The following is a 114,879-nucleotide window of genomic DNA, read 5'->3' as shown; positions in this document are numbered from 1 at the left end:
AGCGGCGGGCCAGCGCGGTTTCTTCTTCCTGCGTGAGCAGGGGCAGGCGATTGACGGCCGTGATGTAGGCGTCCAGGTTGCCCAGCGAAGGCACCAGGGCCCAAGGATCACGGACGGTCAGGGCAGCGGTTGAGGTGTTCATGGCCGTCATAGACATCCCGAACCTCCTTTCGTTCCCAGAATATTAGCACTCGATCAAAGAGAGTGCTAAACCCTCCTTCGGGGGAACCCGGACCCATAGAGATAGGGTATCTATTCAGGTGTTGTATTTGGTAATTTCAAAGGCCTGGGCGAGCAAAGCATAGGATCGCCGGCGCACGGCCGGGTCGTGGGCCCAGGTGTTGATCACGAGTTCATCGAGCTCCAGCGCGTCGGCCAGGCGACGCAGTGAGTCCGCCACCGTCTGGGCGCTGCCGACGAAGGCCTTGCGGCGCAGAGCCTCGACGCTGGGCCATTCGTCGGCGGTGAAGCCTCGGCGGGCCACCTCATCGGGCGGCAGCAAGGGGCCGAGCCGCCCGCGCATCCGGTCCACCCGCCAACGTTCCCGGCTCAGGGCGTGGTGGCGGGCCTCTTCGTCACTGTCGGCTGCCAGGGCCCAGACGCAGATCGTGGCCTGGGGCTTGGGGTGGCGTTCGCTGGGGCGGTAGAGGCTGCGATAGAGGTCCAGCGCCTGTTCCACCCCCTGACCATCCATGAAGAAGTAGGCGAAGGCATAGGGCAAACCGAGGTGGGCCGCCAGCCGCGCGCCGTAGTCGGAACTGCCCAGCACCCACACCGTGGGAATGCGCGCCCAGGGGGCGTCGAGGGAGGGCGCCGGCGCGCGCGGATGGGCGACGATGCCCTGGTGCGCCTGGCCGGCCAGCCAGGCCTGCAGGTCCTGGATCTGCTCGGGGAAGCGTTCGGCGGCCGCATAGGCATTGGGGTTGAGGGCCACCGCGGTGCGCATGTCGGCGCCGGGCGCGCGGCCCACGCCCAGGTCGATGCGGCCCGGAGCCAGGGCGTCGAGCACACGGAACTGCTCGGCCACTTTCAGGGCCGCGTAGTGAGGCAGCATGACGCCGGCGCTGCCCAGGCGGATGCGCTGGGTGCGTGCGGCGATGGCGGCCAGCAGGATCTCGGGGGCCGTGCCCACGATGGTGGGCAGACTGTGGTGCTCGCTCACCCAGAAGCGGTGGTAGCCCAGGGCCTCGCAGTGGGTCGCCAGGTCGAGCGTGTCGCGGATGGCGGCGTCTTCGCTGGCGCCGGCCAGCGAGATGGATTGGTCGAGGACGGACAGCTTCATGGCGGCATTGTCGGCAGGATGGCCCGAGCCTGCCGGCGGCAGGGTCAGACGGCGGACAAGACCTTCACATGGCCGGCGGTGCCGTAGGCCAGCAGTTTGTCGTCGGCCGTGATCAGGGTGGCGCCATGATGGCGAGCGGTGGCGACGATGATCCGGTCGGCCGGGTCGCCATGGGGGTCGCCGGGCAAGCGCGAACTGGCCACGGCGATCGCCGGCTCCAGCGGGGCGAGCCGCAGGCCGGGCAGGGCCAGCACCTGCTCCATCCATTCCTGTGCGTCCTGGGTCAGCGCCAGACGGTCCTTGGCCACCAGCATGCCGATCTCCCAGGGCGTGATGGCGCTGACCCAGGCTGCGTTGCGTTGCGCGGCCTCTTCAATGCGCTGGCGGGCGGGCAGGGACAGGCGGGTGTCGCCCGCCACCAGCCACACCAGCACATGGGTGTCGAGCAGGACGGCGCCGGCCATGCGGTCGGTCACCGAGCGGCCTCCCAGGCTTCGCCCACCGGGGCGATCAGGTCCTGTTGGGCGAGCACACTGCCTTGCAGGGCGCCAAAGAGCGGGCGTTCGGCCGGGACCGGGACCAATTGCGCCACCGGCCGACCGCGCTTGGTGATGGTCAGCGGTGCATGGGAGGCGGCCACTTCATCCAGCAGTTGCAGGCAGTGGGCCTTGAATTCACCGGCAGGGATGGTGGAGGCAGGCATTTGAATGTATTCATGGTCAGAAACTATGGTCATATTTTCCGTGGGCAGGCCTGAAGGTGCAAGGAACGCGGAAAAAGCCATGGTCGACAGCCTGGATGGGTGAACGCATGGGCAACGGGTCTGGAATCATATACTGTGTTTTTATCCAGTTATTAGGTCCGCCATGCACCTGCTGTCCTTGCCCTCTGGGGTGGCCGCCGCCGTCTGGCAAGGCGACGCTTTGCCCGGCGCCGGCGAGGCCCCGGTGTGCCCCACCGGCTTTGCCGCACTGGATGCCTTGCTGCCCGGCGGGGGCTGGCCCTGCCAGGGCCTGAGCGAGATCCTGCTGCCGGCCTGGGGGCTGGCGGAATGCCGGCTGACGGCGCCAGCCCTGTCGCGAGCCCTGGCGGGAGACGGGAAAGGCAAGGCCGTGCTCTTCATCGGCCCGCCCGAGCCGCCCCACCTGCCCGGCTGGCGCGCGGCGGGGCTCACGGCGGCCTCGATGGTCTGGGTGGACACGGCCCGACCCGAACAGCGCTTGTGGGCGGCCGAACAGGCCCTGCATTGCCCTCAGGTGGCGGCCTTGCTGCTGTGGCTGCCCCCCGGGCGGGGGCAGACGGCGGGGCTGCGGCGGCTGCAGGTGCACAGCCTGCAGGGGCGGCGGCCGGTGTTCGTGTTCCGGCCGCTGGCGGCGCAGGCCGAATCCTCGCCGGCGCCCCTGCGCCTGGCCCTGGAAGCCAGCCGGCCGCTGGCCCTGGTGCTGCGCCTGCTCAAGCGCCGGGGGCCGGCGCACGAGCGGTCGATCGAATTGCCCACCAGGCCGGAGGGCCTGGGCGAGGTGCTGGCCCACAAGCTGGCGGCCCGCGCCGCGTCACCCGCCGTTCCCTCGGAGCTGTCCGATGCCTCCTCACCCCTGCTGGCTCGCTCTGTGCCCCGGCCCGGCTTGCACCTCGTCGCCGGCTGAGAGGCTGGCGCAGCCGCTGGCTGCGGCCTCGGCCGAGGCCTTGGGCTGGTGGGCGCTGCAGTTCACCCCCCGGGTGTGTCGCCACGACGAGGCGGTGCTGATGGAAGTGAGCGGCAGCCTGCGCCTGTTCGGGGGGGAGCGGGCCTTGCATGAACGCATCGTGGCCGGGGCGACGGACCTGGGCTGGGCACAATGTGCCGCGGCCCCCACGGCCCTGGGGGCGCTGGCCTTGGCACGCTGCGGGCGATCGGGCGCTTGGAGCATCGGCCTGGAGGCCCTGCTGGACGGCTTGCCGCTGGACAGCCTGCGCGAAGTGGCGGCCGAAGCGGCCTGGCTGAGCCGTTTGGGCTGTCGCCACCTGGGCGATGTGCGCCGGCTGCCCCGTGCCGGGCTGGCGCGGCGCAGTGAAAGGGCCTTGCTGCAGACGCTGGGTCAGGCCTATGGCGAAGAGCCCTGGTCGGCGCCGTGGCTCACGCTGCCCGAAGTCTTCGAGGCCCGGCTGGAACTGCCTGGGCGGGTGGAATCGGCCCCGGCCCTGATGTTCGGGGCGCGTCGCCTGCTGCTGCAGCTGTGTGGCTGGCTGGCCGCCCGCCAGGCCGGTCTGCGCAGCTTCGTACTGCGCTGGCGGCACGACTTCCATCGCCGCGACGACCCGCCGCTGGGCGAGCTGCCGGTGCGCACCGCCGAGCCCACCCGCCAGGCCGGGCATCTGCTGCGCCTGCTGGGCGAGTGGCTGGCGCGCGTGCGCCTGGCCGCACCGGTGGGGGAACTCTCCTTGTTCTGCGACGAGATCGAGCCGCTGGTCGAGGCCACGCCCTCCTTGCTGCCCGGGGCGGTCGAGGCGGTGGAGGGTGAAAGTCTCGCGCAATTGATCGAGCGCCTGTCGGCCCGGCTGGGCTCGGCCCAGGTGTGCCGGCCGGTGCCTCGTTCAGACCACCGGCCCGAGGCGCAGCAGACCTGGCGGCCCGCCGCCCAGGACGATGCGCCGGCGATGGTGCCCTGGCCGTCAATGCCGCAACCCGCCTGGTTGCTGAGCGAGCCCTTGCCGCTGGCCACCCGTCGGGACAGGCCGCAGCTTCATGGGGATCTGACGATCCTGGCGGGCCCGCACCGGGTAGAGGCCGGCTGGTGGGACACTCCGGGCACGGCCGCCGCGCGCGACTACTGCGTGGCCTGGAATGAACGCGCGGGGCTGGTGTGGATCTACCGTGAGCGCCGCCTGGAAGAGGGCGGCGGCTGGTTCCTGCACGGGCGCTTCGGATGAGACCGGCCATGGATCTGCCCGACTATGCCGAGCTGCACTGCCTGAGTCACTTCAGCTTCCAGCGCGGGGCGTCCTCACCGAAGGAGCTGGTGGAGCGTGCCCTGGCGCTGGACTATCGTGCGCTGGCGATCACCGATGAGTGTTCGCTGGCGGGTGTGGTGCGGGCCCATCAGGCCCTGGTCGATGCGTGCGAGGTCGCGAAGGAACAAGGCCAGCCTCAGCCTCGCCTGCAGTTGCTGATCGGCAGCGAATTCCAGGTGGACGCCCTCGTGCCCTTCCGGCTCGTGGCCCTGGCCCGCGACCGCGCAGGATATGCCCACTTGAGCCAGTTCATCACCGACCTGCGCCGCGCCAGCCCCAAGGGCTGCTACCACCTGGATGCCAGCGACTTGCGCGCCGACCGCCTGGCTGGCAACGAGCTGCTGTGGGTGCCGCAGCGCGGTGCGGCACTGGAGACCCTGTGCGCCCAGGCCACAGGGTTCCGACAGACCTTCGGCGAAGCCGCCTGGGGCGTGGTCGAGCTCTTTCACGAGATCGATGACACGCTGTGGCTGCACACCCTGCGCGAGGTGTCGCGGCGCAGCGGCCTGCCCCTGGTGGCGGCGGGCGACGTGCACATGCACCTGCGCTCGCGCAAGCCGCTGCAGGACGTGCTCACTGCCATCCGCCTGGGCCGCCCGGTGGCCGAGTGCGGCACGGCCTTGCAGCCGCATGGCGAGCGCCACCTGCGTTCGCGCTCGACGCTGGCACGGCTCTATGGCGCCGAGCTGATGGCGGCCACGCTCGAGGTGGCCTCGCGCTGCCACTTCCGCCTGGATGAGCTGAAGTACGAGTACCCCGAGGAGGTGGTGCCTGAGGGGCAGACCCCGGCCGGCTGGCTGCGCCACCTCACCGAGCAGGGCGCGCGCGAGCGCTATCCCGCAGGCGTGCCGGACCCCGTGCAGCGCCAGATCGAGAAGGAGTTGGCGCTGATTGCCTTCAAGCGCTACGAGAAGTACTTCCTGACCGTGCACGACATCGTGCGTTTCGCGCGTTCGAAGGGCATCCTCTGCCAGGGCCGAGGCTCGGCCGCCAACTCGGCGGTGTGCTACTGCCTGCACATCACCGAGATCGACCCGGCGCGCGCCAACCTGCTGTTCGAGCGCTTCATCAGCGCCGAGCGCGACGAGCCGCCGGACATCGACGTCGATTTCGAGCACCAGCGCCGGGAGGAAGTCATCCAGTACCTCTACGCCAAGTACGGCCGCAGCCGCACGGCGCTGGCGGCCACCGTCATCTGCTACCGCACGCGCAGCGCCATCCGCGACGTGGGCAAGGCCCTGGGCTTCGGCGAGGCGCAGGTCGATGCCCTGGCCAAGAGCCATTTCTGGTGGGACAGTCTGGAGGCCCTGCCCGAGCGCCTGGCCGAGGTGGGGCTGGATGCCTCCGACCGCCGCGTGGCGCAGTGGGTCGAACTGGTGGGGCAGCTGCGCGGCTTTCCGCGCCACCTGAGCCAGCATGTGGGCGGCTTCGTGATCGCCAAGGGGGAGTTGTCGCACATCGTCCCCATCGAGAACGCGGCGATGCCCGAGCGCACCGTGATCCAGTGGGACAAGGACGACCTCGAATCCCTGCGCCTGATGAAGGTCGACGTGCTCTCGCTGGGCATGCTCACCGCCCTGCGCCGGGCGCTCGATTTCGTGAGCCGACGCCGCGGCATGCCCTTCCGGATGCAGGACATCCCCGACAAGGACGAGGCCACCTACGCCATGATCCGCCGCGCCGACACCGTGGGCGTGTTCCAGATCGAAAGCCGTGCGCAGATGAGCATGCTGCCGCGCCTGCAGCCGCGCAATTACTACGATTTGGTGGTGGAGGTGGCCATCGTGCGACCCGGGCCCATCCAGGGCGGCATGGTGCACCCCTACCTGAAGCAGCGCGAGAAGCAGCGTGCCGGCCGCGACGTGGTGGCCGAACTGCCTACGCCCGAGCTGCGCGAGGCGCTGGGCCGCACCCTGGGTGTGCCCATCTTCCAGGAACAGGTGATGCAGCTGTGCATGCTGTGCGCCGGCTTCACCCCCGGTGAAGCCGACCGGCTGCGCCGCGCGATGGCGGCCTGGAAGCGCCACGGCAATGTGCACCCGTTTCGCCAGCGCATCGTCGATGGCATGACGGCCAACGGTTATCCGCTCGAGCTGGCCGAACGCCTGTTCAAGCAGATCGAGGGCTTCGGCGAATACGGCTTCCCGGAAAGCCATGCCGCGTCGTTCGCGCTGCTGGCTTACGACAGCGCCTGGCTCAAGTGCCACGAGCCCGCGGCCTTCCTGGCGGCGCTGCTCAATGCCCAGCCCATGGGTTTCTATTCGCCCAGCCAGCTCGTGCAGGATGCCAGCCGCCACGGGGTGGAGGTGCGCCCGGTGGACGTGAGCCACAGCGAGGTCGAGGCGACCCTGGAGGATCTCACGCGCCAGCCGCAGCCAGCGGTGCGTCTGGGCCTGCAGCTGGTGGCGGGGCTGAGTGCCGCGGCCGCCCAGCGCATCGTGCTGGCGCGCGCTGAAGCGCCGTTCATCGACGTGCAGGATCTCGCCCGCCGTGCGCGGCTCGACGCCCAGGACCTGCGCCAGCTCGCTGCCGCCGATGCCCTGAGGAGCCTGGCCGGCCACCGCCGCCAGCAGGTCTGGGAGGCCACCGCCTGGACACCCCCGCCGGCGCTGCTGGAGGACGCGCCCATCGACGAACCCCTCCTGCAACTGCCGCTGGCCGGCGAGGGCGAGGAGATCGTCTTCGACTATGCCGCGCTGGGCCTCACGCTGCGCCGCCATCCGCTGGCCCTGCTGCGCGAGCAACTCCGCCGGCGGCGCCTGCAGACGGCCCGCGAGCTGCATGACCTGCCGCACGGCCGGCGGGTGCGTGCCTGCGGCATCGTCACCGGCCGCCAGCAGCCGCAGACGGCCAACGGCACCATCTTCGTCTCCCTGGAAGACGAAAGCGGCGTGGTCAACGTCATTGTCTGGCGCCGTGTGCACGAGCGCTTCCGCCGCGAGCTGCTGCACTCGCGCCTGCTGGCCGTGCAGGGCGAGTGGCAGCGCGAAGGCGAGGTGCGCCACCTGGTGGCGCAGCGGCTGGAAGACCTCACGCCGCTGTTGGGCCGCCTGGCCGATGCCGGGCTGCACAGCCGGGACTTCCATTGAGCCTGGGCGGGACAATGGGGCGAGCCGCGTTACGCTTGGGGCCTTTGTGACACGACAGGTGGCCATGACGAAGACTTCCCCTCTGCACGTGGGCGTGCTCACCGGCGGCGGCGACTGCCCGGGACTCAATGCCGTGATCCGCGCGGTCACCAAGTCCCTCATCAACGACTGCGGCGCGCGCGTCACCGGCATCGAGCGGGGCTTTCTCGGCCTGATCGAGCGGCGCGTGGTGCCGCTGGACCGGCGGGCCGTCAGCGGCATCTTGCACCAGGGCGGCACCATCCTCGGGGCGCACAACAAGGCCGACCCGTTTGCCTGGTTCGGCGCCGGCGGGGCCGATGTCTCCGGTGCGGTGATGGACTACGTGCGCGAGCTGGGCCTGGACGCGCTGGTGGCCATTGGCGGCGATGGCACCATGGGCATCGCGCACCGCTTCCAGCAGCTGGGCCTGCCGGTGGTGGGCGTGCCCAAGACCATCGACAACGACCTGATGCACACCGAGCGCACCTTCGGCTTCGACAGCGCGGTGGCGGTGGTGGCCGAGGCCCTGGCGCGGCTGGAAACCACGGCGCGCAGCCACGGCCGCGTGATGATCGTCGAGACCATGGGCCGCTATGCCGGCTGGATCGCGCTGGAAGGCGGCCTGGCCGGTGGGGCTGACGTGATCCTGCTGCCCGAGATCCCCTACGACCTGGAGGCGGTGGCAAAGCTGTGCCGCCAGCGCGAGGCCGCCCAGGGCTTCACGCTCATCTGCGTGGCCGAAGGCGCCCGGCCGGTGGGCGGCACCATGACCGTGGCCGCCCACCTGGCCGACAGCCCCGACCCCATCCGCCTGGGCGGCGTGGGCAACGTGCTGCGCGAGCAGTTGCAGCCGCACCTGCAGGGTGAAGTGCGCAGCACCCTGCTGGGCCATGTGCAGCGCGGCGGCACGCCCACGCCCTATGACCGCGTGCTGGCCACCCGCTTCGGCTGCCATGCAGCCGCCATGGTGGCGCGCGGCGAGTTCGGCCGCATGGTGGTGCTGCGTGGTGACGGCTGCGACAGCGTGCCGCTGGCCGAGGTGGCCGGGCGCACCCGCACGGTGCCGCTCGGACATCCCCTGCTGACGGCAGCGCGTTCGCTGGGCATTTCTCTGGGCGAAGCCGGGGCTTGAACGAAGGGCGTCCCAGGGCGCCGCAGTCGTGTTCGAGACGGTGGGACAATCGCAGGCATGAGCACCACGCTGACCTTCACCCGCCCCGACGACTGGCATCTGCACGTGCGCGACGGCGCCGCGATGGCCGCCGTCGTGCCGGACACGGCGCGCCAGTTCGCCCGCGCCATCATCATGCCCAACCTCAAGCCGCCGGTCACCACCGCCGAGCAGGCGCTGGCCTACCGCGAACGCATCCGTGCGGCCATCCCGCCGGGCCTGAGCTTCGAGCCGCTGATGACGCTCTACCTCACCGACAACCTGCCGGCCGACGAGATCGCGCGGGCCAAGGAGGCCGGGGTGGTGGCGCTCAAGCTCTACCCGGCCGGAGCCACCACCAACAGCGATGCCGGCGTCACCGACATCCGCAAGACCTACAAGACGCTGGAGGCCATGCAGAAGCACGGCTTGCTGCTGCTGGTGCATGGTGAGGTGACCGACCCGGAGATCGACCTCTTCGACCGCGAGAAGGCCTTCATCGATGACAAGCTCATCCCGCTGCGCCGCGACTTCCCCGAACTGAAGATCGTCTTCGAGCACATCACCACGAAGGAAGCCGCGCAGTACGTGACCGAGGCCGACCGGTTCGTGGGCGCCACCATCACGGCGCACCACCTGCTCTACAACCGCAACGCCATCTTCCTCGGCGGCATCCGGCCGCACTACTACTGCCTGCCCGTGCTCAAGCGCGAGGAGCACCGCCGCGCCCTCGTGGCCGCTGCCACCTCGGGCTCGCCGAAGTTCTTCCTCGGCACCGACAGCGCCCCGCATCCGGCCCACCTGAAGGAGCACGCCACCGGGTGCGCCGGCTGCTACACCGCGCTGTCGGCGCTGGAGCTCTACGCCGAGGCCTTCGAGGCGGCCGGTGCGCTCGACAAGCTGGAGGGCTTCGCCAGCTTCTTCGGTGCCGACTTCTACGGCTTGCCGCGCAACACCGGTACGGTCACGCTGAAGAAGACGCCCTGGCAGCTGCCTGAAACCCTGCCCTTCGGCGAGGCCACGCTCAAGCCGCTGCGCGGCGGTGAGACCCTCGCCTGGCGGATGGTGGACGAGGCCTGACGATGGAACGCAAGCCGAGGGTGGCCCTGCTCATCGATGCCGACAACTCGCCGGCCTCCAAGATCGACCTGATCCTGAACGAACTTTCCACGTTTGGCGAGACCAATATCCGCCGGGCCTACGGCAACTGGAAGAAGCAGGAGTTGAAGGGCTGGGAGGAGGTGCTGCACGAGCACGCCATCCGGCCGATGCAGCAGTTCGACTACACCAAGGGCAAGAACGCCAGCGACATGGCGATGGTGATCGATGCGCTGGAACTGCTCTACACCGACCAGCCGGACGCCTTCGGCATCGTGTCCTCGGACGCCGATTTCACGCCGCTGGTCATGCACCTGCGAGCCAAGGGGGCCGCGGTCTATGGCTTTGGCGCGCAGAAGACGCCCGAACCCTTCGTCAACGCCTGCTCGCGCTTTCTTTTCCTCGACAAGCTGCGCGCCGACGGGCCTGAAGAAGAGGAGACCGAGGCCGCGCGGGCCCCGTTGCGCGTCTCGACCGCCCAGCTGAAGCAGGACACGCGTCTGGTAACCCTGCTGCGCAATGCGGTGCAGGCGGCTGCCGGCGACGACGGCTGGGCCCGCGTCGGCGCGGTGGGGCAGCAGATCGGCAACCAGGCGTCGTTCGACCCGCGCAACTACGGCTATGCCACGCTCACCAAGCTGCTGGCGGCCACCCAGCTGTTCGAGCTGGCCAACGAAGGGACGTCCTCGGTGGCCGTGCGCGACAAGCGGCGCGCGCGCAACCCCAAAGCCTGAGTATGTCCGCGCCGGGCTTTGGCGGCATCGACTGGAGGCGGCCCTGGTTCGCAGGCCTTGCCCAGCCCGGCCAAGAGCTGGCGGGTCTCATCGTGGGTGGGGCGAGCGTGGCCGACGCACTCAACACCTGTGGCGGCCCGGTGCGTTTCTTGCCCCAGGAGGCGCTGCCCGATGGCGAGGCCTACGAGGCCTTCATCTTCCGCACCGGCTGCGTGCCCACGCGCAACAACCTGCACGACTTCTTCAACGGCCTGATGTGGCTGTCGCGGCCCGCGCTCAAGCGCCGCCTGAACGAACTGCAGGCCGCGCAGATCGCGCAGGCCGGTGTGGGCGCCACACGCGGGCCTGTGCGCGACGCCCTGACGCTGTTCGACGAGAACGCAGCCCTGCTGCAGGCGCCGGCCGAATTGGTCCAGGCGCTGCGCGAGCGTCAGTGGCGCAGGCTCTTCATCGATGACCGGGCGCTGTGGGCCCGGGCCCGCCTCGAACTCTTCGGCCATGCCCTGCTGGAAAAGCTGGTGACTCCCTACAAGAGCATCACCGCCCATGTCTGGGTGGTGGAAGAGGGCGCCGCGCCCGACCTCGGGCTCACCCCCGAAGGCCTGGCGCCCAAGCCCTTCCTGCCGCTGCCTGTGCTCGGGGTGCCGGGCTGGTGGCCGGCCAACGAGGCCCCGGCCTTCTACGACGATGCCGAGGTCTTCCGCCCCCATCGGCGAGCGGCCCGGCTGCCGGCCTGAGATAATTGCCATGTGAAGCAAGCCAGACCGCCGCTGGTGCAGGTGCCGAAAGGCCGCACTGGAGGAAGGTCCGGACTGCACAGGGCAGCGTAGCAGGTAACACCTGTCCGCCGTGAGGCGAGGATCAGAGCAACAGAGACGAGTCGGGCCGCGGCGCAAGCGGCGGTCCGGGTGAAACGGGCAATCTCTACGCGCAGCAACACCAAATAGGCACACGTCGATCCGGCCCGGGGAGTGTGTGGGTAGGTGGCATCGAGCCGCATCCGTGAGGGGCGGCCCAGAGGAATGGCGGTCACGACGGGGCAACCCGCCGCACAGAATCCGGCCTATCGGCTTGCTTCACACATTTCAAGCATCACAAGCCGATGAATCCCGACGCCCACAAGATCTGGCCCGCTCCGCGCTGGGCCCTGGCCGTGCTGCTCGCGCTGCTGGGCATGCTCGGGCCGTTTTCCATCGACACCTACATCCCGGCCTTTGCCGGCATTGCTCGCTCGCTGGGCGCCACGCCGGTGCAGATGCAGCAGACGCTGTCGGCCTACCTGTTCGGCTTTGCCTTCATGAACCTCTTCCACGGCGCGCTGTCGGACAGCTTCGGGCGGCGACCGGTGGTGCTGTGGGGGCTGGCGGTGTTCACGATCGCTTCGGCGGGCTGTGCGCTGTCGCAGACCATCGGCCAGCTCGTCTTCTTCCGCGCCTTGCAGGGCCTGTCCACCGGGGCGGGCATCGTGGTCTCGCGCGCCATCATCCGCGACATGTTCCCGCCAGCCGAAGCCCAGCGCGTGATGGCCCAGGTGACGATCTACTTCGGCGTGGCGCCGGCCATCGCGCCCATCATCGGCGGCTGGATCTTCGTACTGTCGGACTGGCACCTGATCTTCTGGTTCCTGACCCTCGTGGGCGTGGCGCTGTGGGGGGCCAACTACCGGCTGCTGCCCGAGACGCTGCACGTGGACCATCGCCAGGCCTTCGAGGTGCGCCACCTGCTGCGCGGCTACTGGCAGTTGTGCAGCGACCCGCGCTTCGTGCTGCTGGTGCTGGCCAGCGGCGTGCCCTTCAACGGGCTGTTCCTGTACGTGCTGTCGGCCCCGGCCTTCCTGGGCGTGCACCTGGCCCTGTCGCCTACCGAGTTCTTCTGGTTCTTCGTGTTGAGCATCGGGGGCATCATGGGCGGGTCGTGGTGGAGTGGTCGTCTGGCCGGCAGGATCGCGCCCAAGCGCCAGATCCGCCATGGCTTCGTGATCATGGCGGGGGTGGGCGTGCTCAATCTCGCGGCCAATCTGCTGTTCCAGGCCCATGTGTCCTGGGCCCTGTGGCCGATCGCGGTGTTCGCCTTCGGCTGGGCGCTGATGGTGCCGGTGGTCACGCTGCTCGTGCTCGACCTCTTCCCCCAGCGCCGCGGCATGGCCTCGTCGCTGCAGGCGGCCGTGGGCTCGCTGGCCAACGCCCTCGTGGCCGGGGTGCTGGCGCCGCTGGTGATGGGCAGCACGGTCGCGCTGGCGGCGGCTTCGCTGGCCCTGATGGGGGTGGGACTGGCCGCCTGGATCTATCTTCGCCACCGCTGGCCCGAGATAGGGGGGCCAGTGGAGGGCTCGCCAGCCTCGACCCGCCCCGCGCACTGACATCGAGTCAAGGCGGGCCGGGCCTCGCCGCGCGAGATGGCATACCTCAGCCATCACTTTCATACCTGTTCGCAAGTCCTTATTTTTGCTGGACTTTTTGTGCGCAAATTTCTCGGAAATCAATTGTAAGTGATTGATTTCATTGGAGATTTTTCAGATTTCGCTTGACCGTCGAAGGGGGGCTCGCTAAAGTGGGAGAAAGTGCAACTTAGTGGGGTTTTGTGTCTTCAGTGGTCTTCCAAGGGGCTTCGGCCCTGTCGCTCGATGCCAAGGGGCGCCTGACCGTCCCGGCGCGGCATCGCGACGTGCTGGCCACCTTGTGCGCAGGACAACTGACCCTGACCAAGCACCCCGAGGGCTGCCTGATGGTCTTTCCCCGTCCGGCCTGGGAGCAGTTCCGCGACAAGATTGCTGCGCTGCCGATGTCGGCGGCCGGCTGGAAACGCATTTTTTTGGGCAATGCCCAGGATGTGGAGATCGACGGCGCCTCGCGCGTGCTGATCTCGCCCGAGTTGCGCGCAGCCGCCGGCCTGAACAAGGAAGTGATGCTGCTGGGCATGGGCAGCCACTTCGAACTGTGGGATGCCGAACGCTACGCCGCCCACGAGGCCGCGGTGATGCAGCAGGGCATGCCCGAAGTGCTCAAGGACTTCAGCTTCTGACGGTCATGAGCGCCCCCATGCCTCCCGTCCACGAGCACCGCACCGTCTTGCTGCACGAGGCGGTGCAGGCCGTGCTGACCACGCCCGATGGCACCTACATCGATGGCACCTACGGCCGAGGCGGACACTCGCGGCTGCTGCTGTCGCGTCTGTCGCCGCAGGGCAGGCTGCTGGTCTTCGACAAGGATCCGGAAGCCGTTGCCGATGCTGCGCGGGTCCAGGACCCGCGTTTTGCTATCGAGCATGCCGGTTTTGCGACGATGGCGCAGGCCTGCGCACGCCGCGGCATCGATCGCGTGCACGGCGTGTTGCTGGACCTGGGCGTCTCCTCGCCCCAGATCGACAACCCCGAGCGCGGATTTTCCTTCCGCCACGACGGGCCCCTGGACATGCGCATGGATCCCTCGCGTGGCGAATCCGCTGCCGAGTTCCTCGCGCGCGCCGACGAAAAACGCATCGCGGAGGTCATACGCCACTATGGGGAAGAACGGTTTGCTCTACCGATTGCAAAGGCGCTTGTTGCTCGCCGCTCGAGCGGGCGGCCCGTTCGAACCACGGCCGAGCTTGCCGACGTCGTGGCTCGTGCGGTCAAGACGCGCGAGCCGGGCCAGGATCCTGCCACGCGCACCTTTCAGGCTCTTCGGATTTTCGTCAACGCCGAGCTTGAGGAGCTCGAACAAGGGCTGAGCGCCGCCCTGTCGCTGCTGGCTCCGGGCGGGCGGCTGGCGGTGATCAGTTTCCACTCGCTGGAGGATCGTCGCGTCAAGCAGTTCATCGCCGGTCACTCGCGTGCCGAGGTGAAGCGGGGCAGCCCACAAGCCCTGGGCCTGGCCCCGCTGCCCGAGCCGCTGCTCAAGGCCGTGGCGCGCATCCGCCCGTCGCCGGCCGAGGTGGCGGCCAACCCGCGCTCGCGCTCGGCCATCCTGCGCGTGGCCGAACGCACCGCCGTGGCGCTGGAGGGGGCATGAGTCGCCTCAATGTCCTCCTCTTCGTCGGGCTGATCGTCAGCGGCCTGTACCTGGTGCATGTGTCCTACCAGGCCCGCCGCCTGTTCACGCAGGTGGAGCGTGCCCAGGCCGAGGAACGCGCGCTGGAGACCGCGCACGAGCAGCTCCAGCTCGAAAAGCGCACCCAGGCCACTGCGCTGCGCGTGGAGAAGCTCGCGCGCGAAAAGCTGCAGATGCGCACGCCCACCGCGGCCGTGACGCAATACGTGCATTACGAGGGCGCGGCGTCGGCCGCGCAGGGAGGGGCGCGGTGAAGGGGCTCGTCCGCCTGCTGCTGCGTCGCGACGGCACCGCCGCGCTGCCGCCGCGGCGCCGGTTGCGCAAGCCGGCGGCGCACGCGCTGCACGAGGTGCGCTATGCCACCAGTCCGCTGCTGGCGTCCAAGACGCCGCCATGGCGTTCGAAGTTCCTCGTGGCGTGTATCGGACTGTCGTATTGTGTGCTTTTGGGTCGTGCGGCCTACGTGCAGATCATCGGGTCGGATTTTTTTCAACGACAGGGCGAAAGCCGCTACGCCCGCACCCTCGAGCTCCCGGCCAACCGCGGCCGCATTCTTGACCGCAACGGCCTGATCCTGGCCTCCAGCGTGCCGGCGCCGTCGATCTGGGCCATTCCCAAGGACTTCGATGCCGATCGCGGGCAGCGTCGCGAGCTCGCCCGCCTGCTTGGCATGACCGCGGCCGAGCTGGACAAGCGTTTGGGAGACAATCCGAATTTCGTCTGGCTGCGTCGCCAGATCGACGAGGACGTGGCCGAGCGCGTGAAGGCGCTGGGGCTGAAGGGCGTGCATCAGGTCAAGGAGTACAAGCGCCGCTATCCCGAAGGCGAAGCGGTCGCCCATGTGGTGGGCTTCACCGACATCGAAGATCGCGGGCAGGAAGGCGTCGAGCTGGCCTTCCAGCAGGAGCTGGCCGGCCGCCACGGGCAGCGCCGTGTCATCCGGGACCGGTTGGGGCGCATCGTCGAGGACATCGGCGAGAGCGTCGCGCCGGTCGATGGCCGAGACATCCAGTTGTCCATCGATTCGAAAATCCAGTTCTTCGCCTACCAGCGCCTGCGCGATGCCGTGGCCGAGCACAGGGCCCAGGCCGGGTCGGTGGTGGTGCTCGACGTGCGCAGCGGCGAGGTGCTGGCCTTGGCCAACTACCCGAGCTACGACCCCGCCAAGCGCGAAAACCTCAGCGGAGCCCAACTGCGCAACCGGGCGCTGACCGACACCTTCGAGCCGGGCTCGACGATGAAGCCTTTCGTGGCGGCGCTGTCCCTGGAGACGGGGCGCGTTTCGCCGAACACCGTGATCGACACCGGGGCGGGCTGGATGACGATCACCGGCTCGACCATCCGCGACACCCATGCTTACGGCCGCCTCACGGTGGCCGAGGTGATCCAGAAGTCCAGCAACGTCGGCACCGTCAAGCTGGCGCAGCAGATCCCCTCGCGCGAGATGTGGGAGATGTTCACCGAGATCGGCCTGGGCCAGAAGCCTCAGCTGCCCTTTCCGGGGGTGGTCAGCGGCCGCCTGCGGCCCTACAAGACCTGGCGGCCCATCGAGCATGCGACGATGAGCTACGGCTACGGCCTGTCGGTCTCGCTGTTTCAGCTGGCGCGGGCCTATACGGTGTTCGCGCGCGATGGTGAGCTCGTTCCCGTGACCTTGCTGAAAGATCCCGAGCCGGCGCCCGGCCTGCGGGTGTTCTCGCCGCGCGTGGCCCAGACCACCCGCCGCATGCTGCAGATGGCCGCCGGTCCGGGGGGCACGGCACCCTTGGCCCAGACCGTGGGCTACTCGGTGGGCGGCAAGACCGGCACGGCGCGCAAGCAGGAAGGTAAGGGCTACGCCGACAAGAAGTACCGTTCGTGGTTCGTCGGCCTGGCGCCGGTGGAGCAACCGCGCATCGTCGTGGCGGTGATGATCGACGAGCCCTCGGCCGGCAAGTTTTATGGCGGGGCCGTGGCCGCGCCCGTGTTTGCCGAGGTGGTGCAGCAAAGCCTGCGCATGATGGGCGTGCAGCCCGACATCGCCGTGCAGCCCCAGATCGTTGCGCGCCATGTCGAGGGCGTGGAGGAGAGCTTCTGATGGGCTTGCGCGTGTTCGACACCGTGATGGCCGCCGAGGCCTGGCTGCGCGAGCAGGGCTGCACCGACCTGGCCATCGACAGTCGCCGCATCCGGGGCGGCGAGGCCTTCATCGCCTGGCCGGGGCATGCCACCGATGCGCGACAGCACGTGGCAGCCGCCCTGGCCGCCGGCGCCCGAGCCTGCCTGGTGGAACGAATGGGCGTCGAGGCTTTCGGCTTCGACGATGAGCGCATTGCGGCCGTGCCGGGCCTGAAGGCCGCCACCGGCGTGCTGGCCGACCGTTGGTTCGGCCTGCCTTCGTCGCACCTGGACCTCGTGGCCGTGACCGGCACCAACGGCAAGACCTCGACCGCCTGGTGGGTGGCGCAGGCGTTGGCGGTGCTGGATCGGCCCTGCGGCCTGATCGGCACGCTGGGCGTGGGACGGCCCGGCTCGCTCACAGCCACCGGCTTGACCACCCCCGATCCGGTCACGCTGCACCGCAGCCTGCGTGCCTTCGTCGACCAGGGCCTGAAAGCCTGTGCCATCGAGGCCTCTTCGATTGGCCTGGACGAGCGTCGTCTCGACGGCACGCGCATTGCGGTGGCGGCCTTCACGAACTTCACGCGTGACCACCTGGACTACCACGGTGGCATGGCCGCCTACTGGGAGGCCAAGGCCCAACTCTTCGCCTGGCCGGGCCTGCGCGCGGCCGTCGTGAATCTCGACGATCCCAAAGGGGCGGACCTGGTGGCACGGCTGAGTGGCCGCAGTGTGGACCTGTGGGGCTACGGCCTGCAGGCCGCCGCCGGCCTGCGAGCGCGCGCGGTGGGCTATAGCGGCGGCGGCCTGGGCTTCGATCTGTGCGAAGGCTCGCAGGCGGTGCCGGTACGCACCACGCTGATCGGTGACTACAACGTCCACAACTTGCTGGCCGTGGCCGGCTGCCTGCGCGCCTTGGGCGTGCCGCTGGTGCGGGCCGCACAGGCCTTGCAGTCGCTGGGGCCCGTGCCCGGGCGCATGCAGCGGCTGGACGAGGAGGGCGTGGCGTCGGTGGTGGTGGACTACGCCCACACACCCGATGCCCTGGACAAGGTGCTGACCGCCCTGAAGCCCTTCGCTCGGGAGCGCGGAGGGGCGTTGTGGTGCGTGTTCGGCTGCGGCGGCGACCGCGACAGCAGCAAGCGTCCGCAGATGGGGGCGATCGCCCAGGCGCGTGCCGACCGCGTCATCGTCACCAGCGACAACCCGCGCAGCGAGCCGCCGATGCACATCATCGAGCAGATCGTCGCCGGCATGCGTCCGGCCCCCACGCTGCAGGCCATCGAGGACCGCCGCCTGGCCATCGCCACCGCGGTGGCGGCGGCCGATCCGCGCGACGTCATCTTGCTGGCCGGCAAGGGCCACGAGGACTATCAGGACATCGGCGGCCAACGCCTGCCTTTCTCGGACGTGGACGAGGCCCGCGCGGCCCAGCAGGCTCGGAGGGCGCGTTCATGATGACCCTGGCCCTGGCCCAGACCCTGCTACCCGGCTCGACCCTGGTGGGCGATGGCCAGACGACGCTGCTGCGCGTGCATACCGACACCCGCAGCTTGCGCGCGGGCGACCTGTTCGTGGCCCTGCGCGGTCAGCGTTTCGATGCCCACGAGTTTCTGTCTCTGGCGCGCGACGCCGGGGCCGCTGCCGCCGTGGCCGAGCGCGGCTTGCCCGAAGCGGGCCTGCCCGGCCTGCTGGTGCCCGACACGCGAGCGGCCCTGGGACAGCTCGCCGCAGGCTGGCGTCAGCGCATGCACCTGCCGCTGATCGCCGTGACCGGCAGCAATGGCAAGACCACCGTCACCCAGATGATCGCATCCATTTTGCGCGCGTGGGTGGGGGAGGAGGGCGCGCTGGCCACCCAGGGCAATTTCAACAACGACATCGGCGTGCCGCTGACCCTGCTGCGCCTGCGTCAGGACGACGAGGTGTGGCACCGCGCCGCCGTGGTGGAGTTGGGCATGAACCACCCGGGCGAGATCGAGCGGTTGGCGCGTTGGGCGGCACCCACGGTGGCCTTGGTCAACAACGCGCAGCGCGAGCACCAGGAGTTCATGCACGGCGTGGAGGCCGTGGCCCGGGAGAACGGTGCGGTGATCCAAGCCCTGGGCCCCACCGGGGTGGCCGTTTTTCCGGCCGTCGATGCCTACACCGGGCTGTGGCGCGCCTTGGCCGGCACGCGGCCCGTGCTGCGCTTTGGCGAGACCGCGCAGGCCGACGTGCGCGGCCGTGCGCACTGGGGCGGCCAGGGCTGGGCCCTGCAGGTCGACACACCGGTGGGCACGTTCGACACCGTGCTGCACATCGCCGGACGCCACAACGTTCACAACGCCTTGGCCGCAGCCGCCTGCGCCCTGGCCGCCGGCGCCCCGCTGGAGACGATCGCGCAGGGGCTGGAGCGGTTCGAGCCGGTGACCGGGCGCTCGCAACTGCAGACCCTCGTGCTCGACGCAGCCCCGGTGCTGCTGGTCAACGACAGCTACAACGCCAACCCCGATTCCGTGCGTGCGGCCATCGACGTGCTGGCTGAACTGCCCGCGCCGCGCTGGCTGGTGCTGGGGGACATGGGCGAGGTGGGCGACCAGGGGCCAGCCTTCCACGCGGAGGTGGGGGCCTACGCGCGCGAACGCGGCATCGAGACGCTTTGGGCGGTGGGTGCGCTGAGCCTTCATGCCGCCCGGGCTCACGGCGCAGCAGCGGTGCATTTCGCGTCAACCGCCGATGCCGTGGCGGCGTTGGGCCAGCGGCCCGGTGGCGCGCGCAGTGTGCTCGTCAAGGGGTCGCGGTTCATGAAGATGGAACAGGTGGTGCAGGCGCTGCAGGCCCTGTGCGCTTCAGGACAGGACGACATGGTGCGCCCGCAACTGGGCGGCGGCGCTCGGGGAAAGGATCTGCCATGCTGATCACGCTGGCGCAATGGCTGCAGGGGCTGTCGCCCGATTTCGGTTTCCTGCGCGTGGTGCAGTACCTCACTTTCCGCGCGGTGATGGCGGCCATGACGGCGCTGCTCATCGGCCTGGTTTTCGGCCCTTGGGTGATCCGCAAACTCACCGAGTTGAAGATCGGCCAACCCATCCGCGAATATGGTGTGCAGGCCCACCTGTCCAAGCGGGGCACGCCCACCATGGGCGGCGTGCTGATCCTGCTGGGCGTGACCGTCTCTACGCTGCTGTGGTTCGACTGGTCCAACCGCTTCGTCTGGATCGTGCTGCTCGTGACGCTGGGCATGGGCGCCATCGGCTGGGTCGACGACTGGCGAAAGGTCGTGCAGAAAAACCCCGAGGGCATGCGCTCGCGCGAGAAGTACTTCTGGCAGTCGCTCATCGGCCTGGTGGCGGCCACCTATCTGGCCTTCGCGGTGTCCGAGTCGTCCAACCTGCGCGTGCTCGAGCTCTTCGTGCGCTGGGTGCAATCGGGCTTTGCCAACCCGCTGCCCCCCAATGCCGACCTCTTCGTGCCCTTTTTCAAGACGGTGAGCTATCCGCTGGGGGTGTGGGGCTTCATCATCCTGAGCTACCTGGTCATCGTGGGCTCGAGCAATGCCGTGAACCTCACCGACGGCCTGGACGGCCTGGCCATCATGCCGGTGGTGATGGTGGGCTCGGCCCTGGGTGTCTTCGCCTACGTGGTGGGCAATGCGGTCTACTCGCGCTACCTGCTCTTTCCTTACATCCCCGGCGTGGGCGAACTGCTGATCTTCTGCGCGGCGATGGCCGGCGCGGGGCTGGCCTTCCTGTGGTTCAACACGCACCCGGCCCAGGTCTTCATGGGCGACGTCGGGGCCCTGGCCCTGGGCGGCGCGCTGGGCACGATCGCGGTCATCACGCGACAGGAGATCCTGCTGGCCGTCATGGGCGGCATCTTCGTCGTCGAGGCCCTGTCCGTGATGCTGCAGGTCGTCTACTTCAAGTACACCAAACGCAAGTACGGCGAGGGCCGGCGCATCCTCAAGATGGCGCCGCTGCACCACCACTTCGAGAAGTCCGGCTGGACCGAGACGCAGGTGGTGGTGCGCTTCTGGATCATCACCATGCTGTTGTGCCTGGTGGGCCTGACCTCGCTCAAGCTGCGCTGAACACGAACATCGAACACTTGCCATGAAGGATCTGCAAGGCATCACCGTTCTCGTGCTGGGCTTGGGCGCCTCGGGCCTGGCCATGGCGCGCTGGTGCGTGCGCTGCGGGGCCCAGGTGAAGGTCTGGGATTCGCGCGAACAGCCGCCCCAGGCGGCCGCGCTGCGTGACGAACTGCCCCAGGTCGAGTTGTTGTCGGGCGAGCTTGGGCCCGCGCACGCGGAAGGCGTGCAGCGCATCCTCAAGAGCCCGGGGCTGTCCCCTCATGACGAGCGCCTGCAGGGCCTGCTGGCCGAAGCCACCCGGCGGGGGGTACCGGTGCAGGGCGAGCTCGACCTCTTTGCCCGGGCCCTGGCCGAACTGAAGGCCGAACGCCGCTATGCACCCAAGGTGGTCGCCATCACCGGCACCAACGGCAAGACCACCACCACCGCCATGGCCGCGCTGCTGATCGAGCGCGCCGGCCGCCGCGTGGCCACGGCGGGCAATATCGGCCCGACGATGCTCGACACCCTGGGCGCGGCCCTGGACCGGGAGCCCAAGGCCGACCCTGAACGCGAGACGCCCACCTGTGCCGAGGACATCGATTCGGCGCCCGCCCCGGCCGAAGCGGTGGTGGTGGACGAGGATGCCGAGGCCGTCGAGGCCATCCATGAGGCCGAGCGTCACATCGAAGAGACCCTGGAGGCCGTCGCCGCCCTCGGTGGCGAGGACGAGCCGGCCATCAGGATCGTGCCGCCCCCCCCTCCGCCGCCGGTGTTCGAGCACTTGCCGGACGTGTGGGTGCTGGAACTGTCCAGCTTCCAGCTCGACGGCGTGTCGGGCTTCGAGCCCACCGCCGCCGCGGTGCTCAACCTCAGCCAGGATCATCTCGACTGGCATGGCAGCATGGACGCCTACACCGCTGCCAAGGCACGCATCTTCGGGCGTGAGGCGCTGATGGTGATCAACCGCGATGATCCCCTGGTGGAAGCGATGGTGCCGCCCCCTCAGACCGTGGGAAAAGGGCGCTCTGCCAAGGTGATCGAACGCCAGGTGGTGCGCTTTGGCCTGGACGCCCCCACCCGACCCGGCGACTATGGGCTGATGGTCGAAGGTGGCATGGCCTGGCTGGTGCGGGCGATGCAAGCCGACGAAACCCTGAAGGCCACGCGCCGCCGCAAGGACGAGGACGCTGACGAGGAGCTGCACATCCAGCGCCTGATGCCGGCTGACGCGCTTCGTGTGCGCGGTCGCCACAACGCGGCCAACGCCCTGGCGGCGCTGGCGCTGGCCACTGGCATCGGCTGCCCGCTGGCCCCGATGCTGCACGGCTTGCGCGAGTACGCCGGCGAGCCGCACCGCGTGCAGCACGTGGCCACCGTGGGCGGCGTGGACTATGTGGACGACAGCAAGGGCACCAACGTGGGCGCCACCGTGGCCGCCCTGAATGGCCTTGGCGCCGACCGCATGGGCCGTCGTCTGCTCGTGATCCTGGGCGGCGATGGCAAGGGCCAGGACTTCAGCCCGCTCACCGAACCCGTGCGGCGGCATGTGCGGTTCGTGGCCCTGATCGGCCGGGATGCGGCCGCCATCGAAGCCGTGCTGGCGGGCACGGGTGTCACGCAGGCCCGCTTCGACAGCCTGGAAGCGGCCGTGCGCGGCTGTGCCGAGCGGGCCGAGTCGGGCGACGTGGTGCTGATGAGCCCGGCCTGCGCCAGCCTGGACATGTTCCGCAACTACGGCCATCGCGCCGAGGTCTTCGTCGCCACCGTGCAGGCGCTGGCCGACGAGCGGGGGCAGGTGTCATGACCGCCGCATCGCACACCACCGGCGGCTGGGACGCCTTCAAGGCGCGCCTGGCGTCGCTGTGGCCGACCGGCGGCCGCAAGAAGCGCCGTGACGTGCCGGTACGCGACTGGGTGAGCACGGGCCAGCCCGCCCGTCTGCAGGGCTTCGACCAGACCCTGGTGTGGGTGGTCGTGGCCCTGCTCGCGCTGGGCCTGGTGATGGTCTATTCGGCCTCGGTGGCCCTGCCCGACAATCCGCGCTTTGCGCGCTATGCCTCTACGCACTTCCTCGTGCGCCACGCGCTGTCGATCGGTCTGGCCTTCATCGCCAGCCTCGTGGTGCTGCAGATCCCGATGCAGGTCTGGGAAAAGCATGCGCCCTGGCTGTTCGTGGGAGCCCTGGTGCTGCTGGTGGTGGTGCTGCTGCCCTTCATCGGCAAGGGCGTCAACGGTGCACGCCGGTGGATCCCGCTGGGCATCCTGAACTTCCAACCTTCGGAACTGGCCAAGCTAGCGATCGCGATGTATGCCGCGGGCTACATGGTACGCAAGATGGACGTCAAGCAGCGCTTTTTCCAGGCCGTGGCACCGATGGCCGCCGCGCTGGTGGTGGTGGGCGTGCTGTTGCTGGCTCAGCCTGACATGGGTGCGTTCATGGTGATCGCCGCCATCGCGATGGGCATTCTTTTCCTGGGAGGCGTGAACGGACGCATGTTCTTCCTGATGGCCGCACTGATCGTGGCGGCCTTCGTCGTGATGATCAGTGCCAGCGAATGGCGGCGCGAGCGCATCTTCGCTTACCTCGACCCCTGGAACGAGGCCTACACCCTGGGCAAGGCCTACCAGCTCTCGCATTCGCTGATCGCCTTCGGCCGCGGCGAGATCTTTGGCCAAGGCCTGGGCTCCAGCGTCGAGAAGCTGCACTACCTGCCCGAGGCCCACACCGACTTCCTGCTGGCCGTGATCGGCGAGGAGCTGGGCTTCATTGGCGTGGCCGCGGTGATCTTCGCCTTCTTCTGGCTCACGCGGCGCATCTTCCACATCGGCCGCCAAGCCATTGCGCTCGACCGGGTCTTCTCGGGTCTGCTGGCGCAGGGCATCGGGATCTGGATGGGCGGGCAGGCTTTCATCAACATGGGCGTGAACCTGGGCGTGCTGCCCACCAAGGGTCTGACCTTGCCCTTGCTGAGCTACGGCGGCTCGGCCATCTTGATGAACTGCATCGCGATCGCGGTGGTGCTGCGCATCGATATGGAAAACAGGCAGCTCATGAGGGGGGGGCGAGGATGAGCCACCACCTCGTGATCATGGCGGCCGGCACGGGCGGACACATCATTCCGGGCCTGGCCGTGGCCCAGGAAATGCAGCGTCGCGGCTGGAGCGTGAGCTGGCTGGGCACCACCACCGGCATGGAAAACCGCCTGGTGCCGGCCGCCGGCATTACGCTGGACACCATCGGGTTCTCGGGCCTGCGCGGCAAGGGGTGGTGGCACACCCTCACCGGCGGCATCCGCCTGCTGGCCGCCTTCGTGTCGTGCTGGCGCATCCTGGGCCAGCGCCGAGCCGATGCCGTGCTGGGCATGGGCGGCTATGTGTGCTTCCCCGGCGGTGTGATGGCCGCGGCACGTCTCAAGCCTTTGGTGTTGGTGAATGCCGATGCCTCGTTGCTGATGAGCAATCGCGCGCTGCTGCCGGTGGCCGATGTCGTGGCCTTTGGCTTCGACGGGGCGGCCGCCGCGAAGACCAAGCGCTGTGTGGTCACCGGCAACCCGGTGCGCGAGGAGATCGAGGCCCTGCCTGGCCCTGAGGAGCGCTTCGCCGGCCGCGACGGCCCGCTGCGTGTGCTGGTGGTGGGCGGCAGCCTGGGCGCGCGTGTGCTCAACGAGACCGTGCCCAAAGCCTTGGCACGGATCCCGGCCGATGAGCGTCCGAGCGTGGTCCATCAGACCGGCGCGCTCAACCGCGATGCGGTCAAAGCGCTCTACCAGGCCGAGGGCCTGGACCCCGAGCGCGATGTCGAGGTTCTGCCTTTCATCGACGACATGGCCCGCCGGCTGGCCGAATGCGACGTGGTCGTCTGCCGCGCCGGCGCGGTCACCGTGAGCGAGCTGTGCGCCGCCGGGGTGGCCAGTGTGCTGGTGCCGCTGCTGGTGAGCACCACCTCGCACCAGCGCGACAACGCCCAGTACATGGCCCAGCACGGTGCGGCCCTGCACTTGCCGCAGGACGAGCTCACGCCCGATCGCCTGGCGCAGACCCTGCGCGGCCTGGACCGCCAGACCCTCCAGACGATGGCGCGCAAGGCCCGCAGTCTGGCCCGTCCGCGCGCCGCAGCCCGCGTGGCCGACGAGATCGAAAAACTGGTGCATGCCCACCGCGGAGGTGCACGATGAAACACGCGGTCAAACACATCCACTTCGTTGGCATCGGAGGAGCCGGCATGAGCGGTATCGCCGAGGTGCTCTTCAACCTCGGCTATACCGTCTCGGGCTCGGACCAGAACGACAGCGCCACGGTGCGTCGCCTGGCGGCGCTGGGCCTGAAGGTGATGATCGGCCACGATGCCGAGAACATCGCCGGGGCGGACGCCATCGTCACCTCCACGGCCGTGCGCGGCGACAACCCCGAGGTGATCGCCGCCCGCGCGCGTCGCGTGCCGGTGGTGCCGCGCGCGGTGATGCTGGCCGAGCTGATGCGCCTGAAGCAGGGCATCGCGATCGCCGGCACGCACGGCAAGACCACCACCACCAGCCTGGTGGCTAGCGCGCTGGGCGAGGCTGGCGTCGATCCCACCTTCGTGATCGGCGGGCGCCTGAACAGCGCTGGCGCCAATTCCCGCCTGGGGTCGGGGCAGTACATCGTCGTCGAGGCCGACGAGTCCGATGCTTCTTTCCTGAACCTGATGCCCATCGTCTCGGTCGTCACGAACATCGACGCCGACCACATGGAGACCTACGGCCACGACTATGCGAGGCTGAAGGCGGCCTTCGTCGATTTCCTGCACCGCATGCCCTTCTACGGTGCGGCCATCCTGTGTGCCGACGACCCCGGCGTGCGCTCCATCATCCCGATGATCTCGCGTCCGGTGGTCACCTACGGCTTCGGTCCGGATGTGCAGGTTCGTGCCGTTGACGTGCGCGCCGAAGGCAGTCGCATGCACTTCACCTGCCAGCGCCGCAATGGCGTGGCCATGCCCGACCTCGAGGTCACGCTCAATTTGCCTGGGGAGCACAACGTGCTCAACGCCCTGGCCGTGATCGGCGTGTGCACCGAACTCGAGCTGCCCGATGCCCCTGTGCTGAAGGCCTTGGCGGAGTTCAAGGGGGTGGGCCGGCGCTTCCAGCGCTACGGCGACCTGCCGGCCGCGGGGGGCGGCCGCTTCACGCTGATCGACGACTACGGCCATCACCCCGTCGAGATGGCCGCCACGCTGTCCGCCGCGCGCGGGGCCTTCCCGGGCCGACGTCTGGTGCTGGCCTTCCAGCCGCACCGCTACACCCGCACGCGCGACTGCTTCGAGGACTTCGTCAAGGTCATCGGCCAGGGCGCCGATGTGGTGCTGCTCACCGAGGTCTATGCCGCCGGCGAAGCGCCCATCGTGGCCGCCGACGGCCGCTCGCTGGCACGCGCCCTGCGTGTGGCGGGCAAGCTCGATCCGGTCTTCGTCGACGAGATCGGTGACATGGCCCAGGCCATCGTCGACCATGCGCGTGACGGCGACGTGGTCATCACCATGGGGGCGGGCAGCATCGGCGGGGTGCCCGCCCAGGTGCTGGAGTTGTTGAAGGAATCCGCATGAAGTTTGACCTGACGTCGATCGATGTGAAGGCGCTGGGCAAGGTGGCCGTGCTGATGGGCGGCCTATCGGCCGAGCGCGAGGTCTCGCTGATGTCCGGCACGGGCGTGTTGCAGGCGCTGCAGTCCCAAGGGGTGGATGCCCATGCCTTCGATCCGGCCGAGCGCGACCTCTGCGAGCTCAAGCGCGAAGGCTTTACGCGCTGCTTCATCGCCCTGCACGGCCGCTTCGGAGAGGACGGCACGGTGCAAGGCGCACTGGAACTGCTGCGCATCCCCTACACCGGCTCGGGCGTGATGGCCTCCAGCATGGCGATGGACAAGGTCATGGCCAAGCGCGTCTGGCGTTTCGAAGGGCTGCCCACGCCAGACTGGCGCATGGTGGGCAGCGCCGAGGAAACCCGTGCGGCCCTACAGGCCCTGGGCGCGCCAATGATCGTCAAGCCCGCTCGCGAGGGCTCCACCATTGGCTTGACCAAGGTGGAACGCGTCGAGCAGTGCGATGCGGCCTATGCCCTGGCCGCGAAGTACGACCCCGAGGTGCTGTGCGAGGAGTTCATCGCCGGTGACGAGACCACCTGCCCGGTGCTCGGCGAGGGGACATCGGCCCAGGCCCTGCCGGTGATCCGCATCGTGGCGCCCGAGGGCAACTACGACTACCGGAATAAGTACTTCACCGACACCACCCAGTACCACTGCCCGAGCGGCCTGCCGGAGGCGGAAGAGCGGGAGATCCAGCGCATCGTCGTGCAGGCCTATCGCACCCTGGGCTGCCGCGGCTGGGGCCGCGCCGACGTGATGATCCGTGCCAGCGACCGCCGGCCCTTTCTGCTGGAGATCAACACGTCGCCGGGCATGACCGGCCATTCGCTGGTGCCGATGTCGGCGCGTGCCGCCGGGCTGTCCTACGAGCAGCTTTGCCTGTGGCTGGTGTCGCAGGCCGGGTTGGAACACCGTGTGAGTGCCTGAGCCATGCCATTGGACATCCGCCTCATGAACGCCACTGCTGCCGTGCTGTGCGCATTGGCTGCGCTGGTCTTCCTGTGGGCGGCGGCAAGCTGGGTGGCGCGCTGGCCTATGTTCTCGATCCGGGCCATACGCATCGACGGCGACGTGGCCCGCAACTCGGCAGCCACGATCCGTGCCAACGCCCTGCCACGGATGAGCGGCAACCTCTTCACGATGGATCTTGCGCGCAGCCAGCAGGCGTTCCAGGCTGTGCCCTGGGTGCGCCAGGCCGTGGTGCGTCGGGTGTGGCCCAACCGGCTGGCCGTCACGCTCGAGGAGCATGTGCCGGTGGCCTACTGGCGCGGCGCCAAGGGCGAGGACCGCATCGTCAACAGCTTTGGCGAGGTCTTCGAGGCCAACCTGGGCGACGTCGAGGACGAGAACCTACCCACGCTGATCGGGCCCGAGGGCAGCGCGGCGCGGGTGCTGGCGCTGTACCGCGAGGTGGCCCCCGTGCTCGCTCGCCTGGGCTCGCCAGTGGTGCAGCTCGGGCTGTCCGAGCGCGGCCACTGGCACGCGGAGCTGGACGATGGCGCGCGCATCGAACTGGGCCGTGGCAGTGCCGAAGAGGTGCTGGCCCGCATCGACCGGCTGGTGGCCACGATCGGCCAGGTCACCGCACGCTACCCCGGACCGCTCGAGTACGCCGACCTGCGCCATCGTGACGGCTACGCGGTGCGCATCCGAGGGGTGACCACACAGACGACCCCGGCTGCAAGGAACTGAGGATTTTCATGGCCAAGGAATACAAGGATCTCGTCGTCGGACTGGACATCGGCACCGCCAAGGTGATGGCGGTCGTGGCCGAGGTGCTGCCCAGCGCAGAGCTGCGGGTGGCTGGGTTGGGCGTGGCTCCCTCGCACGGGCTCAAGCGTGGCGTGGTGGTCAACATCGATGCCACTGTGCAGTCCATCCAGCAGGCGCTGAAAGAGGCCGAGATGATGGCCGACTGCAAGATCACACGGGTCTACACCGGCATTACCGGCAGCCACATCCGCGGGCAGAACAGCACCGGCATGGTCATCGTGCGCGACAAGGAGGTCACGCCCATCGACGTCGCGCGCGTGGTCGAGACCGCCAAAGCGATCAACATCCCCAACGACCAGAAGCTGCTGCTGGTCGAGCCGCAGGAGTTCGTGATCGACGGCCACGAGGTCAAGGAGCCCATCGGCATGAGCGGCGGGCGCTTGGAGGTCAAGGTGCACATCGTCACCGGCGCGCAGAGTGCGGCCGAAAACATCATCAAGTGCGTGCGCCGCTGCGGCCTGGAGGTCGAGCAGCTCGTGCTCAACCCCAGCGCCTCGGCAGCGGCCGTGCTCACAGAGGACGAGAAGGACCTGGGCGTGTGCCTGGTGGACATCGGTGCCGGCACGACCGACGTGTCCATCTTCACCGACGGTTCCATCCGTCACACGGCCGTGATCCCCATCGCCGGCGACCTGATCACCAGCGACATCGCGATGGCACTGCGCACGCCCACCAAGGATGCCGAGGAGATCAAGGTCGAGTCCGGCGTGGCCAAGCAGATGCTGGCCGACCCGGACGAGCAGGTCGAAGTGCCGGGTCTGGGCGACCGCGCTCCGCGCATGCTCAGCCGCCAGGCCCTGGCCGGCGTGATCGAGCCGCGCGTGGAGGAGATCTTCTCGCTGGTGCACCAGGTGATCCGCGAGAGCGGCTACGAGGAGCTGCTGTCCTCTGGCATCGTGCTGGCCGGCGGCTCGGCCGTGATGCCCGGGATGGTCGAACTGGGCGAAGACATCTTCCTCAAGCCCGTGCGCAAGGGCATCCCGACCTACTCGGGTGCCCTGCATGACATGGTGGCCAACCCGCGCTCGGCCACCGTGATGGGTTTGCTGGAGGAGGCGCGCCTGTCGCGCGTGCGCGGTCACCGGGCGGCCCAGCAGGCCGGCTCGGTGCAATCGTTCTTTGGACGGGTGAAGGACTGGTTCATCGGGAATTTCTGAGCGTGGGGCCCGAAGAAGACCCCGCATGTGTTTCTTGTGTGATGGCAACTGCAACGACGAAGGAGGTTCATCATGGCTATCGAGATGATTGAAGAGTTCAACCTGGGCACGCAGATCAAGGTGATCGGCGTGGGCGGCGGCGGCGGCAACGCGGTCGAGCACATGATGGCCCAGGGCGTGCAGGGCGTGGAGTTCATCTGCGCCAACACCGACGCCCAGGCCCTCAACCGCTCGTCGGCGCACAAGCTCATCCAGCTCGGCACCACGGGCCTGGGCGCGGGCTCCAAGCCCGAGGCCGGCAAGGCCGCGGCCGAGGAGGCCGTCGATCGCATTCGCGAGGCCGTGGAGGGCGCTCACATGCTCTTCATCACTGCCGGCATGGGCGGCGGCACCGGCACGGGCGCCGCGCCAGTGATCGCCCGGGTGGCCAAGGAAATGGGCATCCTGACCGTGGGCGTGGTCACCAAGCCTTTCGAGTTCGAAGGCAACCGCCGCATGAAGCAGGCCGACGCCGGGCTGGCCGAGCTGGAGGCCAATGTCGATTCGCTGATCGTGGTGCTCAACGAGAAGCTGCTGGAAGTGCTGGGCGACGACATCACCCAGGAGGAGGCCTTCTGCCAGGCCAATGACGTGCTGAAGAACGCCGTGGGCGGCATCAGCGACATCATCCACATCCCCGGCCTGGTCAACGTCGACTTCGAGGACGTCAAGACCGTGATGAGCGAGCCCGGCAAGGCCATGATGGGCACGGCCGTGGCCTCGGGCCCCGACCGCGCCACCAAGGCGGCCGAGGCGGCCGTGGCCTGCCCGCTGCTCGAAGGCATCGACTTGTCCGGTGCGCGCGGTGTGCTGGTGCTGATCGCCGCCAGCAAGAGCAGCTTCAAGCTGAGCGAGTCGCGCAACGCGATGAACACCATCCGTCGCTACGCCGCCGAGGACGCTCATGTCATCTATGGCACCGCCTACGACGAAAGCCTGGGGGACCAGCTGCGCGTGACCGTGATCGCCACCGGGCTGTCGTCCCAGGCGCGCCGCCAGCAGGCGCCCATCAGTGTGGTGCACCCGCAGCCGGTCCTGCGCACCGGCACCGACAATATTCCGGTGCTGAACGCGACCGTGCACGCCCCGGCGCAGGCGCCCCAGGGACATGACTATGCCAGCCTGAACACCCCGAGCGTGTGGCGCTCGGGTCGCACCCAGGCGGCCGCCAAGGTCGACGCGCTGGCCAGCAACGGGATGGACGAGATCGAGATTCCGGCCTTCCTGCGCAAGCAGGCCGACTGAGATTCTCTGGCCGGAACGCAGTCTCGATCAGGCTATCGAAGCGATAGCCTGTGCCGGGCTGCCTCCACCCCATTGGAAGTGCAAGGTCTATAGACATTGCCTAAAATGAGGGCATCATGCTCCAGCAACGCACCCTGAAGTCGCTGACCCGCGCGGTTGGCGTCGGGTTGCACAGCGGTCAGCGCGTGGAACTCACACTGCGCCCCGCGGCACCCGACACCGGCATCGTGTTTCGGCGCGTCGACCTGCCCGTGCCGGTCGAGATCCCCGTGTCGGCCACCGCCATCACCGACACGCGGCTGAACTCGACCCTGTCGGCCGGCGGCGACCCTGGTGCGCCGGGGGTGCATACGGTGGAGCACCTGATGTCCGCGTGTTCGGGCCTGGGTATCGACAACCTCTACATCGATATCACGGCCGAGGAAGTCCCGATCCTGGACGGCTCTGCCGCCTCCTTCGTCTATCTCCTGCAAAGCGCCGGGATCGAACTCCAGCGCGCGCCCAAGCGCTTCCTGCGCATCCTCAAGCCGGTCGAGGTGCGCGAGGGGGAGGGCCGCAGCCTCAAGTGGGCGCGGCTCGACCCCTACCATGGCTTCAAACTCGCCTTCGAGATCGACTTCGACCACCCGGCCGTCAACCAGACCGGCCAGCGCGTCGAGTTCGACTTTGCCAGCGGCCGCTACAGCCGCGACATCGCCCGCGCACGCACCTTCGGCTTTACCAAAGACGTCGAGATGATGCGTTCGCGCGGCTTGAGCCTGGGCGGCAGCATGGACAACGCCATCGTCGTGGACGACTACCGCGTGCTCAATGCCGAAGGGCTTCGCTATGACGACGAGTTCGTCAAGCACAAGATCCTCGACGCCATTGGCGACCTCTATGTCATCGGCAAGCCCATGCTGGCCGCCTACAGCGCCTACAAGTCGGGCCACGCCCTGAACAACAAGTTGCTGCGCGCCGTGCTGGCCGATGCCAGTCAGTACGAGATCGTCACCTTCGAGGATGAACGCCAGGCGCCGCAAGGCTTCGCGCAACTTGCGCCGGCCTGGTAAGCGGGCCGCCGATGCTGGTCTTTCGCCTGGCGATCCTGTTGCTGCTCTTGGCCGCGATCGTCTGCTTTGGCCTGTACCTGCTGCGCAACGATCGGCGCTGGCTCCGCCTGGGGGTGGCCATCACGAAGTGGACCCTCGTGGCGGCGCTGGGCTTTTTCGCGGTGCTGATCGCCGAAATGATCTTCTCGCCCCGTCAGTAACTGCGACCGCTCTTGATCTGAGCGTGCGTGCGTCGCCGCAGCGTGCCGCCGGCCTTGGCCACTGCCGCGAAGGACAGGCTCGCGTGAGCGTGGCAGATCGCCAGGCCCAGGGCATCGGCGGCGTCCTTGCCGGGCTCGCCGGGCAGGTGCAGCAGCCGCGCCACCATGGCCTGGATCTGTTCCTTGCGCGCCAGACCGTGGCCGGTGATGGCCTTCTTCATCTGCAGCGCGGTGTACTCGTGCACCGGCAGGTGGCAGCTCACCAGGGCGGCCAATGCGGCGCCGCGGGCCTGGCCCAGCAGCAAGGTGGACTGCGGGTTGACGTTGACGAAGACGATCTCCACCGAGGCCACGGTGGGCTGGTAGCGCGCCACCACCTCGCGGATCCCCTCGTAGAGGATCTTCAGGCGAGCGGGCAGGTCGCCCTGCTCGGCGCTTTTGGTCTTGATGGTGCCGCTGGCCACGTAATGCAGGCGCGGGCCTTCCACATCGACGACACCGAAGCCGGTGGTCTGCAAGCCGGGGTCGATGCCGAGCACCCTCATAGCCGCAACTCGAAATACCAGCGCACCGAATGGAAGAACACCGGCGCGGCGAAACTCAGGGCTGCGATGCGATCGAGCAGCCCCACGGCGCCGGTGACGGGGTGGCCCTCGGCATGCCAGGCCGACTGTACGCCGGCGTCGCGCTTGAGTGCCTTCATCACGAAGTGGCCGAACATGCCGGCGGCACAGGCGATGAAGCTCATCGCAAAGGCCTGGCCGGCCTTGAACGGGGTGATCCAGTAGAGCAGGGCACCGCACAAGCTGCCGATCAGCACGCCGGCTCCCGCGGCCCCCCAGGAAAAGGACGTGCTGATGGCTGGGGCCACTGGCGTCAAAGGCCAGTGGCGGGCCACGTAGGCCTGCACCAGCAGGCTCGTCTGCACCACGAAGACCAGCAGGAAAAGCAGGAAGGCGCCGCGCTGCGCGTACCCCGCGAACTCGAGCAGCAGCAGCGCGGGGGCATGGCTCAAGCCATAAACGCACACCATGATGCCCCATTGGATCTTGGCGTTGCGTTCCAGGAAGCGCTCGGGATCGTTGGCCAGTGCGCTGATCACCGGGATCGCAAAGAAGACGTAGACCGGGATGAAGACCGAGAACAGGTCGAACTGGCGTGTGCCGACCAGGTAGTACTGCAGCGGCAGCACGATGAAGAAGGCAAGGATCAGACTGCGGTGGTCACCACGGCGTGTGTGGCTGAGCGTAATGAACTCGCGCAGCGCGTAGAACGACAGCAGCCCGAACAGCAGCATCGACACGAAGGCGCCGGCGATCCAGGCGATCCAGAACACCGACACCCACACCCAGGAGTCGCGCAGCACGCGCTTGAAGCGCTCGACACGGCCGACCTGCTGCTCGTTCTGTGCCTTCAGGCTCATCAACGTGGCCATCATCGAGGCCAGGGCCAGCAGGCCGAAGACGATGAGAAAGAGCAGGCCGATCTGTTCGCCCGCGGTCCAGCCTCGCAGCGTCTTAAAGAGGCTCATGCCCCAGCCCTCCCGGGCCTGCGCAGGGCGATCACGGCGGCGCGGGCACGTTCCAGGAAGGCGCGCTTGTCCTCGCCGGGCTCCAGACGCATCGGCGCCCCGAAGGTCACCGAGCACAGGATGGGCACGGGCACCACCTCACCCTTGGGCATCACGCGCTGAACGTTGTCGATCCAGCACGGGATCAACGGGACGTCGGGGAACTGCTGCGCCAGGTGGTACAAGCCCGACTTGAAGGACTGAGGCTCGCCCAGGTTGCTGCGTGTGCCTTCGGGGAAGATGACGAGCGAGTCGCCGTGCTTCAGGGCTTCGACCAGAGGTTCGAGCGGATCTTGATCGTCGGTGCGCTGTCGGTTCACGTAGACCGCATTGAACACCTCGCGCGTGATCCAATGCCTGAGCCGCCCGGCGGTCCAATAGTCCTTGGCCGCGATCGGCCGCGTCTGGGTGCGCAGCTCACGGGGCAGCGCGCACCAGATCAGCACCCAGTCGAGGTGGCTCTGGTGGTTGGCGAAGTAGATACGCTGCTCGGCCTTGGGAATACAGCCCAGCCAGTGACCTTGCGCGCCGGTGATCAGGCGCGCCAGGGCCGAAAGGAGCACTCCGGTGGCGTCCGCAAGGGTCATGAGCCGCGCGCGGGCGCTCAGTGGCGGAAATGACGCACGCCGGTGAGCACCATCGCGATGCCACGCTCATTGGCGGCAGCGATGACCTCGTCATCGCGCACGCTGCCGCCGGGCTGGATCACGCAGGTGGCGCCGGCGTCACAGACCACGTCCAGGCCGTCACGGAAGGGGAAGAAGGCGTCGCTGGCCACAGCCGAGCCCTGAAGGCTCAGTCCCGCGTTGCCGGCCTTGATGGAGGCGATGCGGGCCGAGTCGATGCGGCTCATTTGGCCGGCGCCCACCCCCAGGGTCATGCCGCCGCCGCAGAAGACGATGGCATTGGATTTGACGTACTTCGCCACGCGCCAGGCGAACAGCAGGTCGGCCAGTTGCTCGGGCGTGGGCTGCTTCTTCGTGACGACCTTCAGTTCGTCCAGACGCACCTCGCGGTTGTCGGCCGTCTGCAGCAGCAGGCCCGAGCCCACGCGCTTGGCGTCCATCAGGTTGCGACCCTGCTCCCAGGCCGTGGCGCCTCCTGGCGGCAGGGCAATCTCGAGCAGGCGGGTGTTGGACTTCGACGCGAAGATCGCACGAGCCTCCTCGGAGAAACCCGGTGCGATCAGCACCTCGACGAACTGCTTGGCCACGAGTTGTGCCGCCGCGCCGTCCACGGCCCGGTTGAAAGCGATGATGCCGCCGAAGGCGGAGGTCGGGTCGGTCTTGAAGGCCTTGGCATAGGCCTCGGCTGGATCGGCACCGAGCGCCACGCCGCAGGGGTTGGCATGCTTGACGATCACGCAAGCCGGGGTCTCGAAGGACTTGACGCACTCCCAGGCCGCGTCGGCATCGGCGATGTTGTTGTACGAGAGCTCCTTGCCCTGGAGCTGACGGGCCGTGACCAGAGAGCCCGGAGCGGGGTGGAGGTCGCGGTAGAAGGCTGCCTGCTGGTGCGGGTTCTCGCCGTAGCGCAGATCCTGCACCTTCACGAAGCGGCCGTTGCTCTGCCCGGGGAAGAGGCTGCGCGTGCCGTCGGGTTGCAGCGACGAGAGGTAGTCGCTGATCGCGCCATCGTAATCGGCGATGCGGTTGAAGGCAGCCACGGCGAGCTTGAAGCGTGTCTCGGGCAGGGTGGTGCCGTGGCGCTGCAGTTCCTCGATGACCCCGGCGTACTGGCCGGGGTCGGTCAGCACGGTGACGTCCTTCCAGTTCTTGGCGGCAGAGCGCACCATCGCCGGGCCGCCGATGTCGATGTTCTCGATGGCATCGTCCAGGGTGCAGCCCGGCTTGGCCACCGTGGCCTCGAAGGGATAGAGGTTGACCACCAACAGGTCGATGGTGCCGATGCCATGTTCTTTCAACGCGGCCATGTGCTCGGGCAGGTCACGACGCGCCAGCAGGCCGCCGTGCACGCGCGGGTGCAGGGTCTTCACGCGGCCGTCGAGCATCTCCGGGAAGCCGGTGAGTTCGGCCACTTCGGTCACAGGCAGGCCAGCCTCGGCCAGGAGCTTGGCGGTGCCGCCGGTGGAGACGAGCCGGATGTTGAGTGCACTGAGCGCGCGCGCGAGTTCGACGATGCCGGTCTTGTCCGAGACCGAGAGCAGGGCGGTGAGTGGCGTATTCGACATGGGTGGGCCTTGGTCTTACTTGATCAGTTTGTGCTCGACGAGCTTGCGTCGCAGGGTGTTGCGGTTGATGCCCAGCCATTCGGCCGCGCGCGACTGGTTGCCTTCGGCATGCTGCATCACCACCTCCAGCAGCGGCTTTTCCACGACGGAGATGATCATCTCGTGCATGGAGTGAGGTTCCTCGCCGCGCAAGTCCTTGAAATAGGCCTCCAGGCTCGCGCGGATGCATTCTTCGATTTGCTTCTTGCTCATGCGACCTCGGGTTCGGGCTGTTCGGCCTCCATCGCCGGTGCATCGGGCAGATGCACGTGGTGCTCCGACAGCGCTTCAAAGTATTGATTCAAGGCAGAGATCTGCGCCTGGCAGGTCTCCAGGCTGTTGATGTGCCGGCGCAGGGACTCGCCGCCGGGCAGGCCGCGCACGTACCAGCCGATGTGTTTGCGGGCGGTGCGCACGCCGCTCCACTCGCCATAGAGGCTGTAGTGGTCGTGCAGGTGCTCGATCAGCCAGCCCTGCACCTCCCGCACCCGTGGCGGGGCCCGATGGGTGCCGGTGGCGAGGAAGTGCTCGATCTCGCGGAAGATCCAGGGACGGCCCTGGGCCGCGCGGCCGATCATCAGCGCGTCGGCTCCGGTGTGACGCAGCACGGCCAGGGCCTTCTCGGGCGAATCGATGTCGCCATTGGCCACCACCGGCACCTTCACGGCAGCTTTCACCGCGGCGATGGTGTCGTACTCGGCCTGACCCTGGTAGCCCTGCTCGCGGGTGCGGCCGTGCACGGTGATCAGCGCCGTGCCGGCCTGTTCGGCCGCGCGGGCCAGGCTGACCGCGTTCTTGTGCTGTTGGCACCAGCCGGTACGCATCTTCAAGGTCACCGGCACGCCCTGCGGTGTGCACACCGCCACCACCGCCTCGATGATGGACAAGGCCAGCGCCTCGTCTTGCATCAGCGCGGAGCCGGCCCACTTGCTGCACACCTTCTTGGCCGGGCAGCCCATGTTGATGTCGATGATCTGCGCGCCGCGGTCGATGTTGTAGGCGGCCGCCTCGGCCATCATCGCCGGCTCGGTGCCCGCGATCTGCACTGCGATGGGCTCGACCTCGCCCTCGTGGTTGGCGCGTCGCGAGGTCTTCAGGCTGTTCCACAGCTCCTTGCGCGAGGTGACCATCTCGCTGACGGCATAGCCGGCCCCCAGCCGCTTACACAGCTGGCGGAAGGGGCGGTCCGTGACCCCCGCCATGGGCGCGACGAAGAGCGCGTTGGGCAACTCGTAGGGGCCGATGCGCATGAGAGGGACAGGGGGAAGTGCTGAAAAAGGAGGCAGAGTATAGCCTCGCAAGCTTTCAGGAAAAGCAACGCTCGGCCCACGGACTTGCTGCAGCGCACACCGATAATCGCGGGCGATGGAAGCCTGGCTCTACTCTCTGCTCAACGCACTGGCCCTGCCGCAGTTCGGCCTGAGCACCGTCTTTGTGGTGGCCTTCGTGTCGGCCACACTGCTGCCCATGGGCTCCGAGCCGGCCGTCTTCGGTCTGATCAAGCTCAACCCCGAGCTGTTCTGGCCGGCCATCGGGGTGGCCACCGTGGGCAACACCCTGGGCGGGGCACTGAATTGGTGGCTGGGCTACGGTGCCCACCAGGCCTATGACCGCCTCACCCACAAGGAGCACCCGGTCAAGGCGCGCGCGCTGCTGTGGCTGCGCGATTTCGGACCTCGGGCCTGCCTGCTGTCATGGCTGCCGGTAGTGGGCGATCCCTTGTGTGGCGTGGCTGGTTGGCTCAAGCTGCCGTTTTGGCCCTGCGTGCTCTACATGGCCCTCGGCAAGTTCCTGCGCTACCTGTTCATGACCTCAGCGCTGCTGTGGCTGTTTCCCGGCATGGTCGAGTTGCCCCGCTAGTTCACTTCGCTTCACCATCTGCCCCGGCTTGCTTGATCAGCGCCAGCAAGTCGATGGGCATGGGAAAGACGATGGTCGAGGCCTTGTCGCTGGCGATGGTGCTCAGGGTTTGCATGTAGCGCAACTGCATCGCCCCGGGCTCGCGGGCCAGCATGCGGGCGGCTTGCATCAGCTTTTCCGAGGCTTCCAGCTCGCCGTCGGCATGGATGATCTTGGCGCGGCGCTCGCGTTCGGCCTCGGCCTGCTTGGCAATGGCCCTCACCATCGAGTCGTTGAGGTCCACATGCTTGATCTCGACATTGGCCACCTTGATACCCCAGGCATCGGTCTGCGCATCGAGCACCTGCTGGATGTCCAGGTTCAGCCGCTCGCGCTCGGCCAGCATCTCGTCGAGCTCATGCTTGCCCAGCACGGCGCGCAAGGTGGTCTGGGCGAGCTGGCTGGTGGCCACCATGAAGTTCTCGACCTGGATGATGGCCTTTTGCGGATCCACCACGCGGAAATAGACCACCGCATTGACCTGCACCGAAACGTTGTCGCGCGAGATCACGTCCTGGGTGGGCACGTCCAGCACGATGGTGCGCAGATCGACCTTGACCATCTGCTGCACACCGGGGATCACGATCACCAGGCCCGGCCCCTTGACCTTCCAGAAACGGCCGAGCTGGAAGACGACGCCGCGCTCGTATTCACGCAGGATGCGCAGCGAGGCGGCGATCAGCGCAAGCACCGCGATGGGCAGCAGGCCGCCGAAGCCGAGGGCGCCAAGGTCGAAGATCATGGTCACTCTCCTTGAGGTTTGTCGATGGGCAGGACATCCAGAACCAGGCCGTCGCGCCCGCGCACCTGCACGGTCTGTCCGACCTGCAGGGCCGCTGGGCTGCGCACACGCCAGCGCTCGCCGGCCACCTCGACCCAGGCATCGTCGGCATTGACGCTGACGACCCGGGCCTGCTGGCCCACGATCGTGGCGTCTGCGCTGACCAGGGCGCGCCGGCGCGAGCGCAGCGCCATCCCGGCCAGACCGATCACCACGGCGGCGCTGAGCACGGCCATCGCGGCGATCAGGCCCAGCGGGATGCCGAAGCCGGGCACCTCGGTGTCAATGAGGATCACGGCACCCAGCACGAAGGCCACGATGCCGCCCAGGCCCAGCACCCCGAAGCTGGGCATCAGCACCTCGGCCACCATGAACGCCAGACCCAGGGCGATCAGGGCCAGCCCGGCGTAATTCACCGGCAGCAACTGCAGGGCATACAGCCCGACCAGCAGGCAGATGCCACCCAGCACGCCCGGCACCAGCGCACCGGGGTTGGAGAACTCGAAGAACAGGCCGTAGATTCCCACCATCATCAGGATGAGCGCCACGCTGGGGTCGGTGATCACGGCCAGCAAGCGGATGCGCCAGTCCGGCTCCTCGCGCACGAGGCCCGCGCCGGCGGTCCGCAGCGTCAGCGCCCGGCCCTCGATCTCGAGGCGGCGGCCGTCGAGCTGTGTCAGCAGTTCGGGCAGGTCGCGGGCGACGTGTTCGATCACGCCCTGTGCCAGCGCCTCGTCCGCACTCAGGCTGGCCGCCTCACGCACGGCCTTCTCGGCCCATTCGACGTTGCGCCCACGCATCTGCGCCAGTGCGCGGATGTAGGCGACTGCGTCGCTGAGCTGCTTCTGGCCGGACACGGTAGGGGCCGGGCCCGTTGGCGGCGCCGGCTCCGAGGCTCCGGAGGCCGCAGGCTGCGCGGGTCGTCCGGGCCGCGCAGGCGGCTGGGCCGGTTCGGGAGCGCCGCCGATGGCCACCGGCGTGGCAGCGCCCAGGTTGGTGCCTGGGGCCATGGCCGCGATGTGGCTGGCATAGAGGATGTAGGTGCCCGCACTGGCCGCGCGGGCGCCACTGGGACCAACATAGCTTGCCACCGGCACCGGGGAGGCCAGAACGTCGCGGATGATGCGACGCATCGAAGTGTCCAGGCCGCCGGGGGTGTCCATCTGCAGCACCACCAGTTGGGCCCCGTCGCGCTGGGCGTGGGCCAGTCCGCGTCGGACGTGCTCGGCCGTGGCCGGACCGATGGCGCCCTCGATCGTGATGACCGTGACAGGGGACGCAGGCGCGGCATCGGCGGCGGGCCGGGGCGTGGCCAGGGCTGCCGCCACAAAGGCCACCCCCAGGGTGGCGCACCACCACAGGATCAGGGGCAGCCGGGCAATGCGCATGGTCCGTGGGTCCGGGCAGTCCAGTCCGTGTGCCGCGCCCGCGGCGCGAGGCGGGCGACTGACCCATTATGAAAGGCCCGCAATCCCGCGTCCACCCGGGGGTGAACCCCGGCCGGATTCAGTCGTGCACGCCCGGGCCGGGGGAGAAGCGGTCCACCGCGTCGGTGATCAGGCCGTCGATGCCCAGGCTGATCAGACGACGAGCTTCGGCCGGGTCGTTGACCGTGTAGGCGAGGGCCTTCATGCCAGCGGCATGGATGGCCTCGATGCTGGAGCGGTCGAGCAGGTCGTACTGGGCCACCACGGCCGCGCACTGCAGGGCCTGGGCCTGGGCGATCCCGTCTTCGGGCCAGCGGTCCAGCAGCAGCCCGCGCGGCAGTTCGGGCTGGGCTGCCAGGGCGGCTTGCAGGGCTGCGGGTCGGAAAGACGTCAGCAGCGGCGGTGCGACCGGTGGTATGCGGCTGGTGGCCCACAGCTCGGCGCAGCGGCGCGACACGACCGCACCCGTGAGGCTTTCGGTGCCGGGCGTGGGCTTGATCTCGACATTGAGCATGAAGCCGTTGCGCAACACATAGCCGGCGATGGCCTCGAGCGTGGGCAGCGGCTCGCCGGCATAGGCGCGGCTGTGCCAGCCCCCGGCATCGAGGCGGCTCAAGGCGGACCATGTCTGCTCGCCGGCCACCCCCTGGCCATCGGTGGTGCGATCCAGGGTGGCGTCGTGCAGCAGGAAGGGCTGTCCGTCGCGGCTGAGCTTCACGTCGCACTCGAAGGCCCGGTAGCCGAAGCTGGCGCCATGACGGAAGGCCGCCAACGTGTTCTCGGGCGCCAGCTTGCCGGCGCCGCGGTGGGCGATCCACAAAGGATAGGGCCAGCTCATGGGAGGCGTCTGTGCGTGTGGGCGTCAAACCAGTGCAGTTTGTCGGGCTGCGCGGTCACGTGCAGGGTTTCACCGAGCTTGGGATGCTGGTGGCTGTCATCGGCGCGCACCACCAGCGCAGCCGTGCCCAGTTTGCCGTAGATCAACCGCTCGGCTCCCAGCACTTCCACCATTTCGACCACCAGCGGCCAACCGGTCTCACCCAGCACCAGATGCTCGGGACGGACACCCAGAATCACCGCACCCGTGACCGGGGCCGAAGCGGACTGCGGCAGATCCAGCTCGAGGCCGCCCACGACGTAGCGCCCAGTGGTCGTGGCCTGGCCTTCCAGCAGGTTCATCGGCGGCGAGCCGATGAAGCCGGCGACAAAGGTGGTGGCCGGGCGGGCATAGACCTCGTCGGGCGTGCCGATCTGTTCCATGTGACCGGCGTTCATCACGATCATGCGCTGGGCCAGGGTCATCGCCTCGACCTGGTCGTGCGTGACGAACAGGGACGTGATACCCAGCTCGCGATGCAGCTTCTGGATCTCCAGGCGCGTTTGCACGCGCAGCTTGGCGTCCAGGTTGGACAGCGGCTCGTCGAACAAGAAAACCTGGGGCTCGCGCACGATGGCCCGGCCCATGGCCACACGCTGACGCTGGCCGCCCGAGAGCTGGCGTGGCTTGCGGTCGAGCAGGTGCGACAGCTCCAGGATGCCGGCGGCCTTGTCCACACGGCGGCGGATCTCATCCTTGGGCAGCTTCTGGATCTTCAGTCCATAGGCCATGTTGTCGAACACGCTCATGTGCGGGTAGAGCGCGTAGTTCTGGAACACCATTGCGATGTCGCGATCGGCTGGCTCCAGATCGTTGACCACCCGCGATCCGATGAGGATCTCGCCGCTGGAGATCTCCTCCAGGCCGGCGACCATGCGCAGCAGCGTGGACTTGCCACAGCCCGAGGGGCCGACGATGACGATGAATTCGCCGTCGGCGATCTCGGCGTTGACCCCATGGATGACCTGCAGAGACTGCTTGCCCTGGTGATAGCGCTTGATGACGTTCTTGAAAGTAAGGGATGCCATGTGCTCGTTCTTGCTTATTTCTCGGTGTCGACCAGGCCCTTGACGAACCACTTCTGCATCAGGATCACCACCAGAGCTGGCGGCAGCATGGCCAGGAAGGCGGTGGCCATCAGCACGTTCCACTCGGTGTAGGCCTCGCCCGACACCAGGCGCTTGATGCCCAGCACGATGGGGTACATGTCCTCGTTGGTCGTGATCAACAGTGGCCAGAGGTACTGGTTCCAGCCGTAGATGAACTGGATCACGAACAGCGCCGCGATGCTGGTGCGCGACATGGGTAGCAGCACGTCCCAGAAGAAGCGCATCGGGCCGGCGCCGTCCACCCGGGCCGCTTCCACCAGTTCATCGGGAACCGTCAGGAAGAACTGGCGAAACAAGAAGGTGGCGGTGGCCGAGGCGATCAGCGGGATGGTCAAGCCCGCATAGCTGTTGAGCATGCCCAGCTTGGACACCACCTCGTAGGTCGGACCGATGCGCACCTCCACCGGCAACATCAGGGTGACGAAGATCATCCAGAACACCAAGTTGCGCAGCGGGAAGCGGAAATAGACGATGGCAAACGCCGAGAGCAGCGAGATGGCGATCTTGCCGATGGCGATCACCAGCGCCATCACCAGGCTGACCCCCATCATCGGCAAGGCGGCGGGCACGGTGCTGCCGGCGGCGGTCTCTCCTCCAAACAACGCAACCTTGTAGGTTTCCCACAGGTGGGTGCCCGGCCGCAGCGACATGGGGATCGTGGAGGCGATCTCCTGCGCGGTCTGGGTCGAAGCCACCAGCGTCAGGTACACCGGGAAGGCCACGATGGCCACGCCAACGATCAGGATGAAGTGGGACAGGAAGGTCAGTCCCGGGCGTCGTTCGATCATGTCAGTACTGCACCTTTTTCTCGACGAAACGGAACTGGATCACCGTCAGCCCGATGACGATGGCCATCAGCACCACGGATTGCGCGGCCGAACCTCCCATGTCCAGCGCCTTGAAGCCGTCGTAGTAGACGCGATAGACCAAGATGGAGGTGGACTTGCCCGGCCCGCCTTGCGTGGCCGCATCGATGATGGCGAAGGTGTCAAAGAAGGCGTAGACGATGTTGATGACCAACAGGAAGAAGGTGGTGGGCGACAGCAGCGGGAAGACGATGGTCCAGAAACGCCGCCAGAAGCCGGCCCCATCGATGGCTGCGGCCTCGATCAGCGACTTGGGGATGGATTGCAGTCCGGCCAGGAAGAACAGGAAGTTGTAGGAAATCTGCTTCCACACCGCGGCCATCACGATCAGCGCCATGGCGTGGTTGGGGTTGAGCAGGTGGTTCCAGTCTAGGCCCAGCAGGCGCAGCAGGTAGGCGATGGTGCCGAAGGGGGAGGCAAACATGAACAACCACAGCACTCCCGCCACCACGGGGGCCACGGCGTAGGGCCAGATCAATAAAGTCTTGTAGACGCCTGCGCCCCGGATCACGCGGTCGGCCATCACGGCCAGCAACAGCGAGACGGTCAGGCCGATGACCGCCACCAACACCGAAAACACCGCCGTGGTCTGGAAGGATGCGACATAGGTCTCGTCGTGGATCAGACGCTCGAAATTCTCCAGCCCGACGAACTCGGTGGACATCCCGAAGGCATCCTGGGACAGCACGCTCTGGTAGAGCGCCTGGGCCGCCGGCCAGAAGAAGAAGACCAGGACCACAGCCATCTGGGGAGCCACGAGCAGCCAAGGCAACCACCAGGACTTGAATCGGACGCGTTTTTCCATGGGTTCAAACAATCAACGCCTGCCGCATGCACACAGGCATGGGCAGGCGCAACAAAGCCCGGCCCGGACGCCGGGCTGGGCAAAGGGGCGCGATTTTACGAGCGGCCGCTGTTGGCGCGTTCGAAGCGTTCGAGTTGCTCGTTGCCGCGCCGCACGGCGTCATCCAGGGCCTGCTTGGCCGTCTTGCGGCCGGCCCAGACCTGTTCCAGCTCCTCGTCGTTGATGGTGCGGATCTGCACGAAGTTGCCCAGGCGGATGCCGCGCGACTTGTCCGTGGTCTTGCGGATCATCTGTTCGACCGAGACATCGGTGCCCGGATTTTGCTTATAGAAGCCCGATTTCTCGGTCAGCTCATAGGAGGCTTTGGTCAGCGGCAGGTAGCCGGTGCGCTGGTGGCTCTTGGCGGCTTCCTCGGGCTTGGACAAATGGGCGAAGAATTGGGCCACGCCCTTGTACTCGTCATCTTTCTTGCCGGCCATCACCCACAGGCTGGCGCCGCCGATCACGGTGTTTTGCGGTGCTCCGGGCACGTCCGGGTAGTAGGGCAAGGTGGAGATGCCGCTTTCGAATTTGGCGTTGCGCTTGATATTGCCATACAGGGCCGATGAGCCGGTCATCATGGCGCACTCGCCCGAGACGAAGGTGGCATCTGCCGCGTTGCCGCGGCCCTTGTAGACGAACAGTCCCTGCTTGGCCATGTTGGCCAGGTTCTCGATGTGGCGCACGTGCAGCGGGCTGTTGAACGTCAGCCGCGCATCGATGCCGCGCATGCCGTTACCCTTGGTGGCGAACTCGGTGTTGTGCCAAGCCGAAAAGCTCTCCAGCTGCGTCCAGCTCACCCAGCTCGTGGTGAAGGGGCACTTGTGGCCGCTGGCCTTGAGCTTGGCGGCAGCCAGGGTCACTTCCGGCCAGGTCTTGGGCGGGTTGTTTGGGTCCAGACCTGCCGCCCGGAAGGCGTCCTTGTTGTAGTGGAAGACCGTGGTCGAGCTGTTGAACGGGAAGCTCAGCATCTGGCCGTTGGGGGCGGTGTAGTAGCCCGCCACTGCCGGCACGTAGGCGTTCGGGTCGAAGGTCACGCCGGCCTTCTTCATCACCTCACCCACGGGCACGATGGCGTTGCGGCTGGCCATCATCGTGGCAGTGCCCACCTCGAAGACCTGCAGGATGTGCGGGGCATTGCCGGCTCGGAAAGCGGCGATGGCGGCCGTCATCGATTCGTCATAACTGCCCTTGAAGGTCGGTACGACGCGGTAGGTGCTCTGGCTGGCGTTGAAGTCCTTGGCCAGGTCGTTCACCCACTCACCCAGGGCGCCACCCATCGAATGCCACCACTGGATTTCGACCTGGGCCTGGGCCGGGCCGGCCAAGGTGGCCGCCAGGGCCGCGGACAGCGCGAGAAGTTTCAGTTTCATGACGACTCCGTGAAAGGTATGCGGGAGGGAACAAGGCCCGCGAAGGCTAGTGCCTGTTTGTGACAGGAGCGTTTCTGTCATGGAAGGTGCGGGCTCGCAACCGGGTTACTCCCATGGTTTGCGCCTGCGCAAAGGTGGCAGCCCGTTCGTGCGCACCACCGACAGTAGGCGCGGCGCCCACGCGGTCTCCCCGGGGCGGCGCCTGCGGCCTTGCTGCGCTGCGGTAGGATTCACGTTTGCGCCCTCCCAGACCCAGCCCCACGCGCCAGGCGCCCATGAATGCACCGCTGCCCCTGAAGGATCTCACCGCTTCGGCGGACGCCCCGGTCGACGCGCCGCCGCGTCTGCGCGAGATTCCCTACAACTACACCTCTTTTTCGGATCGCGAGATCGTCATCCGCCTCCTGGGGCAGCGAGCCTGGGAGGTGCTGGAGCGCTTGCGCGATGAGCGCCAGACGGGCCGCTCCGCGCGCATGCTCTACGAGGTGCTGGGCGACATCTGGGTGGTCGAGCGCAATCCCTACCTGCAAGATGACCTGCTGGACAATCCTGGGCGCCGCCGTCTGCTGATCGAGGCCCTGCACCACCGCTTGCGCGAGGTGGAAAAGCGCCGCACGCCGCAGCTCGACCCCGAGCGCGATGCCCTGGTCGGCGAATTGCTGGTGTGCGCCCGCGGGGCCGTCGAGACCTTTGATCGCCGCTTCGACGAGGTGGCGAGCCTGCGCCGCCGCGCGTTGCGGGTGCTGGGGCGCCACACCCGGCGCGACAACATCAAGTTCGACGGCCTGAGCCGCGTCGCCCACGTCACGGATGCCACCGACTGGCGCGTGGAGTATCCCTTCGTCGTGCTGACGCCCGACACCGAGGCCGAGACGGCCGCCCTGGTGAAGGACTGCATCGAGCTGGGGCTGACCATCATCCCCCGGGGGGGCGGCACCGGCTACACCGGCGGAGCCGTCCCGCTGACCTGGAAGAGCGCGGTGATCAACACCGAGAAGCTCGAGGCCATGACCGAGGTGGAGATGGTGAGCCTGCCCGGCGTGGACCATCCCGTGCCCACCATCTGGACCGAGGCCGGTGTCGTCACCCAGCGGGTGGCCGATGCCGCCGAGCGGGCCGGGTACGTGTTCGCGGTCGATCCCACCTCGGCGGAAGCCTCCTGCGTGGGCGGCAACATCGCGATGAATGCGGGGGGCAAGAAGGCCGTGCTCTGGGGCACCGCCCTGGACAACCTGGCGTCCTGGCGCATGGTCACGCCCGAGGCCCAGTGGCTGGAGGTGGTACGCCTGAACCACAACCTAGGCAAGATCCACGACGTCGAAGTGGCCAGCTTCGAGCTGCGCTATTTCGAGGCCGACGGCAAGACGCCGATCCGCACCGAGCGGCTGGACGTGCCCGGACGGACCTTCCGCAAAGAAGGTCTGGGCAAAGACGTCACCGACAAGTTCCTGGCGGGCCTGCCCGGCATCCAGAAAGAAGGCTGCGACGGCCTCATCACCAGCGCGCGTTGGGTGGTGCACCGCATGCCGGCGCATGTGCGCACCGTCTGCCTGGAGTTCTTCGGCAATGCCCGAGAGGCCGTGCCCAGCATCGTCGAGATCAAAGACTTCATGTTCGCCGAGGCCAAGAAGCCTGGCGGAGCCATCTTGGCGGGACTGGAGCACCTCGACGACCGCTACCTCAAGGCGGTGGGCTATGCCACCAAGTCCAAGCGCGGCACCTTGCCCAAGATGGTGCTGATCGGCGACATCGTCGGCGACGACCCAGATGCCGTGGCGCGTGCCGCCTCGGAGGTGGTGCGCATCGCCAACGCCCGCTCGGGCGAGGGCTTCATCGCCATCTCGGCCGACGCGCGCAAGAAGTTCTGGCTCGACCGCAAGCGCACGGCGGCCATCAGCCGCCACACCAACGCCTTCAAGATCAACGAGGACGTGGTGATTCCCCTGCATCGCATGGGCGAATACACCAATGGCATCGAGCGCATCAACATCGAGCTGTCGCTGCGCAACAAACTGGCCCTGATCGACCGCCTGGAAGCCTTCTTCACCCAGGGCGACCTGCCGCTGGGCAAGACCGACGACGCCAACGAGATCCCCAGCGCCGAATTGCTGGAAGATCGGGTGCAGCAGGCCCTGGCGCTGCTGCGCGAGGTTCGCGAGCTGTGGTCGCAGTGGATGAGCCAGCTCGACGTGGTGCCCGCCGATGGCCAGCGCAGCATTTTCGAGCGACTGCAGGACCACAGCCTGCGCGCGTCGTGGAAGACGCAGATCCTCAGGCCGCTGCAGACGGTGTTTGCCGGTGCGGCCTTCGCGCCCATCCTCGACGAATGCCGGCGCATCCACAAGGAGGTGCTGCGCGGCCGCGTCTGGGTGGCCCTGCACATGCACGCCGGCGACGGCAACGTGCACACCAACATCCCGGTCAACTCCGACAATTACGAGATGCTGCAAACCGCCCACGAGGCGGTAGCGCGCATCATGAAGCTGGCGCGCAGCCTGGACGGGGTGATCTCGGGTGAGCACGGCATCGGCATCACCAAGCTGGAGTTCCTCTCTGACGAGGAGATCCGTGACTTCATGGCCTACAAGCAACGCATCGACCCCGAAGGCCGCTTCAACAAGGGCAAGCTGATGCGCGGTGCGACGGTGAACGGCGAGGTGCTGCATGCCGACCTCACCAATGCCTACACCCCGAGCTTCGGGCTGATGGGGCATGAGTCACTGATCATGCAGCAGTCGGACATTGGCGCGATCGCCAACTCGGTCAAGGACTGCCTGCGCTGCGGCAAGTGCAAGCCGGTGTGCGCCACCCACGTGCCGCGCGCCAACCTGCTGTACAGCCCACGCAACAAGATCCTGGCCACCTCGCTGCTGATCGAAGCCTTCCTTTACGAGGAGCAGACCCGCCGCGGGGTGTCGATCAAGCACTGGGAGGAATTCGAGGACGTGGCCGACCACTGCACCGTGTGCCACAAGTGCCTGTCGCCCTGCCCGGTGAAGATCGACTTCGGCGACGTGTCGATGAACATGCGCAACTTGCTCCGCAAAATGGGCAAGAAGAGCTTCCGTCCGGGCAACAAGATGGCGATGATGATGCTCAACGCCACCCGACCCGAGACCATCAAGCTCTTGCGCACGGCCATGGTGGGTGTGGGTTTCAAGGCCCAGCGCCTGGCCAATGACCTGCTCAAGCGCCTCGCGCGCAAGCAGACGGCCCGCCCGCATGCCACGGTGGGCACCGCTCCGGTCAAGGAGCAGGTGATCCACTTCATCAACAAGAAGCTGCCGGGGGGGTTGCCCAAAAAGACGGCGCGGGCCCTGCTGGACATCGAGGACAAGAACTACGTCCCGATCATCCGCAACCCCAAGGCCACCACGCCCGAGACCGAGGCGGTGTTCTACTTCCCCGGCTGCGGCTCGGAGCGCCTGTTCAGCCAGGTGGGTCTGGCCACGCAGGCCATGCTGTGGCATGCCGGTGTGCAGACGGTGCTGCCGCCGGGCTACCTGTGCTGCGGCTACCCGCAGCGCGGTTCGGGCCAGTATGACAAGGCTGAGAAGATCATCACCGACAACCGGGTGCTCTTCCACCGCGTGGCCAACACGCTGAACTATCTCGACATCAAGACCGTGGTGGTGAGCTGCGGCACCTGCTACGACCAGCTCCAGGGCTACGAATTCGACAAGATCTTCCCGGGCTGCCGCATCGTCGATATCCACGAGTACCTGCTGGAAAAGGGCATCCGGCTCGACGGCCAAGGGGCCTATCTCTATCACGACCCCTGCCACAGCCCGATGAAGCAGCAAGACCCGATGAAGACCGTCAAAGCCCTGGTGGGTGAGCAAGTGCTCAAGAGCGAGCGCTGCTGCGGCGAGTCGGGCACGCTGGGCGTCACCCGGCCGGACATCGCCACGCAGGTGCGCTTCCGCAAGGAGGAGGAGATCCGCAAAGGCGAGGCCGCGCTGCGCTCTGGCGGCGCCGTGGGTGCGCAGGACAACATCAAGATCCTCACCTCCTGCCCGAGCTGCCTGCAAGGGCTGTCGCGCTACGGCGAAGACCTGCGCAGCGGCCTATTGGAAGCCGACTACATCGTCGTGGAGATGGCTCGCCGGATCCTGGGCGAGAACTGGATGCCCGATTATGTGAAAGCCGCCAACGACGGTGGCATCGAGCGCGTGCTGGTCTGAGGCGGGTGGCTCGCATGCAGGCGGACCTCTCCATCGCCGACGGGTTCGAGCCCGCGCAACACCCGGTCGCCGGCTGCGAGCTGTGTCACCAGCCCGCAGGCCGGCTCGTAGCGCGCCTGCCGGGCTGGCGCGTGGTCCGTGTAGACGATGAAGCCTTTCCGGCCTTTTATCGGCTCATCTGCCGTGAACATGTCTCGGAAATGAGCGATCTCTCGTCGGCCGAGCAACGGCGTTGTCTCGCGTGGATGATGGCGATCGAGGCGGTGCTGCGCCGGGAGCTGGCCCCTGCCAAGATCAACCTGGCCTCGCTGGGCAATGTCGTGCCCCATCTGCACTGGCACGTGATCGCCCGCTTCGGCTGGGATTCCCATTTCCCGCAGCCCGTCTGGGGGCAGCGACAGCGATCGGTGGAGGACTCGGTGCTCGAGCTTGTGCGCGAGCGTCTGCCTGCGGTGGACCGGGCACTGGCTGCGGCGCTGCGCGAAGTGCCCTGAGGCGATGGCCCCTCCCCGGGACGAGGGTTGGCCATCGACGGCTTCGGTGATGTAATCGTGAATTTGGACTCCGGCGGCTATGCTGCGCCAGCCACAGGTTCATGGATGTTGCTCTCATCGACCGTTGCCCGAAGCGCCGTCAGGATGACCGGCGGCCACGCTTGATGTCCGACGAAGCGCATGCGGTGGCGCGTGCCCGCCCGGGGACTTTGCTGCGCGCGCTGACCTTGGTGGCTGCGGGGCTGTCGGCGATCGGGCAGGCGCAGGCCGCCCAGGCTCCCATCAAGGGTTTTGCCATCACGGGCGACAACCCCCTGAGCGCGGCCGAGACGGCCGCCCTGCTTGCCCCCTTCTTGCACCGTGAAGGCTCGCAGGCCACACTGAGGCAGGCTAGCGCGGCGCTGGAGCAGGCCCTGCACGAACGGGGGCATGGCCTGTACCGCGTCGTGCCTCCGCCGCAGGTTCTGTCCGACACCATCACGCTGAAGGTGCTGCGCCAGACCATCGACCGCGTCCAGGTGGACGGGACGCGCCGGTACTTCGACCTGGCCAACGTGCGCGCGGCCCTGCCGGAGCTGCAGGAGCAGACCTCGCCGAACCTGCGGCGTCTGGCGCGCGAGACCGCCATGGCCAACCAGAATCCTTCACGCCACCTGCAGGTGGCGCTGACCCCCGGGGCACAACCCGACACAGTGTCGGCCATCGTGCAGGTGCGCGAGCGCCGGCCCTGGAAGGTCGGTCTGGCCTGGAACAACCAGGGCACGCGCGAGACCGGACGCGACCGCCTCACCCTGGCTGCTGGCCATGACAACCTCTTCGGCCGCGATCACGGATTGACCTGGGCCTACACCGTCTCGCCGGAGGGCTCCTCGGACGTCCGCCAGTACGGCGTGCGCTACCGGGTGCCCTTGTATGCCTGGGGCGGGGTGGCCGAGGTCGAACACCAGCGCACCGACGTCGTCGGCCCCTTCGGACTCGAGCCGGCCGGGCCGGAGCATCCCACCTTCCAGGCCTCGGGGGCGGGCCATGAGACGAGCCTGGGCTACATCCACCACCTGGCGGTTGGGGCGCACCGGCGGGCCCAGGTTTCGGTGACGGTCCGCGACCGCCTGTACCGCGCCGGTGAGGTGCCCGGCAGCGCCCTGCAGGCGCAGGACCGCCGCAGCCGCCCTGTGTCGGTGGACTACGCGGCGCAGACCGAAGGAGAAGGTGGGGCTTGGTCCTGGGGGTACCGGATCGGCGTCGTGATCAACCTGCCCTACGGGCGCGCGAACGAACTGGCGGCCTACCAAAGCGAGGATCCGGCGATCGAGACCACCCGCTGGAAGGCATGGCGCGCCACCGCCCATGCCGTGGCCTCGTTTGGCCCCGGCTGGCAAGTGGCCGGGCGGCTTCAGGCGCAGGGCAGCTCCGACCTGTTGCTGGCGGGGGAAGCCTTTGCGTTGGGTGGCACGGGCTCGGTGCGCGGCGTGCCCGAGCGTGCGTTGTATGGCGACTCGGGTCTGTCGGCCACGCTGGAAGCGAGCACTCCGCCGTGGTGGCAGGGGCTGCGTGCCCTGGCGTTCATCGATGCGGGCTGGGTGCGCAGCGACGTTGCCGACAGCCCGCTGCGCCGGCGCGAGGACCGCCTGGCCAGCGTGGGACTGGGGCTGCGCTACGCCCATGCCAGCGGGGCGAGCCTGCGGGCCGATTACGGTCGCGTGATCGCCGGCAGCCGGGCTGACCACAACCTTCATCCCACCTCGCCCATTCCAGGGGACGATAAACTGCATGTGAACGTGTCGCTCGTGTTCTGAGCACCCTCGCAGGGTGCAGTGCCACGCTCCCGTCCGCACGGCGCGCGCGCCAGGAATTGACCTCATGGCCGGCCTTGACAAGTCCACCCCCGTTCCCACCGAGATCACGGTACACCAGCGCTCGCGCGTGCTCGAGCTGCGTTTCAGCGACGGGGCGCATTTCCGCGTGCCGTTCGAACTGATGCGGGTGTACTCCCCCTCGGCCGAGGTCCAGGGGCATGGCCCCGGCCAGGAGGTCTTGCAGACCGGCAAGCGCGAGGTCGAGATCGTCGCGCTGGAGCCGGTGGGCCACTATGCTGTGCAACCTACGTTCAGTGACGGCCACGACTCCGGCATCTTTTCCTGGGATTACCTCTATTTCCTCGGGGCCGAACAGGATCGCCTGTGGGCCGACTACGAGCGCCGCCTGGCGCAGGCCGGGGTCGATCGCGATGCGCCCATGCCCGACAAGGCCGCCGGGGGATGCGGTCATCATCCCTGAGCCGTCGGGCATGCCCCGCTGCGGTGCGGGGTTGTCGTCGCGGCCTGCCGGCCCGGCACTTACGATGTGAACCATGAGCACCACCCATTTCGGTTTCCAGACGGTCGACGAGGCGGAGAAGGCGCGGCGCGTGCGCAGCGTCTTCGACTCGGTGGCATCGCGTTACGACTTGATGAACGACCTCATGTCGGCAGGTCTGCACCGGGTCTGGAAGGCCTACACGCTGGCCGTCTCGGGGGCACGCCCGGGGCACAAGGTGCTCGACATCGCCGGCGGCACCGGCGATCTGGCGCGTGGCTTTGCCCAGCGCGTGGGTCCGTCCGGCCTGGTCGTGCACACCGACATCAACGAGGCCATGTTGCGCGTGGGCCGCGACCGCTTGATCGACGAAGGCCGGCTGCTGCCCACCGCCCTGTGCGATGCCGAGGGATTGCCCTTCCCCTCAGACCGCTTCGACATCGTCAGCGTGGCCTTCGGCCTGCGCAACATGACGCACAAGGACAAAGCATTGGCCGAGATGTGCCGGGTGCTGGTGCCCGGCGGCAAGCTGCTGGTGCTGGAGTTTTCCAAGGTCGCTGCGCCGCTGTCCAAGGCCTACGACTGGTACTCCTTCAACGTGCTGCCGCGTTTGGGCCAATGGGTGGCCGGCGACGCCGACAGCTACCGCTACCTGGCCGAATCCATCCGCATGCACCCTGACCAACAGGCCCTCAAGGCCCTGATGAAGGAGGCCGGCTTTGGCCATGTGGACGTGCACAACCTCACTGCCGGCGTGGTGGCCTTGCATGTGGGCATCAAGTGCTGAAATCCCGGCGGGGCGCCGCAGGTCGGCCCACGGCCTGGGAGTCCTGCCCCCGCGTCTGGTGCTTGCCTGGTCCGGGCTGCTGCCCGGCATCGGCCACGCCCAGACGGAGACCGACGTGGGCATGCTCACCAGCGTGGCTGCCGGGCTGGGCCTGTCGCGGCTGACCCACAGCCTGGGATGGGGGACAGGAGCGGCCGAGTGGCTGCTCGCACTGGGTGTGGCGGTGCTGTTGGGAGGGCTGGCCTGGCGGGGCTGGCGTCGCCGGGCCGGTCCCGGGCAACCCACCGTGGCGGCGGCCCCCGACCGGCGGGGGCGTGAGGCCGCCCGCTCCTTCCTGGCCAGCAGCGAGTACGACCCATCGCATTTTGCCCCCGAGTCGAGCGTGCACCTCGGACGGGGGGCCGATGCCAGCGCGGGCGAGCGTCGCGCCGGTCCCTGGTGGGGGGTGCCCGAAGGGTTCGATTCTGCAGGCTTCCTGGACGCCGCCAAGCGCAACTTCGTCGTCCTGCAGCAGGCCTGGGACGCCGCCGACCTCGCCCGCCTGGGTGAGCTGATGACCGACGACATGTTGGCCAATGTGCGCGCGCAGCTTGCCGAGCGGGGGGACCAGCCCAACCGCACCGATGTCGTCACCCTGCAGGCCACGCTGCTCGGCGTGGAAGACTTGGGAGCTCACTATCTCGCCAGCGTCGAGTTCTCCGGGATGATCCGCGAGGAAGTGAGCGCTGGCGCCTCGCCCTTCCGCGAAATCTGGAACCTCACGAAAGCCCGCGACGGCCACCAGGGCTGGCTGCTGGCCGGCGTGCAGGCGCTGCAGTAAGGCCGTCCTCCCTTACTTGGGGGCTGGCTGGCGCAGCCCTCCCAGGGCTAGACTGGCTGCGTCGATTCCGATCCTCGGCGCCGCAGGTGCGTTCGAGGGCCTCCTGTCGTGGGTTTCGCATTGGAAATGAAGACGTTGAATCCTTCCCGTCGTTTGCCCCCAAGGAAACCCACGAAAAAGCGCAGTTGGCTGCTTTTGCTGCTGGCGTTCCTTTGGGGGATGTGGACCGGGGCCCAAGCGCAGCGCGCAGAGCACATCCTGGGCCCTGGAGACGTGATCCGCATCGCCGTCTACCAAAATCCTGATCTCAGCTTGGAGACGCGGATTTCCGAATTGGGGGAAATCGCATTTCCCTTGGTCGGCACGGTCCAACTGGCCGGGCGATCGACCACGTCGGCGCAAACCGAGATCGCGCGGCTGCTGCGCGAGGGCAACTTTGTCAACAACCCCCAAGTCAGCGTTTTGCTCGTCCAGGTGCGCAGTGCCCAAGTATCGGTGCTGGGCCAAGTGGCGCGTCCGGGTCGTTATCCCATCGAGAGCACCAACACCAAAGTGTCGGAAATGATCGCCGCTGCTGGTGGCGTAACCCCAGACGGGGGCAATCTCGTGACACTCACCGGCACCCGCGAGGGGCAGCCGTTCAGGCAAGAGATCGACCTGCGGGCCGTTTTGCAGGGCGGGCGCGCCGATCTCGACGTCGCCGTGGCCAACGGAGACACCCTTTTCGTTGACCGCAGTCCGGTGTTCTACATCTACGGTGAAGTGCAGCGTCCGGGTGCTTACCGGCTGGAGCGCGGCACCACCCTGATGCAGGCCCTGGCCCAAGGCGGCGGTCTGACCCAGCGCGGCACCGAACGCGGCATGCGTGTGCACCGCAAGGATGCCAATGGCAACGTGCGCGTGCTGGAGCTCAAGCTGACCGACATCGTCGAGCGTGACGACGTGGTCTACGTCCGCGAATCGATTTTCTGAGCTCGCCACCATGCTGCAACTCACGCCCATCCAGTATTGGCGGATCTTCTGGGCTCGGAAGTGGTTGATCCTCGCCGTGTTCGTCGCGGTGGCGTCGGCGGGCATCTTGTTCGTTCTCAGCTTGCCCAAGCAGTACACCGCCAATGCCATGTTGGTCGTGGAGGTCCGGCCGGACCCGGTGCTGGGTCCATTGGCGGCACCCTTCAGCATGGCCACCGAGCTGGAAATCCTGCGCAGCGACAAGGTGGCTTCAAGAGTCGTCACCAAGCTGGGGATGCAGAACGATCCTGGCACTATCGAGGCCTGGATGAAAGACACCGGAGGCAAGATCCCGCTGGAGCGGCATTTGGCTGGGTTTATCCAACGCAACATGACGGTGGAGCCTCTACGCGGGAGCAATGTTTTGAGCGTGAGTTTCAAGCATGTGGATCCTGCCACGGCGGCTGCGGCGGCGAATGCGATTGCCCAGACGGCTATCGATGTGTCCATCGAGATGCGCATCGAGCCAGCGCGGCAGTCTGCCTCTTGGTTCGAAGAACAAGCCCGTTCCTTGCGAGCGGAACTGGAGGCGGCCCAGGCCAGGCTGTCCAAGTTTCAGCAGCAAAAGGGCATCGTGGTCACCGACGAGCGCCTGGATCAGGAGACGGCCCGATTGAATGCCCTGATGGCCGAGCTCGCGCTGGCCCAGGCCGAACGGGTGGACGTTCTTGGGCGCCAGCGCAATGCGGGGGAAACCTCGCCAGACGTTCTCCAGAGCGCGCAGGTGCAGGCCATACGGAGCCAGTTGACGGCTGCGGAAACGCGCCTGAGCGAGATCAGCCGTAACCTAGGCGTCAACCATCCCCAACGCATCCAGATCGAGGCTCAGATTGCTGAACTGAGGCAGCAGCTCAATGCCGAAATGCAGCGCGTATCGGGCAGCGTGGCGGTGGCCAGCCGGGCCAGTGCCCAGAAGGTAGAGGCACTGCGCGCGATGGTAGAGACGCAGAAGCGACAGCTTCTCGAGATGCGTTCAGCAAGGGATCAGATCGCTGTACTCATGCGCGACGTCGAGACGGCACAGCGGGCTTATGACACCGTGAGCCAGCGTAGCAGTCTGCTCAACCTCGAGAGCCAGTCCAGCCAGTCGATTCTGCGTCTGCTCAGCCCCGCCGTGGAGCCTCTCGAGTACACCAGCCGCAAGGTCAAGATCGGTGTGCTGGGCTCGCTGGTTGGCGGCTTGGGCTTGGGCCTGCTGCTGGCCCTGGGCCTGGAGTTCTGGGATCGCCGCGTTCGCGGTGCGGAGGATGTGGACGGTATCGAAGGCATCCCCTTGATTGGGACGCTCGGGACGGGGGCTTCGGGTTCTGCGCGCCGCCCAAGCCTTCCTCGCCCCCATCCCCCTGGTGCACCTCCTGCCCTGCAGCTGCCGGGGGCCAGCGGATGAAGATGTCGATCTCGGTGGTGCCGTCCGTCCAGCGGATGAACCGGCCGATCGGGGCGATCCTGGTCGATGCGGGCAAGTTGTCTGCGCAGGAGGTTGAGCAGGTTCTGCAGGCCCAGCGCCAACACGATCTGCGGTTCGGCGACACCGCCGTGAAGCTGGGACTTCTCACACCGCAGGACGTGCAGCACGCGCTGGCCGAGCAGTTTGCCTTTCCCTACTTGCGTCCCTCGGAGGATCGGCGAGCCATGAGCGCCGAGCTCGAGGCGGCTTTTGAGCCGTTTGGCAAGGCAGCCGAGCGGATTCGCTCGCTGCGCAGCCAGCTCATGCTGCATTGGTTCAACAAAGCTGAACGGCGCCAGGTGCTTTGCGTCGTGGGTGCACAGCCGGGAGAAGGTCGCAGCTACCTGGCAGCCAATCTTGCGGTGGTCTTTGCCCAAGCGGGTGAGCGAACGCTGCTCATCGATGCCAATCTGCGCCGCCCCAGGGTCCACGAGATGTTCGCCTTGAACAACCGCAGCGGACTGTCGACCTTGCTGTCGGGGCGCTCGGGCAATGAAGCCATCGTGCACATCACCGAACTTGCGGGACTGTTCGTGCTGCCGTCGGGACCGACGCCTCCCAATCCCCTTGAGCTTCTCGGTCATGTGACCTTTGCCGACCTGCTCAACAGTGCCCGGGCGAGTTTCGACATCGTCATCCTGGACACGCCGGGGCTGACCGATGGTGATGATGCCATTCTGGTCACTGCCCGTGCAGGCGCGGCGCTGGCCGTGGCGAGATCGCGCCATACCAAGGTCGATGCCTTCCGCAGCATGCTGGCGGAGATCAAGGCCATGGGGATTCAAGTGACTGGCACGGTGCTGAACGATGTTCCCGCCCAACGAGCGACTGCATCGTGAATGCGAGGCGCGGTCGTCGATCGAGCCCACGCGAGCAGTCCTAGCCGCTTCGAAGGTGGGCCTCCTGGCCGCGTGATCGATCATGCCCGAACATCTTCGAGCTCTCGTTGTCATCCTCGGGATCGCGATCCCAGCCTTCTGGCTGGCTCGTCGGGCGCTGTGCGACGGGTTGATGACCGCGGAAGATTTCGACCGGCGGCGCAAACTGTGGTTTGCGGTCACGCTTCTGGCTTTCCTGTCCCACAGCTTCTGGCTCTACATCGTCCTGTGTGGTGCCTTGCTGCTCGTGGCTGGTTCGAAGGAGCGCAACCCGGGAGCTCTGTATGCACTGCTGATCGTAGCCGTTCCGGGTTTCGAGCAGCCCGTTCCAGGGATGGGTTTGATCAACTACGTATTCGACATCAATCATGTTCGGTTGCTCAACTTGGCAATCTTGCTCCCGGCAGCGCTAAGGCTGTCAAAGGATGGACCACTGCCCAGCATAGAGCCGTGGAAGATCATAGATCGACTGCTCTTGGCTTACCTGTTGTTCTCGTTCGTCCATCGAGGGACCTTCGACTCAGCAACCGGGACACTTCGCTTTGGTTTTTACCTTTGGATTGACATTTGGCTACCCTACTTTGTGTTGACCCGGTCGCTGCGCACTGAAAAGGATCTCAAGGAGTGCATGGCCGCCCTTGTGCTGGCAGTTTCCATTACTGCAGTGATTGCCGTCTTCGAGACAACTCGGTACTGGTTGGTGTACGAGAGCTTGCGCTACGCACTGCAATTACCTGAAGTACTGCCCATGTACCTGACACGAGGAGAAGGGGGTAGCCTGCGAGCGAACGTCACGTCGTTGAACGCTATTGCGCTGGGCTACACGATGATGATCGGTTTGATCTTCGGGCTGGCCTTCAGCAAGGCGGTCACATCGCGATGGCAGTTCTATTTGTTGATTGGCGTCCTGGTGGGCGGCCTGATTGCGGCCTTGTCCAGAGGGCCTTGGGTCGGGGCGGCCGTTGGGGTGTTTGCAGCCATGGCTCTTGGACCTGGCGGCGTGAAGCGTGCCATCAAGCTGATGATGTTGGGCGCGGTCGGCTTTGGGATCGTGCTGCTCACCCCCTATGGTGCCAAGGTCATCGACTTGCTGCCCTTTGTCGGGACGGTGGAGCCGGGCAGTGTGGAATACCGGCAAAGACTGTTCGTGGTATCGATGATCGTCTTCTGGGAGAGCCCCATCTTTGGACTTCCCGACTACCTTCTTCACCCCGCCATGGAGGAGATGCGCCAGGGCCAGGGCATCATCGATGTTGTCAACACCTATCTGGGCGTTGCCTTGTATTCGGGTGCCGTGGGACTGTTCCTGTTCGTTGCACCGTTCCTGTGCGCGGGCTTCCTGGTATGGCGTTTGCTGCGCAAGCCTGGCACACGGGGAGAGTCTCGGCAAGGTGTGGGGCGGGCTCTGCTGGGAGCACTGGTCGGCGCTGCTATCACGATCGCGACGGTCAGCAGCATCACGGTGATCCCTGCCTTTTACTGGTTCTTGCTGGCACTTTGTGCCACCTTCGTTCGCCTGATGCAGGCGGCGTCGCCTGAGACCCAACCGCAGACGGCCCACAGCCGTGAGGCTTCGAGTATGGGGCAGACCTACGCGTGTCCCGGTACCTTTCAGCAACATGGCACATATTGAATCCATGACACATGGCTGAGCCTTCACAGCTGGCGGCATCGCTGCCGAGTTCAGAACCTAGCGCAAGTCAGTCGAAGGACCTTGGGGGGCGGGTTGCCCGTGGCACAGCCTGGGTACTGCTTGGTTTCGGCTTGTCGCAGATTGGGCGATTGGCCGGCAATATTCTCCTGGCTGCGCTGCTATTTCAGGAAGCATTTGCATTGATGGCCATCGTCGCTGCGATCATGCAAGGGCTGGTCATGTTCTCGGACATCGGTCTTGGTCCCAACATCGTTCAGAACAAGCGGGGTGATGAGAGAGACTTTCTTGACACGGCATGGACGCTGCAAGTGCTCCGAGGCATTGTGCTGGCTGGGTTGGCGACGGCGCTGGCATGGCCCTTGGCTGCCTTTTACGCTCAGAATGATCCGGCGGCCTGGGATCTTCAGTGGCTGATTCCACTGGTGGCGGTTGGCATGCTGGTGGAGTCCTTTCAGTCAACCAAGCTCAAAACCGCGACGCGGCACGTCGAGTTGGCTCGGGTCACGCTCATCGAACTGGCTGCGCAATTTGCGGGTATGGCTGCAATGCTCTTGACCGCGTGGTGGACGCGCTCGGTCCTCGCGATGGCCTTGGGTGGCATCGTCACGATGTCGATCCACTGTTTGCTCAGCCACATTGCCCTTCCCGGCCCCGGCAATCGATTCCGCTGGGACCGTTCGGCCGTGTGGGACATCGTGCATTTCGGCAAGTGGGTGTTCCTCAGCACGGTGATCAGCTTCTTCGCACTGCAGATCGACAAGCTGGTCTTCGCGCGGCTGTTCCCTCTCGATCAGGTGGGCGTGTATGCCATCGCGGCGAGCCTGGCGATCATGACGCCCATGCTCATGGGAAGGCTGCAAACCGTGATTGCCTTTCCGCTGTATGCGCGCATGCTCGACCGCAAGGAACCCCTGGCCCAGGTGGTGGCGAGCTCGAAGCCGCCGATGCTGCTCGCGGGTGCTTATCTCGTCACGGCTGCCATCGTTTGTGCTCAGAGCTTTGTCGATCTGGCGTACGACGACCGCTACGCGGCGGCAGGGCCGTTCATCATGATCCTTTCCGTCGGGGCCTGGTTTGCGATCATCGACGGCATCTACGGTGCTGCGTTCCTGGCCAGCGGGAGGGCGCACTGGGTGGCGGCGGTCAACGGGACCAAAGTGGTGTCCTTCTGCGTCCTGCTGCTACCGGCTATCGCCTGGGGTGGGCTCATTGGCGCCGTGTGGGCAGCTGCCTTGTCCGATCTCATCAAGCTCGCCCTGGCCGCGATCCTGGCTCGGCGCATCGAGTTGCTCAACCTCTGGCCAGAGCTGCGCTACACCGCCGTTGTCGCGCTGGCAGTGGCAGCCATCCTCGCGCTGACGACCCAGGTTCCCGCTCTGGCACAACTGCATCCTGCCTGGCGCCTGCTCCTGCAGGCCCTGCTCGTCACTGCCGTGTTCGGCTTGCCTCTGGCCAGGATGGCTCGCGAATGGCTGCATCGGTCCCGGCAGACCCAGGACTGAACGGCAAGATCCCAACCCACGCTCATGAACAGCACCTCGCCCATGGACTCCAGCACTCCACGTCCCGACATTTCCGTGGTGATCCCCTCCTGGAACACCCAGGGACTGACCCGGGACTGCCTGCGCTCGTTGCTGCGCCAGGACCATGGGTGCCGCCTGGAGGTGGTGGTGGTGGACAACGGCAGCCACGACGGCTCTCCCGACATGATCGAGAGGGAGTTCCCGGAGGTGGTGCTCATCCGCAACGAGCGCAACGAGTACTTTTCCAAGGCCTGCAACCAGGGTGCGGCCGTGGCGACGGGACGCTATATCTGCTATCTGAACTCCGACACCATCGTCACGCCCGAGGCACTGGGCCGCATGATGGCCTTTCTGGAGCACAACCCCGGCTATGGGGCCGTCGCTCCGCGCCTGGACAATCCGGATGGCACCGTGCAGCCCATCTGCCGGCGATTCCCGAAGCTGATCGAAGTCGCGATCGATCAGTTCGGTTTCGAGCGCTTCGAATTCGCGCGGCGCTACCGGGACCGCGCGGCGATGAAGGACTTCGATCACCTTTCGTCGGCTGACGTCGAGCAGCCGCCGGGTGCCTGCCTGATGATGCGTCGCAGCGATGTCGATGCGATCGGCGGCTTCGACGAGTCGATGCCGCTCTTCTACAGCGACGTGGACCTGTGTCTGCGCATCTGGCGTGCTGGGCGCCCCATCCGCTTCCTGGCCGAGGCGCGCATCTTCCACGTGGGCAGCGCCTCGGTGGTGCGTCACCCGCTGTGGCGGGCGGAATTCATGCGCAACCAGGTACGCTATTTCCGCAAGCACGGGGGGGTTGCAAGGGCGTGGGCGGCCAAGGCCATCATCCTGAGCTCGGGATTGATCGTGGCCGCACGCACCTTGCTGGGGCCTCGGCCGATGCGCGAGAAGCGCGAACTCATCGGTCAGCTCGGGCGTTCCATGCAGATCGTCCTGGGTGGGTGATGCCCATGAATGCCGTGCTGGAACCTTTGGCGCCTGCGCCGGCTACCAGCGCCTCGCTGCCGTTGGGCGAGGTCGCCGGGCTGCAAACCTGGTGGGACTACCGGCCCAGTGAGCCTGATCTGCGCATCCGCTTCAAGCGCGTGGCGGCGCGCCTCTTCCATGAGCGGCCACGGCCCGCGGCGGCGCCGATCAAGCCGGTCGATCCGCAAGAGCGCTGGGTGGCCTACTTCACCTTTCTGCCGCGAGGTGTGCTCAGTGATGCACATCGCTTCACCCTGGGCCGGCTGCGTGATGAGGGCTGTCGTGTGCTGGTGATCTGCGCAACGCCTGAGGTGTCCATGGTGCCCGAGGAACTGAGGCGCTATGCCGATGCCCTCTACTGGAAGGCTCTGGAAGGCTACGACTTCTCCGCTTACACCCTGGCCCTGGAGGTGATCGCCGAGCGCTCGCCGGCAGCCGATGTGCTCATCCTGAACGACTCGATGTTCGGACCCTTCCATCCTGTGCTGCCCTACCTGCGCGGGGCGCGTTGGGATCTGATGGGATTCACGGGCTCGGCACTCAATGAGAACCATCTGCAGTCCTACGGCTTCATCCTCCGGTCGGTCCACGCAGCCCGGCTGGCGCAGCTTCGGGATGTCTTCTTTGCCAACAAGGCCTTCGACCGTGCGGATCAGGTGATCTGTGCGCAGGAACTGCTTCTGGCCCGGCGGGCGTCCCGGCATATGACGGTGGGGGCTTGCTGGTACAGCGATGGGGCGACGGTCGACGATCCCTGCCTGCGGCGCCCGATCGAGCTGGTCGGTGCCGGTTTTCCATTCATGAAGAAATCCCTGCTCGGCAAGATGGCCCGCTTCCAGGATCCGGAGCGCGTGCGAGCCTTGCTGTGCGCTCAGGGGCACCCCGTTCAACGACAGGACGCGCAACCATGAAAGATTCGTTCCAAGCTCTCGACCAGAAGCCCTGGCCCGACATGCGGCGCCTGATGTGGATCGTGTTCACGGCCGTGCTGCTTCGACTGGTCTGGGCGGTACTGATCCCGGTGGTGCCCCTGTCCGACAGCCAAGGCTATGACATCTTTGCCCGCAACCTCGTGGAGCATGGGGTGTTCGGCTGGACCCCGGATCAGCCGTTCGCTTTCTGGCCCCCAGGTACCTCCTTCCTGTATGCGGCCATGTACTGGCTCTTCGGGTATGGCTACGCGAGCCTGATCGTTCTGCACATCCTGATCTCCGTCGGGCTGATCCTGACCTCGGCGCGTGTGGCGCACCGCTTCTACGGCGAGGCCGCGGCGCTGTGGTGCGCGTGCCTCCTGGCGCTGTGGCCCACGCTGATCATGTTCACCACCATCCTGGCCAGCGAACTCCTGTTTGCCCTGCTGACCGTGGCCGCACTCGACGCCTGGACTGCGCGGAGCGGCTCGACCTGGAAGCGAGGAGCGCTGGCGGGTGTGCTGCTCGGGATGGCGGCGCTGGTGCGCCCTCAGGCGCTCCTGCTGCCTGCCGTCTACGGCCTGGCCCTGGTGCTGTCATCCCCGCGTCCCCGCCAGGCCCTGGGCCAGCAGTTGCGTGTTGCGCTGGTGTCGGGGCTGGTCATGGCGGTGCTGATCGCCCCTTGGGCCTGGCGCAACTACCAGCTCTACGACGAACTCGTGCTGATCTCGACCAACGGCGGCATCACCCTGTGGATGGGGAACACACCCGGGACGGGGGGCAGCCACATGGACGTGCCGGCGGCCATCGCCGAGTTGCCGGACAACGAACAGGCCCGTGTGCTGGGGGCCATGGCTCGCGAATACATCCTGGCCGAACCCGTGGCGTTTGCCATGCGGGCTGTCAAGAAGGTGTTCCTGCTCTACAGCAACGAATCGATCGGGGTGGGCTGGAATGCCGGGGGCATCGCGCAGCGTTTCGGGGAGGCGTCCGTCCTGTGGTTCAAGCGCTTCACGCAAATCACCTGGGCGGCGCTTTTCCTCGTGAGCCTGTATGGCCTGTGGACGCTGATGCGCCGCGACGGAGTCTGGCGTGTACTGGTTTCGCCGGTCGTGCTCACGGTGTTGTTCTACACCGCCCTCCACAGCGTGGTGGTGTCCCAGGATCGCTATCACCTGAACTTCGCAGGCCAGATCGCGATGTTCTTCGGCATCGGGATGGCCAGCCTCCTGCATCGCTGGCGCAAGCCGTCCCCTTCCAGCCACGCCATGCAGGAGCCCCAGCAGGCTCTGCGTCCGCATTGACCTCCGAAGGCCTCGCTTCATGGACACGAATCTGCCCTCTCTGTCACCACAGTTCAGCACGGCGGCCCTGTCGGCCCAGGCACGCGCCTTGTACCAGGCCGAGCCCAACACGAAGATCCGCCTTCTTCAGGGGCTGAGGCCCCACATCTGCCCTTTCGGCGACGTGATGGAACAGATTCCTGCAGGTGCCAGCGTGCTGGACGTGGGCTGCGGTGCAGGCTTGTTCCTGCTGCTGCTCGGGCAGCAGGGGCGCATCCGCGACGCGCTGGGCTTCGATGTGTCGGTGCCTGCCATCGAGGCTGCCAACCGGGCGGCGCAGAAGGCGGGCCTCTCAGCCTCCCTGAGTTTCCAGGTGCGCTCCATCGAAGAGGGCATTCCCGCGGGCCATTGGAACGTCGTGACCTCTGTGGACGTCCTTCACCACGTGCCCGCTGCCCATCAGCGCTCGTTCGTGGCCGCCCTGTGCGAGCGCGTGCCACCCGGAGGACGATTGGTCATCAAGGACATGGTCGCGCGGCCACGTTGGCGTGCCTTCGCCAACCAGATGCACGATCTGGTGATGGCCAGGCAGTGGGTGCATCAACTGGGGCCCGAGACGGTCGATGCCTGGGTCCAGGAACAGGGTCTGCGCAGGGTCTACAGAAGCCGGCTCAACAGCTGGTGGTATGGACACTGGACCTTGGTCTACGAACGCGCCGAGTGAGGCGGCGGCCACTCATCAGGCCATCAGGAACAGCGCCGCGGAAAGAGCCACCACCAGCAGGCTCTGCCAGTCCCGGACCGCAAACACCACCGGGTCGTCATCGACCTCGCCGCGATGCGCCTTCATCCACAGGCGGCTGACCCAGTACAGCAGCAGTGGCGGAACCAGCCAGAGCCACAGCGGGTTCTGGTAGATCCGGGTGATTTCCGGGTTGTTGATGTAGAGCGCAAACACCAGCACGGCCACCATGCCCGACCCGGTGCCGATCGACATCAGCACGGGCAGGTCCTGGACCGTGTAGCCACGCCCCGCCGGCTGATCCTTGTGCTGCTGCAAGGTGATGAGGAGCTCCGAGTAGCGTTTCACCACGGCGAGGCTCAGGAAGATGAACATCGAGAACGCGAGCAGCCAGAAAGATGGGACGATGCCCGTGGCGGCGCCGCCTGCAATGACCCGCAGGGTGTAGAGACCGGCCAGCATCAGCACATCGACGATGACCCGGCGCTTGAGGAACAGCGAATACGCCAGGGTCAGGCAGAAGTAGAAAGCCAGCACGAGCAGGAAGTTGGTGGGCAGCAGGGACGCCACGCCAAAGGCCGCGGCCAGCAGGAGAGGCACCATCAGGCTGCCCTGCCAGATCGGGATCAGGCCCGACGCGAACGGCCGGTTCCGCTTGCGGACATGGCCTCGATCGGACTCGAGATCGACGAGGTCGTTCAACACATAGACCGCGGAAGCGCACAGGCTGAAGGCCACGAAGGCCAGCAGGGCGGCCTGTATGCCTTGGGGAGAGTCCCAGGCATGTGCAGCCACCAGCGGCACGAACACCAGCAGGTTCTTGAGCCATTGATGGACCCGCAGGCCTTTGAGGTAGGTCCTGATCCGCGGGCGGGGCGGTGCGATGACACGCTCAACGTCGGTGACCTGGCGCGCAGCATCGGCCAGTGACTCGCTGGCCGAGACCACCGTTCCCTTGCGGGCGCGCGACCAGACGGGAAGGTCGGCCTGGTCGTTGCCCACGTAATCGAACCCTCGCTCGCCAAAGCGCGAAGCCAGGGCGTGGCCCTTGCGTTCGCCCGAGAGGTTCACTTGCGCGTCCGACGCCAGCACTTCGTCGAACAGGTCGAGGTGGCGCGCGATGCCTTGGGCCTGCGAGTGGTGCGAGGCCGTTGCGAGGACGACGATTCGCCCTTCCGATCTGGCCTCGCGCACCAGGGCGACCACATCGTCATTCAGCGGCAAGGTTCCCCAGGAAAACGACACAGCCTGCGCCAGGCGGTCCTTCAGGTAGGCCTTGCCCTTCAACAGCCACAACGGAAGCAGCAGGACCTTCCACGGTGCACTCTTGAGTAGCAGGAAGACGGCTTCATGCAGCAGATCGGTGCGCAGCAGGGTGCCGTCGCAATCGACGCAAAGGGGCACGTTGCGATTCACAGCATCCATCCGAGTCAACTATGGGCCAGCACGGCCACGCCCACGGCGATCAGCACGGTACCGCCGACGCGCATTAGGCTCAGGGTGTCGCCGTGGATCCACCAGCCCAGCAGCATGGTGATGACAAAACCCAGTCCCACGAAGGGGTAGGCCAGGCTGACTTCCACGCGTGCCAGGATCAGCAGCCAGATCACGGCGCTGGCGAAGTACATGGCCAGGCCGAGGAGCACAAGCGGGTTGCTTCCCACGACCCAGGCCGTTGACCATCGGGCGCCGTGGGCCAGGCTGGCCTGGACGGCGTCGGCGCTCATGCCCGCCTTCAGGATGACCTGGGCCAGGGACGTCAGCAGGACGTTCACGAGAATCAGGCCGAACACCGAGCGGGTCATGTTTGCATCCACCATCAACCGAGAGCCCTTGAGGGCGCAACTGCCCCTGGCCGCCTGGGCCTGGAGCGAGCGCAGTGTGACTCAGGACCCTGTGCCGGTACACGCCCAAGTGGGGGGTCGCAACCTGGGCTGCCTCCGGAGAATAATCGCATCAACCCATGGCCGGGCGCCGGGTCGAGAGGCGGTGCGCCCTTGGCTGGCTTGCACCGCTCCTCCCGTCTGGTCAGATCCCCATGCCGCTTGCGTCACTGTCAGCCTTGTCTCCCAAACAGCTCGGACGCAGGGTGCTGACCTCGAACGGCTTGTACCCGCTCATGCGAGCCCGGGCGCTGCGAGGCGATCCTGTGACGGTCTTGATGTACCACACCCTGGGTGCCGATGATGAAGCCTTTGATGCCTGGACGGTGGTTCGCCAGTCCGACTTCCTGGAACAGATCGACCTCCTCCGGCAGGGCTATGACATCGTATCCCTCGACGAGGCCATGACGCATCTGTGCGGCGCCGAAGCTCAAGGGCGCCCCAAGGCCGTCATCACCTTCGATGACGGGCACACCGGCCTGCATCGCTACCTGCTGCCCGTGCTCGATCGCCTGCAGCTGCCGGTCACCATCTGTGTGGCCACCGGACACATCGCCAGCGGCCGCCCCTACTGGTTTGACCGTGTGATGAATGCGCTGCAGGTGCGCCGGCCCTTGACGCTCGACCTGGCAGGCTTTGGCCTGCCGGCCTTTGCCATCGAGGCTGGATCGGGAGAGGCTCGCTGGCGTGCTCTGGGAGCGCTGCTCGAAGCGCTCAAGGCGCTCGCGCCCGAGCATCGGGAGGCGGCCGCTGATGCCGTGGTGGATCAGCTGGCGCCGCATCGGCGCGACGACTTTGAGCCCCTCGCGCCCTTGGCGATGGAGCAGCTCCTGGAGCTGGCGCAGTCGCCCTGGGTCACCCTGGGGGCGCACACCGACTGCCACAGCCTGCTCGATCAGATTCCGTCCGATGATGCGCAGGAGACCATGGTGCGCTCGGCACAGCTGCTGCGTGAATGGACGGGGCAGGCCGTGCATCACTTCGCCTATCCCAACGGGAACCACAACCAGGAGCTGATGGCCCGTGCCCAGGCCGCGGGATTCGCAACGGCGCTGACCACCCGCAAGGGGCTCTGGCGCCGCGATGACTCCCGCTTTGCCGTGTCACGCATTCCGGTGGGCCGTTATGACGACCTGCCTCGTTTCAAGTTCAACCTGCTGGCAGGCGAATGGCGTCATTGATGTTCTTGCCGGCCAAGGTGGGTGTGTCCTCATGAGCAACGGCCAGCGCTACGTCCTCATTTCCCCGTGCCGCAACGAGGCGGGCTACATGCGCCAGACGCTGGACAGCGTCCTGGCCCAGTCGGTGCTACCGGCGAAATGGGTCATCGTCGATGATGGTTCCACGGACGAGACGCCGGCGATCCTGGCGGAGTACGCGCAGCGCTATCCCTGGATCCAGATCGTCACACGATCCGACCGCGGGCACCGGGCCGTGGGGCCGGGCGTGGTGGATGCCTTCTACAGCGGGTATGCCGCCATCGATCCGGCGGAGTACGACTTCCTGTGCAAGCTCGACCTCGATCTGCGCCTGCCGCCACGCTACTTCGAGATCCTGATGCGTCGCATGAACGACGATCGCAGCATTGCCACCTGCAGCGGAAAGGCCTACATCGAGGAAGACGGCGAGATGGTCAACGAGCGCCATGGTGACGACACGTCGCTGGGCATGACCAAGTTCTATCGGGTTTCGTGCTTCCAGGCCATTGGCGGATTCGTGCGGGAAGTGATGTGGGACGGCATCGATTGCCACCAATGCCGGATGCGGGGGTGGCAGGCCTGCAGCTGGGACGAACCGGAGCTGCGTTTCATTCATCTGAGGCCCATGGGATCGAGCCAGAAGGGCATCTTCACCGGGCGCATGCGCCATGGCTATGGACAGTACTTCATGGGCACGGGCTTCGTATTCATGGTCGCCAGCGCCGTGTCCCGCATGAACCAGAAACCCTACATTCTGGGCAGCCTGGCCATGCTCTGGGGCTGGCTCAGCAGCGCGATCCAGCGCAAGCCCCGCTACGAGGATCCCGCCTTTCGAGCCTTCCTGAGGCGCTACCACCGACGGGTGCTGCTTGTCGGAAAGCGCCGGGCCGTGCAGGAAATGCAGCGGACTCCCGCGCCCATGACCCCCTGACCTCTTTTCGTCGACCCTTACCCCTCCTTCACGAACCATGTGCGGCATCGCCGGCATCGTCGGCCAGATCGACGAGATTCATCGTGCCGCCCTGCGGCGCATGTCGGATGCGATGACGCATCGTGGCCCTGATGCGGACGGGTTCTGGGAGGCCGAGCCTGACGAGACGGGCTGGGGCCCGATGCTGGCCCACCGCCGCCTGGCCATCCTGGACCTCTCGCCCAGCGGCATCCAGCCCATGATCGACCCGTCGTCGGGCGATGTCGTGGTGCTCAACGGGGAGATCTACAACTACCGGGAACTGCGTGCGCAACTGCCCCATGGCGGGACCGATCTGGGGTCCAGCGGTGACACGGCCGTGATGCTGAGGGCGCTGAGCCAGCAGGGTGAAGCCGCGATCCCCCGGCTTCGCGGCATGTTCGCGTTTGCGTTCTGGCGCAAGCGCGAGCGCCGGCTCACGCTTGCGCGGGATCCGCTCGGGATCAAGCCGCTGTACTTCATGCGCAACCCCGATCCGGCGGGGCGCTGGTCCATTGCCTTTGCCTCCGAACTGCGCGCCTTGCTGGCCAGCGGCCTGCAGGGCAGGCCCCGCCTGAACCCGGCCAGTGTGGCCAGCGTGGTCTGGAACGGTTTCACCGTGGCGCCGCAGTCCATCGTCGAAGGCATTGAAACGATGTGGCCTGGCGAGCTGCAGGTGCTCGATGCAAGGGGGGCGACGCTCGAGCGCCGCGCCTACTGGAGCCTGCCCCGGCACGCTGAGAAGGACGCCGTCTCGGACGAGGAGCTGGCGGCCTCCCTCAAGGACTGTGTCCGGCTGCATCTGGCCAGCGACGTGCCCTTGGGCATCTTCCTGTCCGGCGGGGTGGACTCCTCCGCTGTGGCCCATCTGGCGCAACAGTCGTCACAGACTCCCATCCACACCTTCACGCTGGCCTTTGAAGAGGCCGAGCACAACGAAGGCGGTTATGCCCGCAGCATTGCGCAGGCCATCGGGACCGAGCACCGTGAACTGCTCCTGACGGAGTCCTTGTTCACGTCGCGGCTCGACGACGCGCTGGCCAGCCTGGACCAGCCCAGCTTCGACGGGCTCAACTCCTATTTCATGTCCCATGCCGTGGCCCAGGCCGGCTTCAAGGTGGCGCTGGTCGGCAGCGGAGGAGATGAACTCTTTGGCGGCTACACCAGTTTTCGCGACCTGCCCGTGCTGGCCCGTTGGGCTCGTCGCACAGGGTGGATGCCTTCTGCGCTCAAGCACCACCTTGCAAGCGGGCTGGCGGCCCTGAAGCAGGCCTCGGGCAGCGGTTTTCCTGCCCAGACCCGCTGGGCCAAGCTTCCCGAGATGGTGGCCCGCGGGGAGGACTTGCTGGGCCTGTACCAGATGGCCTACGCGCTGTTCCTGCCCGAGCAGCATCGACAACTGCTCGGGCCGCAGACCCGCGACCGCGTTCGCGACGGCCTGCCGGATGCCATGCGGGCCTGGCTGGGCGATGCGACGGCATCTCGGTCGGACCTCGCGGCCATCAGCGCGCTCGAACAGCGCCTGTTCCTCGGGGAGCGGCTGTTGCGTGACACCGATGCCGTGAGCATGTCAGCCTCCATCGAGGTGCGGTTGCCCCTCGTCGACCAGATGCTGCTCGAGCAGGTCGAGCGAGTTCCCGAGGCGGTTCGCTATCACCCGATCCGCAGCAAGGCGCTGCTCAGACGCATCGGCCTCAAGGGGCTCGATCCGGCCTTGTTCGACCGGCCCAAGTCCGGATTCGAGCTGCCTTATGACCGCTGGCTGCGCAGCCAGCTGGGCCGGCGGATCGACGAAACCCTGAACGACCCCGAACTCGTGCGCCCCGCGGGACTCGACCCCGACACCGTGGCCAGGCTGTGGAAGGCCTTCAAGGAAGGGGCCCCCGGCCTGTACTGGTCGCGCATCTGGGCGCTCTACGTTCTGGTGCATTGGTGTCATCGCCACCGCGTTTATGTCTGAGCAGACCTCTTCCCCAACCACGGCCGCCCCGACGGTCCGCGTGGCCTACCTCGTCAACCAGTACCCCAAGGTCAGCCACAGTTTCATTCGCCGCGAAATCCTGGCTGTGGAGCGCCAGGGGGTGCTTGTCGAGCGCTTTGCGCTGCGGGGGTGGGACGAGCCCATCGTGGATGCACAGGACGTGAGCGAACGGGCCAAGACGCGCTACGTGCTTCAGGGCGGCCTGGCGGCCCTGATGTTTGCCACCGCGCGCTGCGCAGTGGCTGCTCCGCGACGCTTCGTGCGTGCCTGGTGGTTGGCAACGCGCATGAGCCGGAAATCGGACCGGCCTCTCCCAGTGCACTGGATCTACCTGGCCGAGGCCTGCGTCCTGGCGCGCTGGCTGCAGGAGGCCAGGGTGTCCCACCTGCATGCCCACTTCGGCACCAACCCCGCCGAAGTGGCCATGCTGGCGGGGGTGCTCACGGGCCTGCCTTACAGCTTCACGGCCCATGGCTCGGAGGAAACCGACAAGCCCCAGTTCATCGGCCTGCCCGAGAAGATTCGCCGGGCGGCCTTTGTGGTGGCGGTCAGTTCGTATGGGCGTGCCCAACTCTATCGCTGGTGCCGACTGGAAGATTGGCCGAAGATCCACGTGGTGCATTGCGGCCTGGACCGAAGCTTCTATGAGGACGTGACCGTCCACCCCGTCGAGGCGCCGAGGCTGGTCTGTGTTGGCCGCTTGTGTCCGGAGAAGGGACAGCTTCTGCTGCTGCGCGCATTGCGGCGACTGAAGGATGAAGGGGTCGCGTGCGAATTGGTGCTGGCAGGCGACGGCGAGTTGAGGTCAGCCGTCGAACAGCTGGCCGAGGATCTGGGAATCGCTGACCGCATCCGCGTGACCGGTTGGATCAGCAGCGAGCAGGTCCGCGAAGAGATCCTGCGCTCGCGCGCCCTGGTGCTGGCCAGCTTTGCCGAAGGCCTGCCGGTGGTCCTCATGGAAGCCATGTCGCTGGGCCGCCCGGTGGTGTCGACCTTCGTGGCGGGCATTCCTGAGCTGGTCCTTGAGGGGCAATGCGGATGGCTGGCACCGGCCGGAGATGTGGACCGACTGGCCGCAGCCCTGAAGTATTGCCTGCTGACCGATGGGCCAGGCCTCGCTCGGCTGGGTCAGGCAGCTCGCGAACGAGCGATTGCCCGGCATGACATCGATGTTCAAGCCAAAGACCTGGTGGCGTTGTTCAACGCTGGCGAATCCAACTCGAGCGCGCATCTGACATGAAAGTCCTACTCATTGCAGAACAGGCCAATCCGGAATGGGTGAGTGTTCCCTTGGTTGGTTGGTCGCTTGCGACAGCCATCGCCAAACAGGTGAATGCTCATATCGTCACGCAGGTGAGGAACCGTGACGCATTCCTTCGGCAGGGATTGCGCGAGGGCATCGACTTCACGGCCATCGACTCCGAGCGCGTCGAGCGGCCGATGTATGCCTTGGCGGGCATGCTGCGCGGGGGAAATACGCTGGGGTGGACGACGCAGACGGCGTTGAGCAGCATCGTGTATCCATACTTCGAGCGACTCGTATGGCAACGCTTCGGCGACGCGATACGCAACCGTGAGTTCGATCTGGTGCACAGACTGACACCTTTGACGCCTACCGCGCCCAGCCCCTTGCACCGCAAGTGCCTGAAAGCAGGCGTGCCCTTCATCATGGGCCCGCTGAATGGGGGCCTTCCGTGGCCCGAGGGTTATGGGGACGTCAGGTTGAAGGAGAAGGAGTGGCTGTCGTACGTCCGGTCGGCCTACCAATTTCTTCCAGGAGTGCGCGCGACCGTCTCACGCGCTTCGGTGGTCATCGCGGGATCCAGACATACGCAGATGGAGCTGGCGCGGCTTGGGCGTCGGCAAGATGTGCTCTACATGCCGGAAAACGGGATCAGCGAGCAGTTTCTCTCGAAAGTGGCTGCCCCCTATGACGGCAAGGTCCTCAAGGTGTGTTTCGTCGGACGCCTGGTGCCCTACAAGGGGCCTGACATTTTGCTGGAAGCCATGCTGCCGTTCCTGAAGAGCGGTTGGGTGCATGTGGGCGTGGTGGGAGATGGCCCCATGATGCCGGAGCTGAAGGCATTCGTGGCTCATCACGATGTTGCCGGCTCCGTCACGCTGCACGGATGGCAAACGCACGAGTCGGTGAAGGACATCCTGAGCCAATCGCATGTGCTCGGGTTCCCGAGTATTCGAGAGTTTGGCGGAGGCGTGGTGCTCGAGGCCATGGCACTGGGCGTTGTGCCCGTAGTCGTCGACTACGGAGGTCCCGGGGAACTGGTCGATGCCGAAATTGGTATCAAAGTCCCTATCGCACCCCGTGACGCGATGGTTCAGTCTGTGCGAAGCGCGGTCGAGAGGCTGCTTGATGGCATGCACGACGTTCGAGAACTGTCGGCTCGCGCTCTAAGCCGCGTCAAACAGCAGCATATTTGGCCACAGAAGGCTAAACAGATTTCGTCTATCTATCAGGAAGTGCTCGAAATCCACATGAAAAAGGGCGCCGCAGCGCCCCTCTGAGAAGTTGATTCAGTGATAAACCATTACTGCAGGTAGTAAGGGCCATGCCACTCGGCAGGCATCGTCACTGAAGGACTTCCGATGCTGAGGTTGGGACGACCACCATCGGCGCGAGTATTCCCACGCGCAGTGATGCGACGACCTACCAAATACATCTCCGTGTTGGTGTACGGGCCCCGGAAGAAGTTGTTGCGCTCGATGATCATGTCCTCGATCCCCTCATCGGTTCCGGCATCTCGGTTCTGAGGACCAGCGGCAGCAGTCCAGGAGCTGTTGTCTGCAGGGTCACCGAAGATGTTATCGGCGACGATCACCTGACTGGTTGCCCAGCGGTTGCTCGTGTGCCAGAGGTCGTTGTACGCACCAAGGCCAGAGGAGTGAATCTTCATCGCATGTCGGATAGAGGCTCCGGTGCCGCTGTATGCCTGTCCGCGCAGCGCGTTGTGCGAAATCACGCTCTTATGTAGTGCAAAGAAGCGGCTGGTATGCTGTTCAGCACGGCTAGCGTCATTGCCAAGCACTGCGAACCTAGACCCCAATCCGACGAGGTTCATGAACGGGCTCTGAGTGTTGTTCACTCGGCCCAATACATTGTTCTCGACGATGAATATTTCCCGAGGGAAATAATAAGGGATCGAGGGGTTGCGTGACGCATAGAAGTCCAATGCTCCACCGATCTCGATTCGGTTGTTCCCACTGGGACTTACCAAGTCGTTTCGATAGATCAGGTAGCGGGACCCGGAGTCGCTGTGGTAGATGCCTCCACTGGTAACTTCCAGATCCATGATCGTGATCTCGTCCGCGAAGTTCGTGCCCATCTGCCCCGTGTTGATATTGACACTGGGCACACGCGGCTTCGCACCCGAACCATAGGCGCCAACGATCACTTGATCGTCTCGGCGATCGATGTTGATGGCGGGGAAGCTCTCGCCGCGGCGCAAAAGCACGCGCTTGCCGGCGTAGCTGGACGGTAGACCGGTCACCCTAGCTGCCCCGGTGGGGCATCCCGTGTAGTCGGCCATTGCCGAGACGCACAATGTGTTCTGGCCGGAGAAAACGTCAGAGGGATCCTGCACCGTGATGGTCAGGGTCGTATCAGAATATCCCCCCGCAGCAGTTCGACTGCGGACTCGCACAGTATAGGTACCAGGGTTGTCGTAGACATGAGCAGCCAACGGACCACCAACCTCGGTGTTTTTTGACCGCCCGGAGTGAGCCCAATTCAAACCGCGGTTATCACCAAAGTCGAATTCGTAGGTGAGCCCGTGGAAAGCGTTGATTCCCGACGGAGCAGACGTGCTCGTAGCGTCAAACATGACGGCCAGTGGAGCAGGCCCGGAAAGACGTGTGGCCTGAACGCGAGTGACCGGAGCCTCTCCCACTGACGGAGCCGGTGCAGGTGCAGGTGCAGGTGCAGGTGCAGGTGCCGGTGCCGGTGCCGGTGCCGGTGCCGGTGCCGGTGCCGGTGCAGGAGCCGGTGCAGGAGCCGGTGCAGGAGCAGGGGCCGGTGCCGGTGCGGGTGCCGTAGTGGAGGTCGTCCCGACCTCGCAACGCTTCACGACATTGCTGATGGGGTCACCGAACGCGTCGTTGCCGCACGGCACGCCGTTGGTGAAAGTGCCATACGCATAAACACCGTTCGCCCCGTAGCGAACCTGCGCTGTTCCGGAGAAGGAGCAGTACTGGTACTCGTTGGCGCAGAACGTCCACGAGGTGGGGGCCGGTGCAGGGGCGGGGGCCGGAGAAGGGGCGGGCGCGGGGGCCGGGGCAGGAGAAGGGCTCGGCGAGGGCTTGACGCCTTGCACCCAGCGGGTGCCATCCCAGTACCACCGTTTGCCCTGGGCATCGACGTGCTCGTCTTGCCCGTCAACGGGGGCGGAAAGAAGGACGTCGTCGACGGCGCTGCTGGAGCCGCTTCCGCCTCCACAAGCCGACAACACGACGCAAGCTGCCATCACTTCAGCGAGCATCGAGAGGCGAGGTTTGTTTACAGTTAGTTGCATGGTAACCACTATTTCTGACAAGACCAGACAAGACCCGTCGGCACGGTTGCCGCTTGCGGCGTTGGCTTGGGGTGTAGATGGCAGGGCGGCCGTATCAGGGGACCCCTGGCATGAGGGCCGGGGACTGAATGGCGACTCTGCAACCCGGCGTTGTCAGACTGAGTCTGTGCGCTTGGCACCAGGGGGCGAAGAAGCTTGGAGCGGATGCTAAGGCGCGCGAGACCTCGGGCCCGTAAGGGACCATGAACGCGCGCAACAAGATGTTTCAGAGGGGGTAGGGCGCCGAATGTGACTTTCCCCTCAAATGAGGGGGTCTCCTGGGGCGCGCCTGGAGCTGAGCGACACATGCGCGCCACGCCCACTGCACACAATCTGAAACAACTTCATGAGCCCGGGCGCCTGGGGGGAAGGGATCGTCGTGGTCTCGCACCCATCTAGGGGGATGTTGCCCCTCAATCGCTGGAAGAGAATTCCGCATCGATCGATGTAGAGCCCGCAAAGGCGCTCGGCTCAACGGTTCCGTCCTTGTGGGCCCCTCGGAAAGACCTCATGCACAACCCCATGCGCGCTGCCTTCATCGGCGACGAATCTCTCCTCATCCAGTGTGCCCAACTCTTCATCCAGGCCGGGAACGTGGCCTGTGCGGTGGTGAGCCATCGCCCTGCCATCCAGCGCTGGGCCAGCCAGCAGGGGGTTCGGGTCCTGCACGATGCTCGCCAGTTGTGTGAGTCACCGGACCTGCAGCCGCTGGACTATGTCTTCAGTGTCACCAACCTCACCGTCCTGCCCGCTGACGTCATTGCGCTGGCCCGCGTGGCCGCCATCAACTTCCACGACGGTCCGCTGCCCGAATATGCGGGCCTCAACACGCCGGTGTGGGCCTTGCTCAACGGCGAGCGGGAGTACGGCATCACCTGGCACCTGATGACTGACAAGGTGGACCAGGGCGCCATCCTGGCCCAGCGGCGGTTTGCCATCGACGAGAACGAGACGGCGCTCAGCCTGAACACCAAGTGTTTCGAAGCGGGGATTGCCGGCTTCGAGGAATTGCTGCCGCACGTGGCCGCGGGGGACTTTCCGGCGCGGGTGCAAACCACACCGCCGCAGCGCTACTTCCGCCGCAAGGACCGCCCCGCTGCGGCCTGTTCAATTCCCTTCGACCAGGAGGCTGCTGCCGTTGCCGCTTTCGTGCGGGCGCTCGATTTCGGTAGCTACGCCAACCCTGTAGGCAGAGCGAAGTTCGTTCATGATGGGCGTCTGGTCTGCGTGTCGCAGGCCCGTGTGTTGGCATCGCGCTCGGGTCAACCCGCAGGCACCGTGCTGGCGGTGGACGGGCTGAGCATCACGGTGGCGACGACCTCGGAAGACGTGCAGTTGCTTGGGCTGAGTGACGCACTGGGGCGTTCGCTGGAGGCCTCTTTCGTGCAGCCTGGGGTGCGCCTTCAGGCGCCTGTGGGCGAGTTGGCTGAGTGCCTGTCCCGGCTCGACGCGGCAGCCAGTGCCCACGAGGCTTTTTGGGTCGAACGCCTGGAGTCGCGTGACCCCGTGGCACTCCCCTTCATCGACCGCAGCACGTCGCACCAGGCGGTTCCGGTTTATGAGCACTACGACGTGCAGTTGCCGCAAGACACCGCAGGAGCGGGCGGAGCCGACGAGGTGGTGGCGGCCTTGGTGGCTCACTTGGCACGCTTGGCCGACCGCGAGAGCTTTGACTTGGGCTATGCCGATGAGCACATAGGCCAGCACCGGGCGCGGCCATGGTTTGCGCCACAGGTGCCGTTGAGGGTCGCCGTGGACTTCGCTCGGCCGTTTGCGGATTGGCGGAATGCTTTCATGGAAGAGCTGGCCAATCTGCGCCGTCGCGGAAGTTACCCTGCAGACTTGGTCGCACGGTCGGTCGAATTGCGTTCTCTTGCGGCGTCGGCTGGGGATCCGGGGGTTTTTCCGGTGGCGGTCGAGGTCGCGCGAAGCCTGGACGATGTCCGTGCGGCGCAGGGGACGGAGTGCATGGTGGGGATCGCCGCAGACGGTCTGACGGCTCGTTGGATTTTCGATGCTCACAAGCTGTCGCTTGCGCAGGTGAGGGAGTTGCACCAGCAGTGGGTGACTTTGCTCACCCATGCCCGGTCGCATCCGCAATGTCCGCTGGGCGAGTTGCCCGTTCTCGATGCAGCCGGTGTGCATCGTGTCGTGCATGAGTGGAACGATACCGCCTGCGCGGTTCGTGCCGATGCCTGCGTCCACCATTTGATCGTCGAGCAGGCGGCTCGCACGCCCGATCAGGTGGCTGTGATCTGTGAGGATCAGTCGCTGACCTATGCGCAGCTCGACCAGCGATCGAATCAGTTGGCTCGGCGTCTGGCACGGCTGGGTGTGGGTCCGGATGTGCTGGTCGGCTTGTTCGTCGAGCGTTCGGTCGAGATGATGGTGGGGCTGCTGGCTGTGCACAAAGCCGGTGGAGCCTACGTCCCGCTGGACCCGGCGTATCCCCCGGACCGCATTGCCTACATGATCGAGGACGCCAAGGTTCCGGTGCTGCTGACCCAGGCGCGTTTGCGTGACGATCTGCCCCCTCATCGCGCCGCGGTGCTTTGCCTGGACAGTGATTGGCCGTCCATCGAGACGGAATCGACCGAGCCATTCGACGGGGGGGCGCAGCCGCACCATCTGGCCTATGTGATCTACACCTCGGGCTCGACGGGTCGCCCCAAGGGTGTGATGGTCGAGCACCGCAACGTGGTCAACTTCTTCGCCGGCATGGATCGCCATTTGGGCGGGGACGAACCCGGCACCTGGATGGCCGTGACGAGCCTGAGCTTCGATATCTCGGTGCTGGAGCTGTGCTGGACGCTCACGCGCGGTTTCAAGGTGGTGATCTCCTCTGACGAAGACCGCAGCGCCGCCTTGCCGGCCCAGGGCCCGCATGCCGACCGCCCGGTGGATTTCAGTCTCTTCTACTTCTCGAGTGACGAGTCCGAAGGTGCAGGGGACAAGTACCGGCTGCTCTTGGAGGGCGCGAAGTACGCTGACCAGCACGGCTTTGCGGCGGTCTGGACCCCTGAGCGCCATTTCCATGCCTTTGGCGGGTTGTATCCCAACCCGTCGGTGACCAGCGCGGCGATCGCGGCCATCACCCAGCGCGTGAAGATCCGCTCGGGTAGCGTGGTGCTGCCGCTGCACCACCCGGCGCGCATCGCCGAGGAATGGGCGGTGGTGGACAACCTGTCGAAGGGGCGTGTGGGCATCTCCTTCGCTTCGGGCTGGCAGCCCAACGACTTCGTGCTCAAGCCCGAGAACTTCGCCCGCAACAAGCAGGTGATGCTCGAAGGCATCGAGACCGTTCGCAGACTCTGGCGTGGTGAAACCGTGAGCTTTCCTGGCGCCACCGGCCAGCCGGTGGAGGTGCGAACGCTGCCGCGCCCCGTGCAGGCCGAGTTGCCGTTCTGGGTGACCTCGGCGGGCAACCCAGAGACCTTCATCGCAGCCGGCCGGCTGGGCGCCAATGTCCTGACCCACCTGCTCGGGCAGTCGGTGGAGGAACTGGCCGACAAACTGGCCGCCTACCGCCAGGCTTGGAGGGAGGCCGGCCACCAAGGCGAGGGCCATGTCACGCTGATGCTGCACACCTTTGTGGGCCCCGATGAAGCCACCGTGCGCGAAAAGGTGCGCCAGCCGCTGATCGAATACCTGCGCAGCTCACTGAACCTCGTCAAGCAGTACGCTTGGTCCTTTCCGGCCTTCAAGCGTCGCGAGGGCATGGATGAGGCCAGCGCCAACATCGATCTGCAAAGCCTCAGTCATGACGAGATGACGGCGTTGCTGGAGCACTCGTTCCAGCGCTACTACGAAACCAGCGGCCTGTTCGGCACACCGCAAGCTTGCCTGGCGATGGTCGATCGCATCAAGGGCATCGGTGTCGACGAGATCGCCTGCCTGATCGATTTCGGCGTCGATTCCGAAACGGTGTTGTCGCATCTGGAATACCTCAATCAGCTGCGCAAGCTGTCCGCACCGCGCCGTGTGGTGGCGGGTGATTTCTCGCTGGCTGCTCAGATGGAGCGCCATGCCGTCACGCACCTGCAGTGCACGCCTTCGATGGCGCGCATGCTCACGCACGATGACAAGGCCGTGGCCAGCTTGAAGAGGTTGCGCCGCATGATGGTGGGGGGCGAGGCTCTGCCGCCTTCTCTGGCGCGTGACCTCAAGGCGTTGATCCCCGGCGTGCTGATGAACATGTACGGACCGACCGAAACCACCATCTGGTCGGCGGTGCACCCGGTGCAGGACGTCGACGGCATCGTGCCGCTGGGCCGGCCTTTGGCGAACCAGGAGATCTACATCCTCGACCGACGCCAGCAGCCTGTGCCGGTGGGTGTGCCGGGCGAGCTGGTGATCGGCGGCAAGGGCGTGGTGCGCGGCTACTTGCATCGCCCGGAACTCACGGCCGAGCGCTTCCTGCCGCATCCCTTCCGTGGCGCTGCCGGTGGCCGGGTCTATCGCACCGGCGATTTGGCGCGCCAGCGCCCCGACGGCACGGTGGAGTTCCTCGGGCGTCTGGATCATCAGGTGAAGGTGCGGGGCTACCGCATCGAACTGGGTGAGATCGAGGCTCGTCTGCTGAGCCACCCTGCGGTGCGCGAAGCGGTGGTGGTGGCGCGCGAAGACAGCCCGGGCGATGTGCGCTTGGTGGCCTACCATGTGCCGCATACTGGGCAGATGCCGACCGCTGCGCAGTTGCGCGACCATCTGCGCGCTGGTTTGCCCGAGTACATGGTGCCTTCGCACTTCGTCTCGCTGGCCGCACTGCCGCAAACTCCCAACGGCAAGATCGACCGCAAAGCCCTGCCGGCGCCCGACAGCGGCCCGGCTCCAGCGCCGGCTGCCAGCTTCGTGGCGCCCACCAGCGACCTGGAGCAGTCCATCGCCGCGATCTGGAGGGATGTGCTCAAGCTCCCGCAGGTGGGCACGCGCGACAACTTCTTCGACCTGGGCGGTCACTCCCTGCTGGCCGTGCAGGCCCATCGCCGTCTGCGCGAGGCCTTGGGGCGCGATCTGTCGATCACCGACATTTTCCGTTTCCCGACCATCGAGAGTTTGAGTGCCTATCTGGGACAGAACGGCGCTGACGGGGTGGCGGTTCAGCAAGGTCGTGATCGGGCACAAGGTCGTCGTGCGGCGCTGCAGCGCCGCCAGGGCTTGCGAGCGGCTGCCACCACGGACCAGGACGCCTGAGCCCAAATGACCGCTTCTCCTTGGACTGAACGCATGAACGATACGTCTTCCACCGGCTTGGATACCGACATCGCAGTGGTCGGTATGGCGGGCCGCTTTGCCGGCGCGCGCAACCTCGATGAGTACTGGCGCAACCTGCGTGATGGCGTCGAATCGCTGACTCGTTTCACCGAGGAAGAGCTGCTGGCCGCTGGCGTCAAGCCGGCCCAGCTGCGCGATCCGAACTACGTGCCGGTGGGCGCCGTGCTGCCCGACATGGAGATGTTCGATGCCGCTTTCTTCGGCTTCAGCCCCCGCGAAGCGGCCATCATGGACCCGCAGCACCGTCACTTTCTGGAGTGCGCGTGGGAGGCGCTAGAAAACGCCGGGCACACCCCGGCGGCCTTCCCCGGCTCGATCGGTGTGTTCGGTGGCTCGGGCCACAACGCTTACATGCCGTACAACCTGCTGACGAACCCCGCGCTCGTCTCGTCGGTGGGTTTCTTCTTGATCCGCCATACCGGCAATGACAAAGACTTTCTGACGACCCGGGTCTCCTACCTGCTCAACCTCAAGGGCCCGAGCGTCAATGTGCAGACGGCTTGTTCGACTTCGCTGGTGGCCATCCACCTGGGCGTGCAGAGCCTGCTCAACGGCGAATGCGACATGGCCTTGGCTGGTGGCGTGACCATCGAGCTGCCGCACCGCCAAGGCTATGTCTATCAGGAAGGCGAGATCCTCTCTCCCGATGGACATTGCCATGCTTTCGATGCCGACTCGAAGGGGACGGTGTTTGGCAGCGGCGTGGGGGTGGTGGTGCTGCGCCGTTTGGCCGATGCCATCGCGGATGGCGACCACATTCATGCGGTGATCAAAGGATCGGCGGTCAACAACGACGGCTCGATGAAGGTGGGCTACATGGCCCCCAGCGTGGACGGCCAGGCCCGGGCCATCGCCGAGGCGCTGGCCATCGCCAACGTGACGCCTGACACCATCACCTATGTCGAAGCCCATGGCACCGGCACGCCGGTGGGTGACCCCATCGAGATCGCAGCGCTGACCCAGGCTTTTCGTGAAGGCACCGACAAGACCGGCTATTGCGGTATCGGGTCGGTCAAGACCAACATCGGCCACACCGACACCGCCGCTGGTGTAGCCAGCTTCATCAAGGTGGCCTTGGCGATGCAGCATCGGCAGCTGCCGCCCTCGCTGCATTTTTCCAAGCCCAATCCGGCGTGCGAGTTCGAGCGCAGCCCCTTCTATGTGAATGCCACCCTCAAAGACTGGACGCCGCCGCCAGGTGTGCCGCGTCGTGCCGGCGTGAGTTCGCTGGGCGTGGGGGGCACCAATGCGCACGTCATCCTGGAAGAGGCTCCGCCGCGCCAGCCTTCGGGCCCTTCGCGCGAGCACCAGTTGCTGATGCTTTCGGCCAAGTCACAGGCCTCGCTCGATGCGAACACCGCGGCCCTGGCTGCGCACTTGCGCGAACACCCGCAGATCGACCTTGCCGACGTGGCCTATACGTTGCAGGTGGGTCGCGAGCCGATGAAGCTGCGTCGCTTCGTCGTTGCGCGCAATGCGGCCGATGCCGCCCAGGCGCTGGAGGCGATGGATCCGCAGCGCGTGATCAGCTTGCCAGGGGCCTTGGGGAGCCACAGTCTGGCGTTCATGTTCGCAGGTGGCGGCGCGCAATACCCGGGCATGGGGGCCGACCTCTATCGTAGCGAGCCAGTCTATCGCCAGGCCGTTGACGAATGCCTGGCCCTGCTGGCCAAACGCGGAGGCGCCGACTACAGGAGTTTGCTCTTCCCGCCGGCGGGCCAGGAGGCTGAAGCGGCGCGGCGCCTGGAGCAGCCCTCGCGGGCCCTGCCGTTGTTGCTGACCACGCAGTACGCGTTGGCCAGGCTCTGGATGTCCTGGGGCCTCACGCCTTCGGCCATGATCGGGCATAGCATGGGCGAGTACACAGCCGCCCATCTGGCCGGGGTGTTCAGCCTCGACGATGCGCTCACGCTGGTCGAGCTGCGCGGCCGCCTGTTCGAAACCCTGCCCGAAGGCGGCATGCTCAGCGTGCCGCTGCCCGAAGCCGAGGTGCTGGCGCGCATCGGCCCGGAGTTGTCGATCGCCGCGGTCAACGGGCCCTCGCTCACGGTGGTGGCCGGTCCGGTGCAGGCCATCGAGGCGTTGCAACAGGCTTTGCAGGCCGAAGAGATCGAAGCCGCCCGGGTCCGCATCAACGTGGCGGCTCACTCGTCCATGCTCGATCCCATCCTCGAGGAGTTCGGCGCGTTCTTCCGCCGGGTGGCAATGAAGCCGCCCACCATCCCCTTCGTCTCCAACCTTTCGGGCACGTGGATCACCCCGGCCGAGGCGACCGACCCGCAGTACTGGGTGCGCCACCTGCGTCAGACGGTACGCTTTGCCGATGGCCTGCAGGAGCTGCTCAAGGACGAGAACCGCATCCTGCTGGAGGTGGGGCCCGGTCGTACGCTGTCGTCGCTGGCTCGTCAGCACAGCGCGCGCAAGCCGCAGCAGGTGGTGCTGAACTCGCTGCGCCATCCCGAAGAGAAAGTTGACGATCAAGCCTACGTGTTGGGCATCCTGGGGCGCTTGTGGGCCGCGGGCGCGCCCATCGACTGGGCGCGCTTCCGTCAGGGCGAGCGGCGCCATCGCGTGCCGCTGCCGACCTATCGATTCGACCGCCAACGCCACTGGATCGAGCCGGGCCTGTCACTTCAGGCTGCGCCTACGCTGGAGGAGCGTCTGGTCCGTCGCGCCGACATGGCCGACTGGTTTTACGAACCTGTCTGGCAGCGTGTCGCGAGGCGCCAGCCCGAGCCGCTGGACGGGCCGGTGCTGATGTTCGAGGACGATGCCGGCCTGGGCGAAGAGCTCGCTCGACAGCTGCGCGAAGCAGGCCATGTGGTCACGCGCGTGCGACCGGGCAGAGCCTATGCGCAACGGGGCGACGGCAGTTTCACGATCACGCCGGATGCGGCTGGCGACTACGACCGCCTCTTTGCCGCCCTGCGCACAAGCGGCGCGCTGCCCAGCCGCATCTTCCATCTGTGGTCTGTCACCGGCGATCGTCGCCTCGACCACAGCCCCAAGACGGCGCAGGAGCTGCAGCGCCTGGGCTTCTACAGCCTGCTGCAGCTCGCACAGGCCATCGGTCGGGAGGATTGGAGCGAGCCGATGCGGCTGGCGGTGGTCACCGACCGGCTGCAGCGCGTGGGCGCCGAATCCGGCCTCGTTCCGGCCAAGGCCACCGCCGCTGCGGTGTGCCGCGTGATCTCGCAAGAGTTCCGCAACATCCGCTGCTGTGCGGTAGATGTGCAGGTGCCAGCCCGCGGTTCACGGCAGGCCGTACAGCTGGCGGCCGATGTGGCGGCCGAACTGGCCGCCGCGCCGATCGATGAGGTGGTGGCGCTGCGCCTGGGTGAACGCTGGGTCCAGGACTTTGCGCCGGTACGGCTGGAGCGGCCGGGACCAGGCCGCGCCGGCCTGCGCGAGCGAGGGGTCTACCTGATCACGGGGGGCCTGGGCGGCGTGGGCTTGGCCCTGGCCGAACATCTGGCGGTTTCGGTGAAGGCCCGCCTGGTGCTGGTGGGTCGCTCCGGCCTGCCGCCGCGCGAGGGCTGGGCCGACTGGGTTCGCGAGAAGGGGCCCCGCGAAGCCACCAGCCGACGGATTCGTCAGGTGATGGCGCTGGAATCCCAGGGGGCCGAAGTGATGGTGGCCCAGGCCGATGTCACGGACCTTCCTCAGATGCGCCAGGTCGTCAAGCAAGCGGTGGCGCGTTTTGGTGCCTTGCACGGCGTGCTGCACACAGCAGGCGTGCTCGACGATGGCGTCATCCAACTCAAGACGCCGCAGGCCGCCGCCGCGGTGCTGGCTCCGAAAGTCCAGGGCACGCTCACGCTGCATGCGGCGCTGGGCGATATGCCGCTGGACTTCCTGGTGCTGTTCTCCTCGATCAGTTCCTTCGCCGGTCTGGCAGGCCAGTTCGACTACGCCGCCGCCAATGCCTTTCTCGACGCCTTTGCGCAAGAGCGTACCGTCACCGATGGCCGCTACACCGTGGCCATCAACTGGAGCCAGTGGCAAGAGGTCGGCATGGCGGCCGAACTCGCCCGCCGGCTCGGCATCGGAACATCGGAAGGGGCGTCCGAGGCTGCGCAGGAGGGGGGCGTGCCGGTGGATCACCCGCTGCTGGATCGCTGCCTTCTCGATACCGGCGACGAGCGCGTGTACAGCACCCGCTTCGCAGTGGATCGTCACTGGCTGCTCGACGAACACCGCATCCGCGGTGGGCAGGCGCTCATCCCCGGCACGGGCTACCTGGAAATCGTGCGCGCGGCCGCCGCACAACGCAGCGAGCCTCGCACGCTCGAATTGCGGGACGTCACCTTCCTCAGCCCATTCGTGGTCCGTGACGGTCAGGACAGAGAGTTGCGCTTGCACCTGCGCCCTCTGCCGGGCGGGCAGTACGACTTTGTGCTGAGCAGTCCCGCGGCGGACGGCAGCGAGCATGGAGCGACCGACCATGTCCGTGGTGAGGTGGGCTATGTGGATGCCGAGCCGCCGGCGGTGCAGGCCCCCTCAGTCATTGCAGCGCGTTGTACGGTGCGTCATCAGATTTTCCGAGGAGATGAACAGCCGGTTCACCTCCAGTTCGGCCCCCGGTGGAGCAACCTGCAGCGCATCGACTTCGGTCGGGATGAGGCGCTGGTCACGCTGGAGTTGCCTTCGCATTACCGTGACGACCTGGCGCAAATGGAGCTGCATCCCGCCATGATGGATCTGGCCACGGCGGGAGCGCAGGCGTTGATTCCTGGTTTCGACGAGACACGCGACTTCTTTGTGCCCGCGTCGTATGGCTGCTTGCGTGCGTTCGCGCCACTGACGGCCCGGGTGTACAGCCATGTCCGACTGCGTGCGCCGTCCCAGCCGGTGCCGCAGTTCGCCGTCTACGACGTCACCGTCATGGATGACAGCGGTCGTGTGCTCGTGGACATCCGGGAGTTCACGATGGTGCGGGTGCGAGACAAGGCGTTGCTCGACGCTGCGCCGACCGTCGAGGCCTCGAGCGATCCGCGTCCGCGGGCCACGGCCAACAAAGTGCTGGAGATGGGTCGGTCCGAAGGTTTGCGCAACGCCGAGGGGGCTCAGGTGCTGGAGCGGGTGCTGGCCCATGGCCGGCTACCGCAGGTGGCTGTGTCGCCCCAAGACTTACACGCCACGCTCGAGAAACTGCGCATGCCGGCCCAGCCGGCGGCTGTGGCGACATCGCAAGCCGATGCATCCGGCGCGGACTGGAAGGCGCCTCGCACGGAGACCGAGCAGCTGATTGCGCAGATGTGGGGCGAAATGCTGGGTGTGTCCCGAGTGAGTGCCACCGACAACTTCTTTGACCTGGGTGGACATTCCTTGCTGGCCGTGCAGGTCATCAACAAGCTCAAGCGCAAGACCGGCAAGGTGTTGCCACTGACCGCACTGCTGGAGGCTCCCACGGTGGAGGCTCTGGCCGCACTGATCGAACCCCCTCCTGCCGACACCTCAGAGGACGCCCCCCCCACAGGCGGCAGCCCCGCGCCGGCCGAGCGCATGTCGGGCGAAGCGGGGGCTGCCCTGCCCAGGACCGTGGTGCGTATCCGCGCTGGCGGCGACCGACTGCCCATCTTTTTCGTGCACGATGGCAAAGGCGAGACGCTGCTGTATCGCACCCTGGCTCTCAAGCTCGATGCGGGTCATGCGATCTACGGTTTGCAGCCCGAAATGCGCCCCGACGGCAGCTACACCTACACCCGCATCGTCGACATGGCCGCAGCCCATGTCCGTGCGATGCGAAGCGTTCAGCCCGAGGGACCGTACCTGCTGACCGGGCTGTGCGCCGGCGGGGTGATCGCTTTCGAGATGGCGCGCCAGCTCGAGGATGCAGGCCAGCGCGTCATTTTCGTCGGCATCATGGACGCGGCGGACGTTCACGCTCAGGAGCGCCCTTTCCGACACACTCAAAACCGGCTGCATCGCTTCCTGGGAACGCTCAATGACCCGAGTGCGGGTTCTACCTTCCAGCGTATCGGTAAGGCCGTGCCCAAAATGCTGGCCAAGACCCGGAATCTCGCGCTGTACGAGCTGCAGTCCCGGCTGGAGCGCTTCCAGAATGCTCGGAAGGTTCAGGCGATGCGCGATCGTGCCGAACGCGGTGATGCGGTGGCACCGCCCTCGGAAGAAGATCATGGCCTGGATTTTTTGAAGATGTACGAGGTGGCCCACAGGGAGCATCAGCCACAGGGGGTGTTCCGCAGTGGGGATGTGGTCGTGTTCCGCGGACTTCAGGGTGATGGCAGTCAAGCTGATGAACCTTACAAAGACATCTACAGCGATCCTCAGTTGGGATGGGGACCTCGCGTCGAGGGTGCGGTGAGCGTGATCGACGTGCCAGGAGGCCATACGAGCATGCTGCAGGAGCCGCATGTGGGCGTCCTGGCGCAGGCCATGCAGGCCAGCATCGATGCGGCCTTGCAGCGGCATGCGCCGGGCGGGCCCAGCACCGGTATCGCTGCCACGCCATCGGCCGACTCCCCCTCGGTGGGAGCGCCAGCGAGTGCCGCCGCGGCCGAGGTGGAGGTGGTGTGAGCCTGCCGGCCGATCCCAGCCGACCAGGCTGCGCTGCACGCACCCTGGTGGCCATCGTCAACTACCGGACGGCGCCGCTGGTGGTGGCCTGCCTGCGGTCTCTCGCGACGGAAGACCCCTTGGGTGCCGGTTGCTTCCGGGTGCTGGTGGTGGACAACGCCTCCGGCGATGGTTCAGCCGCCCACCTGCGCCAGGCGATCGCCGACGAAGGCTGGGAGGCCTGGGCCGAGGTGCGTGAGACGCCGCGCAACGGTGGATTTTCCTACGGCAACAACGTGGCGGTGCGCGAGGCCCTGCGCTGGCCGCAAGTGCCTGACCAGATCTGGCTGCTCAACCCCGATACGGTGGTGCAGCCCGGGGCCGTGGCGGCGCTGGTGGGCTTCCTGGAACGCCATCCGCGCGCGGGCATCGTCGGCAGCGGGATCGACAACGATGATGGTCAGTCCTGGCCCTATGCCTTCCGCTTCCCGTCGATTGCCAGCGAGTTCGAGAACGGTGTGCGCCTGGGCCTGGTGACGCGCCTCCTGCGCTCCCGGCTGGTGGCGCGGCGCATGGGGCCGCAGGCGGAAACCGCGGACTGGGTGTCGGGGGCCAGCATGGTGGTGCGCCGTGAGGTCTTCGAGCAGGTGGGCCTGATGGACGAGGGCTATTTCCTCTACTACGAGGAAACCGACTTCTGCCGCCGTGCGCGCCGGGCAGGCTGGGAGGTGTGGTACGAGCCGGCAGCGCGCGTGATGCACATCGCCGGGCAAAGCACTGGGGTGACAGGACGTCAGACAGTGATCCCGCGCCGGCCCGCCTACTGGTTCGAATCGCGCCGGCGCTATTTCGTGAAGCACCATGGCCGCGCCTACGGCGCCCTGGCGGATCTTGCCTGGATCCTGGGATTCTCGATCTGGCGGCTGCGCCGGCGGCTGCAACGCAAGGAAGACACGGACCCGCCACGCATGCTGGGCGACTTCATCGCGCATTCCGTGCTGTGGCGCCCGCGCTGGAAACCCGAGGTGGATGCCGAATCCGGGCTGGCCCGGGTGAATCGCTAGCGCCCGGCCCATCGCCATCATTCTCAGGACTCGTCACGAACACCATGCACAACATCTACGTGACGCGACCGGAGCTGCCCCCCCTCGAGGCCTTGCTGCCCAGCCTGGAGGAGATCTGGTCCAGCCGCGTGTTGTCCAATGGCGGTGTCTTCCACGATAGGTTCGAAGCCGCACTGACGCGGCACCTCGGGGTGGCGCATCTCAGCCTGTGCACCAATGCCACGATCGGCCTGATGCTGGCCCTGCGGTCCCTGGGCCTGCGCGGGGAAGTCATCACCAGCCCCTTCACCTTCGTCGCCACGGTCCAGGCCATCGAATGGGCGGGGCTGACCCCGGTGTTTGCCGACATCGACCCCGTCACCCTGAACCTGGACCCCCGTGCGGTCGAACGGGTCATCACCCCCGACACCTGCGCCATCCTGCCGGTCCATTGCTACGGGCATGCCTGTGACGTGGATGCGCTCGAAGCCGTGGCGCAGGCGCACGGCCTGAAACTGGTGTATGACGCCGCACATGCCTTTGGCGTGCGTCTGCGGGGACGTGCCCTGGCGTCATGGGGCGATCTGTCGGTGTTGAGCTTTCATGCCACCAAAGTCTTCAACACGTTCGAAGGTGGGGCGATCGTGGCTCGCGATGCGCCCATCAAGTCAGTGATCGATCGTCTCAAGAACTTCGGCATCGTCGACGAAAACCATGTGGAAGGCGTCGGCCTGAATGGCAAGATGAACGAGTTCTGCGCCGCGCTGGGCCTGGCGCAACTGGAGCGTGTAGAGGCGGCCATCGGCCAGCGTGCCCGCATTGATGCCCGCTACCGGGAAGGGCTCGACGGCGTGCCGGGGCTGCGCCTCCAGCATCTGTGGCCGGGCGAGGAACCCAACCATGCCTATTTCCCCGTGCGCGTCGGCCCGGACTATGGCGAAAGCCGGGATGCCCTGCAGGCTCGCCTGAAAGCGCATGGCATCCACGCGCGGCGCTACTTCTGCCCGCTGGTCAGCGATCTGGCGGATTTCCGTGACCGACCCCAGGTGGCGCCGCAGCCTCTGCCGGTCGCCCATGAAGCCGCCGATCAGGTGCTGTGCCTGCCGATCTATCCCGACCTGGGGGCGGCCGACCAGGCGCGCATCATCGATCTGCTTCGCCATGGCAGAGGGTGATCCGCCGGGCATGGCACCGCTGCGCGCTGGAGATCCGGACCCGGCCTGGTGCAACGACGTGGCGCTGTGGCTGATCGATCTGGCGGACTGGCCCTCGGAACACGAGCAGGCCTGCCTGTCGATGCAGGAACGCGAGCGCACCGGCCGTTTCCGGTTCGAGGCAGACCGGCGCCGCTACGTGGCCGCCCATGTGGCCCTGCGCCAGCGACTGGCGCACCACCTGGGCTGCGAACCCGCAGACCTCACGTTCGAGACCGGCCCGTTCGGAAAACCGGTCCTGGCGGGCCTGTCGTCCGTCTGGCACTTCAATCTCAGCCACAGCGCCGATCTGGCCCTGGTTGCGGTGTGTGAAGGTGCTGAGGTCGGTGTCGACCTGGAAGTGCTGCGCGCTATCGATGATGCACCGGCTCTGGCGTCGACCGTGTTCGGGCCGGGCGAGCAGCAGGCCTTGCGGAGGGTCGCCGGGCCCGCGCGCGACCGGGCCTTCCTGCAGGGGTGGACCCGCAAGGAGGCCTGTCTCAAGGCCCTGGGCACGGGGTTCAGCCTGAGCCCTCAGGTCTTCGAGGCGGGCCTGGGGGATGTGCCGGCCGAGGTCCGGGTCGAGACGCAGGGACGTGTCGAGAGGCTCCGCGTGTGCAGCCTCGCCGGCACCGGGGCTCGCGGGACGCAAACACCCTGGGTGGGGGCTGTTGCGAGGCGCCTTGGGCCCGCATGATGGACACCTCGATTGTGGAGCGCCCATGCAACTGAACCTGCCCATGGTCAAGCGCGTGGCCCGGCGGCTGGCCGTGCGCCGAGCCCCGGATTTTCACAGTTTTGCGAACCGGGAATGGATCTTGTGTCCACCGGAGCGTGCGACGGTGCCCCCTGCGCTGTTCCTGCCGGGAGCCATCGAGCGGGTCCGTGCGCTGTCGCCCTGGCGGAACTGGGACACCGAGCGCTCCTTGCTGGCCGGCGGCTCCATCGAACATGCTGCGTCGGTGGCGCGCATGGTGCCTGACGTCGAACTCGCCGGCGCCTACCTGTATCGGGGGGCCGCCAAGTTCAAGCCGGGCTTTGGCGAGGAACGCGTTTTCGGTGTGGATCCCGGGCCTGCCGAACGGCTCGACGAGGTGCACCTGATGACCAGCCAGGCGGGCAGCCACTTCTTCGGGACCCTGATGCTCGACGACATGCCCTTGAACCTCATCCCGGAGCCCGGAAGCCCGTGCATTGCGATGATGTCCAAGCCCTATGTCCATGAAGCGGGTTATCGGGAACTGCTGGGACTGCCGCGTCCCCGCGAGGTGGCGCGCGCGCGCATCCGCCGCCTGATGTGCTACACCGACTTCGCGCAGAACTCCTTCAAGCGGGCCCGCTATGAGCTGCTCCGCGCCCGCCTCAGAGCTGCCCTCGGGCCCCAGGCGGGGCGAGTGCCGCCACCCGGTGTCTACCTGCGCCGGGGCATCGGTGGCGAACCGCGCAGGCTGGTGAACGAAGCAGAACTCGAGCAGGCGTTGCTGGCGCTGGAATTCGACATCCTCGACCCGGAGAACCTGTCCGCCCAGGACGTTGCACGACGCTCGCTGGACGCGCGGGTGGTGATCGCCGTGGAAGGCAGCCACCTGTCGCACGCGATCTTCTCGGCTGCGGAACAAGCCACCTTCCTGGTCATCCAGCCGCCCGAGCGGTTTGCGCTGGCCTACAAGGAATACACGGACCGCATGGACATGCGCTTCGCCCTGGTGGTGGCCGAGCCGGCGCCCGGGGGGTTCCGCGTGGTGATCGATGAAGTGCATCGCCTGCTGGAGCTGTTGTCATGAACTACTTCGTCGACCCCGCCCAGATGGAGCGGCGTGAGCCGGCCATGACCCGCCAGCCGGCGCAGGTGTCCCGCGAACTCATCGTGCTGCCCAGCCTCAAGGCCGCCCGGGGACCGCGTGGAGGACTGGTCCTCACCCAGAAGTTCATCGATGGCGTGGCCTCTTATGCACGGTCCTGGCCCGGGCCGGTGACCACGCTGGTCCAGCTCACTGATACCCTGGGGTCGGACATGGACCATGTGGAGATCCTGCCCGAGACGCCGGCCCCGGCGTTCGAGGTGCGGCCGGCCCGTCTGGAAGATCTTGCCCAGCGCATTCGCGGGGCCGCCCTGGTTTCGGGCTTCCTGTCGCCCTTCGAGCTGGAAACGGTGCAGCTGTGCCATCGCCTGGGGGTGCCCATGGTCTTCACCAGCGAGTACACCTTGCGGACCGAAAAGCAGATCCTCGACGCGGAGGTGAGCAATCCCCTGGTCCGGTGGCGCCGCAAGCTGTGGGTGACGCAGGCCGAGGCGAAGCGCCGCCGTGCCCTGGCGCTATCGGCCGGCCTACAGTGCAGCGGGGCGCCGACCTACGAGGTCTATCGCCACCTTCATCCGAATGTGATGATCTTCTTCGACAATCGGGTGCCGCGCCGCGACGTGATCGGTGAAGCGGAACTCGAAGCCAAACTGTCAGCGCTCCGGGAAGGCCGGCCCTTGCGCCTGGTGTTCGGCGGACGCCTGATTCCCATGAAGGGCGTGCAGGATCTGCCGCGGTTTGCGCAGGCGCTCAAGCGGCGCGGTGTTCCCTTCACCCTGGACATCTACGGCCGGGGGGGCCTGGAAGGAGCGCTGGCGCGTGAGATCGAGCGCAGGGGCTTGTCGCAGGAGGTGCGTTTGAAAGGGGTGGTGGATTTCAGGCAGGCGTGGGTGCCTTTGCTCAAGCAGACCACCGATCTGTTCGTGTGCTGCCATCCCCAGGGGGACCCTTCGAGCACCTATCCCGAGGTCATGTCCTGCGGGGTGCCGATTGCCGGGTATGACAACGAGGCCTTCAAGGGGATCGTCCAGCATTCCGGCAGTGGCTGGCTCAGCCCGACAGGCGATGTGGAGCACCTGGCGCAGGAGGTGGCCCGCCTGGCTGCCGCGCGCGAGGAGTTGGCGATGGCCGCCCGGTGCGCCCGCGAATTTGCGCTGGCCCACGCCTTCGAAGACACGTTCGCGGCGAGGGTGCGGCACATGGTGGGTGCGAGCCGGCTGCCCAGGGAACTGAAGGCAGCCTGGACACCTGCAACGCCAGAGGGTTGGGCATGAGATTGGCACGGCTGGGTGTGGTGGCCATCGGCCGCAACGAAGGGGAGCGGCTGCGGCGTTGCCTGGAGTCGGTCCGTCACCAGGCGGACCATGTGGTGTATGTCGATTCCGGCTCCACCGACGGGTCGCTGGCGATGGCGCGCAGTCTGGGTGTCGAATGCATCGAGCTGGACTTGAGCGTGCCTTTCACCGCAGCGCGCGCGCGCAACGCGGGATGGCGCCGGCTGCTGGAACTGTCACCCGATATCCAATGGATCCAGTTTGTCGATGGCGACTGCGAGGTGGTGGCCGGCTGGCTGGACCAGGCGCAGGCGTTTCTCGCCGCACATCCGCGGGCGGCCGCGGTGTGCGGCCAGCGCCGCGAGCGTCATCCCGAGCGTTCCGTCTACAACCTGCTGTGCCATCTGGAGTGGGCCAAACCACCCGGGCTGCTGAAGTCTTTCGGTGGCGACGTGATGCTTCGTCGCGAGGCCCTGGAGCAGGTGGGTGGCTACCGGGATGATCTCATCGCCGGCGAGGAGCCCGAGCTGTGTGTCCGGCTTCGGGCCCGAGGCTGGGAGCTGCATGCACTGCCGGCCGAGATGACCTTGCATGACGCGGCGATGACGCGCTTTCGCCAGTGGTGGCTGCGCATCGTTCGCAGCGGCTATGCCTATGCAGCAGGACGCCACCTGCATGGTGCACCTCCGGAACGGCATTGCGTCCGTGAAACCTGGCGCACCTGGCTCTGGGCGCTGGGCCCACCTGCGGCCGTGGTGGCGTTGTGGCCCTGGATGTCAGCCTGGGCCCTGCTGGTGCTGTGCGCCTATCCTCTGCAAGTGCTGCGTCTTTTCCTGCGGCTGTCTGGGCCACCGCGTGACCGCCGCCTCCAGGCAACCTTCCATACGTTGGGCCGCTTTCCGGAACTGGTCGGTCACCTGCAGTTCTGGCGTGACCAGTTGCTGGGTCGCCGCGCCCGGCTCATCGAATACAAGTGAGCATGGACTACGTCATCGCCGTACAGGCGCCTGCCTACCCCATTTCGCCCACGCGCTTCGCGACGGAAAGTGCCTTTGCGCAACACCTGAGAGAGCTGCGCGAAAGCATTGGCAGTTCTTTCGAGAAAGTGGTGCTTGTCGCCCCGGCCTTGACCGATGCAGAGTACGCGCGCCGCCGCGACCATCTGGGCGTGGTGGACCTGGAAACCGATGGCGTGGCCTTCGTGCCGGCCCATCGCACGGACACCTCCGCCAGGCGGTTCTGGCGCCATGATGCCCTGGCCTTGTGGCGCCGCATCCGCGCTGCAGTGCGCCAGGCAGGGGTGGTGCATTCAGGCGTTTCCGACGACGTGTGGCGTCCGCTGATGGCCATGGTGAACATCGCGGCCTGGATCGAGCGTCGGCCGGTCATGTTCCTCGTGGACATCGACTTTCGCGAGCATGCACGCCGCTACCGCCAGGTGGGTCTGTGGAGCTTCAGGCAGTATCTGGTCAACCGCCTGGTGTACGACCCGCTGGTCTACCTTCAGGTGTGGTTTGCACCGCGGATGTTTCAGCTCGTGCTACTCAAGAGTGCCTCCATGGTGCGCGACTTCGGCAAGGGCCGTGCGCATGTGAAGAACTTCTACGATACCGCGCATGGCCTGGAGGACGTGCTGACGGAAACCGAGCTGTCAGAGCGTACCAAGGCGCTTCGCCAGCCAGGACAGCCCTTGCAGGTGGTGTTCTTCGGCCGGTTCGTGGCGTACAAGGGATTGGACCGGGCCATCGAAGCTGTTCGCATCGCGAGGAGCCGCGGTGTCGATGTGCACCTCACGCTGATCGGTTCGGGGGAATGCGAGACCGCGCTGCGTGCCCAGGTGGAGGACGCCGGGGTCGAGAATGCCGTCCATTTCATGCCGCCGGTGCCGTATGGTGCAGCACTGTTCGAGCTCTTGCGGCCCATGCACGTATGCGTGGCCACCCCCCTGGTGGAAGACACGCCGCGCGCGGCGTTTGATGCCATGGCCCGCGGGCTGCCGGTGCTGGCTTTCGACATCAGCTACTTCCGGGATCTGGCGCAGGCCAGTCAGGCCGTGGTCCTCTCGCGCTGGCCCGATCCGGCGGCCATGGCCGAACGCCTCGAACAACTGGCCGCCGACCCCGAACGCCTGGTCAGCATGGCTCAGAAAGGCGTGGAGTTTGCCCGATCGAACACCCAGGCCATCTGGCTGCAACGCCGCGCCACGTGGATGCGCGAAGTGGTTCGGCCTCTTGATCCGCCTCTGGCGCTGGAAGGTCACTGATCGAACCAGTAGGCCGCGTCTGTCGCGGCGTCGTAGTGGAAGGGGTTTCTCTCGTCCTGGCGCGACAGTCTGTACCGCCACTCGACGTAGTGCCGGGCCCATTTGGCATAGGCCATGAAGCCGTTCATTTCGCGGCGCCAGTAGGCGTCACGGATGTAGGACCAGTAGCGCCACGCGAAATCGCTGCGGATCAGCTCGCGGCATTCCTCCATCGTCCGGGGGCGCAGCTCGCGATAGTACCTGCTGACAAAGGCCCAGGCGTGGTCCTGGAGCAGGCGCGCCTGGTCGGGTCGGATGCCTTCCGGCGCCCAGGCGCCGGCGGGTGAACGCTCGAAGTTGGCTGCGTAGAGGACCAGGGCGGCGTAGTACATGCCCATGGGTCCCAGATGCACCTCGTCGCCGATGAACTGGCTGACGGTGTCCACGGTGGTGCCGGCCTTCAGGGCAGCTGGGCCGGAGGCACTCAGGCTGTGCTCGATGAGCTCGGCCAACGCCAGCCCCATCGGCAGCGGCGTGATGCGATCACGCCGCCCCTGGGCGGCCAGCGACAGGTTCACACGCTCGGCCATGCAATGCCAGATGGGCGAGGCCGCACGCTCGTATTCGATCCAGCGGCGCGGGTCGCTCTTGTCATCCAGGCTGATCCAGGACTCATAGAAGAACGTCTTCCCCTCCGGATTGCCGTCGATGAAGCGGTCGTGGTAGTGGCGCAGGTAGCGCACGGTGTCATTCCAGACCAGGGTTCCAAGCAGGCCGTGCTGTTCGGTGATGATCAGGGTGTCGTAGGGGCGACCGTCGGTGGTTTGCGGAGACTTGAATTCGGCCACCACGTCCAGGCCCTCGGTGTCGCGGTTGTAGCCCTGCCGATAACCCTGGAAGTCCGTGGCTTCGGGGTTGTCACCCTGGACCCGGCGGCGGATGGACGATCCGACCACATACTGCCGGTTCCACAGGACTGGGGTGCCAAGGCTGCGCGCGACCTTCTCGAGGTGGTCGGGCAGGGGGCGGTCGGTGAGGCTGTGGCCCGAGAAGAAGAAGCGTGCGGTCGCAGGGCTCATGCCGGGCGAAACGGCAGGAGCCGCTGCACAGGTGGCTGCCAGCACCCAACTGCCCAGCCATATCGACCAGCGCAAGGACAACGGCGGCCTCGTTCGAAGGGGGGCATGGTGTTCAGAAAATGGCCGGGTCGTGCAGTCGGAAGCAAGGAACCGCATCGCCTCAATCCAGGGTCAGGCGCACCATGCATTGCGCGACGGTGGCTCGATAACTGTAGGAAAGCGGCGAGCGGGTGGACCGGTTTTCCTGTCCTGCTTCGCAGCCCAGCAGCAGGGTGCGCGTGGGGTTGTATTCGATGCCCAATCCGTAAGTGTTGGTGTTGTCGTGGCCCGTGACACCCGTGCCATCACTCAACTTGCTGCGGGCATGCCGCAGGCGGGCGTTCATCCGGGTCTTGCCGGTCAGTTCGTAGAGGGCTTCGAGCTGGGCGCTGTTCACGAGGCGACGGCTTTCGACCGACTGTTCAGGAGCTTCTCCCGCAAAGTCTGCAAAGCGGGCCTCGGCCGCAGTGTCCCGATCCAGCTGCGTGTTCAGGCTGAGCCTGCCTGTGGGACGATATTCCCAGCGCAGCGAGCCGGTGACTCCGGAGAAGTCGGCTTCGTCAGCCTGGGTGTATCGCTGTCGCGTGGCGCTGATCCGTGCCGAGACGGTGCTCAGACCCGAGGCCTGCCAGACTGCCGTGAAATCGAGATCGCGGCGCGTGCCGCGATTCTCGACAAAGTTGCCCGGGGTAGGTTCGTCATAGCGTGGTGTGCGTTCCCGGGTGTAGCGCCCGCCAACGCCGAGGGTCAAGGCTCGTTCGACGCCGTACTGGTAGCCCAGGGAGGCCACGTTCTGCTGGTACTCGCGATCTTCGTATTCCACGACAGAATAGTCGACACGTCTTTGGGCCAAGCTGGCCAGCAGGGCCGAGCGTGCGGTCATCCCGAAGCGCACGGTGGCCTCCCCGAGCTGCGTGCGCTCGAGGACACGGTCGGTGGTCTGCGGCGCGCCGGCAGCGCCGTACACGGCCAGTCCGCGGTGCTGCACATAGCGCACCGTCCCTGACAGTCGTTCCACGGTGGCCCAATTGACGCCGGTTTCCAGCGTGGTGCCCGTGAAATCCAGTTGGTCGTTCTCGCGGTAGCGATGGGCGCTCACACCGGCGGCAGCATAGGCCTGCTGTCGGCCCAGACGTGCCCGCAGACGGCCATCGAGGCTGGTGATGGATGAGACGTCGGTTTCCGAGGGTGAGCCACGCTCGGCCCGGAACACGTTGGAGTCGTAGCGCACGGCCTGGCTTGCACTCAGGGTCCAGGGCCGCTCCTGGGCCTGTGCAGGACCCAGCGCCATCAGGCCCAGCGCGAGCAACGGTGCGCATGTGCGGGCGAGCCGGCCCGCAATCCGGGAGTCAGTCTTCTTGTTCACGGGGGTCTCCGAGTCTTGATCTGTGCGAGGGCGCCAGCGGGATTTGCAGCATGCGGTGGTCCGCCTGGCCCGTATCAGTACGCATGCCGGTCAAACAGCATCAGCCGGATGGTGCGCGCAATGATCTGCAAGTCAAGCCCCAGCGACCAGTTGCGCAGGTATTCCAGATCGTATTCGACGCGCGCCTGCATCTTCTCGATCACCTCGGTCTCACCGCGGTAGCCGTGCACCTGAGCCCAACCGGTGATGCCTGGGCGCACCTTGTGGCGCACCATGTAGGCTTTGATCAGGCGGCGATATGCTTCGTTGTGGGCCACGGCATGGGGGCGTGGGCCGACGATGCTCATGCGACCCTGTAGAACGTTGATGAACTGCGGGAGTTCGTCCAACGATGTCCTGCGCAGGAAGGCCCCGAAAGGAGTGATGCGTGGGTCGTCCTTGGTGGCTTGCTTGACCACCGGCCCGTCTTCGAGGACGCGCATGGTGCGAAACTTGTACACCACGATTTCTTCTCCGTCCAGGCCGTTGCGACGCTGCTTGAAGATCACCGGCCCAGGGGAGCTGAGCTTGACACCCAGGGCGATCACCAGCATCAATGGGGAGATGAGCACCAGAATCACGCTGGCCATCACGATGTCACTGAGTCGTTTGACGAGCTCGTTCGTGCCTGTGAACGGGGTCTCACAGATGCCCACCACCGGCACACCTCCCATGTCCTGCAGCCGGCCCTGGATGATGCTGATGCCGAAGACGTCGGGCACGTAGTACAGGCTGGCCGTCGTGCCCTGGAGCTGCTCGAGGAGCCGGACGATGCGCGGCTGCGACCCCAGGGGCAGCGTGATGTAGACGTCGCGCACGCCGTGGGCCGACACATAGGCGCCGACGTCGCTCAGCGTTCCCAGCCGGTGCGGTGCGGCGCCTTCGTGCAGCCGGTCGTCGGTGCGGTCGTCGAAGTAGCCGAGGAAGTCGATGCCCCGGTCACGCCGCTCGGCCAGCGCGCGAGACACCTTCTCGCCCAGCGGGCCCGCACCCACCACGACGGCGCTGCGCCGCGAACGGGGCAGGTTCGCATGGTGGTTCACGATGTGGGCTCCGGCCCACACCGACAGCCATTGCAGCACTGGCGTGGCCAGAGCCCACAGCAGCAGGGCGCGAGTGTCGAACAGGCCAAAGCTGCTGGTGGCGTAGCCGAGCAGACCGAAGATGGCCATCAGCGTGAACCAGCTCAGCGCGATGTCGGTGGCTGCGGCCAGCAGGTTGTCGCGGAAGCGGTCGCGCCCGGGAAAGGCCAGCGCGAACACCAGCAGGCTCAGGACGAGTTCAGGGCGTCCCACGGGCTGGTCGAACCAGGCATAGGCCAGCAGGAGCGACAACACCATGAGGCCGGGCTCCAGCACCGCAGCCACCATGGAGGTGACGGACTGCGGGGCGCCGAAGAAGGTCCGTTTGTGGCTGTTGCGGTCGTCGAACATGCGATTTCGGGGCATGAGGCGGCAGCGCAGGAACCCGGGGTGGTATCCGACGCAACGGCACGGCGGCTCGCGGACACACGGGTGTGCAGATCTCGACCGATTGTGAGCCGGAAGCCGTCACGGGCGACCCACGTAATTGGGGGGAGGGCTTCGGGGAGGGCCCGCGAATGAGGGGAGGAACCCCAGTCGCCGAATGCGAGCGCGATGGGGCAGGTCCTTGCGGGCCTTAGCTGCGCGTGCGGCGGCTGGCCATGAAGCCCACGGCGGCGATCCCTGCGGCGATGAGCGCATACCATTGGGGGCCCGATCGCGGCAGGCGTTCGGCCGAGGCAGACGGCTCTGCCGACGTCTGCACAGCCGGGGGCAAGGCTGCGCGTGTGGGCACCGCCTGGAGGCTCGACCAGACGCCTGCGGCGTCGTTCGGTGATTGCACCCTGGGCGCCGACAAAGGGAGGGTCACCGCGGTGTCGCGGGTGGGGGTGACAGCCACCGGCGCTGCCGCCGGCCGCGAGGGGGGCGCCGTCAGGGCGGCGGCGGCCGGTGCAAGGCCGGGCCGATCCTCAAGGCTGCGGTCGGAGGCGGCTGTCCACATCGGCAGCCCAAGCACGACCACGGCCATCAGCGTTTTCATGAAACCTTCCCCTTCAAGTGTGTCGGGGAGTGTCCGGCAGGGCGTGCATTTGTCACATCCCGCGCCTGGGGGGTGGCTGCATGCCAGGCTGTCACGAGACGGCCACGAATAGGCCGAAGCGACAGGGTCAGCCGGCGTAGCCGCGGGGATGCGTGCTCTGCCAGCGCCAGGCGTCGGCGCACATGGTGGCCAGATCGCGCCGCGCGACCCATCCGAGCAGCCGACGGGCTTGCGTAGGGTCGGCATAGCAGGCCGCCACGTCGCCCGGGCGGCGGGCGACGATGCGGTAAGGGATCGTCCGCCCGCTGGCCTGTTCGAAAGCGCGGATCACCTGCAGCACGCTGTAGCCCTGGCCGGTGCCGAGGTTCACGGTGTGGGACTGGCCCGTCTCCAGCAGATGGCGCAGCGAAGCGACATGGCCCTCGGCCAGGTCCATCACATGGATGTAGTCGCGTACGCCGGTGCCGTCGGGCGTGTCATAGTCGCCGCCGAAGACCTGCAGTTCCGGGCGCACGCCCACCGCCACCTGGCACACATAGGGCATCAAGTTGTTCGGCGTGCCACGGGGATCCTCGCCGATGCGGCCGCTCTCATGGGCGCCCACCGGGTTGAAGTAGCGCAGGCTGGCGATCTGCCAGCGCGGGTCGCAGTGCCGCAGTTCGTCGAGCAGGCGCTCGCCCATCAGCTTGGTGGTGCCGTAGGGGTTGGTCGTGGCCAGCGGGGCATCCTCGGTGATGGGAAGGCGTTCGGGCTGGCCGTAGACCGTGGCCGAGGAGCTGAACACCAGGCGGAAGACCCCGTGGTCCTGCATGGCCTGGGCCACGGTCAAGAGACCGCAGAGGTTGTTGCGGTAGTAGGCCAGAGGACGCTGCACCGATTCGCCCACCGCCTTGTGGGCTGCAAAATGCACGACCGCATCGATCGCATGGCGCCGGAACACCTCGTCCAGGGCGGTGGCATCACCGACATCGGCCTGCACGAAGACAGGTGCGGTGCCGGTGAGCTCGGCCACCCGTTCCACGACGGCGGGCGAGCTGTTGGCGAAGTTGTCCAGGCCGACGACCTCGTGGCCGGCGGCGTGCAGGGCCAGCCAGGTGTGTGAGCCGATGTAGCCGGTGGCTCCGGTCAGCAGAATGCGGGGCATGTGGGGGATCTTGGGACGTTTGAAGCGCGCATTGTTCCAGAAGCGACCGCAGCGGCGACCACCCCGGCCGGGGGAGGGCCGCCCACCTACAATCGCGGCCATGCTCGAACCCCTTCTCCATCTGCTCGGCCCGGCGGTGCTGGACCGCGTCACCCTGGCGCTGAACCATCTGCTGGCTTCGGAGCCCACGGCCATGCGTCGGCTGGTGCCCCAGGCGGGCCGGCGCGTGCGCCTGAGCCTGCGCGGCTGGCCGGCCCTGCTGCCGCCCCCGCCGCCGGCGTGCTGGGAGATCACGCCCGCCGGCCTGCTGGAGCGCGTCGAGGCGCCGATGGACGACGACGGTGTCCTGGAGTTGGTGGTGGATGCCTCCAATCCGGTGCGGCTGGCCGCCGAACTGCTGTCGGGTGACCGCTCGTCGGTGAGCCTGCAAGGCGATGCCGAGCTGGCCACGACCCTGGCCTGGTTGATGGACCACCTGCGTTGGGATCCGGAAGAGGATTTGTCGCGCTTGATGGGCGATGCCGCCGCCCGCCAGGCCGCGGCGGTGCTGCGTGCGCTGGGGGGCGGTGTGCAGGCGGCTTTGACGGCCATGGCGCCGCTGGCGGCCCGCATGGGCGCACACGCCGGCCGTCCCGGGCAACCCGGATGAAGCGGTTTTTGCGACTGACGGTCATCCTCTACACGGTCTGGCGCTTCGGCCTGGACCAGATCGTGCTGCGCGAGGCGCCGCAGCCGGCGGTGCGCCTGCTGGCCAGGGGGTTGGGGGTGGGCCGACGGTTCGATCGTCCGGCCGGGCAGCGGTTGCGCGAGGCGCTCGAGCGCCTGGGCCCCATCTTCGTCAAGTTTGGTCAAGTTCTGTCCACCCGGCGCGACCTGTTGCCCACCGAGGTGGCCGATGAGCTGGCCCGGCTACAGGACCGTGTGCCACCCTTTCCTGCGGACCAGGCGGTGCGCACGATCGAGGCGTCCTTTGGCCGGCCGCTGCAGGCGCTGTTTGCCGATTTCGATCGCGAGCCGGTGGCCAGTGCCTCGATCGCCCAGGTGCACTTCGCCACGCTGAGCGACGGTCGCGAGGTGGCGGTCAAGGTGCTGCGTCCGGGCATGCTCAAGGTCATCGAGGAGGACTTGGGCCTGCTGCGCACCCTGGCGGCCTGGGTCGAGCGCCTGTGGCCCGATGGGAAACGCCTCAAGCCGCGCGAGGTGGTGGCCGAATTCGACAAGTACCTGCACGACGAACTGGACCTCGTGCGCGAGGCGGCCAATGCCACGCAACTGCGGCGCAACATGGAGGGCTTGAACCTCGTCATCGTGCCCGAGATGGTCTGGGATCTGTGCGCCGAGCAGGTCATCGTGATGGAGCGCATGCGCGGCATCCCGATCAGCCAGGTACAGCGTCTGCGCGAGGCGGGGGTGGATATCCGCAAGCTCGCGCGCGACGGGGTGACGATCTTCTTCACGCAGGTGTTCCGCGACGGTTTCTTCCATGCCGACATGCACCCGGGCAACATCCAGGTCAGCGTCGATGCGTCCACTTTCGGCCGCTACATCGCCCTGGACTTCGGGATCATCGGCACGCTCACCGAGTTCGACAAGGAATACCTGGCGCAGAACTTCATTGCCTTTTTCCGCCGTGACTACAAGCGTGTGGCCGAGCTCCACGTGGAAAGCGGGTGGGTGCCCCCCGACACTCGGGTGGACGAGCTGGAAGGGGCCATCCGGGCTTGTTGCGAACCGCACTTCGACAAGCCACTGAAGGACATCTCGCTCGGCCAGGTGCTGATGCGTCTGTTCCAGACCTCACGGCGTTTCAACGTGGAGATCCAGCCGCAGCTCGTGCTGCTGCAGAAGACCTTGCTCAATGTGGAAGGTCTGGGCCGCCAGCTCGACCCCGACCTTGACTTGTGGAGCACGGCCAAGCCTTTCCTGGAACGCTGGATGAACGAGCAGGTGGGCTGGCGGGGGCTGTGGGGGCGACTGAAGAACGAGGCGCCGCGTTATGCCAAACTGCTGCCCGAACTGCCTCGGTTGCTGCACCATGCACTGCAGCAGCCGCCGGCACTGCACCGCCAGGAACTGCAGCGGCTGATCAAGGAGCAGCGTCGCACCAACCGCCTGCTCCAGGCGATCCTCTATGGCGGCATCGGATTCACGCTGGGCCTGCTGGCGATGCAGGCCTTGACTCGCGCACGGCCCTGGTGGTAGCAGCAGCCGTGCCGGGCGCTGGGCGTGGGGTGCTCAGGCGCCCTGGGCGCTGGCCTGGGGGCGCGTGGCCGGTCCCGTCAGTCCGCCGATGATCATGCCCACCGCGCTGGCCAGCAGGCCGAAGAGCTGGGGCTCGACCGGTTCTTCGATCCCCAGAACCTCCAGCACCAGCCAGGTGCCAAGCCCCAACACCAAGGCCAGTACCGCACCGCGGTTGTTGGCCCGCTTCCAGAACAGGCCGAAGGCCAGCGGCACGAAGGCGCCGGCCAGCGTGACGCGGTAGGCGTGCTCGACCATCGTGTGGATGGTGGCGTCGGTGGCCACCGCATAGCCGGTCACGAGCACGGCAAAGCAGGCCACGATGAGGCGGGTCATGTTCAGGAACTGCTGGTCACTCTGGCCCTTCATGTAAGGGCGCAGCACGTTCTCGGCGAACGTCACGGCCGGGGCCAGCAGCGTGCCCGAGGCCGTGCTCATGATCACCGACAGCAGCGCACCGAAGAACACCACCTGCAGCCAGAAGGGCATGCGCTCGACCACCAGGGTGGGCAGCACGAGCTGGGAGTCCACCTCCATCAGCCGTTCAACCAGCGCTGGATCGATCAGGTTGGCGCTGTAGGCGAGGAACAGGGGCACAGAGGCGAAGAAGAAGTAAGCCACGCCGCCCAGCGCCGTGCTCCAGACGGCAACGAACTCGTTCTTCGATGAATTGACGCGCTGGAACACGTCCTGCTGGGGGATGGAGCCCAGGGCCATCGTCAGCAGCGCTGCGGTCCAGCCCAGGATGTCCACGGCGTCCAAAGTGGGCAGCCACTCGAACTTGCCTTCGGCCGCGGCCTTGGCGATCACCGTGGCCACGCCGCCGGCCTGGGTGGCGGCTTCGTTGGTCACCAGCAGCAGGCCGACGACGATGACGATCATCTGCACGAAGGTGGTCACCGCCACCGACCACATGCCACCGAACACGGTGTAGAGCAGGACCACGCCCATGCCGATCAGCATGCCCTCGTTCATCGAGATGGCATCGGCCGACAGCACGTTGAAGACCAGCCCCAAGGCGGTGATCTGTGCGGCCACCCAGCCCAGGTAGGACAGCACGATGCAGATGGACACCGCCAGCTCGACCGGACGGCTGTAGCGGATACGGAAGTAGTCGCCCAGGGTGAGCAGGTTCAGCCGGTACAGCGGGCGGGCGAAGATCAGCCCGAACAGCACCAGGCACAGCGAGGCGCCCAGCGGGTCGGAGATCAGGCCACGGAAGCCTTCGTCCAGGAAGGTGGCCGAGATGCCCAGGACGGTTTCGGCGCCGAACCAGGTGGCGAACACCATGGCCATCACGACCGGGAAAGGCAGGTGGCGGCTGGCGGTGATGTAGTCGCGCGCACTGTGGACCTGCCGCGAAGCGTACAAACCGATGGCGATCGACAGCGCCAGGTAGACGAACACGAGGGTCAGCAGCATCGGGACATCCTTTCGCGGCGAAGGGGGGGGAGGGGCGGTGCGCGCGGATTATAGGGGGGGTGTCACGGTCCACCAATGCAGGAAACGTGCCTCCCAGGCGGCCGGTGGCGTCGGGCCGCAGGGTCGGTGCGTCCCGGGGGCGGGGATCCGAGCGGCCGGACTTGAACCCCGGCCGGCCGCCTATAATTTCAGGTTTTGCGTTCCTCTCATGGTGTCGGTATGCCCATCTATGCTTACAAGTGCGAGTCCTGCGGGCATGGGCAGGACGTGCTCCAGAAGATTTCCGATCCCGTGCTGACGCACTGCCCCCGGTGCGGCGCCGAAACCTTCCGCAAGCAGGTCACCGCCGCCGGTTTCCAGCTCAAGGGTTCGGGGTGGTACGTCACGGACTTCCGCGGCGGAAACTCTGGCGCTTCTTCGGGGACGGAAGGCAGCTCGTCGCAGACGGCCTCGACGTCGGCTTCCGGCGCGCAATCGTCCACAGCGCCAGCCAGTGCCAGCGCCGCTTCCACGCCATGCGGCAGCTCGTGCGCGTGTCATTGAAGTTTTTTCGACCGGGCCGCGCACGGCCCGGCGTCTGCAGGGCTGATCGGCCCTAGGGCGCTGCTGGCTGGCGCCCCCTGCCCGAATCGGAGTGATTGCATGAGAACCACCTACTGCGGCCTGGTCAGCGAAGCGCTGATGGGCCAGACCGTGACCCTGATGGGCTGGGCCCATCGTCGCCGGGATCACGGCGGCGTCATTTTCATCGACTTGCGCGATCGCGAGGGCCTGGTCCAGGTGGTGTGCGACCCCGATCGTCCTGAGATGTTCAAGGTCGCCGAGGGCGTGCGCAACGAGTACTGCCTGAAGGTGGTGGGCAAGGTGCGCGCCCGTCCGGCCGGCACCGAAAACGCCAATCTCACCAGCGGCAAGGTCGAGGTGTTGTGCCAGGAGCTGGAGGTGCTCAACCCCAGCGTGACGCCGCCGTTCCAGATCGACGACGAGAACCTGTCGGAAACCACGCGCCTGACGCACCGGGTGCTGGATCTGCGCCGCCCTTACATGCAGAAGAACCTCATGCTGCGTTACAAGGTGGCGATGGAGGTGCGCAAGTTCCTGGACGCCAACGGCTTCATCGACGTCGAGACGCCCATGCTGACCAAGAGCACGCCCGAGGGCGCGCGCGACTATCTGGTGCCCAGCCGGGTGCACGACGGCATGTTCTTCGCGCTGCCGCAGTCGCCCCAGCTTTTCAAACAGCTGCTGATGGTGGCCGGCTTTGATCGCTACTACCAGATCACCAAGTGTTTCCGCGACGAGGATCTGCGCGCCGACCGCCAGCCCGAGTTCACGCAGATCGACATCGAAACCTCTTTCCTCACCGAGGAAGAGATCCGCGGCATGTTCGAGGGCATGATCCGCACGGTCTTCCGCAACGTGATGGGCGTGGAGCTGCCGGTCTATCCAGTGATGAAGTACGCCGAGGCCATGCACCGCTACGGCTCGGACAAGCCCGATTTGCGCGTCAAGCTCGAGTTCACCGAGTTGACCGACGTGATGAAGGATGTCGAGTTCAAGGTGTTCTCCGGCCCGGCCAACAGTGTGGGCGGGCGGGTGGTGGCGCTGCGCATCCCCGGCGGCGGCGAGATGAGCCGCAGCGAGATCGATGCCTACACCGAGTACGTCAAGATCTATGGCGCCAAGGGCCTGGCCTGGATCAAGGTCAATGACGCGGGCAAGGGCCGCGACGGCCTGCAGTCGCCCATCGTCAAGAACCTTCACGACGGTGCCATCGGAGAGATCCTGGCACGCACGGGCGCTCGCAACGGGGATCTGATCTTCTTCGGGGCCGACAAGGCCAAGGTGGTGAACGACGCCATCGGCGCGCTGCGCGTGAAGATCGGGCACAGCGAGTTCGGCAGAAAGAATGGCCTGTTCGAGGATCGCTGGGCGCCGCTGTGGGTGGTCGATTTCCCCATGTTCGAGTTCGACGAGGACGAACAGCGCTGGAACGCGGTGCACCACCCCTTCACCGCCCCCAAGGACGGCCATGAGGACTTCATGGACACGGCGCCGGAGAAGTGCATCGCCAAGGCCTACGACATGGTGCTCAATGGCTGGGAGCTCGGCGGCGGATCGGTGCGTATCCATCGGGCCGACGTGCAGCGCAAGGTGTTCAATGCGCTGAGGATCGGGCCGGAGGAGGCGCGTCAGAAGTTCGGCTTCCTGCTCGATGCGCTGCAGTACGGTGCGCCTCCCCATGGCGGTCTGGCCTTCGGCCTGGACCGGCTGGTGACCCTGATGACCAAGGCCGAGTCGATCCGCGACGTGATCGCTTTCCCCAAGACCCAGCGGGCCCAGTGTCTGCTGACCGGTGCGCCGTCGTACGTGGACGAGAAGCAGTTGCGCGAGCTGCACATCCGCCTGCGCAACCCCCAGCCGTCCTGAGGCGGCTGAACGTTCGCACGATCCCGCGCTCCAAGGGGTGGCCACGGCCACCCCTTGTTGCTTGTGCGCCCGGCATGGGCGCGATCTTGGGGGCTGTGAGTCCCCGATTCGGGAGGCTTCGGGACGCCGCGGGTAGAGGATGATCGAAAATCCTCGCAGTGACAGGAGTTGCCGCCGTGAGTGAACGCCCGCCGAAGATCCCGGAGTCCGTGCTCGTGGTCATCCACAGTCCGGCGCTCGAAGTGCTGCTGATCGAGCGGGCCGACCGTCCGGGCTATTGGCAGAGCGTCACCGGCTCGAAGGACCGGCTCGACGAACCGCTGGTGCAGACCTGCATCCGGGAAGTGGCCGAGGAGACCGGCATCGAGATCGGCGGGCAGGCCGTGCCGCTGTCCCATCTGGTCGACTGGGGGCTGCGCAACGTCTACGAGATCTATCCGGTCTGGCGTCACCGGTACGCTCCGGGCGTGACACACAACACCGAGCATGTCTTCGGGCTGCGGGTGCCGCGCGACATCCCCGTCCGCCTGGCCCCCCGGGAGCACCTGCAGTACGCTTGGCTGCCCTGGCGGGAGGCGGCCGACCGCTGCTTCTCGCCCTCGAACGCGGAAGCCGTGCTGATGCTGCCGCGCTTTGCGGGCCAGGGGGATGGAGGGCAGACATGAACCCCCTGCAGTCCAGTCAGCTCCCGCCTGCCTCGGGCACCGAAGGCCGGCGGCTGCGCGTGGCCACCTACAACATCCACAAGGGGGTGCGGGGCGTGGGGCCGCTCAAGCGGCTGGAAATCCACAACCTCGGCCTGGGCGTCGAGGCGCTGGACGCCGACCTCGTCTTCCTGCAGGAGGTGCGCCGGTTCCACCGGCGTGATGCGCGGCGCTTCGAGCGCACCTGGTTGGGCTGGCCAGAGCAGTCGCAGGCCGACTTCCTGGCGCCCGAGGGCTATGTGGCGGCGTATCGCACGAATGCGGTCACACGCGATGGTGAGCATGGCAACGCACTGCTGTCGCGTTGGCCCATCGGCGATGTCGGGCATCACGACGTGTCCGACCACCGCTTCGAGCAGCGCGGGTTGCTGCATGTGCCGGTGCAGTGGCAGGGGGTGGAGCTGCACGCGGTGGTGGCGCATTTCGGACTCATCCATGCCAGCCGGGTGCGCCAGGTGGAGCGGCTGGCCGAGTTCATCGAACGGCATGTCCCGCAGGCAGCTCCGCTGGTGGTGGCCGGCGATTTCAATGACTGGGGCGAGAAGCTCAACCCGGCCATGTCGGAACTCGGCCTGCAGCGCGCGGATGGCCCCGAGGGCCGGCGGTCGCTGACTTTCCCCTCGCGCGTCCCGGTGTTTGCCCTGGATCGCGTCTACACCCGCGGCCTGCGTTGCGTGTCCACGTTCGTGCCGCGAGGCACGGCCTGGGCGCGCATGTCCGACCACCTGCCGCTGGTGGTCGAGCTGGAGCCGGCTTGAGCCATGGCAGTGTCCCCCGACGAAGCCCGGATCCCGGACGCAACGCCGGAACAGGACCGCCACGTGCTGGCCTGGTATGTGCAGGCCAGAGCGCTGTTCACCGGATCGAACCAGGTGCGGCTGCTGCGCGGCGGGGACCAGCTCTTTCCTGCGATGCACGAGGCCATCGCCCGTGCCCGACACCGTGTCTGGCTGCTCACCTACATCTTCCACGACGATGTGGCGGGCCAGGCCATGATGGCGGCCCTGGCGCAGGCCGCGCGGCGCGGGGTGCGGGTCAGCGTGGTGGTCGACGGCTTCGGCTCGGGGCCGGTCCTCGCGCGCCTGGGCCGAGCGCTGACCGAGGCCGGAGTGAGGTTTTCCGTGTTTCGCCCGCTGCAGGGCTGGCGCAGCTGGCTGCAGCCCGGGCAATTGCGCCGTCTGCACCAGAAACTGTGCGTGGTCGATGCGGACGTGGGGTTCGTCGGGGGCATCAACATCATCGACGACCGGCTCGACATCCATCACGGCTGGAGCGATGCCCCCCGGCTGGACTATGCGGTGGAGGCGCGCGGCCCGGTGGTGGCCATGATGGAGCAGACGGCACGCGCGCTGTGGACGCGCTCGCGCCTGGGGCGGGACTGGCGCGACGAACTCGTCGAACTGGCGCGCAGCTCCCATCCGGTGGCGCGTGCGCGGCGCCTGCTGCGGCGTCTTCGAACGACGCGCTGGCAGGTGGTGGAGCAGGCGCTGGGCGATCCGCGCCCGGTGCGGGTGGCCTTTGTCGTGCGCGACAACCTGCGGCAGCGGCGCACCATCGAGCGCGCCTACATCGAGGCCATCCGTGGCGCCCGCTGGCGGGTGGACCTGGTGTGCCCCTATTTCTATCCGGGGCGGGCCTTCCGCCGAGCCTTGCGCCATGCGGCCCAGCGGGGCGTGCAGGTGCGGCTGCTGCTGCAGGGCAAGGTCGACTACCGCATGGCCGCGCTGGCGGCGCAGGCGCTTTACGACGAGATGCTGGGCCACCGCATCCGCATCTTCGAGTACACCCCGGCCTTCCTGCATGCCAAGGTGGCCGTGGTGGACGAGGACTGGGCCACCGTGGGCAGCTCCAACATCGATCCCCTGTCGCTGCTGGTCAACCTCGAGGGCAACGTGATCGTGCAGGACCGCCATTTCGTCCAGGAACTGGCCGGTGAGATCGACCAGGCCGTTGCCGCCTCGAGGGAAGTGACGGTGCAGACCCTGGGTCTGCCGGCCTGGCGGCGCTACCTGCGGCGCGGTTTCGTGGCCTGGATGGCGCGGCTCTTCATGCGGGTGGCCGGGGCCACCGGACGGTACTGACGGCATGGCCGCGCGCACTGATCTCGTGGTGGCGCGTCCGGAGGGGCTGTACTGCCCGGCCGGCGACTTCCACATCGACCCCTGGCGACCGGTGGAGCGTGCGGTGATCACCCATGCCCATGCCGACCATGCGCGCAGCGGCCATCGGCACTATCTGGCGGCGGCCCCGGGTGCAGGCGTGCTGCGCGAGCGTCTGGGCGAGATCTCGCTGCAGGCCCTGGCCTATGGCGAGACGGTGACGATCGGCGGCGTCACGGTGTCGCTGCACCCGGCCGGGCATGTGCTGGGCTCGGCCCAGGTGAGGCTGGAGCACCGTGGCGAGGTCTGGGTCGTGTCGGGTGACTACAAGCTCGAGGACGACGGCACCTGCACGCCCTTCGAGCCGGTGCGCTGCCATTGCTTCATCACCGAATCGACCTTCGGGCTGCCCATCTACCGCTGGGCTCTGCAGGTGCAGGTGCTGGACGAAATCCGCCGCTGGTGGACTGCCAACGCGGCCGAGGGCCGGCCCAGCCTGCTGTATGCCTACAGCTTCGGCAAGGCGCAGCGCCTGCTGCACGGCCTGCGCGAGGGGCCTGGGCCCCTGGTGGTGCACCCCGCGGTGGCGGCTGTGAACCGGGCCTATGTGGCGGCGGGCGTGTCGCTGCCCGAGGCCCTGGAGTTGGGGCCGGGCGTCACGCCAGACACGCTGGCCCGTGCCCTGGTCATTGCGCCTCCTGCGGCCTCGCGCAGCACCTGGGAACGCCGCCTGGGCGAGGTGCGCGACGGCTACGTGAGCGGCTGGATGCGCCTGCGCGGCACCCGGCGCCGCCAGGGCGTGGACCGGGGCTTCGTGCTCAGCGACCATGCCGACTGGCCCGCACTGCAGCGGGCCATCGGCGCGAGCGGCGCGTCGCGCGTGATCGTGACCCATGGCTACGAAGCAGTGATGGTGCGCTGGCTGCAGGAGCAGGGCCTGGAGGCGGGCTCGTTCCGCACCGAGTACGGCGACGAGCACTGACATCCGCGATGCGCGACTTCGCCGACCTCTACGCCGAGCTGGACGCCACCACCTCCACCCGCGACAAGGTGGCGGCGCTGCGCCGCTACTTCGCGCGCGCCCCGGCGGCCGATGCGGCCTGGGCGGTGTACTTCCTGAGCGGCGGTCGGCCCCGACGCGTGGTGGGCACGGTACAGCTCAAGGCCTGGGCCTGCGAGGCCGCGGGCATCGACGACTGGCTGTTCGAGGAGTGCTACCAGAGCGTGGGTGACCTGGCCGAGACGATTGCGCTGATCCTGCCGCCGCCGGCGCAGACCGGCGATCTGGGCTTGGCGCACTGGGTGGAACGGCGCCTGCTGCCCCTGCGCGAGGCGGCGCCCGAGGTGCAGCGCGAACGCCTGCGCCAGTGGTGGAACGAACTCGACTCGCCCGGCCGCTTTCTGCTGGGCAAGCTGATCGGTGGCGGCTTCCGGGTGGGGGTGTCGCGCCTGCTGGTGACCCGCGCGCTGGCCGAGCACGCCGGCCTGCCGCCGGAGGTGATCGCCCAGCGGCTGATGGGCTTTGCCACCACCGGCCGCGCGGCCAGCGCACCGCCCGACGCGGCTCGCTTCGAAGCCCTGGTGTCGCCGTCGATCGACGCGCGGCTGGACGCCGGCCAGCCTTATCCCTTCTTCCTGGCCCATCCGCTGGAGACGCCGGTCGAGGCAATGGGGGAGGTGCTGGGGCCAGTGACCGATTGGCAAGCCGAGTGGAAGTACGACGGCATCCGTGTGCAGGTGGTGCGCCGCGCCGGCCAAGTCTGGATGTGGTCGCGCGGCGAGGAGTTGGTGACCGACCGCTTTCCCGAGGTGGTGGAGGCTGCCCGCGCCTGGCCCGAGGGCACCGTGGTCGACGGGGAACTGGTGGTGTGGAAAGACGACCGGCCCGCCCCCTTTGCCTTGCTCCAGCAGCGCATCGGCCGCAAGACCTTGAACCGGCGGGTGCTGGCCGAGGTGCCGGTGAGGCTGATCGCCTATGACCTGCTGGAATGGGAGGGCTGCGATCGGCGGATGCAGCCCCAGGCCGTGCGCCGCGCACAGCTCGAGGCCCTCTCGGCTTCGCTCGGCCGGCGCGCGGATGGCGAGCCGCTGCTGAACGTGTCGCCGCTCGTGGAGGCGCCGGACTGGCTGGGGCTGGCCCGGCTGCGCGAGGGCTCGCGCGAGCGCGGCGTGGAGGGCCTGATGCTCAAACAGCGCGAGGCCCGCTATGGCACCGGACGCACCAAGTCCGAGGGCGTGTGGTGGAAGTGGAAGATCGACCCGCTGAGCGTGGACGCCGTGCTGATCTATGCCCAGCGCGGCCATGGACGCCGGGCCAGCCTCTACACCGACTACACCTTTGCGGTGTGGAGCCGCCCGCCGCGCGATGCGCACGAGGCCCAGGCGGTGGTGGAGGCGATCGCCCGGCGCGAGCCGGCGCAGCCCGGGGCCCTGCAGTTGGTGCCCTTCGCCAAGGCCTATTCGGGCCTGAGCGACGAGGAGTTCCGGCGCATCGATGCGGTGATCCGCCGCACCACGCTGGAGCGCTTCGGGCCGGTGCACAGTGTGCGGCCGACCCTCGTGTTCGAGCTGGGTTTCGAGGGCCTGGCGCGCAGCACCCGCCACAAGAGCGGCATCGCCGTGCGCTTTCCCCGCATGCTGCGCATCCGCGACGACAAGCCCCTGCACGAGGCCGATAGCCTGGCCTCGCTGGAGGCCCTGCTGCGATAGGCCCGGACACTCGGGGGCCATTGCGGGAGGATGCGCGTGGGGCCGCGGCCCGGCTGCTAGGATCGATGCCTGACCCCGGAAGGCCCACGTCCATGACCGCACTGAGTTCCGTTCCCAAGCCCAGCGACGACGAAGGCGTGCCGGTCTCGGTGCGCATCCGCGAGCGCATCAAGGCCGCGCAGCGCCGCTTCCATGCCAACGACAACATCGCCGAGTTCATCGAGCCGGGGGAGCTGGAGGCCCTGCTCGATGAGGTCCAGGCCAAGGTGGCCGGCGTGCTCGAGAGCCTGGTGATCGACACCGAGAGCGACCACAACACCCAGGACACCGCGCGCCGCGTGGCCAAGATGTACCTGCGAGAGGTCTTCAAGGGCCGCTACGTGCCCGAGCCCGACGTGACCGAGTTCCCCAACGTGGAGCGGCTCAACGAGCTGATGATCGTCGGGCCCATCACGGTGCGCAGCGCCTGCTCGCACCACTTCTGCCCCATCATCGGGCGGCTGTGGGTGGGCGTGATGCCCAACGAGCACTCCAACCTGATCGGCCTGTCGAAGTACGCGCGCCTGGCCGAGTGGATCATGAGCCGCCCGCAGATCCAGGAGGAGGCGGTCACCCAGGTGGCCGACTTGCTGCAGGACAAGATGCAGCCCGACGGCCTGGCCATCGTGATGGAGGCCGACCATTTCTGCATGCAGTGGCGCGGCGTGCGCGACATGGACTCCAAGATGGTCAACAGCGTGATGCGCGGCAGCTTCCTGAAGGACGCCAACCTGCGCCGCGAATTCCTGGCCCTGCTCAACAGCAAGAAGCCCTGAGGTTCCCCATGCTCGTCCGTCTGCTCTACGCCAGCCGCGCGGCCCAGCCGCTCACGCACGAGGCCATCGAATCCATCCTGGCGCAGTCGCGCTCCCACAACCCGCCCTTGGGCATCACGGGCATCCTGTGCCACAGCGGCGGCTTGTTCATGCAGGTGCTCGAAGGCGGGCGCGAGGCAGTCAACAAGCTCTACGGCGACATCATTCGCGACGACCGGCACAAGGATGTGGTGCTCCTGCACTACGAGGAGATCAGCGAGCGTCGCTTCGCCGGCTGGACCATGGGCCAGGTGAACCTCGCCAAGATCAACCCCTCCATCGTGCTGAAGTACTCCGAGAAGCCCACGCTGGATCCGTATGCCGTGCCGGGCCGGGTCTCGATGGCGCTGCTCGAGGAGCTGATCGCCACCGCCTCGATCATCGGCCGAACAGGCCCTTGATCACGCTGCCCACGCCTTCCACCACGCCGCCCAGGCTCACGCCCAGGGCCGAGGCGAGGCCGCCGGCGACCTTCAGCGCGAAGTTCTCGTTGAGCGAGAAGGCCGGGTCGTCCAGCCGGCCCTCCAGCGTGAAGGCCACGTCCAGCTTCCCGTCGCGGCTCATCGCGGCCAGCACGGCCTGACGCGGCACGCCCGCGAAGGTGCCCAGCACGCCGCCGCTGCTGTTCAGCTCCAGCCCGATCAGCGTGAGGCGGCCCGGGGCGTGCAACTGCTGCTCGCGCACCCGGGCGTCGATGCTGAGGTCCATCGCACCGCGTCGCACGCCGGCCTCGGACACCTTGATCAGGTAGGGCTGCAGGGCCACCAGGTCCACGCCGCGCAGGTCGGCCTTGACGCGCGCGTCGGTGGTGGCCAGGGTCACTTCGCCGGCCAGCTTCACGTGGCCATCGCGCTGCACCCCCTTGAGCGTGCCCTCGAGTTCGAAGGCGGTGGGCGTGGCCAGGCCCGGCAGGTCCAGCGGCCCGACGCGCGCCTGCAGGGCTTCCAGGCGCAGCTTCAGGGCCGGCTGGCGCACCGAGGCGTCGAAGAACTCCAGCGCGGTGTCGTCCAGGGCGATCTGCGCGATGTGCAGCGGGACCCCGGTGCCATCCTCGCCAGAGCCCTTCGGATCTCGCGGCCGGTCGAAGAGGGCGGGCAGCACCCGCAGTCGCCCCTCGCGGGTTCGCCACATCGACAGGTAGCCGCCTTCGATCAGCACCCGACGGATGCGCAGGTCGGCGCTGAGCAGGCCCCACAGGTCGGGCGTGAGCACGATGCGCTGGGCACGCAGCTCGTCGTCGGCCGGCCAGCTGCCGGCCCGCTCGCTGCGGGTGGAGCGCACGCGCACCTCGGTGGCTTCCACACCGGCCCAGGTCATGCGCAGGCTGCCCACGGTGGCCCGCGGCCCCAGGGCCTGTTCGACCTGGGCCTTGAGTTGCCAGGCGGCCAGTTGCAGGCCGCCGAAACCCAGCACCAGCAGGACAGCCAGCGTCCAGGCGATGCGCCGCCCCAGACGGCGCGGTGAAGCGGGCGGGAGGGGTTGTTCCATGGCGTCGTGGGAGTAGCCCTCCATTGTGGAGGAGGTCGGCGGGGCTTTGCCGGCTCCGGGACAATGCATCCGTGCAAGACTTGTTGCTGAATCCCCATGCCGAAGGCCGCTGGCCCGACGGACTGCGCGTGGTGGGCGTCGACTTCACCAGCCGGCCCACCCGGCGCAAGCCCATCACCGTGGCCGTGGGCGAGCGCCAGGGGGCGCGGGTGCGCCTGCTGCAAATGCAGATGCTGACCGATGAGGCCGCCTTTGAGGCATGGCTGGCGCAGCCGGGCCCCTGGGTGGGCGCCTTCGACTTCCCGTTCGGGCTGCCGCGTGAGCTGGTGGAGCACCTGGGCTGGCCCACCGACTGGCCGACGCTGATGGACCATTACGCCGCCCTGCAGCGAGCCGAGATCCGGGCCACCTTCGCGGCCTTTTGCCAGGCCCGACCGGCGGGAGCGAAGTTTGCTCATCGCGCCGCCGACCGGCCCGCAGGTTCGTCGCCATCGATGAAGTGGGTCAATCCGCCGGTGGCCTACATGCTGCATGCGGGGGTGCCGGCGCTGCGCCGTGCCGGCGTGCATCTGCCGGGCCTGCAGGCGGGGGATGCCTCCCGTGTGGCGCTCGAGGGCTACCCCGGGATGCTGGCGCGCGAGCTGATCGGTGTGCGCAGCTACAAGAGCGACGAGGCCGCCCGCCAGACGCCCGAGCGCCTGATCGCCCGCAAGGACCTGATCGAGGCGCTGGTGCAGGGGCGCAGCCGGCTCGGCCTGCGCCTGCACCTGAGTTCGGCGCAACGCGACGAACTGGCCGCCGACGCCCGCGGCGACCGGCTGGATGCCGTGCTGTGTCTGATGCAGTCGGCCTGGGCGCTGGACCGGCCGCGCTGGGGCTGGCCTGCGGCGGCGGACCGCCTCGAAGGCTGGATCCTCACGGCCTGAGTGCAGTCACGGTTGGCGGGCCTGGACGCGCACGCCGTCCTTCACGGCCGTGGGCGGGTAGACGATCACCGTGGCGCCTTCGTCCAGACCCTCGCGGACCCAGGCCTCCACGCCGTTGCGCTCACCCACGCTCACCGGCTGTAGGTGGGCCCGCCCGTCGCGCAGGAGGAAGACCGCCATGCCGCGTTGTTGGCCATCATCCCAGGGGAAGACGGCGCTGACCGGCACGCGCAGGGCGTCCGGCTCGCGGCGCACGATGAGCTGCACGCCCACGCGGTAGCCGTCGCCCAGCGCCGACCACTGGGCCTGGGGGGTGTCGATGTCGATGATCACGCGCACGCGCTGCTCTTCCACGCCCAGGGCCGACACCTTGGTGAAGGCGGCCGGCTCGACCCGGCGCACCCGGCCGTCCAGCGACACCGGGCCACCCCAGCGGTCGATGCGCACCGGCGTGCCGGGCGGGGTCTGCAAGGCTTCGTGCGTGAGCAGCTCGGCCACCACCTCGAGCTGGCGCGTGTCGCCCAGCTCCATCAGGGGGCTGCCCAGGGCCACGACGCCCTCGCTGGTCTGCGCAAGCTTGAGCACCTGCGCATCCACCGGGGCGCGCACCTGGAAGGCGCGGGCCGCGCCGGTGCCGGGGCTGCGCACGGCCGACAAGGCCGCCCGGGCCTGTGTCAGTTCGTGGCGGGCCACGCGCTGGTCGAGCACGGCGGTGTCGTATTCCTTGCGGGCGGCG

Annotated in this window: 96 protein-coding genes, 1 other RNA gene and 1 pseudogene (1 of these 98 only partly in view); 70 read left to right on the top strand and 28 right to left on the bottom strand. The window is 67.1% G+C overall.

Going from position 1 to position 114,879, the window contains the following annotated elements; translation table 11 throughout:
• From rpoH to ACK4ZD_RS00475, 4 genes are all read right to left on the bottom strand, one after another.
• A protein-coding gene (gene rpoH / locus ACK4ZD_RS00490) for an RNA polymerase sigma factor RpoH (RefSeq protein ID WP_409657158.1) crosses the window boundary here: on the bottom strand, positions 1 to 142 show its 5' end (the start). Its footprint begins 779 nt before the window's first position; 142 of the gene's 921 nt are visible here — the first part of the coding sequence; it begins with the start codon at positions 140 to 142; the stop codon falls past the left edge of the window.
• Between the two features lie 114 nt (positions 143 to 256).
• A complete protein-coding gene (locus ACK4ZD_RS00485; protein ID WP_409657155.1) occupies positions 257 to 1,282 on the bottom strand; it encodes an LLM class flavin-dependent oxidoreductase in 1,026 nt (341 codons plus the stop codon).
• 44 nt (positions 1,283 to 1,326) lie between these two features.
• A complete protein-coding gene (locus tag ACK4ZD_RS00480) occupies positions 1,327 to 1,758 on the bottom strand; it encodes a type II toxin-antitoxin system VapC family toxin (RefSeq protein WP_409657152.1) in 432 nt (143 codons plus the stop codon).
• Complete coding sequence (locus ACK4ZD_RS00475; RefSeq protein WP_409657149.1) at positions 1,755 to 1,985, bottom strand: type II toxin-antitoxin system Phd/YefM family antitoxin; 231 nt, start codon at positions 1,983 to 1,985, stop codon at positions 1,755 to 1,757. Before ACK4ZD_RS00475 ends, ACK4ZD_RS00480 begins: the two co-directional genes overlap by 4 nt.
• Positions 1,986 to 2,148: 163 nt before the next feature.
• On the opposite strand from ACK4ZD_RS00475, the gene imuA reads away from it, so the two are divergent.
• The 26 genes from imuA to ACK4ZD_RS00345 all read left to right on the top strand — a co-directional run bounded on the left by imuA (position 2,149) and on the right by ACK4ZD_RS00345 (position 31,635).
• Entirely contained in the window at positions 2,149 to 2,928 is a 780-nt protein-coding gene (gene imuA, locus ACK4ZD_RS00470) for a translesion DNA synthesis-associated protein ImuA (protein WP_409657146.1), read from the top strand.
• On the top strand, positions 2,864 to 4,192 hold the full coding sequence (locus ACK4ZD_RS00465) for a Y-family DNA polymerase (protein WP_409657143.1): 1,329 nt from the start codon (positions 2,864 to 2,866) through the stop codon (positions 4,190 to 4,192). The genes imuA and ACK4ZD_RS00465 overlap by 65 nt, the downstream gene beginning before the upstream one ends.
• 8 nt (positions 4,193 to 4,200) lie before the next feature.
• Positions 4,201 to 7,362, top strand: coding sequence for an error-prone DNA polymerase (locus tag ACK4ZD_RS00460; protein WP_409657140.1), 3,162 nt, complete (start codon positions 4,201 to 4,203; stop codon positions 7,360 to 7,362).
• Between the two features lie 82 nt (positions 7,363 to 7,444).
• Entirely contained in the window at positions 7,445 to 8,515 is a 1,071-nt protein-coding gene (locus ACK4ZD_RS00455) for a 6-phosphofructokinase (RefSeq protein ID WP_409657441.1), read from the top strand.
• Positions 8,516 to 8,572: 57 nt separating this feature from the next.
• Positions 8,573 to 9,613 carry a dihydroorotase gene (gene pyrC, locus ACK4ZD_RS00450; RefSeq protein ID WP_409657137.1) on the top strand — a complete coding sequence of 347 codons (1,041 nt, stop codon included), beginning with the start codon at positions 8,573 to 8,575 and terminating at the stop codon, positions 9,611 to 9,613.
• A 2-nt stretch (positions 9,614 to 9,615) separates the two neighbouring features.
• On the top strand, positions 9,616 to 10,365 hold the full coding sequence (locus ACK4ZD_RS00445) for an NYN domain-containing protein (RefSeq protein ID WP_409657134.1): 750 nt from the start codon (positions 9,616 to 9,618) through the stop codon (positions 10,363 to 10,365).
• A gap of 2 nt (positions 10,366 to 10,367) precedes the next feature.
• A complete protein-coding gene (locus ACK4ZD_RS00440) occupies positions 10,368 to 11,102 on the top strand; it encodes a DUF3025 domain-containing protein (RefSeq protein ID WP_409657131.1) in 735 nt (244 codons plus the stop codon).
• Between the two features lie 14 nt (positions 11,103 to 11,116).
• Positions 11,117 to 11,447: RNase P RNA component class A (rnpB, locus tag ACK4ZD_RS00435), an RNA gene on the top strand.
• A gap of 20 nt (positions 11,448 to 11,467) precedes the next feature.
• Positions 11,468 to 12,724 carry a multidrug effflux MFS transporter gene (locus tag ACK4ZD_RS00430; protein WP_409657127.1) on the top strand — a complete coding sequence of 419 codons (1,257 nt, stop codon included), beginning with the start codon at positions 11,468 to 11,470 and terminating at the stop codon, positions 12,722 to 12,724.
• 221 nt (positions 12,725 to 12,945) lie between these two features.
• Positions 12,946 to 13,386: a division/cell wall cluster transcriptional repressor MraZ gene (gene mraZ, locus ACK4ZD_RS00425; RefSeq protein WP_409657125.1), complete on the top strand. Its 441-nt coding sequence runs from the start codon at positions 12,946 to 12,948 to the stop codon at positions 13,384 to 13,386.
• Positions 13,387 to 13,403: 17 nt separating this feature from the next.
• Positions 13,404 to 14,354 (top strand): 16S rRNA (cytosine(1402)-N(4))-methyltransferase RsmH, encoded by a 951-nt coding sequence (rsmH, locus tag ACK4ZD_RS00420; protein WP_409657122.1) that lies wholly within the window; start codon positions 13,404 to 13,406, stop codon positions 14,352 to 14,354.
• Positions 14,351 to 14,647, top strand: coding sequence for a cell division protein FtsL (gene ftsL, locus ACK4ZD_RS00415; protein WP_409657119.1), 297 nt, complete (start codon positions 14,351 to 14,353; stop codon positions 14,645 to 14,647). Before rsmH ends, ftsL begins: the two co-directional genes overlap by 4 nt.
• Positions 14,644 to 16,470 carry a peptidoglycan D,D-transpeptidase FtsI family protein gene (locus ACK4ZD_RS00410; protein ID WP_409657116.1) on the top strand — a complete coding sequence of 609 codons (1,827 nt, stop codon included), beginning with the start codon at positions 14,644 to 14,646 and terminating at the stop codon, positions 16,468 to 16,470. Before ftsL ends, ACK4ZD_RS00410 begins: the two co-directional genes overlap by 4 nt.
• Positions 16,470 to 17,951, top strand: a complete 1,482-nt coding sequence (locus tag ACK4ZD_RS00405; protein ID WP_409657113.1) for a UDP-N-acetylmuramoyl-L-alanyl-D-glutamate--2,6-diaminopimelate ligase — start codon at positions 16,470 to 16,472, stop codon at positions 17,949 to 17,951. The genes ACK4ZD_RS00410 and ACK4ZD_RS00405 overlap by 1 nt, the downstream gene beginning before the upstream one ends.
• Positions 17,948 to 19,393, top strand: a complete 1,446-nt coding sequence (gene murF, locus ACK4ZD_RS00400) for a UDP-N-acetylmuramoyl-tripeptide--D-alanyl-D-alanine ligase (protein ID WP_409657110.1) — start codon at positions 17,948 to 17,950, stop codon at positions 19,391 to 19,393. Before ACK4ZD_RS00405 ends, murF begins: the two co-directional genes overlap by 4 nt.
• On the top strand, positions 19,387 to 20,565 hold the full coding sequence (mraY, locus tag ACK4ZD_RS00395) for a phospho-N-acetylmuramoyl-pentapeptide-transferase (RefSeq protein ID WP_409657107.1): 1,179 nt from the start codon (positions 19,387 to 19,389) through the stop codon (positions 20,563 to 20,565). The genes murF and mraY overlap by 7 nt, the downstream gene beginning before the upstream one ends.
• A 22-nt stretch (positions 20,566 to 20,587) precedes the next feature.
• Positions 20,588 to 22,354 (top strand): UDP-N-acetylmuramoyl-L-alanine--D-glutamate ligase, encoded by a 1,767-nt coding sequence (gene murD, locus ACK4ZD_RS00390; protein WP_409657104.1) that lies wholly within the window; start codon positions 20,588 to 20,590, stop codon positions 22,352 to 22,354.
• Entirely contained in the window at positions 22,351 to 23,622 is a 1,272-nt protein-coding gene (gene ftsW, locus ACK4ZD_RS00385) for a putative lipid II flippase FtsW (protein WP_409657101.1), read from the top strand. The genes murD and ftsW overlap by 4 nt, the downstream gene beginning before the upstream one ends.
• Complete coding sequence (gene murG / locus ACK4ZD_RS00380; protein WP_409657098.1) at positions 23,619 to 24,725, top strand: undecaprenyldiphospho-muramoylpentapeptide beta-N-acetylglucosaminyltransferase; 1,107 nt, start codon at positions 23,619 to 23,621, stop codon at positions 24,723 to 24,725. The genes ftsW and murG overlap by 4 nt, the downstream gene beginning before the upstream one ends.
• Complete coding sequence (murC, locus tag ACK4ZD_RS00375) at positions 24,722 to 26,131, top strand: UDP-N-acetylmuramate--L-alanine ligase (RefSeq protein WP_409657095.1); 1,410 nt, start codon at positions 24,722 to 24,724, stop codon at positions 26,129 to 26,131. Before murG ends, murC begins: the two co-directional genes overlap by 4 nt.
• Positions 26,128 to 27,096 carry a D-alanine--D-alanine ligase gene (locus ACK4ZD_RS00370; RefSeq protein ID WP_409657092.1) on the top strand — a complete coding sequence of 323 codons (969 nt, stop codon included), beginning with the start codon at positions 26,128 to 26,130 and terminating at the stop codon, positions 27,094 to 27,096. The genes murC and ACK4ZD_RS00370 overlap by 4 nt, the downstream gene beginning before the upstream one ends.
• Before the next feature lie 24 nt (positions 27,097 to 27,120).
• Positions 27,121 to 27,861 (top strand): cell division protein FtsQ/DivIB, encoded by a 741-nt coding sequence (locus tag ACK4ZD_RS00365; protein WP_409657089.1) that lies wholly within the window; start codon positions 27,121 to 27,123, stop codon positions 27,859 to 27,861.
• 8 nt (positions 27,862 to 27,869) lie between these two features.
• Positions 27,870 to 29,099, top strand: a complete 1,230-nt coding sequence (gene ftsA, locus ACK4ZD_RS00360) for a cell division protein FtsA (RefSeq protein WP_409657086.1) — start codon at positions 27,870 to 27,872, stop codon at positions 29,097 to 29,099.
• 72 nt (positions 29,100 to 29,171) lie between these two features.
• Positions 29,172 to 30,383 (top strand): cell division protein FtsZ, encoded by a 1,212-nt coding sequence (ftsZ, locus tag ACK4ZD_RS00355; RefSeq protein WP_409657083.1) that lies wholly within the window; start codon positions 29,172 to 29,174, stop codon positions 30,381 to 30,383.
• Positions 30,384 to 30,499: 116 nt separating this feature from the next.
• A complete protein-coding gene (gene lpxC / locus ACK4ZD_RS00350; RefSeq protein WP_409657080.1) occupies positions 30,500 to 31,435 on the top strand; it encodes a UDP-3-O-acyl-N-acetylglucosamine deacetylase in 936 nt (311 codons plus the stop codon).
• 11 nt (positions 31,436 to 31,446) lie between these two features.
• Positions 31,447 to 31,635, top strand: a complete 189-nt coding sequence (locus ACK4ZD_RS00345; RefSeq protein ID WP_409657077.1) for a hypothetical protein — start codon at positions 31,447 to 31,449, stop codon at positions 31,633 to 31,635.
• Here the strand turns inward: ACK4ZD_RS00345 and ruvC are convergent.
• From ruvC to dusB, 6 genes are read right to left on the bottom strand one after another with little or no spacing between them, the layout of a single operon-like run.
• Positions 31,629 to 32,180: a crossover junction endodeoxyribonuclease RuvC gene (ruvC, locus tag ACK4ZD_RS00340; protein ID WP_409657074.1), complete on the bottom strand. Its 552-nt coding sequence runs from the start codon at positions 32,178 to 32,180 to the stop codon at positions 31,629 to 31,631. The two genes, ACK4ZD_RS00345 and ruvC, sit on opposite strands and share 7 nt — an antisense overlap.
• Complete coding sequence (locus tag ACK4ZD_RS00335; RefSeq protein WP_409657071.1) at positions 32,177 to 33,166, bottom strand: phosphatidate cytidylyltransferase; 990 nt, start codon at positions 33,164 to 33,166, stop codon at positions 32,177 to 32,179. Before ACK4ZD_RS00335 ends, ruvC begins: the two co-directional genes overlap by 4 nt.
• Positions 33,163 to 33,792: a lysophospholipid acyltransferase family protein gene (locus tag ACK4ZD_RS00330; RefSeq protein WP_409657068.1), complete on the bottom strand. Its 630-nt coding sequence runs from the start codon at positions 33,790 to 33,792 to the stop codon at positions 33,163 to 33,165. The genes ACK4ZD_RS00335 and ACK4ZD_RS00330 overlap by 4 nt, the downstream gene beginning before the upstream one ends.
• A gap of 17 nt (positions 33,793 to 33,809) precedes the next feature.
• Positions 33,810 to 35,396, bottom strand: a complete 1,587-nt coding sequence (purH, locus tag ACK4ZD_RS00325; RefSeq protein WP_409657065.1) for a bifunctional phosphoribosylaminoimidazolecarboxamide formyltransferase/IMP cyclohydrolase — start codon at positions 35,394 to 35,396, stop codon at positions 33,810 to 33,812.
• 15 nt (positions 35,397 to 35,411) lie between these two features.
• The gene (locus ACK4ZD_RS00320) at positions 35,412 to 35,648 is read right to left on the bottom strand and encodes a Fis family transcriptional regulator (RefSeq protein ID WP_409657062.1); all 237 of its coding nucleotides are present in this window, start codon (positions 35,646 to 35,648) and stop codon (positions 35,412 to 35,414) included.
• Complete coding sequence (gene dusB, locus ACK4ZD_RS00315; protein ID WP_409657059.1) at positions 35,645 to 36,685, bottom strand: tRNA dihydrouridine synthase DusB; 1,041 nt, start codon at positions 36,683 to 36,685, stop codon at positions 35,645 to 35,647. Before dusB ends, ACK4ZD_RS00320 begins: the two co-directional genes overlap by 4 nt.
• Positions 36,686 to 36,800: 115 nt before the next feature.
• Between dusB and ACK4ZD_RS00310 the strand changes: the two genes are divergently transcribed.
• On the top strand, positions 36,801 to 37,295 hold the full coding sequence (locus ACK4ZD_RS00310; RefSeq protein ID WP_409657056.1) for a YqaA family protein: 495 nt from the start codon (positions 36,801 to 36,803) through the stop codon (positions 37,293 to 37,295).
• Between the two features lies 1 nt (position 37,296).
• Here the strand turns inward: ACK4ZD_RS00310 and ACK4ZD_RS00305 are convergent, their stop codons facing one another.
• The 7 genes from ACK4ZD_RS00305 to ugpB all read right to left on the bottom strand — a co-directional run bounded on the left by ACK4ZD_RS00305 (position 37,297) and on the right by ugpB (position 44,611).
• Positions 37,297 to 38,076: a slipin family protein gene (locus tag ACK4ZD_RS00305; protein WP_409657053.1), complete on the bottom strand. Its 780-nt coding sequence runs from the start codon at positions 38,074 to 38,076 to the stop codon at positions 37,297 to 37,299.
• 2 nt (positions 38,077 to 38,078) lie between these two features.
• A complete protein-coding gene (locus ACK4ZD_RS00300) occupies positions 38,079 to 39,503 on the bottom strand; it encodes an NfeD family protein (RefSeq protein ID WP_409657050.1) in 1,425 nt (474 codons plus the stop codon).
• A 118-nt stretch (positions 39,504 to 39,621) separates the two neighbouring features.
• Positions 39,622 to 40,380, bottom strand: coding sequence for a glycerophosphodiester phosphodiesterase (ugpQ, locus tag ACK4ZD_RS00295; RefSeq protein WP_409657047.1), 759 nt, complete (start codon positions 40,378 to 40,380; stop codon positions 39,622 to 39,624).
• Complete coding sequence (locus ACK4ZD_RS00290; RefSeq protein WP_409657044.1) at positions 40,377 to 41,447, bottom strand: sn-glycerol-3-phosphate import ATP-binding protein UgpC; 1,071 nt, start codon at positions 41,445 to 41,447, stop codon at positions 40,377 to 40,379. Before ACK4ZD_RS00290 ends, ugpQ begins: the two co-directional genes overlap by 4 nt.
• A 14-nt stretch (positions 41,448 to 41,461) precedes the next feature.
• Positions 41,462 to 42,316 (bottom strand): sn-glycerol-3-phosphate ABC transporter permease UgpE, encoded by an 855-nt coding sequence (ugpE, locus tag ACK4ZD_RS00285; RefSeq protein WP_409657042.1) that lies wholly within the window; start codon positions 42,314 to 42,316, stop codon positions 41,462 to 41,464.
• A 1-nt stretch (position 42,317) separates the two neighbouring features.
• Positions 42,318 to 43,199: a sn-glycerol-3-phosphate ABC transporter permease UgpA gene (gene ugpA, locus ACK4ZD_RS00280; protein ID WP_409657039.1), complete on the bottom strand. Its 882-nt coding sequence runs from the start codon at positions 43,197 to 43,199 to the stop codon at positions 42,318 to 42,320.
• Between the two features lie 95 nt (positions 43,200 to 43,294).
• The gene (ugpB, locus tag ACK4ZD_RS00275) at positions 43,295 to 44,611 is read right to left on the bottom strand and encodes a sn-glycerol-3-phosphate ABC transporter substrate-binding protein UgpB (protein ID WP_409657036.1); all 1,317 of its coding nucleotides are present in this window, start codon (positions 44,609 to 44,611) and stop codon (positions 43,295 to 43,297) included.
• Between the two features lie 275 nt (positions 44,612 to 44,886).
• Here ugpB and ACK4ZD_RS00270 point away from each other — a divergent pair, with 275 nt between their 5' ends.
• The 15 genes from ACK4ZD_RS00270 (at position 44,887) to ACK4ZD_RS00200 (ending at position 63,597) form a co-directional block, all read left to right on the top strand.
• Positions 44,887 to 48,795 carry a DUF3683 domain-containing protein gene (locus ACK4ZD_RS00270; RefSeq protein WP_409657033.1) on the top strand — a complete coding sequence of 1,303 codons (3,909 nt, stop codon included), beginning with the start codon at positions 44,887 to 44,889 and terminating at the stop codon, positions 48,793 to 48,795.
• Between the two features lie 14 nt (positions 48,796 to 48,809).
• Positions 48,810 to 49,289: an HIT family protein gene (locus ACK4ZD_RS00265; protein ID WP_409657030.1), complete on the top strand. Its 480-nt coding sequence runs from the start codon at positions 48,810 to 48,812 to the stop codon at positions 49,287 to 49,289.
• A 164-nt stretch (positions 49,290 to 49,453) separates the two neighbouring features.
• The gene (locus ACK4ZD_RS00260; protein ID WP_409657027.1) at positions 49,454 to 51,085 is read left to right on the top strand and encodes a ShlB/FhaC/HecB family hemolysin secretion/activation protein; all 1,632 of its coding nucleotides are present in this window, start codon (positions 49,454 to 49,456) and stop codon (positions 51,083 to 51,085) included.
• A 64-nt stretch (positions 51,086 to 51,149) separates the two neighbouring features.
• On the top strand, positions 51,150 to 51,566 hold the full coding sequence (locus ACK4ZD_RS00255) for a gamma-butyrobetaine hydroxylase-like domain-containing protein (protein WP_409657024.1): 417 nt from the start codon (positions 51,150 to 51,152) through the stop codon (positions 51,564 to 51,566).
• 73 nt (positions 51,567 to 51,639) lie between these two features.
• A complete protein-coding gene (gene ubiE, locus ACK4ZD_RS00250) occupies positions 51,640 to 52,371 on the top strand; it encodes a bifunctional demethylmenaquinone methyltransferase/2-methoxy-6-polyprenyl-1,4-benzoquinol methylase UbiE (protein ID WP_409657021.1) in 732 nt (243 codons plus the stop codon).
• 58 nt (positions 52,372 to 52,429) lie between these two features.
• Positions 52,430 to 53,191: a Tim44 domain-containing protein gene (locus tag ACK4ZD_RS00245; protein WP_409657018.1), complete on the top strand. Its 762-nt coding sequence runs from the start codon at positions 52,430 to 52,432 to the stop codon at positions 53,189 to 53,191.
• 108 nt (positions 53,192 to 53,299) lie between these two features.
• Complete coding sequence (gene epsE / locus ACK4ZD_RS00240) at positions 53,300 to 54,163, top strand: polysaccharide export protein EpsE (protein ID WP_409657015.1); 864 nt, start codon at positions 53,300 to 53,302, stop codon at positions 54,161 to 54,163.
• A gap of 10 nt (positions 54,164 to 54,173) precedes the next feature.
• Positions 54,174 to 55,589, top strand: a complete 1,416-nt coding sequence (locus ACK4ZD_RS00235) for a Wzz/FepE/Etk N-terminal domain-containing protein (RefSeq protein WP_409657012.1) — start codon at positions 54,174 to 54,176, stop codon at positions 55,587 to 55,589.
• Entirely contained in the window at positions 55,586 to 56,488 is a 903-nt protein-coding gene (gene epsG, locus ACK4ZD_RS00230) for a chain length determinant protein tyrosine kinase EpsG (protein ID WP_409657009.1), read from the top strand. Before ACK4ZD_RS00235 ends, epsG begins: the two co-directional genes overlap by 4 nt.
• 82 nt (positions 56,489 to 56,570) lie before the next feature.
• The gene (locus ACK4ZD_RS00225; RefSeq protein WP_409657006.1) at positions 56,571 to 58,160 is read left to right on the top strand and encodes an O-antigen ligase family protein; all 1,590 of its coding nucleotides are present in this window, start codon (positions 56,571 to 56,573) and stop codon (positions 58,158 to 58,160) included.
• 11 nt (positions 58,161 to 58,171) lie between these two features.
• A complete protein-coding gene (locus ACK4ZD_RS00220) occupies positions 58,172 to 59,683 on the top strand; it encodes an oligosaccharide flippase family protein (protein WP_409657003.1) in 1,512 nt (503 codons plus the stop codon).
• Positions 59,684 to 59,707: 24 nt separating this feature from the next.
• Complete coding sequence (locus ACK4ZD_RS00215; RefSeq protein WP_409657000.1) at positions 59,708 to 60,658, top strand: glycosyltransferase family 2 protein; 951 nt, start codon at positions 59,708 to 59,710, stop codon at positions 60,656 to 60,658.
• A gap of 5 nt (positions 60,659 to 60,663) precedes the next feature.
• Complete coding sequence (locus ACK4ZD_RS00210; RefSeq protein WP_409656998.1) at positions 60,664 to 61,590, top strand: hypothetical protein; 927 nt, start codon at positions 60,664 to 60,666, stop codon at positions 61,588 to 61,590.
• Positions 61,587 to 62,894, top strand: coding sequence for an ArnT family glycosyltransferase (locus ACK4ZD_RS00205; RefSeq protein ID WP_409656995.1), 1,308 nt, complete (start codon positions 61,587 to 61,589; stop codon positions 62,892 to 62,894). Before ACK4ZD_RS00210 ends, ACK4ZD_RS00205 begins: the two co-directional genes overlap by 4 nt.
• 19 nt (positions 62,895 to 62,913) lie before the next feature.
• The gene (locus tag ACK4ZD_RS00200; RefSeq protein WP_409656992.1) at positions 62,914 to 63,597 is read left to right on the top strand and encodes a class I SAM-dependent methyltransferase; all 684 of its coding nucleotides are present in this window, start codon (positions 62,914 to 62,916) and stop codon (positions 63,595 to 63,597) included.
• Positions 63,598 to 63,612: 15 nt separating this feature from the next.
• Here ACK4ZD_RS00200 and ACK4ZD_RS00195 read toward each other — a convergent pair whose 3' ends face one another.
• Entirely contained in the window at positions 63,613 to 65,040 is a 1,428-nt protein-coding gene (locus tag ACK4ZD_RS00195; protein WP_409656989.1) for a UbiA family prenyltransferase, read from the bottom strand.
• Between the two features lie 5 nt (positions 65,041 to 65,045).
• On the bottom strand, positions 65,046 to 65,420 hold the full coding sequence (locus ACK4ZD_RS00190; protein WP_409656986.1) for a 4-amino-4-deoxy-L-arabinose transferase: 375 nt from the start codon (positions 65,418 to 65,420) through the stop codon (positions 65,046 to 65,048).
• Positions 65,421 to 65,677: 257 nt separating this feature from the next.
• On the opposite strand from ACK4ZD_RS00190, the gene ACK4ZD_RS00185 reads away from it, so the two are divergent.
• From ACK4ZD_RS00185 to ACK4ZD_RS00165, 5 genes are read left to right on the top strand one after another with little or no spacing between them, the layout of a single operon-like run.
• Entirely contained in the window at positions 65,678 to 66,679 is a 1,002-nt protein-coding gene (locus ACK4ZD_RS00185; RefSeq protein ID WP_409656983.1) for a polysaccharide deacetylase family protein, read from the top strand.
• 31 nt (positions 66,680 to 66,710) lie between these two features.
• Positions 66,711 to 67,628, top strand: coding sequence for a glycosyltransferase (locus ACK4ZD_RS00180; protein ID WP_409656980.1), 918 nt, complete (start codon positions 66,711 to 66,713; stop codon positions 67,626 to 67,628).
• 37 nt (positions 67,629 to 67,665) lie between these two features.
• Entirely contained in the window at positions 67,666 to 69,606 is a 1,941-nt protein-coding gene (gene asnB / locus ACK4ZD_RS00175; protein WP_409656977.1) for an asparagine synthase (glutamine-hydrolyzing), read from the top strand.
• Positions 69,599 to 70,867, top strand: coding sequence for a glycosyltransferase (locus tag ACK4ZD_RS00170; protein WP_409656974.1), 1,269 nt, complete (start codon positions 69,599 to 69,601; stop codon positions 70,865 to 70,867). The genes asnB and ACK4ZD_RS00170 overlap by 8 nt, the downstream gene beginning before the upstream one ends.
• On the top strand, positions 70,864 to 72,150 hold the full coding sequence (locus tag ACK4ZD_RS00165) for a glycosyltransferase family 4 protein (protein WP_409656972.1): 1,287 nt from the start codon (positions 70,864 to 70,866) through the stop codon (positions 72,148 to 72,150). The genes ACK4ZD_RS00170 and ACK4ZD_RS00165 overlap by 4 nt, the downstream gene beginning before the upstream one ends.
• A gap of 23 nt (positions 72,151 to 72,173) precedes the next feature.
• Here the strand turns inward: ACK4ZD_RS00165 and ACK4ZD_RS00160 are convergent, their stop codons facing one another.
• Positions 72,174 to 73,532, bottom strand: a complete 1,359-nt coding sequence (locus ACK4ZD_RS00160; RefSeq protein WP_409656969.1) for a PKD domain-containing protein — start codon at positions 73,530 to 73,532, stop codon at positions 72,174 to 72,176.
• Between the two features lie 11 nt (positions 73,533 to 73,543).
• Between ACK4ZD_RS00160 and ACK4ZD_RS00155 the strand changes: the two genes are divergently transcribed.
• The 11 genes and pseudogenes from ACK4ZD_RS00155 (at position 73,544) to ACK4ZD_RS00105 (ending at position 93,560) form a co-directional block, all read left to right on the top strand.
• On the top strand, positions 73,544 to 73,678 hold the full coding sequence (locus ACK4ZD_RS00155; RefSeq protein WP_409656966.1) for a hypothetical protein: 135 nt from the start codon (positions 73,544 to 73,546) through the stop codon (positions 73,676 to 73,678).
• A gap of 1,237 nt (positions 73,679 to 74,915) precedes the next feature.
• Positions 74,916 to 75,173, top strand: a pseudogene (locus ACK4ZD_RS00150) (formyltransferase family protein); the annotation flags it as partial.
• 813 nt (positions 75,174 to 75,986) lie between these two features.
• Positions 75,987 to 79,385 carry a MupA/Atu3671 family FMN-dependent luciferase-like monooxygenase gene (locus ACK4ZD_RS00145; RefSeq protein ID WP_409657438.1) on the top strand — a complete coding sequence of 1,133 codons (3,399 nt, stop codon included), beginning with the start codon at positions 75,987 to 75,989 and terminating at the stop codon, positions 79,383 to 79,385.
• A gap of 33 nt (positions 79,386 to 79,418) precedes the next feature.
• A complete protein-coding gene (locus ACK4ZD_RS00140; RefSeq protein ID WP_409656963.1) occupies positions 79,419 to 86,006 on the top strand; it encodes an SDR family NAD(P)-dependent oxidoreductase in 6,588 nt (2,195 codons plus the stop codon).
• Complete coding sequence (locus tag ACK4ZD_RS00135; RefSeq protein ID WP_409656960.1) at positions 86,003 to 87,049, top strand: glycosyltransferase family 2 protein; 1,047 nt, start codon at positions 86,003 to 86,005, stop codon at positions 87,047 to 87,049. The genes ACK4ZD_RS00140 and ACK4ZD_RS00135 overlap by 4 nt, the downstream gene beginning before the upstream one ends.
• Positions 87,050 to 87,093: 44 nt before the next feature.
• Positions 87,094 to 88,203 (top strand): DegT/DnrJ/EryC1/StrS family aminotransferase, encoded by a 1,110-nt coding sequence (locus ACK4ZD_RS00130; protein WP_409656957.1) that lies wholly within the window; start codon positions 87,094 to 87,096, stop codon positions 88,201 to 88,203.
• A 10-nt stretch (positions 88,204 to 88,213) separates the two neighbouring features.
• Positions 88,214 to 88,918: a 4'-phosphopantetheinyl transferase family protein gene (locus tag ACK4ZD_RS00125; protein ID WP_409656954.1), complete on the top strand. Its 705-nt coding sequence runs from the start codon at positions 88,214 to 88,216 to the stop codon at positions 88,916 to 88,918.
• A gap of 25 nt (positions 88,919 to 88,943) precedes the next feature.
• On the top strand, positions 88,944 to 90,005 hold the full coding sequence (locus tag ACK4ZD_RS00120) for a glycosyltransferase 61 family protein (protein ID WP_409656951.1): 1,062 nt from the start codon (positions 88,944 to 88,946) through the stop codon (positions 90,003 to 90,005).
• Complete coding sequence (locus tag ACK4ZD_RS00115; RefSeq protein ID WP_409656949.1) at positions 90,002 to 91,297, top strand: glycosyltransferase; 1,296 nt, start codon at positions 90,002 to 90,004, stop codon at positions 91,295 to 91,297. Before ACK4ZD_RS00120 ends, ACK4ZD_RS00115 begins: the two co-directional genes overlap by 4 nt.
• The gene (locus tag ACK4ZD_RS00110; RefSeq protein ID WP_409656946.1) at positions 91,294 to 92,274 is read left to right on the top strand and encodes a glycosyltransferase family 2 protein; all 981 of its coding nucleotides are present in this window, start codon (positions 91,294 to 91,296) and stop codon (positions 92,272 to 92,274) included. The genes ACK4ZD_RS00115 and ACK4ZD_RS00110 overlap by 4 nt, the downstream gene beginning before the upstream one ends.
• 2 nt (positions 92,275 to 92,276) lie before the next feature.
• Positions 92,277 to 93,560, top strand: a complete 1,284-nt coding sequence (locus ACK4ZD_RS00105; RefSeq protein WP_409656943.1) for a glycosyltransferase family 4 protein — start codon at positions 92,277 to 92,279, stop codon at positions 93,558 to 93,560.
• Here the strand turns inward: ACK4ZD_RS00105 and ACK4ZD_RS00100 are convergent.
• The 5 genes from ACK4ZD_RS00100 to galE form a co-directional block, all read right to left on the bottom strand.
• On the bottom strand, positions 93,554 to 94,618 hold the full coding sequence (locus ACK4ZD_RS00100; protein ID WP_409656940.1) for a hypothetical protein: 1,065 nt from the start codon (positions 94,616 to 94,618) through the stop codon (positions 93,554 to 93,556). The two genes, ACK4ZD_RS00105 and ACK4ZD_RS00100, sit on opposite strands and share 7 nt — an antisense overlap.
• A 160-nt stretch (positions 94,619 to 94,778) precedes the next feature.
• Complete coding sequence (locus ACK4ZD_RS00095) at positions 94,779 to 96,023, bottom strand: hypothetical protein (protein WP_409656937.1); 1,245 nt, start codon at positions 96,021 to 96,023, stop codon at positions 94,779 to 94,781.
• 74 nt (positions 96,024 to 96,097) lie between these two features.
• Entirely contained in the window at positions 96,098 to 97,510 is a 1,413-nt protein-coding gene (locus ACK4ZD_RS00090) for an undecaprenyl-phosphate glucose phosphotransferase (protein ID WP_409656934.1), read from the bottom strand.
• A 211-nt stretch (positions 97,511 to 97,721) separates the two neighbouring features.
• A complete protein-coding gene (locus tag ACK4ZD_RS00085) occupies positions 97,722 to 98,126 on the bottom strand; it encodes a hypothetical protein (protein ID WP_409656931.1) in 405 nt (134 codons plus the stop codon).
• Positions 98,127 to 98,253: 127 nt separating this feature from the next.
• The gene (gene galE, locus ACK4ZD_RS00080; protein WP_409656928.1) at positions 98,254 to 99,270 is read right to left on the bottom strand and encodes a UDP-glucose 4-epimerase GalE; all 1,017 of its coding nucleotides are present in this window, start codon (positions 99,268 to 99,270) and stop codon (positions 98,254 to 98,256) included.
• Between the two features lie 100 nt (positions 99,271 to 99,370).
• Here galE and ACK4ZD_RS00075 point away from each other — a divergent pair, with 100 nt between their 5' ends.
• The gene (locus ACK4ZD_RS00075) at positions 99,371 to 99,919 is read left to right on the top strand and encodes a hypothetical protein (protein WP_409656925.1); all 549 of its coding nucleotides are present in this window, start codon (positions 99,371 to 99,373) and stop codon (positions 99,917 to 99,919) included.
• Positions 99,916 to 101,472, top strand: coding sequence for a ubiquinone biosynthesis regulatory protein kinase UbiB (gene ubiB / locus ACK4ZD_RS00070; protein WP_409656922.1), 1,557 nt, complete (start codon positions 99,916 to 99,918; stop codon positions 101,470 to 101,472). Before ACK4ZD_RS00075 ends, ubiB begins: the two co-directional genes overlap by 4 nt.
• A gap of 33 nt (positions 101,473 to 101,505) precedes the next feature.
• On the opposite strand, the gene ACK4ZD_RS00065 is transcribed toward ubiB, so the two are convergent.
• Complete coding sequence (locus ACK4ZD_RS00065) at positions 101,506 to 102,933, bottom strand: sodium:solute symporter family protein (RefSeq protein WP_409656919.1); 1,428 nt, start codon at positions 102,931 to 102,933, stop codon at positions 101,506 to 101,508.
• Between the two features lie 219 nt (positions 102,934 to 103,152).
• Here ACK4ZD_RS00065 and ACK4ZD_RS00060 point away from each other — a divergent pair, with 219 nt between their 5' ends.
• The 9 genes from ACK4ZD_RS00060 to ACK4ZD_RS00020 all read left to right on the top strand — a co-directional run bounded on the left by ACK4ZD_RS00060 (position 103,153) and on the right by ACK4ZD_RS00020 (position 112,130).
• Positions 103,153 to 103,476, top strand: coding sequence for an FmdB family zinc ribbon protein (locus tag ACK4ZD_RS00060; RefSeq protein WP_409656917.1), 324 nt, complete (start codon positions 103,153 to 103,155; stop codon positions 103,474 to 103,476).
• A gap of 99 nt (positions 103,477 to 103,575) precedes the next feature.
• On the top strand, positions 103,576 to 105,363 hold the full coding sequence (gene aspS / locus ACK4ZD_RS00055) for an aspartate--tRNA ligase (RefSeq protein WP_409656914.1): 1,788 nt from the start codon (positions 103,576 to 103,578) through the stop codon (positions 105,361 to 105,363).
• Positions 105,364 to 105,539: 176 nt separating this feature from the next.
• Positions 105,540 to 106,028, top strand: a complete 489-nt coding sequence (gene nudB, locus ACK4ZD_RS00050; RefSeq protein ID WP_409656911.1) for a dihydroneopterin triphosphate diphosphatase — start codon at positions 105,540 to 105,542, stop codon at positions 106,026 to 106,028.
• Positions 106,025 to 106,825: an endonuclease/exonuclease/phosphatase family protein gene (locus ACK4ZD_RS00045; protein ID WP_409656908.1), complete on the top strand. Its 801-nt coding sequence runs from the start codon at positions 106,025 to 106,027 to the stop codon at positions 106,823 to 106,825. The genes nudB and ACK4ZD_RS00045 overlap by 4 nt, the downstream gene beginning before the upstream one ends.
• 3 nt (positions 106,826 to 106,828) lie before the next feature.
• Positions 106,829 to 108,148, top strand: a complete 1,320-nt coding sequence (gene clsB / locus ACK4ZD_RS00040; RefSeq protein WP_409656905.1) for a cardiolipin synthase ClsB — start codon at positions 106,829 to 106,831, stop codon at positions 108,146 to 108,148.
• A 4-nt stretch (positions 108,149 to 108,152) separates the two neighbouring features.
• Positions 108,153 to 109,148 (top strand): ligase-associated DNA damage response exonuclease, encoded by a 996-nt coding sequence (locus ACK4ZD_RS00035; RefSeq protein WP_409656903.1) that lies wholly within the window; start codon positions 108,153 to 108,155, stop codon positions 109,146 to 109,148.
• A gap of 8 nt (positions 109,149 to 109,156) precedes the next feature.
• Positions 109,157 to 110,875, top strand: a complete 1,719-nt coding sequence (locus tag ACK4ZD_RS00030; RefSeq protein WP_409656900.1) for an ATP-dependent DNA ligase — start codon at positions 109,157 to 109,159, stop codon at positions 110,873 to 110,875.
• A 92-nt stretch (positions 110,876 to 110,967) separates the two neighbouring features.
• On the top strand, positions 110,968 to 111,690 hold the full coding sequence (gene folE / locus ACK4ZD_RS00025) for a GTP cyclohydrolase I (protein ID WP_409656897.1): 723 nt from the start codon (positions 110,968 to 110,970) through the stop codon (positions 111,688 to 111,690).
• An 8-nt stretch (positions 111,691 to 111,698) separates the two neighbouring features.
• Positions 111,699 to 112,130: a BLUF domain-containing protein gene (locus ACK4ZD_RS00020; RefSeq protein ID WP_409656894.1), complete on the top strand. Its 432-nt coding sequence runs from the start codon at positions 111,699 to 111,701 to the stop codon at positions 112,128 to 112,130.
• On the opposite strand, the gene ACK4ZD_RS00015 is transcribed toward ACK4ZD_RS00020, so the two are convergent.
• Positions 112,108 to 113,217 carry a DUF748 domain-containing protein gene (locus tag ACK4ZD_RS00015; RefSeq protein ID WP_409656891.1) on the bottom strand — a complete coding sequence of 370 codons (1,110 nt, stop codon included), beginning with the start codon at positions 113,215 to 113,217 and terminating at the stop codon, positions 112,108 to 112,110. The genes ACK4ZD_RS00020 and ACK4ZD_RS00015 overlap by 23 nt on opposite strands.
• Positions 113,218 to 113,288: 71 nt before the next feature.
• Between ACK4ZD_RS00015 and ACK4ZD_RS00010 the strand changes: the two genes are divergently transcribed.
• Positions 113,289 to 114,143 (top strand): DUF429 domain-containing protein, encoded by an 855-nt coding sequence (locus ACK4ZD_RS00010; RefSeq protein ID WP_409656888.1) that lies wholly within the window; start codon positions 113,289 to 113,291, stop codon positions 114,141 to 114,143.
• A gap of 6 nt (positions 114,144 to 114,149) precedes the next feature.
• Here the strand turns inward: ACK4ZD_RS00010 and ACK4ZD_RS00005 are convergent.
• A partial coding sequence (locus ACK4ZD_RS00005) for an efflux RND transporter periplasmic adaptor subunit (protein WP_409656885.1) occupies positions 114,150 to 114,879 on the bottom strand: 730 nt, incomplete at its 5' end.

The sequence above is a fragment of the Caldimonas sp. genome, from assembly GCF_046291045.1.
Taxonomy (GTDB): Bacteria; Pseudomonadota; Gammaproteobacteria; order Burkholderiales; family Burkholderiaceae_C; genus Caldimonas.
Note: the sequence above shows the minus strand (reverse complement) of the source record. Positions and strands in the feature narration are given on the sequence as shown.

Coding starts and splice junctions, on each gene's coding strand:
- ACK4ZD_RS00485 (WP_409657155.1), bottom strand. CDS start 1,282: ATGAAGCTGTCCGTCCTCGACCAATCCATCTCGCTGGCCGGCGCCAGC.
- ACK4ZD_RS00475 (WP_409657149.1), bottom strand. CDS start 1,985: ATGCCTGCCTCCACCATCCCTGCCGGTGAATTCAAGGCCCACTGCCTG.
- imuA (WP_409657146.1), top strand. CDS start 2,149: ATGCACCTGCTGTCCTTGCCCTCTGGGGTGGCCGCCGCCGTCTGGCAA.
- ACK4ZD_RS00465 (WP_409657143.1), top strand. CDS start 2,864: ATGCCTCCTCACCCCTGCTGGCTCGCTCTGTGCCCCGGCCCGGCTTGC.
- ACK4ZD_RS00460 (WP_409657140.1), top strand. CDS start 4,201: ATGGATCTGCCCGACTATGCCGAGCTGCACTGCCTGAGTCACTTCAGC.
- pyrC (WP_409657137.1), top strand. CDS start 8,573: ATGAGCACCACGCTGACCTTCACCCGCCCCGACGACTGGCATCTGCAC.
- ACK4ZD_RS00445 (WP_409657134.1), top strand. CDS start 9,616: ATGGAACGCAAGCCGAGGGTGGCCCTGCTCATCGATGCCGACAACTCG.
- ACK4ZD_RS00440 (WP_409657131.1), top strand. CDS start 10,368: ATGTCCGCGCCGGGCTTTGGCGGCATCGACTGGAGGCGGCCCTGGTTC.
- ACK4ZD_RS00430 (WP_409657127.1), top strand. CDS start 11,468: ATGAATCCCGACGCCCACAAGATCTGGCCCGCTCCGCGCTGGGCCCTG.
- rsmH (WP_409657122.1), top strand. CDS start 13,404: ATGCCTCCCGTCCACGAGCACCGCACCGTCTTGCTGCACGAGGCGGTG.
- ftsL (WP_409657119.1), top strand. CDS start 14,351: ATGAGTCGCCTCAATGTCCTCCTCTTCGTCGGGCTGATCGTCAGCGGC.
- ACK4ZD_RS00405 (WP_409657113.1), top strand. CDS start 16,470: ATGGGCTTGCGCGTGTTCGACACCGTGATGGCCGCCGAGGCCTGGCTG.
- murF (WP_409657110.1), top strand. CDS start 17,948: ATGATGACCCTGGCCCTGGCCCAGACCCTGCTACCCGGCTCGACCCTG.
- mraY (WP_409657107.1), top strand. CDS start 19,387: ATGCTGATCACGCTGGCGCAATGGCTGCAGGGGCTGTCGCCCGATTTC.
- murD (WP_409657104.1), top strand. CDS start 20,588: ATGAAGGATCTGCAAGGCATCACCGTTCTCGTGCTGGGCTTGGGCGCC.
- ftsW (WP_409657101.1), top strand. CDS start 22,351: ATGACCGCCGCATCGCACACCACCGGCGGCTGGGACGCCTTCAAGGCG.
- murG (WP_409657098.1), top strand. CDS start 23,619: ATGAGCCACCACCTCGTGATCATGGCGGCCGGCACGGGCGGACACATC.
- murC (WP_409657095.1), top strand. CDS start 24,722: ATGAAACACGCGGTCAAACACATCCACTTCGTTGGCATCGGAGGAGCC.
- ACK4ZD_RS00370 (WP_409657092.1), top strand. CDS start 26,128: ATGAAGTTTGACCTGACGTCGATCGATGTGAAGGCGCTGGGCAAGGTG.
- ACK4ZD_RS00365 (WP_409657089.1), top strand. CDS start 27,121: ATGAACGCCACTGCTGCCGTGCTGTGCGCATTGGCTGCGCTGGTCTTC.
- ftsA (WP_409657086.1), top strand. CDS start 27,870: ATGGCCAAGGAATACAAGGATCTCGTCGTCGGACTGGACATCGGCACC.
- ftsZ (WP_409657083.1), top strand. CDS start 29,172: ATGGCTATCGAGATGATTGAAGAGTTCAACCTGGGCACGCAGATCAAG.
- lpxC (WP_409657080.1), top strand. CDS start 30,500: ATGCTCCAGCAACGCACCCTGAAGTCGCTGACCCGCGCGGTTGGCGTC.
- ACK4ZD_RS00345 (WP_409657077.1), top strand. CDS start 31,447: ATGCTGGTCTTTCGCCTGGCGATCCTGTTGCTGCTCTTGGCCGCGATC.
- ruvC (WP_409657074.1), bottom strand. CDS start 32,180: ATGAGGGTGCTCGGCATCGACCCCGGCTTGCAGACCACCGGCTTCGGT.
- ACK4ZD_RS00335 (WP_409657071.1), bottom strand. CDS start 33,166: ATGAGCCTCTTTAAGACGCTGCGAGGCTGGACCGCGGGCGAACAGATC.
- ACK4ZD_RS00330 (WP_409657068.1), bottom strand. CDS start 33,792: ATGACCCTTGCGGACGCCACCGGAGTGCTCCTTTCGGCCCTGGCGCGC.
- purH (WP_409657065.1), bottom strand. CDS start 35,396: ATGTCGAATACGCCACTCACCGCCCTGCTCTCGGTCTCGGACAAGACC.
- ACK4ZD_RS00320 (WP_409657062.1), bottom strand. CDS start 35,648: ATGAGCAAGAAGCAAATCGAAGAATGCATCCGCGCGAGCCTGGAGGCC.
- dusB (WP_409657059.1), bottom strand. CDS start 36,685: ATGCGCATCGGCCCCTACGAGTTGCCCAACGCGCTCTTCGTCGCGCCC.
- ACK4ZD_RS00310 (WP_409657056.1), top strand. CDS start 36,801: ATGGAAGCCTGGCTCTACTCTCTGCTCAACGCACTGGCCCTGCCGCAG.
- ACK4ZD_RS00305 (WP_409657053.1), bottom strand. CDS start 38,076: ATGATCTTCGACCTTGGCGCCCTCGGCTTCGGCGGCCTGCTGCCCATC.
- ACK4ZD_RS00300 (WP_409657050.1), bottom strand. CDS start 39,503: ATGCGCATTGCCCGGCTGCCCCTGATCCTGTGGTGGTGCGCCACCCTG.
- ugpQ (WP_409657047.1), bottom strand. CDS start 40,380: ATGAGCTGGCCCTATCCTTTGTGGATCGCCCACCGCGGCGCCGGCAAG.
- ACK4ZD_RS00290 (WP_409657044.1), bottom strand. CDS start 41,447: ATGGCATCCCTTACTTTCAAGAACGTCATCAAGCGCTATCACCAGGGC.
- ugpE (WP_409657042.1), bottom strand. CDS start 42,316: ATGATCGAACGACGCCCGGGACTGACCTTCCTGTCCCACTTCATCCTG.
- ugpA (WP_409657039.1), bottom strand. CDS start 43,199: ATGGAAAAACGCGTCCGATTCAAGTCCTGGTGGTTGCCTTGGCTGCTC.
- ugpB (WP_409657036.1), bottom strand. CDS start 44,611: ATGAAACTGAAACTTCTCGCGCTGTCCGCGGCCCTGGCGGCCACCTTG.
- ACK4ZD_RS00270 (WP_409657033.1), top strand. CDS start 44,887: ATGAATGCACCGCTGCCCCTGAAGGATCTCACCGCTTCGGCGGACGCC.
- ACK4ZD_RS00265 (WP_409657030.1), top strand. CDS start 48,810: ATGCAGGCGGACCTCTCCATCGCCGACGGGTTCGAGCCCGCGCAACAC.
- ACK4ZD_RS00260 (WP_409657027.1), top strand. CDS start 49,454: ATGTCCGACGAAGCGCATGCGGTGGCGCGTGCCCGCCCGGGGACTTTG.
- ACK4ZD_RS00255 (WP_409657024.1), top strand. CDS start 51,150: ATGGCCGGCCTTGACAAGTCCACCCCCGTTCCCACCGAGATCACGGTA.
- ubiE (WP_409657021.1), top strand. CDS start 51,640: ATGAGCACCACCCATTTCGGTTTCCAGACGGTCGACGAGGCGGAGAAG.
- ACK4ZD_RS00235 (WP_409657012.1), top strand. CDS start 54,174: ATGCTGCAACTCACGCCCATCCAGTATTGGCGGATCTTCTGGGCTCGG.
- epsG (WP_409657009.1), top strand. CDS start 55,586: ATGAAGATGTCGATCTCGGTGGTGCCGTCCGTCCAGCGGATGAACCGG.
- ACK4ZD_RS00225 (WP_409657006.1), top strand. CDS start 56,571: ATGCCCGAACATCTTCGAGCTCTCGTTGTCATCCTCGGGATCGCGATC.
- ACK4ZD_RS00220 (WP_409657003.1), top strand. CDS start 58,172: ATGGCTGAGCCTTCACAGCTGGCGGCATCGCTGCCGAGTTCAGAACCT.
- ACK4ZD_RS00215 (WP_409657000.1), top strand. CDS start 59,708: ATGAACAGCACCTCGCCCATGGACTCCAGCACTCCACGTCCCGACATT.
- ACK4ZD_RS00210 (WP_409656998.1), top strand. CDS start 60,664: ATGAATGCCGTGCTGGAACCTTTGGCGCCTGCGCCGGCTACCAGCGCC.
- ACK4ZD_RS00205 (WP_409656995.1), top strand. CDS start 61,587: ATGAAAGATTCGTTCCAAGCTCTCGACCAGAAGCCCTGGCCCGACATG.
- ACK4ZD_RS00200 (WP_409656992.1), top strand. CDS start 62,914: ATGGACACGAATCTGCCCTCTCTGTCACCACAGTTCAGCACGGCGGCC.
- ACK4ZD_RS00195 (WP_409656989.1), bottom strand. CDS start 65,040: ATGGATGCTGTGAATCGCAACGTGCCCCTTTGCGTCGATTGCGACGGC.
- ACK4ZD_RS00190 (WP_409656986.1), bottom strand. CDS start 65,420: ATGACCCGCTCGGTGTTCGGCCTGATTCTCGTGAACGTCCTGCTGACG.
- ACK4ZD_RS00180 (WP_409656980.1), top strand. CDS start 66,711: ATGAGCAACGGCCAGCGCTACGTCCTCATTTCCCCGTGCCGCAACGAG.
- asnB (WP_409656977.1), top strand. CDS start 67,666: ATGTGCGGCATCGCCGGCATCGTCGGCCAGATCGACGAGATTCATCGT.
- ACK4ZD_RS00170 (WP_409656974.1), top strand. CDS start 69,599: ATGTCTGAGCAGACCTCTTCCCCAACCACGGCCGCCCCGACGGTCCGC.
- ACK4ZD_RS00165 (WP_409656972.1), top strand. CDS start 70,864: ATGAAAGTCCTACTCATTGCAGAACAGGCCAATCCGGAATGGGTGAGT.
- ACK4ZD_RS00145 (WP_409657438.1), top strand. CDS start 75,987: ATGGAAGAGCTGGCCAATCTGCGCCGTCGCGGAAGTTACCCTGCAGAC.
- ACK4ZD_RS00140 (WP_409656963.1), top strand. CDS start 79,419: ATGAACGATACGTCTTCCACCGGCTTGGATACCGACATCGCAGTGGTC.
- ACK4ZD_RS00130 (WP_409656957.1), top strand. CDS start 87,094: ATGCACAACATCTACGTGACGCGACCGGAGCTGCCCCCCCTCGAGGCC.
- ACK4ZD_RS00125 (WP_409656954.1), top strand. CDS start 88,214: ATGGCACCGCTGCGCGCTGGAGATCCGGACCCGGCCTGGTGCAACGAC.
- ACK4ZD_RS00120 (WP_409656951.1), top strand. CDS start 88,944: ATGCAACTGAACCTGCCCATGGTCAAGCGCGTGGCCCGGCGGCTGGCC.
- ACK4ZD_RS00115 (WP_409656949.1), top strand. CDS start 90,002: ATGAACTACTTCGTCGACCCCGCCCAGATGGAGCGGCGTGAGCCGGCC.
- ACK4ZD_RS00110 (WP_409656946.1), top strand. CDS start 91,294: ATGAGATTGGCACGGCTGGGTGTGGTGGCCATCGGCCGCAACGAAGGG.
- ACK4ZD_RS00105 (WP_409656943.1), top strand. CDS start 92,277: ATGGACTACGTCATCGCCGTACAGGCGCCTGCCTACCCCATTTCGCCC.
- ACK4ZD_RS00100 (WP_409656940.1), bottom strand. CDS start 94,618: ATGAGCCCTGCGACCGCACGCTTCTTCTTCTCGGGCCACAGCCTCACC.
- ACK4ZD_RS00090 (WP_409656934.1), bottom strand. CDS start 97,510: ATGCCCCGAAATCGCATGTTCGACGACCGCAACAGCCACAAACGGACC.
- ACK4ZD_RS00085 (WP_409656931.1), bottom strand. CDS start 98,126: ATGAAAACGCTGATGGCCGTGGTCGTGCTTGGGCTGCCGATGTGGACA.
- galE (WP_409656928.1), bottom strand. CDS start 99,270: ATGCCCCGCATTCTGCTGACCGGAGCCACCGGCTACATCGGCTCACAC.
- ACK4ZD_RS00075 (WP_409656925.1), top strand. CDS start 99,371: ATGCTCGAACCCCTTCTCCATCTGCTCGGCCCGGCGGTGCTGGACCGC.
- ubiB (WP_409656922.1), top strand. CDS start 99,916: ATGAAGCGGTTTTTGCGACTGACGGTCATCCTCTACACGGTCTGGCGC.
- ACK4ZD_RS00065 (WP_409656919.1), bottom strand. CDS start 102,933: ATGCTGCTGACCCTCGTGTTCGTCTACCTGGCGCTGTCGATCGCCATC.
- ACK4ZD_RS00060 (WP_409656917.1), top strand. CDS start 103,153: ATGCCCATCTATGCTTACAAGTGCGAGTCCTGCGGGCATGGGCAGGAC.
- aspS (WP_409656914.1), top strand. CDS start 103,576: ATGAGAACCACCTACTGCGGCCTGGTCAGCGAAGCGCTGATGGGCCAG.
- ACK4ZD_RS00045 (WP_409656908.1), top strand. CDS start 106,025: ATGAACCCCCTGCAGTCCAGTCAGCTCCCGCCTGCCTCGGGCACCGAA.
- clsB (WP_409656905.1), top strand. CDS start 106,829: ATGGCAGTGTCCCCCGACGAAGCCCGGATCCCGGACGCAACGCCGGAA.
- ACK4ZD_RS00035 (WP_409656903.1), top strand. CDS start 108,153: ATGGCCGCGCGCACTGATCTCGTGGTGGCGCGTCCGGAGGGGCTGTAC.
- ACK4ZD_RS00030 (WP_409656900.1), top strand. CDS start 109,157: ATGCGCGACTTCGCCGACCTCTACGCCGAGCTGGACGCCACCACCTCC.
- folE (WP_409656897.1), top strand. CDS start 110,968: ATGACCGCACTGAGTTCCGTTCCCAAGCCCAGCGACGACGAAGGCGTG.
- ACK4ZD_RS00020 (WP_409656894.1), top strand. CDS start 111,699: ATGCTCGTCCGTCTGCTCTACGCCAGCCGCGCGGCCCAGCCGCTCACG.
- ACK4ZD_RS00015 (WP_409656891.1), bottom strand. CDS start 113,217: ATGGAACAACCCCTCCCGCCCGCTTCACCGCGCCGTCTGGGGCGGCGC.